Consider the following 115343-nt stretch of genomic DNA (forward strand, 5'->3'; position numbering starts at 1 on the left):
CAGCACCGCCGTCCTCGCAGCGATCGCCTCGTTCTTCGTCTTCGTCTTGCTTGGCATACATGCTCCTGGTCGTCATGCTATGCCTCGCACACAAAATTACTGACAGGCTCTCACGTACGCAAATTGCTTGAGGTGGATGGATGTATCCGCCGCTGCGCCAACTCTTCGAGGTGCGCCGACAGACGGTTGATCCAGACACGGCGCTGCTTGTCGTACGTGTGCAGGTTGTAGATCCCCTTTACCCCCTCCTGCATGTGTCCCAACATCGCCTCGCCCACGTCGTCAGGGCACTCCAGCGACGTGAGGAAGGTGCGAGAGGTACGCCGAAGATCATGCGGTGACCAGTGAGTGACCTGCAGGCGTGGCCGAGCATGCTCCGGCCGCGTCTTGCTGTACGGCTGGTGGTAGTGCACCGCCGTCTGGATCGTCTTCTGCAACACGTGGCCACCTACCCCTGGCGACGGAAACAAGTAGCCGTCGTGCACCTCCATCCGCCGGCGGATGACATCGAGCGCCCTACCCACCAGCGGCACACGGAAGTCCGTGGCGTTCGCATGCCGCGCGTTCTTCGTCTTCACCTTCGGCACTGTCCACCACCAACCGTCCTTCTCCTTCGAGATCTCGCTGGATTCCATCGCCATGATCTCGGCGCCTCGCGCGAGCGTCCACAGGTAGACCGTCAGCGCGTCCTCGATCAAGCGGGGAAAGTTCGGCAGCCAGGCGATGAGCGCACCGGCCTCTGCCGCACTGAGTGCACGCTTCGAGGTACCGATCGACTCGCCGGAGATCTTTTTGCCCTTCGAGCGCAGCCGCCCGCGCATGATCTGGCGCCACCAGTTCGGAGTGCTCTCCGGGATCCGCCCGGCGTCGAGCGCGTAGTCCCACGCAGCGCCCAGCTCGGCCCGCAGCTTCGCAGCCTGCACTGGGATGTGCTGCAGCGCCTCCAGCAGGTCGAAGCATTGCCGCCTGGTCAGCGTGGAGGCCGACTCTGCTTCCAGCGGGCCGAGCATCGTGTCGAACATGCGCCGCACTTCGATCGCCCCTTTGGGCTTGCGGGCTCGGTCGACGTGGCCCGCCAGGTAGTCGTCGCACAGGAGGCGCACCGTATACCCGCGCTCCTGCTGCTCCTGTTTCGCTGCCACGCGGGCCGTCCGCTCGGCCTCCCGCGCTTGGCGCTTCGACAGCGCGGGATCGCCGCCCGCATCGCGCTCCTCGCGCAAACGCTCCCACTCGGCCGCAGCCGCCGGAAACGACATCGCTGGCCACCGCCCCAGGCCGACTTGGCGCATCCGCGTGTCGACCGGACTGCGGTACCGATAGGTCCAAGCGCGTCGGGTTTGAGTGGCTTCGAGACGAAGGCCTGGGCAGCCGTCGATGGTAAGGTGCGCGCCTGGCTGAAGTGCCTTGGCTGCGCGGGCGTCGAACTGCATTGCGCTCCCTGCAAGCGTAGGTTTTCTGGAAGACCGGGCCACAGCCCAGCGTAGGTTTCGATTTTAGAAGTTCGCAAACCTACGCAGAACGCCCAAGTTCCCCCAAGTTTTCATACGCGCTGAAAAGTCCATCGTGAGCATGTCATCCGACAAAAATACTCAGCAATTCAACGACTTAGCGGAAGAATCGGCCGCCAGCCGGGCTCCCGCGCCAGCCCCCATTACGGCCCATACCCCAATGATGCAGCAGTACCTGCGCATCAAGGCCGAGCACCCCGACACGCTCGTCTTCTACCGGATGGGCGACTTCTACGAGCTGTTCTACGACGACGCCCGCCGCGCCAACAAGCTGCTCGACATCACGCTGACCAGCCGCGGCCAGAGCGGCGGCGAGCCGGTCGTGATGGCCGGCGTGCCCTTCCATGCCGTCGAAAGCTACCTCGCCAAGCTGATCAAGCTCGGCGAGGCCGTCGCGATCGCCGAGCAGGTCGGCGACGTCGCCACCGCCAAGGGCCCGGTCGAACGCAAGGTGGTGCGCGTCGTCACCCCCGGCACCGTCACCGACACCGAGCTGCTCGCCGACAAGCGCGACGCGCTGCTGCTCGCCGTCTCGCAGCGAACCCACCGCGGCATCACCGGCTACGGCCTGGCCTGGCTCGGCCTCAGCAGCGGCCAGCTCGGCCTGACCGAATGCAGCGAGCGCGAACTGCCCGGCTGGCTCGCCCGCCTGAACGCCGCCGAGGTGCTGGTCGACCGCGACCAGGTGCCCGCCGTCATCGCGCAGGCCCGCCACGCGATCACCCATCGCCCCGGCTGGCAGTTCGACACCGCGCTCGGCCTGCGCAAGCTGTGCGAGCAGCTGCGCGTCGCGAGCCTCGCCGGCTTCAACGCGCAGGAACTCGGCACCGCGCAAGCCGCCGCCGCCGCGCTGCTGAGCTACGCAGAGCACACCCAGGGCCAGGCGCTGGCCCACGTGCGCGCACTGCAGGTCGAGCGCAGCGGCGACCTGCTCGAGCTGCCGCCCACCACGCTGCGCAACCTCGAACTCACGCAGACGCTGCGCGGCGACGACACGCCCACGCTGCTGTCGCTGCTCGACACCTGCCGCACCGGCATGGGCAGCCGCGCGCTGCGCCACTGGCTCACGCACCCGCTGCGCGAACGCACCGTGGCATCGCAACGCCATGACGCGCTCGACGTGCTGATCGAACACGGCGTCGAACCGCTGCGCGAAACGCTGCGCGGCATCAGCGACGTCGAACGCATCACCGCCCGCGTCGCGCTGCGCCAGGTGCGCCCGCGCGAACTCACCGGCCTGCGCGCCACGCTCCAGGCCCTGCCCGCGCTGCGCGAACGCGTGCCGCGCCAGGCGTTGCTGCTCGAGATGCTGGCCGAGGCGCTGACCCCGTCGCCCGAGATCGAAGCCCTGCTGCGCAGCGCGATCGCCGACGAACCGTCGGTGATGCTGCGCGACGGCGGCGTGATCGCGCGCGGCTTCGACGCGCCGCTCGACGAGCTGCGCGACATCAGCCAGAACTGCGACGCCTTCCTGCTCGACCTCGAAGCCCGCGAACGCACCCGCACCGGCATCGCCAACCTGCGCGTGCAATACAACAAGGTGCACGGCTTCTACATCGAGGTCACGCAAGGCCAGGCGAGCAAGGTGCCGATGGACTACCAGCGCCGCCAGACGCTGAAGAACGCCGAGCGCTTCATCACACCCGAGCTGAAGGCCTTCGAGGACAAGGCCCTGTCGGCGCAGGAGCGCTCGCTCGCACGCGAGAAGATGCTCTACGAGCAGGTGATCGACCAGCTGCAGCAGCACCTGGAGTCGCTGTCGGGCCTGGCCCGCGCGCTCGCCAGCCTCGATGCGCTGGCAGCACTGGCCGAGCGCGCCGACACGCTGAACTGGACCCGCCCGCAGTTCGTGCGCGAGCCCTGCATCGACATCGCGGCCGGCCGCCACCCGGTGGTCGAGGCGCGGCTGGCCGAAACCGGCGGCGGCAACTTCATGGCCAACGACTGCCGGCTCGACGCGGCCCGCAAGATGCTCGTGATCACCGGCCCGAACATGGGCGGCAAGAGCACCTTCATGCGGCAGGTCGCGCTGATCGTGCTGCTGGCGGCGATCGGCTCGTTCGTACCGGCCGACGCCTGCCGGCTCGGGCCGATCGACGCCATCCACACCCGCATCGGCGCAGCCGACGACCTGGCCAACGCGCAGTCGACCTTCATGCTCGAGATGACCGAGGCGGCCGCCATCATCCACAGCGCCGGCGAACAGTCGCTGGTGCTGATGGACGAGATCGGCCGCGGCACCTCCACCTTCGACGGCCTCGCGCTGGCCGGCGCCATCGCGAGCCACCTGCACGAGCGCAACAAGAGCTTCACGCTGTTCGCGACCCACTACTTCGAGCTGACCGAATTCCCGGTCAAGCACGACCGCGCGCTGAACGTGCACGTGTCGGCGGCCGAGAGCGGCGACGACATCGTCTTCCTGCACGACATCCAGGCCGGCCCGGCCAGCCGCAGCTACGGCGTGCAGGTCGCGCGCCTGGCCGGCATGCCCGGCACGCTGGTACGCCAGGCGCGCGCGACGCTGGAGGCGCTCGAAGCGCAGCAGCATGCCGGCAGCGCGCAGATCGACCTGTTCGCGGCGCCCGCCCCCGAAGCCGAGAAACCGGTGTCGGCCATCGAGCGGGCGCTGGCCGGCCTCAACCCCGATATGCTGTCGCCGAAGGAAGCGCTCGACGCGCTCTACCGCCTGAAGAACCTGCAGGACACCCCGTCATGACCTACTGCGTGGGCATCAAGCTCGATGCCGGCCTCGTCTTCCTGTCCGACTCGCGCACCAACGCGGGCCTGGACCAGATCAGCACCTACCGCAAGATGATGGTCTACGAGAAGACGGGCGACCGCTTCATGGTGCTGCTGTCGGCCGGCAACCTGTCGATCTCGCAGTCGGTGCGCGAGATCCTGCAGGTCGAGAAGCTCGACAACGGCGACGAACCGCCGATCACCATCTGGAACGCCACCAGCATGTTCGACGCCGCCCGGGTGCTCGGCAGCGCAGTGCGCCGCGTCTACGACCAGGACGGCCCGTCGCTGAAGCAGGCCGGCGTCGACTTCAACGCCTCGATGATCCTCGGCGGCCAGATCAACGGCGAGGCGATGCGGCTCTTCCTGGTGTATTCGGCCGGCAACTTCATCGAGGCCACTCGGGAAACCTGCTACTTCCAGGTCGGCGAATCGAAGTACGGCAAGCCGGTGCTCGACCGCATGATCACCCCGCACACCGCGCTCGACGAGGCCGCCAAGTGCGCGCTGGTGTCGATGGACTCGACGCTGAAATCCAACCTGTCGGTCGGCCTGCCGCTGGACCTGCTGGTCTACGAGGCCAACACCTTCCAGTCGCAGCAGATGGTCTGCATCGACGAGCGCAACCCGTACTTCGCGATGATCCGCAGCACCTGGGGCCAGCGGCTGCGCCAGGTGTTCGAATCGATCGACGACCCGCAGTGGGACGGCAGCGCCGCCGAGCACCCGCTGTGCGTGCCGTCGGACCGCTACGAGCCGATGCGCAAGATCACGCACCCCGGAGAGAAGATCGTCTGATGAGGGGCGCGTGATCGCCACCGCCGGCCGCATCGTCTTCTCGCACGCGAACAGCTTCCCGGCCGGCACCTACCGGCAGTTGTTCGAGGCGTGGCGCGCCGCCGGCCACGAGGTGCATGCGATCGAGAAGCTCGGCCACGACGAGCACTTCCGCGTCACCAACAACTGGCCGCTGCTGCGCAACCAGTTGATCGCGTTCATCGAGCCGCACGCCGCGACCGGGCCGGTCTGGCTGGTCGGGCATTCGCTCGGCGGATTCCTCAGCGTGCTGGCAGCGTCGAAGCGGCCCGACTTGGTGCGCGGCGTGGTGCTGATGGATTCGCCGCTGATCGGCGGGCTGCTGGCGCGCACGCTGCAGGTGGCCAAGGCGACCGGCATCGGCGAGCGCTTCTCGCCGGGCAACGTGTCGAAGCGCCGCCGCCAGCACTGGCCGAGCGCCGAAGCGGCGTTCGCGCACTTCGCGGCCAAGCCGGCCTTCGCGCGCTGGGCGCCCGGCGTGCTGCGCGACTACATCGCCGCCGGCATCGAGCCGTCCGGCCACGGCCACTCGCTGAGCTTCCGGCGCGAGATCGAGACGCAGATCTACTACACGCTGCCGCACCACATCCCGCGGCTGCTGGTGCGCCGCCCGCTGGGCTGCCCGATGGCCTTCATCGGCGGCACGCAGTCGACCGAGGTGCGCCAGGTCGGCATGAAGGCCACCGAGCGCTTCACGCAGGGCCGCATCTCGTGGATCGAGGGCTCGCACCTGTTCCCCTTCGAACAGCCGGGGCAAGCCGCGGCCGAGGTGCTGCGCTGGCTGGGGGAGTTCGAGCGGCGGTCCGAAACTACGCGCCTATAATCGCGCTTTACCACCACGGCATTCGTCGACAAGGCGAATGCTGACCCTGCAATGACCAAGTTCGTCTTTGTCACCGGCGGTGTGGTGTCCTCGCTGGGCAAGGGCATCGCGGCTGCATCACTTGCAGCGATTCTCGAATCGCGCGGCCTCAAGGTCACCCTCATCAAGCTGGATCCGTACCTCAACGTCGATCCGGGCACCATGTCCCCCTTCCAGCACGGCGAGGTGTACGTCACCGACGACGGCGCCGAAACCGACCTGGACCTCGGCCACTACGAGCGCTTCATCACGACGCGCATGAAGAAGGCCAACAACTTCACCACCGGCCAGATCTACAAGAGCGTGCTCGAGAAAGAGCGCCGCGGCGACTACCTCGGCAAGACGGTGCAGGTGATCCCGCACGTCACCAACGAGATCCAGGAATTCATCAAGCGCGGCGCGGCCTTCGGCACCGAGCAGGCGGTCGACGTGGCCATCGTCGAGGTCGGCGGCACCGTCGGCGACATCGAATCGCTGCCCTTCCTCGAAGCCGCGCGTCAGATGAGCCTGCGCATGGGCCCGAACAACACCGCGTTCGTGCACCTGACCTACGTGCCGTGGATCGCCGCCGCCGGCGAGCTGAAGACCAAGCCCACCCAGCACACCGTGCAGAAGCTGCGCGAGATCGGCATCCAGGCCGATGCGCTGCTGTGCCGCGCCGACCGTCGCATCCCCGACGAAGAGCGCGAGAAGATCTCGCTGTTCACCAACGTGCCTGAATGGGGCGTGATCTCGGTGTGGGATGCCGACACCATCTACAAGGTGCCGCGCATGCTGCACGAGCAGGGCCTCGACGGCCTGATCTGCGACAAGCTGCGCATCAACACCCCGCCGGCCAACCTGAAGCGCTGGGATGCGCTGGTCGACGAGGTCGAGCACCCGAAGCGCGAAGTCACGATCGCGATGTGCGGCAAGTACACCGACCTGTCCGATTCGTACAAGTCGCTGAACGAAGCGCTGCGCCATGCCGGCATCCACAACCATGCCCGCGTCAACATCGAGTACGTCGATTCCGAGACGCTGACGACCGACAACGTCGCCCAGCTGGCGCGCTACGACGCGATCCTGGTGCCCGGCGGCTTCGGCAAGCGTGGCGTCGAAGGCAAGATCCTCACCGCCCAGTTCGCCCGCGAGCACAAGCTGCCTTACCTCGGCATCTGCCTGGGCATGCAGGTCGCGACGATCGAGATCGCGCGCCACAAGGCGGGCCTGGCCAACGCCAACAGCACCGAGTTCGATCCCGATACGCCGAACCCGGTGATCGCGCTGATCGACGAATGGCAGGACGCCGACGGCTCCATCCAGACCCGCGACGCGAACTCCGACCTCGGCGGCACGATGCGCCTGGGCGCGCAGAGCTCCGACGTGATGCCCGGCACGCTGGCGCACGAGATCTACGGCGACGTCGTCAACGAGCGCCACCGCCACCGCTACGAGGCCAACGTCAACTACCTCGACCAGTTGCGCGAGGCCGGCCTGGTGATCTCGGCGCTGACGCAGCGCGAGAAGCTGACCGAGATCGTCGAGCTGCCGCGCACGGTGCATCCGTGGTTCATGGGCGTGCAGTTCCACCCGGAGTTCAAGTCGACGCCGTGGGAAGGCCACCCGCTGTTCCGCTCCTACATCCAGGCCGCGCTCGCGCACCAGACCGCCCGCAGCGAGCAGCCGCAACCCGAGAAGGCCGCGGCATGAAGCTCTGTGGATTCGACGTCGGCCTCGACAAGCCCTTCTTCCTGATCGCCGGCCCCTGCGTCGTCGAGACCGAGCAGTTGCAGCTCGACGTCGCCGGCCAGCTGAAGGAAATGACGGCCGCGCTCGGCATCCCGTTCATCTTCAAGTCGAGCTACGACAAGGCCAACCGCTCGTCGGGCACCTCGTTCCGCGGCCCGGGCATGGAGCGCGGGCTCGAGATCCTGGCCAAGGTCCGGCGCGAGATCGGTGTGCCGGTGCTGACCGACGTGCACAGCACCGAAGAGATCGAACACGTGGCCTCGGTCGTCGACGTGCTGCAGACGCCGGCCTTCCTGTGCCGCCAGACCGATTTCATCCGCGCGGTGGCGCAGTCGGGCAAGCCGGTCAACATCAAGAAGGGCCAGTTCCTCGCGCCCGGCGACATGAAGAACGTCATCGAAAAGGCCCGCGCCGCCGCGCGCGACAAGGGCCTGCCGGAAGACAGCTTCATGGCCTGCGAGCGTGGCGCGAGCTTCGGCTACAACAACCTCGTCAGCGACATGCGGTCGCTGGCCATCATGCGCGACACGAAGGCCCCGGTGGTCTTCGATGCCACCCATTCGGTGCAGCTGCCCGGCGGCCAGGGCACGAGCTCCGGCGGCCAGCGCGAGTTCGTGCCGGTGCTGGCGCGCGCGGCCATTGCGGTCGGTGTCGCGGGCGTCTTCATGGAGACGCACCCGAACCCGGCCGAGGCGCTGAGCGATGGCCCGAACGCGGTGCCGCTGAAGCGCATGAAAGAGTTGCTGTCCACGCTGGTGGAACTCGACCGCATCACGAAGAAGAACGGCTTTCTCGAAGCCGATTTCAACTGACCGCCAGAATCACCGTAGCAGTTGATCAATTAGCAGTTGTCGAAACCCTGAAGGAAGACTGAATGAGTGCCATTGTTGACATCGTCGGCCGCGAGATCCTCGACAGCCGCGGCAACCCGACCGTCGAATGCGACGTGCTGCTGGAATCCGGCGTGATGGGCCGCGCTGCGGTGCCCTCGGGCGCGTCCACCGGCTCGCGCGAGGCGATCGAGCTGCGCGACGGCGACAAGAACCGCTACCTCGGCAAGGGCGTGCTGAAGGCCGTCGAGCATGTGAACACCGAGATCAGCGAAGCGGTGCTCGGCCTCGATGCGTCGGAGCAGGCCTTCCTCGACCGCACGCTGATCGACCTGGACGGCACCGAGAACAAGAGCCGGCTGGGCGCGAACGCGACGCTGGCGGTCTCGATGGCGGTGGCGCGCGCCGCGGCCGAAGAAAGCGGCCTGCCGCTGTACCGCTACTTCGGCGGCTCGGGCGCGATGCAGATGCCGGTGCCGATGATGAACGTCATCAACGGCGGCGCGCACGCGAACAACAGCCTCGACCTGCAGGAGCTGATGATCATCCCGGTCGGCGCCCCGAGCTTCCGCGAAGCGATGCGCTATGGCGCCGAGGTGTTCCACGCGCTGAAGAAGATCATCAACGACAAGGGCATGAGCACCGCGGTCGGCGACGAAGGCGGCTTCGCGCCCAGCGTCGCGAGCCACGAGGCGGCGATCCAGCTGATCCTGCAGGCGATCGACAAGGCCGGCTTCGTCGCCGGCGAGCAGATCGCGCTCGGCCTCGACTGCGCCGCCAGCGAGTTCTACAAGGACGGCAAGTACGTGCTGAGCGCCGAAGGCCTGACGCTGAGCGCGCCCGAGTGGACCGACATCCTCGCGACCTGGGTCGACAAGTACCCGATCATCAGCATCGAAGACGGCATGGCCGAAGGCGACTGGGACGGCTGGAAGCACATCACCGAGCGCCTGACGACCAAGGTGCAGCTGGTGGGCGACGACCTGTTCGTCACCAACACCAAGATCCTGAAGGAAGGCATCGACAAGCGCATCGCGAACTCGATCCTGATCAAGATCAACCAGATCGGCACGCTGACCGAAACCTTCGCCGCGATCGAGATGGCCAAGCGCGCCAACTACACCGCGGTGATCAGCCACCGTTCGGGCGAGACCGAAGACTCGACCATCGCCGACATCGCGGTGGGCACCAATGCCGGCCAGATCAAGACCGGTTCGCTGAGCCGCTCGGACCGCATGGCGAAGTACAACCAGCTGCTGCGCATCGAAGAAGACCTGGGCGACGTCGCGAGCTACCCCGGCCGCGCCGCCTTCTACAACCTGCGCTGATCCGCTGCCGCTGTTCTCGACGTGCGCCTCGTCACCCTCGGCCTCATCGCGCTGCTGCTGCTCGTCCATGCCGAACTCTGGTTCGGCAAGGGCGGCGTGCCGCGCGTGATGGAGCTGCAGGCCAAGCTGGAGCAGAAGAAGGGCGAGAACGACGCGGCGCGCACGCGCAACGAGCGCCTGGTCGCCGAGGTCAGCGACCTGAAGGAAGGCCTGGAGATGGTCGAGGAGAAGGCGCGCTTCGAGCTCGGCATGGTCAAGCCGGACGAGATCTACGTCCAGGTGTCGACCGCCAGACGTCCCTGACATGACCGACCTGCTGCAGGGGATGCAGCCGCTGTTCGCCCAGGCTTTCACGCTGTGGGGCTCGCCGGTCAGCTGGGTCGAGGCGATCGCCTTCGTGCTGGCGATCGCGATGGTGGTCTGCAACATCCGCGTCAATCCGCTCGGCTGGCCACTGGCCATCGTCAGCTCGCTGCTGTACGTCGCGCTGTTCCGGGACAGCAAGCTGTACGGCGATGCCAGCCTGCAGGTGTTCTTCGCGGCGATCGCCGGCTGGGGCTGGTGGCAATGGCTGCGCGGCACGCAGCACGACGGCCGCGCGCTGCAGGTGCGTTCGATGGGCCCGCGCGGGCGGCTGGTGGTGATCGCCGCGACGCTCGCGCTGTGGCCGGCGCTGGGCTGGTTCCTGAAGCATCACACCGACACCGACGTGCCCTGGTGGGACGCCTTCCCCACCGCGGCGAGCGTCGTCGGGCAATGGCTGCTCGGTCGCAAGTACGTCGAGAACTGGCCGACCTGGGTGGTCGTGAACACCGTCAGCGTCGGGCTGTTCGCCTACAAGGGGCTGTGGTTGACGGCCGTGCTGTACGCGATCTTCGTCGGCATGTCGTTCGCCGGCTGGCGGGCATGGCGGCGGGTGGAACGGGCCGCATGAGCCGCATCATCGCGATCGTCGGTGCCGAGAGCACCGGCAAGACGACGCTGGCCGGCGAGCTGCAGGCCTCGTTGCAGCGCGACGGGCATTCGGTCGCGCTGGTCGGCGAATACCTGCGCGAATTCTGCGAGCGGCACGCGCGCACGCCGCGCGTCGACGAACAGGCGGCCATCGCGCGCGAGCAGTCGCAGCGCATTGCACGCGCCGCCGAGGCGAACGAGATCGTGATCGCCGACACCACCGCACTGATGATCGCGGTCTACAGCGAGCAGGTGTTCGGCGATCGCAGCCTGTACGACAGCGCGATCGAGGCGCAGCGCGGCTGCACGCTGACGCTGCTGACGGCGCTCGACATCCCGTGGCAGGCCGACGGCCTGCAGCGCGACGGGCCGCAGGTGCGCGAGCCGGTCACGGCGCTGGTGCGTGCCGCACTCGGGCGTGGCGGCATCGGCTATTCGGTGGTGGCCGGCACCGGGCCGTCGCGGCTGTCGCACGCGCTGCTGGCGGTGCGGCATGCGCTGCTGGCGCCGTCGCTGCTCGACGAGGCCCGCGCGAACCCACGCTGGCAGTGGGTCTGCGAGCGCTGCGGCGATGCGGAGTGCGAGCGGCACCTGCTGCCGCGCTGACCTTCCCGGCTCAGGTCATCGTCCCGGCGATCACGACGACGACGATCACGACGCCGATCGTCAGGTTCACCGCCACCCAGTCGCGGATCGCCTTCAGCGCGGCGCCGGCCGCCGGCCAGTCCTGCGCGGCGCTCGCGCGCTGCACGCGCTTGAACAGCGCGAAGCGGATGTGCCCGAAGATCGCGACCATCAGCAGCCCGAGCCCGGCCATCACGCTCCATTCGAGCGGCATGTTGAACGGCCCGCCGGTCGCCTTGGTCGTCGTCGCGACCCGGCCCACCATCCAGCCGCCGCTCAGCACGGTGAGCAACGCGACCCACAGCACGATCGCGAAGAAGCGCTGCAGCACCGCCTGCATCAGCGGCACGCGCTCCGCCGGCGGCAGGTGCGCCGCACCCGGCCGCAGGCAGAACAGCGTGAAGAACATGCCACCCAGCCAGACGATCACCGACAGGAAGTGCAGCGTCTTGAGGCTGGCGTAGAGCATCGCGGACGTCCTTTGAAGTTAGTTCAGCGTCGTGCTGCCGGGCGGCTGGTCGCGCGCGATCGTGAAGAGCTCGCCGACGTCGACCGCATCGAAGTGGTACTTCAGGCCGCAGAAATCGCAGCCCACCTCGACCCGCCCCTGCTCGGCGACCACGCCGTCGACCTCGTCGCGGCCCAGGCCCTTCAGCATCGCGCCGACGCGCTCGCGCGAGCAGGTGCACGCGAAATGCGGCCCCAGCTCGCCGGTCATCGGCGGGAAGCGGCGCACCGACTCTTCCCAGAACAGCCGGCGCAGCACGGTCTCGGCGTCGAGCGTCAGCAGTTCGTCGGCGGTGAGCGTCGAGGCCAGGTGCGAGATGCGGTTGTAGCCCTCGTCCAGCCCGATGTCGTCTTCATTGCGGCGCCCGCCGAGGTTGCCTTCTCCTTCGACCGGCAGGCGCTGGATCAGCAGCCCGGCCGCGACTTGGTCGTTGGCCGCAAGGATCAGGCGCGTGTCGAGCTGCTCCGACTGCAGCATGTAGTGCTCCAGCACGTCGGCCAGCTTGTGCAGCGGCTCGCCGCGGTCGCCATGCAGCGCGACCACGCCCTGGTAGGGCTGCTGGCCGGGGCCGCGCGGCTTCGGGTCGAGCGTGATCGCGCAGCGGCCCTTGCCGGCGGCGTTGACCATCGCGTCGAGCCGGGCGTCGGGGGCGACCTCGCCGACCACCTTGGCGGTGACGCGGAACGCCAGGTCGGACTGCACCTCGGCCACCGCGAGCTTGACCGGCCCGTCGCCGAAGATCTGCATCACCAGCGCGCCTTCGAACTTGATGTTCGACTGCATCAGTACCGCCGCGGCCGACATCTCGCCGAGCAGCGCCCGCACCGCGGGCGGGAACGCATCGGACGACTCGACGCGCCGGCGCAGGATCTCGACCCACGAATCGGTCAGCCGCACCAGCATGCCGCGCACCGGCAGGCCTTCGAACAGGAACTTGTGGAGCTCGCTCATCAGGTGATTTCTTTCAGGCCCGCGCGGTAGCGCCGGGCGTTCTCGACATAGTGGGCAGCGCTCTTTTCGAGCCCCTGCATCTGCTCGGGCGACAACTGCCGCACCACGCGGGCCGGCGTGCCGAGGATCAGCGAGCCATCGGGGAAGCTCTGGCCTTCGGTGACCAGCGCACCGGCGCCGACCAGGCAGTGGCTGCCGATCTTCGCGCCGTTCAGCACCACGGCCTGGATCCCGATCAGCGAATGATCGCCGATCGTGCAGCCGTGCAGCATCGCCTGGTGACCGACGGTCACGTTCTCGCCGACCGACACCGGGAAGCCCGCATCGGCATGCACGACGCTGTTGTCCTGGATGTTGCTGCCGCGGCCGATCGCGATGCGCTCGGTGTCGCCGCGGACCACGACGCCGAACCAGACGCTCGCGTCGTCGCCCAGGCTCACGTTGCCGATCACGCGGGCGCTGTCGGCCACCCAGGCCGACGCAGCGATGTCGGGAGACAGCTCCCCCAGTTGGTAGACGGCCATGGCAAGCGCCCGAAATGCAGAGCCTATGATTCTAGGGATGAACCCGCGACAGCGCGCCCTGGAGGTCTTGAGCCTTCGCGACCCGGCCGAGAAGGCCGCGGCGGCGCGTGCGCTGTTCGAGCAGCTCGACGCGGCACGGATCGATCCCGACGAAGCCATCGCGGTGCCCGCGGACCTGCCCGGCCGCCCCGAGCGCCCGCGTCTGGTGCCACCGAAAGAGGTCGCGATGCGCTCGGCCTTCACGCCCGAGGGCCGCGCCGCGTTGTTGCATGCGATCGCGCACATCGAGTTCAACGCGATCAACCTGGCGCTCGATGCGGCCTTCCGGTTCGCCGGCATGCCGGTGGCCTTCTATGCCGACTGGCTGCGCGTCGCGAGCGAAGAGGCGCTGCACTTCTCGCTGCTGCGCGAGCACCTGCGCAGCGGGGGCCGCGACTACGGCGACTTCGACGCCCACGACGGCCTGTGGCTGATGACGCAGCGCACCGCGGGCGACGTGGTCGCGCGCATGGCGCTGGTGCCGCGCACGCTGGAGGCGCGCGGGCTCGACGCGACGCCGCCGCTGCAGGCCAAGTTCCGCAAGGCCGGCGACGAGCGCACGGTCGAGATCCTCGACGTGATCCTGCGCGACGAGATCGGCCACGTCGCGATCGGCAACCACTGGTACCGCTGGTTGTGCCGGCGCGACGGGCTCGACCCGATCGCGCACTATGCGGTGCTGGTGCGGCAGTACGAAGCCCCGCGGCTGCGCCCGCCGTTCAACCGCGAGGCGCGCGAGGCGGCGGGGTTCAGCGCGGAGGAGCTGGCGTACCTGAGCGACCCGTGAAAAGCATTGCGAAAGGCAGCCCTGCTAAACTAGTCATCCAACTGGTCAGAAGGAGTTGTCATGAGAGCTTGGCCTGTTCAGGATGCGAAGGCACGGTTCAGCGAATTTCTGGATGCATGCCTCACGGATGGACCGCAAATGGTGACGCGGCGTGGCGCTGAAGCAGCCGTCCTCATTCCTGCCGAGGAGTGGAAACGGTTGCAGTCGATGGCACGCCCCTCACTCAAGGAACTGCTGCTGTCGGATCTGGGACGCACGGAGTCGCTGGTACCGCCACGCACGGCGGCTCGCAGGCGGCGCATCGAACCCTTGGGCTGAAGCGGCATGTACCTCATCGACACCAACGTCATCTCCGAACTTCGCCGGCCGCGCCCTCACGGCGCGGTGCTCGCATGGATCGAATCTGCGGCCGACATCGACTTGCACATTTCCGCGGTGAGCCTCGGCGAAATTCAGGCTGGCATCGAGATCACTCGGGATCAGGATGCGTCCAAGGCAGCGGAGATCGAACGGTGGGCCGATCTGATCGCCACCTCTTACACCGTTCTGCCGATGGATGCAGATACGTTCCGCATCTGGGCGCGGCTGATGCACCACCGCTCCGACACGCTGTATGAAGACGCGATGATTGCAGCGACGGCCCTTCGCCATCGTTTGACCGTGGTCACGCGCAACGTCGCTGACTTCGCGGACTTCGGCGTCGAACTCTTCAATCCCTTTGAGGCACGCCGGAGCCGATCCTGAACGATCGCGGCTCGGCCACGAACCACCGCTTCAACCCGAGGAAGTGCTTCTCGAACAGGTGGTACGACACCATCGCGAGGGCCAGCGTGACGAGCGTGCCGGCCGCGATGTAGCCTACCGCGACTGCCACACCGGCGTGCTCGTACAGCCCGAGCGCCTGCAGCAGCGGCTTGCCGGCCAGGTCGTGCAGCGGCTTGTGGAAGATGTACATCGCATAGCTGTAGCGACCCAGCAGGCGCAACGGCGCGGCCCTCAGCCAGCCGACCCAGCCTCGTGCCGCCACTGCATCGCCCGCCGCAGCGGCCACCACCCCGAGCGCGAACACCAGCGCCAGCACGCTGTAGCCGAGTGTCTGCCCGAGCACCGAGGTGCGCGGGTAGCCGCGCGTCGCGACGAAGCCGACGGCCGCGAGCACCAGCGCCGCGGCGATCAAGCGCTGGCGCAGCGCGATCGCCCGCGCCGGCGCGCCCGGCAGCTGCAGCCACGCCGCCGCGGCGCCGCCGATCGCCAGCGCATCCAGCCGCGTCACGGTGAACGAGTACACCGGGTCCGGCCCGAGCCCGGCCACCAGCATGCCGATGCGCACGCCGAGGATCGCCAGCGCGATCGCGCCGCACCAGCGCAGCACCTGAGCGGCCGAACGGCGATGCACCAGCAGCGGCCACAGCAGGTAGAACTGCTCCTCCACGGCAAGCGACCAGAAATGAGGGAACGCATGCGACGCGCTGCCGTAGGGCGCGGTCCAGTTCGACAGGTACAGCCACAGCCACGCCTGCTGCGGCCGGTCGGCCTCCCAGCGCGCCGGCATCGCGCCCAGCGCCGGCAGCACGATGAACGCGATCGCGAGCGTCGCGTAGTACAGCGGAAAGATGCGCAGCAGGCGCCGCCCGAAGAAGGCGGCGTAGTAGTTCGGCGCATCCTGCGTCTGCAGCAGGATGCGGGTGATCAGGAACCCGCTCAGCACGAAGAACAGCTGCACGCCGATCCAGCCGAGGTCGAACGCGAGTTCGAACACCCGCCCGACCAGGTCCGGCGGCCCTTCGAGGATCTGGAAGTTGTGGCACAGCACCAGCGCGATGGCCAGGCCGCGCACGCCGTCGAGCGCGGGAAGGTGCTGCGGAATGCGTGCAGCAGGAGAGGAATTCATGGGAACGTTCCGGGGGCGAGGCCGTTTGTAGCATCGGGCTGCGCGGCGCGACACCCCGTATCCACGGGCCGCGGCGGTCGGGGCAACCCCGCGACCGACCCGCCCGGAAACCGGTTTCGGCCGGCTTACACTCCACCGGCCCGCGACTTGCTATGGCTCGCGGACCCAACAATCCCGTTCTCACACAGACCACCCCAGGGGTATCCATGACCGCATTGACCACCCGTCGCTTCCTGCAGACAGCCGGCCTGGCCGTCGCCGGCCTGCTGCTCGCCGCCTGCAGCAAGCAGGAACCCACCGCCGCCGCGCCAGCCGCCTCGGCACCGGCCGTCGTCGCTTCCGCACCGGCACCGGCGCCTGCCAAGGTCTACGCCGTCGGCACCGACGCCGCGTACGCACCGTTCGAATCGCAGAACGAGAAGGGCGAGATCGTCGGCTTCGACATCGACGTCGTCACCGCCATCGCGAAGAAGGCCGGCATCGAGGTGAAGTTCACCAACACGCCGTGGGAAGGCATCTTCAACACGCTCGGCCAGGGCGACCGCGACCTGCTGGTCTCGGCGATCACGATCACCGACGAGCGCAAGCAGACGATGGACTTCGCCGGCCCGTACTTCGACGCGCAGCAGCTGATCGCGGTCAAGAAGACCTCGAAGATCTCGAAGTTCGACGACCTGAAGAAGCTGAAGGTCGGCGTGCAGACCGGCACCACCGGCGACGAAGTCGTCAGCAAGCTGCAGGGCAAGACCAGCACCAACATCAAGCGCTTCGAGTCGACCCCGCTCGCGCTGAAGGAGCTGGAAGCCGGCGGCGTCGACGCGGTCGTGGCCGACAACGGCGTGGTCATCAACTACGTCGCCAACAACGCCGACAGCAAGTTCAAGACGGTCGCCGACAAGGCCTTCGCGCCCGAGCAGTACGGCATCGCGGTCAAGAAGGGCAACGCCGAGCTGCTCGATAAGCTGAACAAGGGCCTGGCCGACATCAAGGCCGACGGCACCTACGACCAGATCTACGCGAAGTACTTCGGCGCGCCGGCAGCCGCCGCGCCGGCCGCTTCGGCAGCGTCGAAGTAAAGCCGCACCGAGCCGGTCATGGACTTGCGCTGGAGCATTCTGGCCGGCTACGGCCCGCTCTTCCTGTCGGGCCTGTGGAACACGATCCTGCTGACGCTGATCGCGATCGGCGCCGGGCTGCTGCTCGGCGTCCTGCTCGGCCTGGTCAGCAGCTCGCGTGACGCGCCGCCCCCGAAATCGCTGCCGGCGCGCTGGTTCCTGACTGCGCTGCGCTCGGTCACGCTGGCCTACGTGACCTTCTTCCGCGGCACGCCGCTGTTCGTGCAGATCCTGCTGGTGCATTTCGCGCTGATGCCGGCGCTGATCCACCCGGATGGCGGCCTGCTGCTCAGCGGCGAGGCCGCGCGCGAGTTCCGCCAGCAGCACGGGGCGTTCTTCTCCGGCGCCCTCGCGCTGACGCTGAACGCCGGCGCCTACATCTCCGAGATCTTCCGCGCCGGCATCCAGAGCATCCACCTCGGGCAGACCCAGGCCGCCTACAGCCTGGGCCTGACGCATCCGCAGGCGATGCGCTTCATCGTGCTGCCGCAGGCCTTCCGCCGCATGATGCCGGCGCTGGTCAACGAGGGCATCACGCTGATCAAGGACTCGTCGCTGGTGTCGGCGATCGGCCTGGCCGAACTGGCACTGGCCGCCCGCACCGTGGCCGGCACCTACTCCCGCTACTGGGAGCCCTACCTCGCGATCTCGGCGCTGTACCTGGTGCTGACGCTGCTGCTGTCGATGCTGGCCAAGCGCCTCGAAGCTCCCGCTCACTTGCGCGGTCGCTGAACCCCGCGGCGTCCGCCGCGGACAGATGTCGTTTGGTCACAACATTTCTGGCAAGGTTTCGCGCATTCGTGTAGACGCTTTTCGCCATCGAAGCCTCCCCCGCATAACATTTGCGTCTTGCACCTTCAAGACAAAAGCAACGGGTGCAGCAGAACCATGAACACCCCAACCCCAAGGACAGCTTCCATGAAACGCTCCCTCATCGTCGCCGCGCTGGCCACCGTTGCCGCAGGCACCTCGTTCGCACAAAGCAGCGTCACGATCTATGGTCGCCTGAACGACTCCGTCGAGCGCCAGAAGACCGGCGACAACAGCATCTACGCGCTGCAGAACAATTCCTCGCGCATCGGCTTCAAGGGTGTCGAAGACCTGGGCGGCGGCCTGAAGGCCGGCTTCCAGCTGGAGCACGGCTTCAACGCCGACAACGGCAAGCAAAGCCAGACCGCCTTCTGGGCCCGCCAGTCGGAAGTGTTCCTGCAAAGCGCCGAACTGGGCACGCTGCGCCTGGGCAACTTCACGGCCGAGTCGTACTACGCGACGGCCGACTACGTGAGCATGCACAACCACGACACCGGCACCTCGTCGGACGCGCTGTACCAATACGTCATGCGCGACACCAACAAGGTCGCGTGGCGCGCTCCGGAATTCGTCAAGAACCTGTCGCTGGAAGCCGCCGTGTCGGCAGGCGAAGCGGCTCCGGGCCAAGAAAAGGCCTTTGACCTGGCCGCCAACTACTCGGCGGGCAACCTGGCCCTGGGCGCCGGCTTCTCGAAGAACAAGTCCGACAAGCAGTTCGCCGTGCGCGCGCTGTACACGCTGGGCGACTTCACGTTCGGCGGCTACTACCAGCGCGCCGAGCTGGGCAGCAGCTTCCAGCCGCTGGACGGCAAGGTCAACATCGTCCGCCTGTCGGGCATGTACGCCGTCGGCGCTTCGGAATTCCACCTGAACTTCGGCGTGGCCGGCAAGCTCGACCACATCGACGACACCGATTCGCGTCAAGCCACCGTCGCGTACAACTACAACCTGAGCAAGCGCACCAAGCTGTACGCCTTCTACACGAAGGTCGACAACAAGGCGCTGGCCACCTACGCGACCGGCCAGGCCGGTGTCGACTTCAGCTCGATCGCCGCAGGCATCCGCCACAACTTCTGATCCTTGCTTCCGCAAGGTTGAAGCCGAAAGGCCGGTCGCAAGACCGGCCTTTTTTACTTCAGCCAAGGAAGTAGCGCTTCAGCCCGGCCAGCACCATCTCGACGGCAATCGCCGTCAGCACCAGGCCCATCAGCTTCTCGATCGCCGAGACCACCGAATCGCCGAGCAGCCGGCGGATGCGGTCGCACAACACCAGCACCACGCCCGACACCGCCATCGCCGCCGTCAGCGCGGCCACCCAATCGAGCAGGCGGTCCGGCTGGCGCGAGGCCAGCAGCAGCACGGTCGCCATCGCCGACGGGCCCGCCAGCAGCGGCACCGCGAGCGGGAAGATCAGCGGTTCCTTGCCCTCGGTCGTGCCGTACACGCCGCCTTCGTGGCTGAAGATCATCCGGATCGCGACCATCAGCAGGATCACGCCGCCGGCGACTTCGAGCGACCGCTCCGACAGGTGCATCACGCGCAGGAAGCCGTTGCCGAAGAACATGAAGAAGAACAGCACGCCGAACGCGATGCCGACCTCGCGCATCGCGACCCAGCGGCGCCGGTGCTTCGGCACCTCGCGCATGATCGGGATGAAGATCGGCAGGCTGCCCAGCGGGTCCAGCACCAGCAGCAGCAGCACGAAGGCCGAAAGAAAGCTGTGGTCCATGCTCAACGGCCTCGCCAGAAGAGCGCGTCCAGCTCCTTCATCGTGATCTGCCGCCAGGTCGGCCGGCCGTGGTTGCACTGGTCGGATCGCTCGGTGCGCTCCATGTCGCGCAGCAGCGCGTTCATCTCGTCGATCGTCAGCTGCCGGTTCGCACGCACTGCGCCGTGGCAGGCCATCGTCGACAGCAGCTCGTCCTGCGCACGCTGGATCACGCTGCTGGCGTCGTACTGCGACAGCTCGGCCAGCACGCTGCGCGCCAGCTCGACGACGTCGCCGCCGACCAGCGCCGCCGGCTGCGAGCGCACCGCCAGCGTCGTCGCCGACAGCGGCGAGACATCGAGACCCAGCGTGCGCAGGTTGTCAGCCTGCGCCTGGGCGGTCGCGATCTCCTGGGCGGTCGCGGCGAACGTGGCCGGAATCAGCAGCGGCTGGCTGTCGATCGCGGTGCTGCCGAGGCTCGCCTTCAGGCGTTCGTAGACGATGCGCTCGTGCGCCGCATGCATGTCGACGATCACCAGCCCATGACTGTTCTCGGCCAGCACGAACACGCCGCCGATCTGTGCGATCGCGCGGCCGAGCGGCCATTCGTCGCGCTGGAAGTCGAGCGCCTGGGCGGGCGCGGGCGGCACCGCCGACAGCGCCCCGCCGGCCGGCGCGAGCCGTGCCGCGGGCGCCGCCTCGCCGCCGCCCCACAGAGTCGCCACCTGCTGCAGGCCGAGGGCGCCCTGCACCTGCGGGCGCATCGGCGACGGCGCGAAGCCACCGCCACCGAACGGCGCCGGTCGCGCAGCGGGCACCGCCGAGTAGCCCGCCAGGTGCTCGGACGCGAGCAGCACGCCCGCCACGCCACCGGCCTCGTCGCCGGCCGCCGCCGCAGCACGCGGCGCGGCCAGCGCGCCCTCGACCGCACGCCGCACCGCCTGGTGCACCTCGCGCGAATCGCGGAAGCGCACCTCGATCTTGGTCGGGTGCACGTTGACGTCGACCCGGTCGGGCGCGATCTCGATGAACAGCACATAGGCCGGCTGGCGCCCGCCGTGCAGCACGTCTTCGTACGCAGATCGCACCCCGTGGGCGATCAGCTTGTCGCGCACATAGCGGCCGTTGACGTACACGTACTGCTGGTCGGCGCGCGCGCGGGCCGCGGCCGGCGTGCCCGCTCGCCCGGTGATTCGCATCGGGCCGGCTTCGAGCAGCACCTCGCAGCTCTGCTCGACGAATTCATCGCCCATCACGTCGCGGATGCGCTGGGCCTGCGCCGCGCGGCGCCACTGCTGCGACAGCTTGCCCTCGTGCCACACCGCGAAGCCGACGTCCGGACGCGCCAGCGCATGGCGGCGCACCGCATCGAGGCAGTGCGCGAACTCGGTCGCATCGGTCTTCAGGAACTTGCGGCGCGCCGGCGTGCTGAAGAACAGCTCGCGCACCTCGACGCTGGTGCCGATGCCGCGCGCCGCCGGCACCAGTTCGCCGGAGCGCGCGTCGAGCCGCTGCGCATGCGGCGCGCCTTCGGTGCGGCTCGCGATGGCGAGCTCGGCCACCGACGCGATGGCCGCCAGCGCCTCGCCGCGGAACCCCATCGTGACGACGCCTTCGAGCTCGGCCAGCGACGCGATCTTGCTGGTGGCATGCCGGCGCAGCGCGAGCGGCAGCTCGTCGCTCGGGATGCCCTGTCCGTCGTCTTCGACCAGGATGCTGCGCACCCCGCCGGCCGCGAGCTTGATGGCGATCTCGCGACCGCCGGCATCGAGCGCGTTGTCGACCAGCTCGCGCACCACCGAGGCCGGCCGCTCGACCACTTCGCCGGCGGCGATCTGGCTGATCAGCTCGTCGGGCAGCTCGCGGATCGGACGGCGTGGGGCGGGCTGCAAAAGGGCATTCATCGGTGAATTGTAGGAGTCCGCGATGCCCTCGGGATAATGCGCCGATGCATGACCTGACCCTGCTCCTGACCCTGGCCGGCGGCCTCGCGTTCGCGCTCGTGTTCGGTGCGTTGACGCGTCGCATCGGGCTGTCGACGCTGGTCGGCTACATGCTGGCCGGCATCGTCGTCGGGCCGTTCACGCCGGGGTTCGTCGCCGATGCGGGCCTCGCGTCGCAGCTGGCCGAGATCGGCGTGATCCTGCTGATGTTCGGCGTCGGCATGCACTTCCACCCGCAGGAGCTGCTGCGGGTGTGGAAGCTGGCGGTGCCGGGGGCGATCGCGCAGAGCGCGGTGGCGGGCGTCGCCGGCTGGGGACTGGCGCGCCATTTCGGCTGGTCGCATGCAGCCGGCGCGATCTTCGGCATGGCGCTGGCCGTCGCCAGCACGGTGGTGCTGATGCGCATGCTGGTCGAACAGAACCGGCTCGCGAGCCGCGACGGCCATGTCGCGGTCGGCTGGCTGATCGTCGAGGACCTGTTCACCGTCGGTGCGCTGGTGGTGCTGCCGCTGCTCGCGCCGCCGGCCGAAGGTGCCGCGGGAGGCGCACCGTCGCTTGGCATGGCGCTGCTGATGGCGCTCGGCAAGGTCGTCGTGTTCGCGCTTCTGGTGGGCGTGGTCGGCACGCGGCTGGTCGGGCGCGTGCTCGAGAAAGTGGCACGCACGCAGTCGTCCGAGCTGTTCACGCTGACGGTGTTCGTCGTCGCACTGGGCGTCGCGGTGCTGGCGGCGCAGGTGTTCCACGTGTCGGTCGCGCTGGGCGCGTTCTTCGCCGGGCTGGTGGTCGGGCAGTCGCGCTTCGGCCCGCAGGCGGCCGCCGACATGGCGCCGTTCCGCGACGTCTTCTCGGCGCTGTTCTTCGTCTCGGTCGGGATGCTGTTCAACCCGAGCTTCGTCGTCGAGCACCCGTGGATGGTGCTGGGCGTGCTGGTGATCGTGCTGGTGGTCAAGCCGCTGGTGGCGGTCGCGATCGTCGCACTGCTGCGCGAGCCGCCGCGCACCAGCGCGACGGTGGCGGTGGGCCTGGCGCAGATCGGCGAGTTCTCGTTCATCCTCGCGAGCCTGGGGCTGTCGATCGGCGTGCTGCCACGCGAGGCGATGGATGCGCTGGTGGTCGGCGCGATCGTCTCGATCGCGTTGAACCCGCTGCTGTTCCGCTGGATCGGCAAGCGGGTCGCGGAGCCGGATGCGGCGCATGCGGCGCCCACCGCCGCACCGGCCGAGGAGGCAGCGCACACCGCGTCGGCCGTGCTGCTGTGCGGCTATGGCGCGCTGGGCCGCCGCATCGCGGCGCGCTGCGTCGAGAGTGGCATCGCGGTCGCCGCGGTGCACCACGATCCAGACCTCGAAGCGGTGCCCGGCATCACGCTGGTGTTCGGCGACCCGACGCGCGGCGAGGTGCTCGAAGCCGCCGGCATCGCCGACGCGCGCCTGCTGGTCGTCGCCGACCTGCTGCTGAGCGCCAAGATCCAGGTCTGCACGCAGGCGCGCCGGCTGAACCCGCGCATCGTGATCAGCGGCAGCGCGAACACCGATGCGGAGCGCGCGTGGCTGGAAGAATTCGGCGCGCAGTTCGTCAGCGACGGACGCGACGAGCAGAGCGCGCAGATGGCGCGGGCGATCAAGGCATTGTTGTGACCGCCTGCACGGTCGAGGTGGTCGCAAATTGCGACCACCGATAATCCCCGCCCATGGACATCGCCCACTTCATCCTCGATTTCATCCTGCACGTCGACGTGCACCTCGCGAACTTCGTCGCGGCCTACGGCGCCTGGGTCTACGCGCTGCTGTTCCTGATCATCTTCGTCGAGACCGGCGTCGTCGTGATGCCCTTCCTGCCGGGCGACTCGCTGCTGTTCGTGGTCGGTGCGCTGTGCGGTGCCGGGCTGATGAGCCTGCCGCTGTCGATCGGGCTGCTGGTGGCCGCGGCGATCCTCGGCAACCAGAGCAACTACGCGATCGGCCGCCATTTCGGGCCCCGCGTGTTCCAGTGGGAGAACTCGCGCTTCTTCAACAAGCGGGCCTTCGAGCAGGCCCATGCGTTCTACGAGAAGTACGGCGGCATCACGATCATCGCGGCGCGCTTCATGCCCTTCCTGCGCACCTTCGCGCCCTTCGTCGCCGGCGTCGCGCAGATGACGCGCCGCAAGTTCACGCTGTACGACGTGAGCGGCGCGGTGCTGTGGGTCGGCGGCGTCACGCTGGCCGGCTACCTGTTCGGCAACATCCCGTGGGTCAAGGAGCACCTCGACAAGATCATCTGGGGCGCGATCCTGCTGCCGGGGCTGCTGGTGGTGTTCGGCGCGTGGAAGGCGCGCCGCACGCAGCCCGCCTGATCGCGCCCGGGCCTACAGCTGCCGCTGGCGTGCCAGCGGCGGGTTCTTCGCGAAGTAGCGCCGGATCCCGGTCGTCAGCGCCTCGACCAGTTGCAGCTGGTACTGCGGATCGCGCAGCTTGGCTTCTTCTTCCGGGTTCGAGATGAAGGCCGTCTCGACCAGGATCGACGGGATGTCCGGCGCCTTCAGCACCGCGAAGCCGGCCTGCTCGACGCTGCCCTTGTGCAGCTTGCCGACCTTGCCGATCTGGCCCAGCACCTCGCTGCCGAGCTTCATGCTGTCCTTGATCTGCGCGGTGGTGCTCATGTCGAGCATCGCGCGCAGCACCGCGGCATCCTTGGCCTTGAAGTTGACGCCGCCGACCATGTCGGCCGCGTTCTCCTTGTCGGCCATCCAGCGCGCCGCGGTGCTGGTGGCGCCGTGCTGCGACAGCGCGAACACCGACGCGCCGCGTGCCTTCGGCGTCAGGAACGCATCGGCATGGATCGACACGAACAGGTCGGCCTGCACGCGCCGCGCCTTGCGCACCCGGTCCTGCAGCGGCACGAAGAAATCCGCGTCGCGCGTCATCATCGCGCGAAAGCCCGGCAGCGCATTGATGCGGTCGCGCAGCTTCAGCGCCACCTGCAGCACCACGTCCTTCTCGTGCAGCCCGCTCGGACCGCTCGCGCCGGGGTCCTCGCCGCCATGGCCGGGGTCGAGCGCGACGATGATCAGCCGGTCGATGCGCCCCTGCGACATCGGCGGCACCGTGGCGGCACCGTCCGCCAGCGGCCCGCCATGCGGCTGCGACGCCGCGGCCACCGGTGGCTGCGCCGGCGCCGGCAGCGGCTTGATGCTCACCTCGGGCGGCTTGCCGATCTTGCCGATGAATTCGCCGAGCGCATCCTGCACCTCTTGCGCGGCGCGCTGCTCGGCCTGCTCCTTGTCCTTGATCAACGCCAGCAGCGGATCGCGCTCCTGGGTCGGATAAAGGTCGAACACCAGCCGGTGCTGGTAGGCCGCGACCGGCGCCAGCGCGAACAACTGCGGTGCCGTCGCCTGCTTCAGGTCGAGCACCAGGCGCACGACCCGCGGCTGGTTCTGCCCGACCCGCACCCCGCCGATGAACGGATCGTCGGACCGCACCTTGCCGACGATCTCCCGCAGCGCCGGGCTCAGCTCCAGCCCGTCGATGTCGATGACGAGCCGGTTCGGGTTCTCCGCCAGGAAGTGCTTGATCGACAGCGCGCTGTCGGACTCGAGCGTCACGCGGGTGTAGTCGGCAGCCGGCCACACCCGCACCGCGACGATGCTGGCGCCGAAGGCCAACTCGTTCGCTCCGAGCATCAGCACGAGGCTGCCGAGGCCTTTCAGCGCGGCGCGGCGCTTCATGACAGCAACTCCAGGCCCAGCGAGGTCTGCGCGGCCAGGCGCACGTGGCGCGGCCCGTCCCCCGGCTCGTCCTCGCTCAGACCGATGTCGATGCGCAGGTCCGCCAACGGCAGCAGGCCGTGCGCCTGCTCCGGCCATTCGGCGATCTTCAGGCCCGGGGCGCCGAACACGTCGCGGAAGCCGGCGTCCTCGAACTCCTGCGGGTCTTCGAAGCGGTAGAAATCGAAGTGCGAGATCGCCGGGCCGTCCGGCAACGGATACTGCTCCATCACCGCATAGGTCGGGCTCTTGATGCGCCCGGTGACGCCGAGGGCCTGCAGCAGGTGGCGCGTGAAGGTGGTCTTGCCGGCGCCCAGCGGGCCGTGCAGTTCGATGAAGGCCTCGCGCAGCGCGGGCTGCGCCGCCAGCCGCTGCGCCGTGGCGGCGCAGGCGGCCTCGTCGGGCCAGGACAGCGATCGGGTTTCTAGAATCGTCAAATGACCGAAGCTCAGCAGGTGGACGGTGATGGCCTCGTCGCGCAGTTGCGCGAATGGGGCCTCGCGCTCGGATTTTCACAGATCGGCGTCGCCGATGTGGATCTGTCCTCCGCCGAGGCAGGGCTTCTGGCGTGGCTGCGCGACGGCTTCCATGGCGAGATGGGCTACATGGCCGCGCACGGCCTGAAGCGCGCACGGCCCGCCGAACTGGTGCCGGGCACCGTGCGGGTCATCACCGCCCGCATGGACTACCTGCCGAAGGACACCGCCGACGACTGGCAGGCCGTCGAATGGCAGCGCCTCGCGTCGCCGGCGCAGGCCGCGGTATCGGTCTATGCCCGCGGCCGCGACTACCACAAGGTGCTGCGCAACCGGCTGCAGAAGCTCGCCGACCGCCTGCAGCAAGCGGTCGGCCCGCGCGGCCACCGGGTGTTCACCGATTCGGCACCCGTGCTCGAAGTGGAACTCGCGTCGCGCAGCGGCATCGGCTGGCGCGGCAAGCACACGCTGACGCTGCACCGCGAAGCCGGCTCGATGTTCTTCCTCGGCGAGATCTACGTCGACCTGCCGCTGCCGCTGTCGACGCCGGTCACCGGCCACTGCGGCAGCTGCAGCGCCTGCATCGATGTGTGCCCGACCCGCGCCATCGTCGCGCCCTACCGCGTCGATGCGCGGCGCTGCATCTCGTACCTGACGATCGAGCATGCCGGGCCGATCCCGGTCGAGCTGCGTCCGGCCCTCGGCAACCGCATCTACGGCTGCGACGATTGCCAGCTGGCCTGCCCGTGGAACAAGTACGCGCAGCGCAGTCCGCTGCCCGACTTCGACCTGCGCGACGCGCTCGCGACACCGACGCTGCTCGGGCTCTGGGCCTGGACCGAGGCCGACTTCCTGCGCCACACCGAAGGCAGTGCGATCCGCCGCATCGGCCACCAGCGCTGGCGCCGCAACCTCGCGGTGGCGATCGGCAACGCGCTGCGCCATGCGGCCACGCCGGCCGCCGACCGCGCGGCGCTCGCCGCCGCATTGCAGGCGTCGCGCGAGGGGGCTGACGAACTGGTGCGGGAGCACATAGACTGGGCGCTCTCCGAAGCGTGATCCGTGGCAGTCGAACGGCACGAACATTGCTCAACCCGATGTTGTCCTCACCGAACTGCCACGCATGATCGCCCGCCTGCTCTCGCTGCTGCTTCTCGTCCTCGCCTGCTCCCCCGCGTCCGCCGCACCGCGCTGCCTCAGCGACTGCACGCCGCGCATCGGCATCGTCTCGGCCTTCGGTGCCGAGGCCGACATCCTGGTCGCCAACACGCAGGGCCGGCGCAGCTTCACCGTCAACGGCAACCGCTTCACGACCGGCACGCTGCGCGGCAACCGGGTCGTCATCGTGCTGAGCGGCGTCAGCATGATCAACTCGACGATGGTCACGCAGCTGATGCTCGACCACTTCCGCGTGCAGCGGCTGATCATGAGCGGCATCAGCGGTGGCGTGAACCCGGCCCACCACGTCGGCGACGTGATCGTGCCCGAGCGCTGGGCGATGCCGCTCGAGGTCTACTGGAACCATGACGGCACGCCGCCCGCCCCGTGCGGCACGCCCGGCGACGTCGGCTGCCTCGGCCTGAAGCTCGCCGAAGCGAACGGCAAGCCGGTGCCGCCCTTCGTCGGCGCGGCGCCGGTCGGCGGGCTCTTCATGCGGCAGAACTTCGTGATGAGCCGCGGGCGCGCACCGCAAGGCGAGTTCCGCTTCGACTACGAGGCCGACCCCGCGATGCTCGAGGTCGCCCGTGCGATCCGACCGACGCTGGCGCGCTGCGGCCCGAAGGCCTACACGCCGGGCGTCGCCGAGCCCGATCCGAAGCAGTGCGTCACGACCCAGCCGCGCGTGGTGGTCGGCGGGCGCGGCGTGTCGGGCACGGTCTTCCTCGCGAACCCGGCCTACCGCAGCTACCTGTTCGAGACCCTGCAGGCCGAGACCTTCGAGATGGAAACCGCCGCGCTCGCGCACGTGGCCCATGCGAACGGCGTGCCCTACATCGCGTTCCGCAGCCTCAGCGACCTGGCCGGCGCCGAAGAATTCAACGCCGACGTCGGCGCGCTGTTCTCGAGCGGGCTCGCCGAAACCAATGAAGCGGCCGTCACGATGGCCTTCCTCGAGGCCTGGAAGGCCCGCGCCACTCCCCGGAGACAACCGAAATGAAGAAGACGACCCCCCTCGCACTGACGCTGGCCGCGGCCGCCTCGCTGGCCCAGGCGCAGACGCCGCCCCCCGCCGCCCCGCGCCCGCTGAAGGTGCTGATCGTCGCGATGTTCGAGCCCGAGGCCGCGCCGTGGATCGAGCCGATGAAGCTGACCGAATCGATCCCGGTGCCCGGCCTGCTGCCGGAGAGCCCGGCGCTGCGCTGCAACACCGACGACGTCTGCCTGCTGACCGCCGGCATGGGGCATGCGAACGTCGCCGCGTCGACGATGGCCGTCGCGCTCGACCCGCGCTTCGACCTGCGCCAGACCTACGTGCTGATCGCCGGCATCGCCGGCATCGACCCGGCGCGCGGCACGCTCGGCACCGCCGCCTGGGCACGCTACCTGGTCGACGTCGGCATCGCGCACGAACTCGATGCACGCGAGATGCCCCGCGGATGGGCCTCGGGCTACTTCGGCATCATGACCAAGGGCCCGGGCGAGAAGCCGAAGCTGGAGTACCACACCGAGGTCGCGCAGCTCGACGAGGCGCTGCTGCAGAAGGCGCTGGCCCTCAGCAGGAACGCGACGCTCGCCGACAGCGATGCCGCGAAGGCCTACCGCAAGCGCTACCGGCAGGCGGCGGCCCGGCAGGCACCCCGCGTGACCCAGTGCGACACGCTCGGCGGCGACACCTGGTGGCATGGCGACAAGCTCGGCGAGCACGCCCGCGCGTGGACCCGGCTGATGACCGACGGCAAGGGCACCTACTGCACCACGCAGCAGGAAGACAACGCCACCTACAACGCGCTGGCCCGCGCGACGGCGGCCGGCCGCGCCGACGTCAAGCGGCTGGCCGTGCTGCGCACCGCGTCGAACTTCGACCGCCCCCATTCGGGGCAGACCGCCTATGCGTCGCTGATGGCGTCGACGGCCGGCACGCCGGGCGGGTTCGTGCCGGCCACGCAGAACCTCTACGCGGTCGGCGGGCTGCTGGTGAACGACATCGTCGCGCACTGGGACCAGTGGCGCGTCGGCGTGCCGGCGCCGTGACGGCTCAGGCCTTCCGGACGTGGACGTGGCATGGCAGTTGCTGTGCCCTCCCATTCCCCCACCCCCCACGGATGCACCCATGCCCCACCAAGCGGCCCCGTTCGCGCTGACCCGCGCCTCCCTCTGCATCGGACTGGCACTGGCCGCACTGGCAGCCCAGGCCCAGGAAGCCAGCGTGCTGGCCCCCGTCACCGTGACGGCCGAGCGCCGCGCCGAGAACGCGAAGGACGTGCCGATGTCGATCTCGACGCTCGGCGGCGAGAAGCTCGACGTGCTGAATTCGTCCGGCGAAGACGTGCGCATGCTGTCCGGCCGCGTGCCCAGCCTGAACATCGAATCGTCGTTCGGCCGTGCCTTCCCGCGCTTCTACATCCGCGGGTACGGCAACACCGACTTCCACCTGAACGCGTCGCAGCCGGTCTCGCTGATCTATGACGACGTGGTGCAGGAGAACCCGATCCTGAAGGGCTTCCCGGCCTTCGACCTGGAGCGCATCGAGGTGCTGGCCGGACCGCAAGGGACGCTGTTCGGCCGCAACACGCCGGCCGGCGTGGTGAAGTTCGAATCGGTCAAGCCGCAGCTGAAGAAAAACGGCGGCTACGGCAGCATCAGCTACGGCAGCTTCGGGACCACCAACGTCGAAGGCGCGCTGAACGTTTCGGCGAGCCCCGATTTCGCGGCCCGCGTGTCGGTGCAATCGCAGCACCGCGACGACTGGGTCGACAACAATTACCGCCCGGCGCAGACCGACAAGCTCGAAGGCTACGACGACAACGCCGTCCGCCTGCAGGCGCTGTACCAGCCCGACAACAACTTCAGCGCGCTCGGCAACGTGCACTTGCGCGACCTGAAGGGAACGGCGCGGCTGTTCCGCGCCAACATCATCAAGAAGGGCAGCAACGACCTGGTCGACGGCTTCGACGAGAAGTCGGTGACGATCGACGGCAAGAACGAGCAGACGCTGTCGAACTTCGGCACCAGCCTGCGGCTGCGCTGGAACCTGGGCGAGGTGGCGCTGAACTCGATCAGCGGCTTCGAGCACCTGTACACCTACAGCCGTGGCGATGTCGACGGTGGTTTTGGTGCCCCGTATGCGCCCGGCGGCGCGAACGGCCCGGGCTTCATCCCGTTCTCGAGCGAGACCTCGGACGCACTGAACGGCCACCGCCAATACTCGCAGGAGTTCCGCCTCGAGTCGCTGGCCGGCGGGCCGCTGAAGTGGCAGGGCGGCGTCTACCTGTTCCGCGAACGCTACGTGATCGACAGCATCAGCTACGACACGATCTTCCACGGACCGGACACCTCGGTGAAGACCTCGCAGCTCAACAACGCCTGGGCGGTGTTCGGCTCGGCCAACTACCAGTTCACGCCGCAGCTGAACGTGCGCGGCGGGCTGCGCTACACGCACGACGAGAAGTTCCTGTCGACGACGACCGCCGACACCCCGATCAACACCACCGCCGGCACCAGCGCCGACACCAGCGACTCCAAGGTCAACTGGGACCTGAGCGGCACCTACGCGCTGACGCCCGACCTGAACCTGTATGCCCGCGTCGCCACCGGCTTCCGCGCGTCCAGCCTGCAGAACGCGTCGGCCTTCGGCCCGCAATCGAAGGCCGGGCCGGAGACCAACACCTCGTACGAGGCCGGCGTGAAGGCCGACCTGCTGAACAAGCGGGCGCGCACCTCGTTCAGCGTCTTCCACTACGACGTGAAGGACCAGCAGCTGAGCGCGGTGGGGGGCTCGCAGAACGTCACGACGCTGGTCAGCGCGAAGAAGGCGCAGGGCCAGGGCGTGGAGTTCAGCCTCGACGCCTACCTGACCGACACGCTGCTGCTGACGATGAACGGCAGCTACAACATGACGAAGATCAAGGACGGCGACCTCGTCGTCGCAGGCTGCGCGCAGTGCACGGTGAACGACCCGGCGGGCGCGGTGGCCGGCACGTACCACATCGACGGCAACCCGCTGCCGCAGGCCCCGAAGTGGATCGGCAACGTGACGCTGCGCTACGGCCTGCCGTCGGCGTCGGGCGGCGAGTACTTCGTCTACACCGACTGGGCGTACCGCAGCAAGATCAACTTCTTCCTGTACGAGTCGACCGAATTCACCGGCAAGTCGCTGCTGACCGGCGGGTTGCGGCTGGGCTACCAGTGGGCGAACGGCAAGTACGAGGCGGCGGTCTTCGCGCGCAACATCACCAACGAGATCCAGGTGGTGGGTGGGATCGACTTCAACAACCTGACGGGCTTCATCAACGAGCCGCGCACGTTCGGCGCGCAGTTCAAGGCGACGTTCTGATCTTTGCGGTTGCAGGAGTGGCCAGGGCGCGGGCGGGGAGGCCGCGGAGCTCCGGCGGATTCCTGGGTGGACGCTCCCCCCGTTCGCCCTGAGCTTGTCGAAGGGCTTGTTCACACGGCACCAAGGCTTCGACAGGCTCAGCCCGACCCTTCGACAAGCTCAGGGCGAGCGGGTTCAGGCTTCGACAAGCTCAGCCCGAACGGGGTGGTGGTGAGCGCCGCATGCCGTTCGCGCCGCGCTCAGGGAAGCGCCGCAAGCACCGCCAGCCACACCGGGATGCTCAGCATCCCGATCAAGGTCGATAAGGTGACGAGGCCCGCGACATAGGCGCCGTCGCCGCCCATGCGCGCCGCGAGCACATAGGCGCTCGACGCAGTGGGCATCGCCGCGAACAGCACGACGATGTCGCGCTGCGCGAGCGGCAGTGCCAGCGCGGCCGTCAGCCCGATCGCCACCGCCGGCAGCACCGCATGCCGGATCGCCAGGAAGGCCGCTGCCAGCCCCGGTGCGGCGCGCAACCCGGCCACCCGCAGCCCTGCCCCCACCGCCATCAGCCCGACCGGCAGCGCCGCGACACCGATGCGCTGCAGCGTCGTCGCGACCGCGTCCGGAAAACGCAGGCCGATCAGGTTCGCGATCAACCCCGCCACCGTGCTGACGATCAGCGGGTTGCGCACGATCTCACGCGCATACGAATGCCCACCGTGGCGCGCCAGCGGCCACACCGCCGCCACGTTGCACAGCGGCACGCCCAGCGCGATCAGCAAGGCCATCCACGCGACGCCCTGCTGCCCACCCAACCGCTCGGCCAGCGCCAGCGCGATGAACGAGTTGAAGCGGAACGCCGTCTGCGCGCCCGAGGCATGCAGGCGCGCATCCACCCCCGGCCAGCGCTTCAGCGCGTAGGACAGCGCGATGCCCGCCAGCAGCATGCCGACACCGCTCGCCGCCAGGCTCAGCGTCTGCGTCGGCTGCAGCGGGCTGCGCACGATCGAGTTGAACAGCAGCACCGGGAACAGCACGTAGTAGACGAGCCGTTCGGCGGCCTCCCACACCGGGCGGTCGAGTGCGGTGTAGCGGCAGATGCAGAAGCCGCAGACGATCAGCAGGAAATCTGGGAGCAACAGCAGGGCATTCGACATGCGGCCCGAGTGTGCCAGCGACACCGGGCGCCTTCGTGCTTTCCCGCATCGTAGTTTCCACACTGCCGCCGCGAAGGCGTCGGGGCAGGATCGCTCACAATCCCCGATCGTTCCGTGCCTCGACCTCATCCGCAACAGGAGACACCATGCAACGCAGAACATTGATCGCCGCCGCCGCCTTCGCGAGCGCGCTGCTTGCCGCCCACGGCGCCCAGGCCCAGGCGTATCCGACCAAGCCGGTGCGGCTGGTCGTGCCCTTCGCGCCCGGTGGCACGACCGACATCATTGCCCGCGTGGTGGCCGAGAAGATCAACGGCCCGCTCGGCCAGACGATGATCGTCGAGAACAAGGCCGGCGGCGGCGGCTCGGTCGGCGCCAACGAGATCGCGAAGGCGACGCCCGACGGCTACTCGCTCGGCGTCGCCACCGTGTCGACGACCGCGGCCAACCCGGCCATCAACGCGAAGATCCCGTACAACCCGATCACCGACTTCACGCCGATCATCAACGTGGCGGCCACGCCGAACGTGATCGCGGTGCACCCGAGCTTCCCGGCCCGTGACTTCGCCGGCTTCCTGGCCGAGCTGAAGAAGAACCCCGGCAAGTACTCGTTCAGCAGCTCGGGCACCGGCGGCATCGGCCACCTGCAGATGGAGCTGTTCAAGAGCCTGTCGAACACCTTCGTCACGCACATCCCGTACCGCGGCGCCGGCCCGGCGCTCAACGACACCATCGCCGGCCAGGTGCCGATGATCTTCGACAACCTGCCGTCCGCCCTGCCCTTCATCAAGGACGGCCGGCTGATCCCGATCGTCGTCGCGGCACCCACGCGCCTCGCGGTGCTGCCGAACGTGCCGACCTTCAAGGAAGTCGGCTTCGAAGGCGTCAACCGCATGGCCTACTACGGCATCTACGGCCCGAAGGGCCTGCCGAAGGACATCGTCGACAAGGTCAGCGTCGCGGTGAAGAAGACGCTGGAAGACCCGGCGGTGAAGAAGCGCATCGAGGAGACCGGCTCGCTGCTGGTGGCCAACACGCCCGAGCAGTTCGCGGCGCAGATCGCGGCCGAGTACGAGGTGTACAAGAAGGTCGTCGCGCAGCAGAAACTCAAGTTGGACTGATTGAGCACAGCCCTGTTGCAGGCTTCGCCTGAACTGACGGACAGCCACGGCGCGATCGATCGCTTCATCGACGCGCTGTGGATCGAGGACGGCCTCGCGGCCAACTCGCTGGCCGCCTACCGGCGCGACCTGACGCTGTATGCGCAGTGGCTCGCGAATGAGCCGAAGAAGGCGCTGAACGCCACCACCGAGATCGACCTGCGCGCCTATGCGGTGACGCAGGTCGCCGGCAAGGCCACCAGTGCGAACCGGCGGCTCACCGTCTTCAAGCGCTACTTTCGCTGGGCGCTGCGCGAGCACCTGGTCGCCACCGACCCGACGCTGAAGCTGCTGACCGCGCGCCAGCCGCTGCGCGTGCCGAAGACGCTCAGCGAAGCCCAGGTCGAAGCGCTGCTGAAGGCGCCCGACACCGACACCCCGCTCGGCCTGCGCGACCGCACGATGCTCGAGCTGATGTATGCGAGCGGGCTGCGCGTTAGCGAACTCGTCACGCTGAAGGCGGTGCACCTCGGGCTGTCGGACGGTGCGCTGCGCGTCACCGGCAAGGGCTCGAAGGAACGCATCGTGCCGTTCGGCGACGAAGCGCATGCGTGGCTGCGGCGCTACCTCGACGAGGCGCGCGCCGACATCCTGAAGGGCCAGGCGAGCGATGCCCTCTTCGTCACCGGCCGCGGCGGACCGATGACGCGGCAGATGTTCTGGCAGCTCGTCAAGAAGTACGCGCTGCAGGCCGGCATCCATGCGCCGCTGTCGCCGCACACGCTGCGCCATGCCTTCGCGACCCACCTGCTGAACCACGGCGCCGACCTGCGCGCGGTGCAGATGCTGCTGGGGCATGCCGACATCTCCACCACCACCATCTACACGCACGTGGCGCGGGAGCGGTTGAAGGCGCTGCACGCCGCCCACCACCCCCGCGGCTGACGCTATTTCACGATCACCAGGTACATGCTGATGCCGGCGTTGTTCAGCGGCCCCAGCGTCACCGTGCCGGCGTTCAAGCGCTTCTTGAAGATGCTGAACGCGCGGGCCGTGCCACCCTCCGAGGTCGTCAGGTCGCTCCCGGTGTCGACCCAGCTGCTGTCCACCCACGACGGCAGCGCACCGCGGTTGTCGAACGCCAGGTAGACATCCGCCGCCGCGCTCAGCGAGAAGGTCGCGAGCGGCGTGCCGGTGTACGACTTCGACGCGTTCGCGGTGCGGACCCAGCTGCCACCGGTCACCGCGGCCGGCAGGCTCGCGACGGTGAACGCGCGGTCGCCGTAGACGGTGTTGCCGACCTGCAGGTTGGCCAGGATCGACCAGGCCGCCGAATTGCTGCCGTCGGACACCAGCAGGTTGCCGACCACCGCCACCGGCGGCGTCGTGGCGCAGCCTGTCACGCGCGCGCCGCCCCAGTCGGCATGGTCCGAGCCCTTGCCATCGCCGCCGTCGGTGACGACCAGCCGCAACTGGTTCTTGCCGGCCACGCTGACGTCGGCCTTCTTGCGCAGGTCGCCGGCGCGGGTCACGCCGCTGTCGTAGGCCAGCGCGCCGTCCAGCCAGACCTGGAACACCACCGAGCCGTTGTTGCCGACCTCGCCGTCGATCGCCAGGTCGGACAGGAAGTGCCCCGAGCAGTTGCCGTTCAGCGCGAACGTGATGTCCGACGGCGCATGCACGCCCAGCCCGCGCGGGTACGGCACGCCGGCCAGCACCATTGGCTTGCCGTCGGCCGCGCCCTGCTCGCCGTTGCTGCGGTCCACCTCGTACGGCCCCCAGCCATTGGCCGGCGTGCCGACCACCGGCAACTGGCTGACGGGGGTGCGCGGAATGATGTCGCGCGTCGCGCTCGCGGTGGCACCGGACGAATCGCGCACCGTCAGCGTGATGCGCAGCCACATGTTGGCCTCGGTCGCCTCGAAGTCAGGCACCGTGAAGCTGCCGTTGGTCGCGCCGCTGACCGGCGTCACGAACGAATGCGCGTGCGAGTCGTGCTGGAAATCGACCTTCCAGGTGAACGCGCTCGCCGGCAGGTTGCCGTCTTCCGGGTCGCCGCCGCTGCCGGAGTACGAGATCACGTCGCCGGTCGAGAAGCCCGCGCCGGCCGCCGGCGCGACGATGGTCGCGGTCGGCGCGCGGTTGGTCGTGACCGTCAGCGTCGCGTCGTTCGACGTGACGCTGCCCGACGCGTTCGTCACCACCGCGCGGAACGTCGCGCCGGAGTCGTTGACGGTGGTCGTCGCGAGCGTGTAGCTGCTGGCCGTCGCGCCCGAGATGTTCGCGCCGTTGCGCTGCCACTGGTAGCTGGTCGCGCCATCGGCGCCGACGCTGAAGGTCGCGGCGGTTCCGACGTACACCGTGATGCTCTGTGGCTGCGCGGTGATGGCCGGCGCCTGGCTGCCGGTGTAGCTGATCTTGCCGACGGTGCCCGCCCCCGGCGCCGGCGTGCCGGTGCCCTGGTTGCGCGCCAGGTAGTACATCGCACCGCTCGGCGACACGCCGATGTTGGTCGGGTTGCCGATGCCGCTCGCGAAGTTGTTGATCACCGTCGGCGACGCGAGGCTCAGCGACTTGATCGTGCCGTTGCAGAAGTCGGCGAAGAACAGCTGGCCGACGTAGCTGGCCGGGAAGCGCGCCGTCGCCGGGTTGTAGAACTGCGTGCCGGTGATCGAGCAGCCGACCGAGTGCGAGTAGGCGTAGATCGGGTTGAGGTACGACGCGTTGGTGCCAGTGCCCTCGACCGCCGGCCAGCCGTAGTTGCCGCCGGCCTGGCCGCGGTTGATCTCTTCCCAGCTGCCCTGGCCGACATCGCCGATCACGATCGCGCCGGTGGTCGGCTGGATGTCGAGCACGAACGGGTTGCGGAAGCCCAGCATGTAGTTGGCCTTGTAGGCGCTCGCATTGCTGAAGAACGGGTTGTCCGACGGGATGGTGCCGTCGGCGTTGATGCGCAGCACCTTGCCGAAGGCGCTCGCCAGGTTCTGCGAGTTCGACGTGGCCACCGGCTGCGGGTTGTCTTCGTGGTTGCCGACCGCGATGTACAGCTTGCCGTCGGTGCCGAAGCGCATCGCGCCGCCCATGTGCCACTTGGTCGCGCTCGGGATGTCGGGCAGCTCGAAGATCACCCGCTCGCTGCCGGCCACCACGGTGTCGGCCGCTTCGGTGACGCGGACCACGCGGTTGCGCGACACGCTGCCGACCACCGTCGAGCAGTAGAAGTAGACGTAGTGGTTGGTGGCGAAGGCAGGATCGGGCACGACGCCGAGGCAGCCGCGCTCGTTGGTCGAATCGACGTTGGCGAAGGCGTGGAAGTTCGCCGCCAGCATCGCGTCGTTCTTGATGATGCGCACGATGCCGTTCTGCTGCACGACCAGCACGCGACCGTCGGGCATCACCGCCATCGAGGTCGGGCTGGTCAGGCCGGTGGCGACCTGCGCGTCGACGAAACCGGTCGGCACGCTCGCGGCCAGCGCGGGGCTGGCGATCAGCGCGCCGGCGGCAAGGCCGCCGCACAGGCGACGCAGTCGGGTGAGAAGCTTCATGGAGGGCTCCTGAGGTTCACTTGACGATGACGGAATACATGCTCACGCCGGTGTTGTTCAGCGGCCCGAGCGACACCGTCCCGGCCGGGAAGTTCTTGCGGTACAGCACGAAGGTCCGCCCCGGCGATTCGCTGTTGACGATCTGCAGTCCGGAGTTGGTCCAGCCGCTCATCCACGACGGCGCGCTCGTGCGGTTGTCGATGCCGACGTACACGTCGGCCGCCTGGCTGATCGTGAAGCTCGCGAGCGTCGCGCCGGTGAAGGCGCGCGAGAGGTTCGCGGTGCGCAGCCAGGTCGATCCGGCCAATGCCGCCGGCACGCTGGTGACGGTGTAGGTGCGGTCGCCGTACTGCAGGTTGCCGGCCTGCAGGTTCGACGCCAGCGCCCAGCCGCCGGCGTTCGCGGTGTCCTGCACCGACAGGTTGCTCAGCACGACACCGGCCGCGCCGTCGGTGCTGTCGTCGAGCTGCAGCAGGTAGCTCACCAGCTGCGTGCGCTGCGCCGCCGTCAGGCTGCTCGCGGCGCCGTGCAGGCCGGCGGTGTTGGCGGTGGTCAGCACGTCCAGCAGCGTCGCGGCCGAGCCGTCGTGCAGGTAGGGCGCGCTGTCCCACACGCCGCGCAGCGTCGGCGTGTCGATGCCGGTCAGCGGCCCGCCGAGGCGCTTGCCCGACGACGCCTTGATCGTGCCCACGTCATGCAGCACGCCGGTCGCGCTGTCGGTGAAGTCGGCGCCCGAGTGGCAGCTGCTGCACTGGCCCGCGCCCTTGAAGATCGCCTGGCCGGCGACGCCGTCAGCGGTCAGCGTGCCGTCGGCATTGCGGTACGGGCTCGGGCCGACCGTGGCGAGCGAGCTGACGTAGGCCGCCAGCGCGTCGAGCTCGGCGCTGACGCCCGCCTTCGGGTTGCCCAGCGGCTGGTTGCGCGTGCCGGTGTTGAACTGCGCATCGGTCATGAAGCCGGTGCCGCCGAACGCGTTGCGCATGTCGTGCTCGAAGTCCTGGATCTCGTCGAAGTTCGCGCTCCAGTGCACCCGGCCCTGGCCGGTGCCGCGCCGGCCGTTCAGCACCGTGGTGTTGCGCAGGCCCTCGCCGCGGTCGGTGAAGTCCATCACGCGGCCGTCGTGCCCGCCGTCCTGGTGGCAGCTGGCGCACGAGATGTACTTGTCGCGGTTCATGCGCCGGTCGTCGGCGTTGTAGAAGATCTGCTTGCCCTGGAACACCTGCGCCGACAGCGGCTCCGACGAGACCGCCGCCACGTCGACGATCTTGCTCGCGACGTTGCTGGTCGCGTTCAGGATGCCGTTCACGTCGTACACGCCGACGTTGCGCGACATGAAGTTCTGCACGTACAGCCGGCCGTTCGGCGTCAGCAGCATCCCGCGCGGCGCGCGGCCGACGTTGACGATGCCGGTGCTGATCTGGCGCGTGTAGGCGTCGACCACCTCGATCTGGTTGGTGCCCTGCGTCGAGACGAACGCGTAGTCGCCGAGCGGGCTGAACACCACCGCGTTCGCGAGCTCGCGGTCGTTCAGGTCGATGCGGTCGGCCAGCACCTCGGCGTTGGTGTCCAGCGCGATCTGCGAGACGATGGTGCGCACCGTGCTCTCGAAGGTCAGCGCCTGGCCGTCGCGGAACGTGCCGCGCAGCGTGTTGTCCTTCTTCGACGGGATCCAGGCGCGCTGGCCGTCGGGCTGGATCGCGATCGACGTGATGAAGTTCGGCACGCCGCGGCCGCTGGCCTCGGTGTCGGGCCCAGGGTCAGTCGCCAGCGCGAAGGTGCGGGTGACGGCGGTCAGCCCTGCATTCACCTCGATCACCTCGCCGCGCGTGGCCGGCGACAGGTAGCGGGTGACGAGCACGCGCGACGAATCGCCGCTGATCGCGATGCCGCGCGGCACCGCGCCGAGCGACAGCGTGGCCTGGACCGCGCCGGTCGTCGGGTGCAGCTTGACGACGCCCTGCGAGCCCGACAGCGACACGTAGGCCGCGGTGCCGGCCGGATTGAAGACGATGCCGAACGGCCGCGAGCCGTTGCCGAGCGCGATCGACTGCACGATGCCGCCGCTGGCCGGGTCGAGGATGCTGATGTCGCCCGAACCGAAGTTGGCGACCCACAGCCGGCCGTCGGGCGCGAAGGCCAGCGTCTGCGGGTTGGTGCCGACGCCGACCTCCAGCGCCCGGGTGTTGTTCGCGGTGTTGATCGCGCTGACGGTGTTGCTGTCGGAGTTGACGACCCACACGCGGCTGCGGCCGGCGTCGTAGGCGATGGTGCCGGTGCTGCGCGGCGCGTTCGCGGTCGGCGCGGTGTGGATGGTCTGGTTGGCCGAGCAGGTGCTCGTTTGCGTGCCGCTGCGCACCGACAGGATCACCGGGTAGTGGCGCGGCGCGGCGTAGCTGTGCGTGGCCGACGGCGTGGTCGAGAACGCGGTGCTGCTGCCGTCGCCGAAGCTCCACGAGTACTGCAGGTTGCTGCCGCTGGTCGAGGCCGGCGCGAACGACTGGCTGCTGCCGACCAGCGCGGCGCTGCGCGGCGCGAGCGTGCAGGCCACCGCGGCACTGCCGGCGGTCGTGAAGCGCGACGTGAAGGCGGCCACGCCATTGCCGTTGTCGTCCTTCATGCCGCCGGCGGGCACCACCACCTCGTAGGTGGTGCCGGGGAAGAACGGCGCATCGGGCGCGAAGTTCAGCACGCCGGACTGCCCGCTGTAGCGGCCGGGCAGCGCCGAGCCGCCGACCGGGCGCACGATGAAGCTGGTGGTCGACACGGTGCGCAGGTCGATGTGCGCGGTGGTGGTGAGGCCCACGCGGCTCGTCACCGGCATGCTGGCCGCGTTGTTCTTCGGCGAGACCATGTTGACGCTCGGCGTCTGCGTCCACGGCGCGGCCTGGTGCGGCACGATGGCGCTGCCCGAGCCGTGGTCGTTGCCGATCAGCACGAGGTTGCCGAACACCGTGCCGAAGTCCTCGTCGCGGCCCGAGATGTTGGAGGTGCCGGTGCCGGCGGTGGCGCCGCTCGCGAGGTCGACCTTCGCGTACTTGACCGAGAAGCCCGAGTGGGCGTAGCCGCCCTGCACCGAGACGTAGCCGCCCTTGCCGCCCTGGTCGGCCGACACCGCGGTCTGCGTGAAGACGGCCGGGTTGCTGATGTCGAACACATGCAGCTTGTTGTCGGTGCCGGCGGTGACGATGCGCTCGCCGTTGACGATGCCGCTGTACTGGCCGGGCGTCGTCGAGCTGGAGCCGATCAGGCGCGGGTTGACCGGGTCGCTGATGTCGAGCGTCACCAGGCCGCTGCCGTCGGTGCTGGTCATCGCCAGCAGGTTGCCGACCGCGAAGGTCGGGCCGACGCGGAAGCCGCCCCAGGTGCTGGTCGGGATGGTCTTCACGTAAACCGGGTTGCGCGGGTCGGCGGCGTTGACGATCAGCAGCCCGTTGCCCGAACCGCCGACGTAGACGTAGGGCGCCTGCCAGAACGCCCACCAGGCGCCGAGCGCGTAGTCGGACTCCTGGATGCCCGGCAGCACCAGCTGGCTGAGCTGCACCGGCGCGAGCGGGTTGGTGAAGTCCCAGAACATGATGCCGTTGATGGTCTGCATCACCGCATGCTTGCCGCCGTTGGCGAAGCCGAAGCCGTGCGGCTCGCGCAGCGCGGTCACGTCGGTCTGCGACACCTTGACCGGCGAGCGCGGGTTCGAGATGTCGTAGAACGAGAAGCCGCCGCCCGACACGCCGGAGTCCTTGCCGAACGGCACGAACAGGTAGCCTTCGACCATCTGCACCGTGCCCTCGCCGCGGGCGCTGCCGCCTACGGCACTGTGGATGACCGAGATCGGCTTGAAGACCTCGGAGGCGCTGTAGGTGAGGTTGGGCAGGCCCGGCCCGGCGGCGCTTGCGATGCCGGCCGCGCACAGCGTGGCGGCGATCGGCAGCGTCCGGACGACACGAAGAATGCGCGCAGCCCAACGCGCGCGCCGAAGGTGCTTGAACATCGTTTGTCTCCATCAGTGGCCGCGCGCCGGTGGTCCGGTGCTGCGGATGCGGCGCGGAACGTTTGTTGAATGAACGTTCTACACTGCAATATCAAAGAACATTTGTTCTTATATCAGCCAGGGGGAGGGGTGTCAATCGGGGGCGGGAGCCTTCACCGTTCGCCCTGAGCTTGTCGAAGGGCTGTTCGCATGCCGCCAGGCTTCGACAAGCTCAGCCCGAACGGGGGTGGCTCGGCCCGAACGGGTTGGAGTTCAACTCGAACGGTTGCGGCCCTTCGCGACCTTCCCCGCCTCCGCCAACTGATGCCCTGCCCCCACCACCAGCGCCTGCGACAGGCACAGCGGCGCGACCAGCGAGCGGAACGGGCGGTCGGAGGCCAAGCCGAGCTCGAAGCAGACCGTCGCCGACGGCTTCAGCGGCGACAGCGCGCTGTCGGTGATCGCGATCACGCGCACGCCGCGTGCGTGCACCGATGCGGCTGCGTCGACGACCTCCTGCGAGTAGCTGTGGAAGCTGGCCGCGATCAGCAGCTCGCCACGCTCCAGGTTGCGCAGCGATTCCTGCAGCATGCCGCCCACGCCGTCGAGCAGGTGCACCCGCAGGTCGAGCTGGCTCAGCGCATACGCGAGGTAGCAGGCGACCGGAAAGGCGCGCCGCTGCGCCAGCACATGCACGCGCGGCGCGGCGCACACCAGCTTGATCGCGGCGCTGAGGTCGGCCGCGCGCACGCTCTCCTCGAGCTGGCCGAGCTCCGACACCGCATCGCCGACGAACTGGCTCAGCAGCCCCGCCCCCTTGGTCGCCGGCTGGCCCTGGCGGCGCTGCCGGTCGATGCGCTCGCGGTAGCTGCCCGATCGCTCGACCAGGTGCCCGCGGAACACCTGCTGCATCTCGGAGAAGCCCTTGAACTCCAGCGCATTCGCGAAGCGGATCAGCGACGACGGCTGCACCTTCGCCGATTCGGCCACCGCTGCCACCGTGCCCAGCGCCAGCTCGTTCGGCTGGTCCAGCGCATAGCGCGCGATGCGCTGCAGCTGCTGCGGCAGCTCGGGGTAGGCCTGCTCGATGGCAGCCTTCAATTCGTCATAGCTGGTGGCCCGGGTCATCCATGAAACTTATCATGAACAAACGTTTTTCCGGCCTCGCACTCACCACATTCGTTCAATCCGCCCCCCCGGGTTGCGGTGCCGCGGCGAGCCGCGAAACGAGGTTCGCCCGCCACGCCCCCGCCGCCCTGCAATCCGAATCGCGTTTCGGCGTCCGCACGCCCTCTCCCCAGGTGAAGCACCGCGCGCCCGCCGTGGCACGGCGGTTGCAAAAGAAGCGTCAAGGAGCACCGCCTCATGACGCATCCACTGGTCGAATACAGCCCCGAGACCGAGGCCTCGGACGGCACCCTGCCGGGTCCGCTGGCCACCGTCGCCAGGCGCACGTCGACCTCGGCCGGCGTCTTCAACGAAGGGCAGGTGCTCGAGCTCGCAGCGCAGCTGCTGGAAGCACGCACCGCGCCCGCGCTGGCCGCCTCGCTCGGGCAGTTGATCGCCCGCACCTCGCGCCAGCTCGGCAGCGGCATCGCCCCCGCCGCGGCCCAGGCGCTGCAGGGCGCGCTGGCGCAAGCCGCCGCCCGCGCGCTGCCCGCCGCGGCAGGCCCGCGCAGCAGCCGCCACCTCGCCGCCGCGACCCGCGTCGCCGGCCTCGAACTCGAAGGCCTCAGCCCCGAGGACAAGGAGTTCGAGCTGGCCCGCAACTTCGTGCGCCTGGCCGCCGATGCGGTGCGCCACCTCGCCACCTCACCCGCCGGCGCGTCGCCGCAGCGCTCTGCGCAGCACGCGCTGGCACGGGCCGCGCGCCACCACGCCCCCGGCCTTCTTTCCTCACCCCCCCTCAACCAGGAGCCGACCATGCACGACATCGACCGCACCCAGATGGAGTACGAGAACGAGCAGTTCGAATTCGCAGAGAACGAGTGGTCCCCGGAGGCCGGCGGCGCCTTCAGCGAGGCCGAGGAGATGGAGCTGGCCGGCGAGCTGCTGTCGGTGTCCAACGAAGGCGAGCTCGACCGCTTCCTCGGCGACCTCGTCAGCCGCGCCACCAAGGCCGTCGGCTCGTTCGCGCGCTCGCCGATCGGCCAGGCCGTCGGCGGCGTGCTGAAGGGCGTGGCCAAGAAGGCGCTGCCGCTGGCCGGCACGGCGATCGGCACCTACTTCGGCGGCCCGCTGGGCGCAAAGATCGGCAGTGGCCTCGCCAACGCCGCCAGCAATGCGCTCGGCCTGGAAGGCGAGATGGCCGGCGAAGACCGCGAGTTCGAAGGCGCCAAGCAGTTCGTGCGCCTGGCCGCGCAGACGGCCGCGCAAGCCGCCGCGGCAGCGCCCGGCGCCGATCCGCGCACCGTCGCGCAACAGGCCGCCGTCGCCGCGGCCAAGCAGCTCGCGCCGGGCCTGCTCTCCGCAGCCGCTGCCACCGCCTCGCCCGCGCAGGCCGCTGCGGCCCGCCCGGGCGCAGCCACCAGCGGCCGCTGGGTGCGCCGCGGCAACCGCATCGTCGTCTTCGGCGCCTGAACCGCCATGGCCATCGGTGCCTATCCCGCCTGGTTCCTGATGCAGGAATCGCGCGCGCTGCTGACGCGGCTGGCGCGGGTCAAGCCGTTCGCGCTGGTGGAGCCGATGCTGCCCGCGGCCAACCTGCTGCCCGCCGCGCAGAGCGCGATCGAAGGCCACCTGACCGCCGGCCGGCGCGAGCTGCGCCGCCTCGTCCACGGTTTCATGGGCTGGCTCGCCGGCAGTGCCGCACAACGCGCCAGCGCGGCCGAGGCGCAACGCCGCTTCGCCTACCTGCGGCTCAAGTTCAACGCCGTGCTGACGCAGTTCGACCTGTTCAGCGACGTCGTCACGCAGCGCAGCGAGAGCGAGAGCGGCGTCTGGCTGTCGGGTCTGGACGTGCTGTCGGCCGATGCGCTCGCGCTGCGCGGCGGCTACTACCGCGCGCCGCCGGTGGTCTGCTACCTCGACCGCGGCCCCGGCGCGGCGATCCGCCGTGCGCGCACCCGTCTGCCCGGCGGCGGCGCGAGCCCGGTGGCGGTGATCCGCATGCCGCGCGAACGCATGATCGGCAGCGGCATCGCGTCGTCGCTGGTGCACGAGGTCGGCCACCAGGCCGCCGCGCTGCTCGGCCTCGTCGACTCGCTGCGGCCGGTGCTGCGCGGGCTGCAGCACGGCGCCGGCGACGGCGCGGTGGCCTGGCGGCTGTACGAACGCTGGATCAGCGAGATCGTGGCCGACTTCTGGTCGGTCGCGCGCATCGGCGTGGCGGCACCGACCGGGCTGATGGCCGTGGTCAGCCTGCCGCGCGCCTTCGTCTTCCGCATCAACGTCGACGACCCGCACCCGGTGCCGTGGCTGCGCGTGAAGCTCAGCTGCGCGATGGGCGACGCGCTGTACCCGCATCCGCAATGGGCGCGGCTGGCCGCGATGTGGGAGGCCTTCTACCCGACGCACGGGCTGGACGCCGAATCGCTGCGCCTGCTGCAGCGCCTGCAGGCGCTGATGCCGGCCTTCGTCAGCGTGCTGGTGCAGCACCGCCCCGCGGCGCTGCGCGGCCGCACGCTGGCCCAGGTGCTGGACGTGGCCGAGCGGCGACCGACGCGGCTCGCGCTGCTGTTCGGGCTGTGGACCCGGCTGCCGGCGCTGATGTACCGGGCGCCGCCCTCGCTCGTCTTCGCGGTCATCGGCCAGGCGCGCAGCGACGGCCGGCTGAGCCCCGAGGACGAATCGGCGCTGCTGGGCAAGCTGCTCACGCACTGGGCGCTCGCCAGCACGCTGGACACCTCGCAAGCCTGCGCCGCGGCGCAGGGCCGCAGCTTCACTTTCACCGAAGGAGAAACCTGATGAGCAAGCACCATCACGACCATGATCACGATCGGCGGGCCTCGGTCGAGGTCCGCGTGCGCGACGCCGGCGGCGCGCAGCGCCCGATCGCCCGGGCCCAGGTCGGCCTGTTCGACGCCAGCGCCCTCACCGGCGGCACGACGCTGCCCGACATGCCGGCGCTGCAGCGCAAGCACAGCGACGACGACGGCAGGCTGCGCTTCGACGGCGTCGCGCCGGGCACCTACAAGCTCGGCTTCCTGCACCACCCGCTGCACTACTCGGCGAGCTTCACGGTCGGCGACGACGGCGCCTGCACGCAGTGCCTGGAGCCGGAGATCAACGCCCAGCTGGAGACGCACTGGCTGTCGCGCGACTGCGAAGACCTGGACTGCCGCGCGCCGCAGGTCGGCGACCACCTGAAGGCCACGGTCAGCCACGTCAGCGACAACAAGCTGCACACCGTGCCGCCCCACGGCTCGACCACGATGTCGAAGGACGCCAGCGCCGCGACGTTCACGACGCCCGCGACGCGCGCCGGCCGCTTCGACTTCCAGTGGGCGGTGCACTCGCAGGCGCAGGGCATCGCCGCCGGGCAGCCGCCGGCCGTGCTGACGCTGTCGCAGGAAGGCCACGTCGCGCCGGTGCCGGCGCAGCCGGTCTCGGGCCAGCTCGGCATCGCGCTCAGCCGCACCGAGACCGAGCCGACCGAAGACCTGCCACTGTGGCTGGCCATCCGCAACGGCACCGATGCGCTCGGCTTCAACCACTACCTGCGCTTCATGGACGTGCTGTTCGGCGGCCAGCGCCACGGCCCGCGCCACGGCGGTGGCAACGGCAACGGCCACGGCGGCCACGGCTTCGACGCCGAGCGCGAGGCCTTCGACAAGCTGCAGCTGAAGCGCTTCCTGCCCTTCAACGACAGCGACTCGTACCGCGTGCTGAAGGCCGCGACCGAGGCCTTCGTGATGGTCAACTGCGGCGTGCTGCAAGGTGGCGAGCACGACAAGGCGTTCCGCCCGCGCCACGACAACGCCTACCTGGACCGGCGCGACCTGCCGGCCTTCGACGACCTGCGCGCAAGCTTCGACGGCTACCTCGAGCGGCCCGGCGGCATCCTGCCCTACCTGGCGCTGGTGGCACGCAAGCTGCCCGACATCCCGATCATCGAGGGCAGCCCCGACGGCGCCAACCTGGCCGTCGGCTTCGTGCACGACAAGCTGGCCAACCCCTGCCTGGTGGAGCTGATCTGGTCGTACTGGCATGAAGAGGCGATGCTGGTGCAGACCATGAACGCGGTGACGCGGCGCTTCCAGAACCGCGGCGCGCCGAACACGCCCGACCCGCTGGCCAACCTCGAGATCGACCCGCTGCGCCCGCTGAACAGCCTGCTGTGGGGCTACACGCAGGACGAGCAGCACCGGCTCACCGTGAACCGCCGCAACGCCGAGTACGACCACCAGTACGGCCTGCGCCTGCGCGGCAAGGCGGTGAAGGACTACCGCACCGCCGACTCGCGCTCGCAGTTCCTCGAAGGCTTCCACCACCTGCTGCGCCTGCTGACGGTGTTCTACCGGCAGGACGACGACACCACGGTGAAGGCCGATGCCTTCCCGGTGCTGAACGCGCTGAAGGAGGTGCACCTGGTGATGTCGCAGGGTGCGCACAACAACTTCGGCGAGCTGGCGACGACCGCGCGCATCGAGATGCTGATGCAGCAGTGGCTGCTCGGCCGCCCGGAGTTCCGCGAGTTCCTGCCGAGCCGGATCATGGTGGCCTACCCCGAGCCGTGGATGGACCGCGTCGACGCGATGAAGAAGCTGCAGGGCTGGACCGACACCAGCGTCGTGCACTTCCGCAACCTGGCGATCTTCGGCGAGCAGATGATGCTGTCGATCCGCTTCGGCGCCTGGAGCGAGGTCTACGAGCCGACGCAGGCCTTCAACTGGGCGCGCTTCTGGCGGCCGCAGGTGCAGGGCTACATCCACGCCTACCGCGCGGCCACCGGCATCGACCTGGGCAGCGAGACCTTCGACCCGAGCGCCGATGCCACCCTGCCCTCGCTGCTGATGCAGCGCCGGCTGGCCCAGCAGCAGCGCAACGCCTGAGGGGCCGCGGCCATGCTCGACTTCACGTCGGTCCTGTACCTGGGGCTGCGCCACCCGCTCGGCAGCGGCCGGCCATGGGCGGCCCTCAGCCTGGGGCGGCCCGCCGCGCTGCAGTCACCGCCGGGGGCCGCCGCGCTGGCGCGCGAGCTGGCGGCGCTGCAGGGCTGCGAGGCGGCCACGCTGCTGCCGTCGACGCTGCACCTGTTCTGGGACCTGTTCGGGCTGCTGGCGCGGCCGGGCACGGTGATCTGCGTCGAGGCCGGCACCTACGCCATCGCGCGCTGGGGCATCGAGCGCGCCGCGGCACGCGGCGCGGCGGTGCGCGGCTTCGCGGCGGCGGATGCCGACGGCCTGGAGCGCCTGGCCGCCGCGGTTGCCGGCGCAGGGCAGCGGCTGCTGATCGTCTGCGACGGCTTCCGTCCCGGCCGCGAGCGGCAGTCGCCGATCGCCCGCTATGCCGCGACGGCCGCACGCCATGGCGGCTGCCTGGTGCTGGACGACACGCAGGCGCTCGGCGTGCTCGGCCGTGCGGGCGGCGGCTCGCTGCGCCGGCACGCCATCGAGGGCGCGCCGGTGGTCGTCGGCGCATCGCTCGCCAAGGGCTTCGGCGTGCCGCTGGCGGTGCTGTCCGGCAGCGCCGCGGCGCTGCGCTGGTTCGAGGCGCGCAGCCAGACGCGCGTGCATGCCAGCCCGCCGTCGCTGGCGGCGATCGAGTCGGCGCGCCATGCGCTGGCGCTGAACCGCCGCTGCGGCGACACGCTGCGCGCGCGGCTGCTGCAGCGCGTGCGGCAGTTCCGCCACCAGCTCGCCGCGCTGCGCCTGCGCTGCAGCGGCGGCGCTTTCCCGGTGCAGTCGCTCGCGCCGCTGCCCGGTGTCGACATGCCGGCGCTGCATGCCGCACTGCTGCAGCACCAGGTGCGCACCGTGCTGCATGCCGACGGCGTGCCGGCGCAGGCGCGGCTGAGTTTCGTGATCACCGCGGCACACACCGCGGCCTGCATCGAGCGCGCCGTGCAGGCGCTGGTGCAGGCCCTGGCAGCGCTGCGGCGCCCGTTCCACCCCTTCATTGCGGAGGCTTCATGAATCCCACGACATCCTTCGAGTTGCTGTCCACCGGCAACGAATTCGAGACCGCGTCCGAAGAGTTCGAACGCGGCTGGCGCGGCGGCCGCTCCGGCGGCTCGCAGCGCCGCCGCCCACCGTCGCAGCGGCGATCGCCGCCTCGGCCGTCATCGCGCTCGTCGTCCTGGGGAGGCTATGGCCCGGCCTACGGGCCCGCGCCGTGGCCGGCCTGGGGCGGCCCCGGCTCGCCCTACCAGCGCTGCATGCAGCAATGCCTGGCGTCGCCGTATGCGGTGCCCGAACCCGTTCCTGCCGCCGACCCGGGCCCCGGGCCGGCCCCCGATGCCCCCAGCGAGGAGATGACCATGCACCCTTACCGTTGCCGTTGCCCGCAATGTGGCGGCGCCCAGGAGAGCTTCGAGTTCGCCGCCGAGGGCGAAGGCGAAGGTGAAGGCGAGTACGAAGGCGAGTTCGAATACGAAGGCGAAGGCGAGGCCGGCTCGCCGTTCAGCGAGGCCGAGGAGATCGCGCTCGCGGCCGAACTGCTGTCGGTGTCCAGCGAGGCCGAGCTGGAACAGTTCCTCGGCAAGCTGTGGAAAGGCGTCAAGAAGGTGGCCGGTACCGTCAGCAAGATCGCCAAGCCCTTCTCGGGCGTGCTGAAGGCAGTGGCCAAGAAGGCGCTGCCCTTCGTCGGCGGTGCGCTCGGGTCGCTGATCCCGATCCCGGGGGTCGGCACCGCGCTCGGCACGGCGCTGGGCAGCGCGGTGAGCTCGGCGCTGGAGATGGAGTTCGAGGGCCTGGAACTGGAGGACCGCGAGTTCGAGATGGCACGCCGCTTCGTGCGCATCGCCGGCACCGCGGCGCAGCAGGCCACCGACAGCACGGCACCGGCCGAGTTCGAAGCCGCGGTGGCCGCCGCCGCGCAGCAGCACCTGCCGCACTTCAGCGGCCGCGCCCTGCCGGGCCGGCCCCTGGGCGGCCGCTGGACGCGGCGCGGCGCGGCGCTGGTGCTGCACGGCGTCTGATCAGGCTTTCACCGGGAGACCCACATGGACACGCATGAATTCGAGATCCTCGGCGAATGGGGCCTGGGCGACGTGATCGGCGGCATCGGCAGCCGCATCGGCCAGATCGCCGGCAAGCTGGCCGATGCGGTGGGCGGCAGCGCCGGCATCATCGACCTGACCGACAAGGCCGACAAGAGCCTGCGCCACGGCATGCGACCGGCCGCGCAGGTGAAGGCGCTGGTGCTGCACCAGATGGCGTGCTGCCGCAGCCGCAGGAACGCGCTGACCGACTACCTGAAGATCGGGTCGCACTTCGCGATCATGGTCGACGGCCGCATCCTGCAGCTGCACCCCGAGGCCGCGCTGCTGTGGGCCAGCAACGGCTTCAACCATGGCAGCGTCGCGGTCGAGTTCGCCGGCAACTTCCCGAACACCAAGGGCAAGTGGTGGGAGGGCGACAAGTACGGCCGCGACCAGGTCACGCCGGCGCAGCTGGAGGCCGGCCGCCGCCTGGTGCGCCACCTGGTGGCGAAGATCGGGCTGCGCACGGTGCTGGCGCACCGCCAGAGCAGCGCGTCGCGCGAGAACGACCCCGGGCCCGACATCTGGTACCACGTGGGGCAGTGGGCGGTCGACACGCTGAAGCTGGGCGACGGCGGGCCGGGCTTCAAGGTCGACAACGGCAATCCGATCCCCGACCTGTGGCGGACCTGGGGGCGCAGTGCGCCGTCCAAGGAGGCCGAGTCCGGGGAGCTGGGCGAACTGGAGAGCAACAGCAAGACCGTCGTGTTCGGACCGCTGACCGCGACGCTGAACTGGATACCGCAGGCGTACCGCCACGGCGACATCATCGCCAAAGGCAGCGAGTTCGAAAGCTATGGCGGCGTCTACATCGCCTTCCAGCCGCCGCCGCCCAGCGGCAAGATCAAGATCCTCAAGGTCGGCATGGCCGACACCTTTGCGCGACGCATGCGCAACAGGGAATACAAGGCCATGAACGCGGCCCATCCGGGCTTGAGCTTCTACCTCGCGAGGGTCTACGGGCACCGCGACAAGTACGGCGTGGCTGGCGTCGTCCGGATGGTCGAGTACGCGCTGGCGCGCCTGCTGCGCCGCGCCGGCGAACTGACCGGCCCGCCGCTGCCGTACGTGCCCTCGAAAACACGAGGACGCGTCGAGATCACGAACGTGTTGCCGCAGCAGTTGCGCGCGCTGTTGACACCGGCGCTGAAGCAAAGCCGATCCGGGGGCACGCGCATCGACAGCAAGATGCCGTCCGGCCAGCTCGTGCTGCCGGAGAACACCCGCTGGGAGTTCGAGCACATCGCGCCGGCCTGACCATGATCATCGACTGCCACTGCCACGCCGGCCCCGGCGACGGCTTCACCGGTCCGTGGGACAGCGGCGCGCCCTTGCGCGACTACGCGCGGCGCGCCACGCAGGCCGGCATCGGGCGCACCGTGATCTTCGCGGCCTTCCACTCCGACTATGCGCAGGCCAACGCCGAGGTCGCGCGCATCGTCGCCGCGCAGCCGCAGCGCTGGCTCGGCTTCGTCTTCGTGCACGCGGCGCGCGACCGCGGGCGCGTCGGCGAGCTGGTGCGCACCGGTGTCGACGAGCACGGCTTCGTCGGCATCAAGCTGCACCGCCACGACGCCAACATCTCGCGCGAGGTCTGCGAGGCGGCACGCGCGCACGCGCTGCCGGTGCTCTACGACGTGGTCGGCGAGGTGGCACAGGCCGAGCTGCTGGCGCAGGAGTTCCCGGACGTGAACTTCATCGTGCCGCACCTGGGCAGCTTCGCCGACGACTGGCGCGCGCAGCGCGCGCTGATCGACCCGCTGGTGCGCCACGCCAACATCCATGCCGACACCGCCGGCGTGCGGCGTTTCGACATCCTGGCCGAGGCGGTGCGGCGCGCCGGCCCGCACAAGCTGCTGTTCGGCAGCGACGGCCCGTGGCTGCACCCCGGCGTCGAGCTGGCAAAGGTGCGCGCGCTCGGCCTGTCGGCGCAGGACGAGGCCCTGGTCACCGGCGGCAACCTGCTGCGCCTGACCGCGCGTGCACGGCGCCGCGCGCTCACACAGGCGCCCGCTGGCTGGCCCGCCGGATCTGCAATGCACGGTCGGTGACGCCCAGCCGCGCCGCGGCGCGCTGCAGGTTGCCGCCTTCGCACTCCAGCGCCATCTCCACCGCCAGGTCGGTGGCGCGCTGGCTGATGTCCTTCATGCCGATGCCCAGCTGCACCGCGGAACGCACTGCCGAGCGGAAGCTGTTGTCCGGCCACAGCGGCGGCGCGCCGGGGGCCGCATGGTCTTCCGGCGGGATGTCGCCGACCGTGATCGGCCCGCTGCCGCAATGGCGGTGGCAGATCCGCGTGACCAGCTGGCGCAGGTCGCGCACGTTGCCGGGGTAGTCGCGCGTCACCAGGAACTCGCGCACCGCCGGGTCGAGCGCCAGCTCGGCCTGCGGCGGCAGCAGCTCGCGCATGAAGTGCAGCACCAGCGGCAGCACGTCGTCCCTGCGCTGGCGCAGCGGCAGCGTGCGGCACTGCCAGCCGGCGATGCGGTAGTAGAAGTCGGCGCGGAAGCTGCCGTCGGCGATGCCGCGCTCCAGGTCGCGGTGGGTGGCCGAGACCAGCCGCAGCTCGCTGCGCTGCCAGGTGTTGCTGCCCAGGCGCTTGAACTGGTGCTCCTGCACGACGCGCAGCAGCCGCGCCTGCAGCTCCGGCGCCAGCTCGCCCACTTCGTCAAGGAACAGCGTGCCGCGGTGCGCCAGCGCGAACGCGCCCTCGCGCGAGCCGGCCGCGCCGGTGAAGGCGCCGCGCTCATGGCCGAAGAACTCGCTGCCCGACAGCTCGGGCGACAGCGTCGTGCAGTCGACGACGACGAACTCGCCCTTGTCGGGGCGCGGGTCGAGGTCGTGGATCAGCCGCGCGATCAGCTCCTTGCCGGTGCCGCTTTCGCCGGTGATCAGCACCGACGACGAGGTGAAGGCCGTGGCCTCGATCACGCTGCGCATCGCGCGCCGCCACGCCGGGCTGCTGCCGACCAGGCAGGACGCGACCGCCGGCGAATCGAGCAGGGCATCGGCGCGCGCCCAGCGCTGCAGGCGCGCGCCGATCTCGTCGGCCGTGGGCGGCAATTGCGGCCACTGCAGCACGTCGCGCGCGCCGGCCTGGACCAGGCTCCACTGCGCCGCGCTGGACAAGGCCGCGGGGCCGACGCCGATCGCGAGCACCGATGCGCGCTCGCCGTGCCGCTGCAGCAGCGCGAGCAATTCGTCGTCGACGGCGCCGAACAGCACCAGGCCCAGCGTCGAGCTGTCATCGGGTGTCAACGCACACGCCGCGACACCGGCGCGTGCCAGCAGCGGGCCACAGCGTTCGGGAAGACCGGCGTCGCACGACCCGGTGAAGGCGATCCAGGTCGATGGCGCCAAGTTCCCCCCTGGCCGCAGCAAGATCAGTCCGCTCCAACGATGGGCGTTCGGTTCCCCATCGCCTGCAGACCAGTCTAGGTGGCGCAGGGCACCTCGCCACCCCTAACCCTAGGCGGAAACACGCGCGGCGCATCCTCTCGATTGACGACGGCCCTCACTGCGTCGCCGTCAGACCGCCGTCCAGGTAGAGCACCTGCCCCGTCACGAAGGCCGCACCGGGCCCGCAGAAGAACACCGCGGCGCCCGCCACGTCCACCGGCTCGGCGACGCGGCCGAGCGGAATGCGCTGCAGGATGTGATCGCGCGTCGCCGGGTTGGCCAGCCAGTGCGCGCCCATCTCGCCGCGCACCACCGTCGGCGCGATGCCGTTCACCGTGATGCCGTGCGCCGACAGCTCCACCGCATGCTGCTTGATCAGCATCACCAGCGCGCCCTTGGTCGCGCAATACGCCGAATAGCCGCGGTCGCGCATGCCGAGCTGCGCCCGCACCGACAGCAGGTGCAGCTGCCGCCCCGGCGCGCGGCCCGCGGCCACTGCGTCGACCTGGTGCCGCGCTGCCGCCTGCGCGAGGAACATCGCGGCCTTCAGGTTGACCTGCACCACCTCGTCGAACGCGTCCTCGCTGACCTCGGTGATTCGCTCCTCGCGCTGGATGCCGATGCAGTTGACCAGCAGGTCGAGCGCGCCGAAATGCCGCGCGACCGCATCGACCGATTCGCGCACGCTGTCGACCGAATGCGCGTCCATCGCGAGCCCCATCGCCTCGCCGCCCTGCGCACGCAACGAGGCGGCCAGGCTTTCGGCCTTGTCGGCACTGCGCCCCGACACCGCGACACGGGCGCCGGCCCCCACCAGCGCCCGCGCGATCGCCTCGCCGATTCCCCCATAGCCGCCCGGCACGTAGGCCACGCGGTCCTTCAGGCCGAACAGGTCGGCCAGCCCAAGTTTCGTCGGTGCGTCGCTCATCGTTCAGTCCATCAGCAGGCCGCCGTTCTGGTCCAGCACCTCGCCGGTGATGAAGCCCGACAGCGGCGACGCGAGAAAGCTCACCGCATGCGCGAACTCCTCCGGCTCGCAGAAGCGGCCGACCGGGATCTGCTGCAGCAGCGCCTGCCGCTGCGCCTCGTTCAGCTGCTCGGTCACCATCGGCGTGCGCACGTAGGCCGGCGCGATCGCGTTCGCGGTGACGCCGTGTGCCGCCAGCTCGCGCGCCAGCGAGAAGGTCAGCGCGCTCATCGCGCCCTTCGACACCGAATACGCGGTGCCGGCCGTCAGCCCGCCGGTCTTCGCGGCCAGCGAGCTGGTGTTGATGATGCGGCCCCAGCGCCGCGCCTTCATCGCCGGCACCACCGCCTGCGACCACAGCATCGCGCCGTCCAGGTTGGCGCCGAGCACGCGGTGCCATTCGGCGATCGACGTGGCCTCGATCTTGTTGTTCGACAGCACGCCGGCGTTGTTGACCAGGATGTCGACCTCGCCGAAGCGTTCGCGCACCTGCGCATGCGCCGCGCGCACCGACTCGGCCTGCGAGATGTCGCAGGCCACCGCCAGCACCGCGTCGCCGTGGCGCGCCGCCAGCGACTCCATCGACGCGAGCGACAGGTCGATCATCGCGACGCGGCAGCCATCGGCGCGCAGCGCGTCGACCACCGCGCGGCCCATCGTGCCGCCGGCACCGGTGACCAGCGCGACCTTGCCTTCAAGAGTTGCTTTCATGTGTCCGCTCATGTGTCGAGTACGCTCTTCTTTCCAAACAGCCCGCGCGAGCGGAACGTGACGACGCCGATGAACAGCAGGTACATCGACATCAGCGACCATTCGGAGGCATACGCCCCCGTGAGACCGGTGACCAGGCCGACCAGCAACCCGGCGATCACCGCGCCCCACAGCGAACCGACGCCGCCGAGCACGATGATCAGGAAGGCCGGCACCACCGCGTCGACGCCGACCTGCGGCCGGATGCCCCAGATCGGCGCCATCACGACACCGGCCAGCGCCGCCAGCGCGACGCCGAGCGCGAACACCGCCGAGCGCAGCCGCGACAGGTTGATGCCGAGCGCGCGCACCATCTCGCTGTCGTGCGCGCCGGCCTTGATGATCGCGCCGTACGGCGTGCGTTCGAGGAACAACCACAGCGCCGCGATCGCGAGGATCGCGAAGCCGCTGGCGAACACACGGTAGCGCGAATAGATCAGGTCGCCCATCAGGAACGCCCCCGAGATCGCCTGCGGCAGCGGCATCTGCTGCTCGTTGCTGCCCCACACCAGGCGGATCAGCTCCTCGATCAGCAGCGCCGCGCCGAACGTGAGCAGCAGCCCGTACAGCGGGTCGCGGCCGTAGGTGCGGCGCAGGCAGGCCTCGAGCACCAGCCCGACCAGCCCGACCACCAGCGGCGCGGCGAACAGCGCGATGCCGTAGCGCGTGCCCAGCGGCAGCGCCATGTAGGCGGCCTGCGCCTCGGGGAACCAGCCGAGCTTGGGCGCCAGCAGGAACAGCGCGACGTACATGCCGAGCGCGAACAGCGAACCGTGCGCCAGGTTGATGGTTTCCATCACGCCGACGATCAGCATGAAGCCGAGCGCGATCAGCGCGAACAGCAGCCCCAGCGTGATGCCGTTGGCCAGGTGGGGCAGGAGGGAGATCAGCATGTCCATGGTCGGATCCGCTTCGAAATGTGGGTCAGGGTTCGTAGGAAGGCGTCGCCGCCAGCGGCTCGAGCTTGCAGGCCTGCGCGCTGTCGGCGTCCTGCACCTCGTCCGGGCGCACCCGCGCGAGGATGCGGAACAGGTCGTCGGGCTGGTCCGGCATCGAGTTGTAGGCGGCCACGTACACCGTCTGCTGCAGCTGGTGCGTGAGCGGGTTCATCCACGCGTCGAAATGCTGCATCCGGTCGGTTGCCGGCACGCGCAACGCCTCCAGCTCGGGGATCAGCTTCAGGTTGCTGGTGCTGCCGGTGCGCTGGATCGCGCGCAGCAGCTCGCGCGTGGCCATGTAGCCGTTGAAGAACACGTTGCCCGGCGTCTTCAGCCGGTACTCCGGCAGGGCCTTGCGGTAGCGCGCGACGAACTCCGGCACGCCGGCCAGCGCGAGCCGCCAGTACCAGGTGGTGCCGAAGATGCCGAACAGCGCCTGGCGCCCGAGGCCGTAGACGTCCGGCCAGTCCTGCTGGTTGTTGATCCAGCCGACGCTGCGGTCCATGCCGGCGTCCTGCACCTGCCGGCGCAGCGTCTTCTGGTCGTCGCCGCCGACCGCGGTCGCCACCACGCCGGGCTTCAGCGCGCGGATCTTCGCGAGCACCGGCTGGAAATCGCGCGTGCCCTGCGGCACCAGGATCTCCTCGACGACCTGCCCGCCGTTGGCCTCGACGATGCGGCGGATGCCCTTGGCCGTCGTGTGGCCCCACAGGTAGTCGCTGGTGACCAGCACCCACTGCCGGCCGAAGCCGGTCATCGCGCCCTTCACGACCGAGATCGAGAAGTTGGTGCCGTTCGCATCCCAGACGAACTTGACGCGGTGGCATTCGGCGCCGGCCTCGCTCGGCGAGCTGGAGTTGCTGTTGAAGTAGATGCAGCCGTACTTCTGCGCGACGCGCGACATCGCGCTCGCGACGCCCGAATGCACGCCGCCGAGCAGGAAGGCCACCTCCTGCTGGCGGATCATCTTCTCGGCCACGCCGACGGCCGTCGCCGGGTCGCCGGCGGTGTTCTCGTGCGTCGCCTCGATGCGCCGCCCGAGCACGCCGCCGCGCTCGTTGAACTCGGCGATCGCCAGCCGCATGCCGAGCTGCTCGTCCTGGCCGCTGGCCGCGTACGGGCCGCTGTCGTCGGTGGCAAGGCCGATCAGCAACGGCTTCTTCTGCTTCGCCTGGGCCCACGCGTGGTGGTGGGCCCAGGGTCCGCTGAAGCCGGCGACGGCACCGACGCCGCCCACCAGCACACGCCTGCGAGCGGAGTTCATTGCTGGTAAGAAGGCGTCGCGTCGTAGCTTTCCAGCTTGCAGGTCTTCTGCGCGTCCGCATCGACGACCTCCTTCGGATCCACGTTCGACAGGATCTTGAAGATGTCGTCCTTCTCGGCCGGCGTCTCGTTGTAGCTCGCCATGTAGATGGTCTGCTGCACCTGGTGGGTCACCGGGTCCATCCACGCATCGAAGTGCTGCAGCCGGTCGCGCGCCGGCATCTTGCGGCCTTCGAGCTTCTTGATCACCGCGATGTTCTGCGTGGTGCCGGCCTCCTCCACGCAGCGCAGCAGCTCGCGCGTCGCCATGTAGCTGTTGTGATAGACGTTGCCCGGCACCTTGATCGCCATGCCGGGGAACTGCTTCTGGTAGGCCGCGACGAACTCCTTCACGCCCGGCAGGTCGAGGCGGTAGTACCAGGTGGTGCCGAACACGCCGAAGATCGATTCCGGGCCGAGGCCGTAGACGTCGGGCCAGTCCTGCTGGTTGTTGATCCACGCCATGCTCTTCTGCAGGTTCAGCTGGATCACCTGCTGGCGCAGCGCCTTGATGTCGTCGCCGCCGATCGCGGTGGCCACCGCATTGGGCTTGAGCTGCTGCAGCTTCAGCAGGTACGACGAGAAGTCGCGGGTGTTCTGCGGCACCAGCAGCTCGTCGACGATCTTGCCGCCGTTGGCCTCGACGATCGCGCGCGTCGCGGCCGACGTGGTGCGGCCCCACACATAGTCGTTGGTAAGCAGCACCCAGTTCTTGCCGTTCACCTTGATCGCGTTCTTGACGATCGCATGCGCGAAGTTCGTGCCGTTGCCGTCCCAGACGAACTTGACGCGGTGGCAGTCCTTGCCGGCCTCGGTCGGCGAGCTGGAGTTGGTGTTCAGGAAGATCGTGCCGTACTTCTGCGCCACCTGCGAGATCGCGTTGGCCACGCCGGAGTGCAGCGCACCGACCAGGAAGGCCACCTCGTTGCGGGTGATCATGCGTTCGGCGATGCGCGAGCCCGAGGCCGGCGTGGTCTCGGTGTCCATGTGCAGCGCCTCGATGCGCCGGCCCAGCACGCCGCCCTTGTCGTTGAACTCCTTGATCGCCATCATCGCGCCGAGGCGCTCTTCGCCGCCGCTCGCGCCGTACTGGCCCGAGGCGTCCATCGTGAGGCCGATGACCAGCGGCTTCGCGGTGGCCGCCTGCGCCCAGACGCGGTTGTGCGCCCACGGGCCGAAGAACGTGGCCGGCGCGGCGGCCGCCACGGCGCCGGCCTTCAGCAAGGTCCGCTTGCCGGTATCGATCGTCTGAACTTCTTTCGTCGACTTGTCCATGCTTGTCTCCAGGGTTGTTGTGGTGGGTCCGCGCAGACAGGTCAGCGCGGAATGATCTGCACGTTGTTCAGCTTCTCCTGCGCCTCCAGCAGCGACGCGATGAACTTGTCGCCGAGTCCCAGGTTGCCGGCCTGCACGAAAGTCTGGTGCGCCGCCTCGGCGAGGAAGCTCGTCGTCGGCAGCATCTCGGTCAGGTGGGTGTAGTAGCGCAGGTCCTTCTGCGCATTGCCGATCGCGAACTTCAGCCCGGCCAGGTCGCCCTGCAGCGTCTTGCCGAGCATCATCTGGAAGATGCCGGAATTGACGCCGCCGGCCGAGATCACCTCGAACAGCTTCTGCAGCGACAGCCCGCTCTTCGCCGCGGTGGCCGTGGCCTCGGCGATGGCCGCCGCAGTCGTCATCGCGAGCATGTTGTTGATCAGCTTCAGCACATGGCCATGCCCCGGCGGGCCGACATGGAAGATGTTCTCGCAGAAGGCCGCGAGCACCGGCCGGATGCGGTCGAAGTCGGCCTGCTCGGCACCGACCATCGTGTTCAGGCGGCCCTCTTCCGCTTCCTTCGGCGTGCGGGCCAGCGGCGCGTCGATGAAGGCGACGCCGCGGGCCGCGAAGTCGGCGCGGATGCGCGCGGTCGAGGCCGGCTCGGCGGTCGACGTGTCGATCACCGTCAGCCCCTTCGCGGCGGCGGTCAGCAGGCCCTCGGTGCCGTAGACGATCTCTTCCACCTGCGGCGAGCCGGTGACGCAAATGATCACCACGTCGCTCGCGACCGCCACCGCGGCGCGCGTCGGCTGCTCGCTCGCGCCGGCGTCGAGCAGGTCCTGCAGGTTGGCGCGGTTGCGGTGCGCGACGAAGCTGACCGGGAAGCCCTTCGCGAGCAGGTTCTTCGCCATCCCGTGGCCCATCATGCCCAGGCCGATGAAGCCGACGCGGGGGTTCTTGGTTGCAGTCATGTTCTTTCCTTCCGTGGTGTCGATGTCGTGACTCAATTGACGAGCGAGCCGCTCGCGCATTCGGCGCGGGCCTCGGTCCAGAACTCGATCAGCCGCTGGTAGCTGGCCGCCACCTGCTCGACGACGGCGTCGTCGTCCAGCGTGCCGGCGAACCAGCCGTGCGCGGCTTCGGCGAACAGCGAGCGGCCGATCGCGAAGCCCTTGCACAGCGGCTGCGCGGCCGCGATGCGGAAGCCTTCGCGCAGCGCCTGCTCGCTGGCTTCCATGCCGAGCAGCAGCACGCCGCGGCACAGCGGGTCGTTCGATGCGATCACCGCCTCGATGTGACGCCAGGCCGCATCGCTGGACGGCGGCGGCAGCTTCCACCAGTCGGGGTGGATGCCGGCCGCGTAGAACTGGCGCATCGCGCGCGCCAGCGTCTCGTCGTCAGCCGCCATGCCGCGCGGCGGGATCACCTCCAGCAGCAGCTCGTGGCCGGTCGCGTGGCAGGCCTGGGCCAGCAGGCCGACGCTCGCGACCTGCTGGGCCGCCAGCCCGGCTTCGTCATCGGGGTGGTGGTACACGAGGCACTTCACCACATGCTCCTGCGGCCACGTGCGCAGCGCGAGACCGACGTTGCAGCCGTCCTCGAAATCGAGCGGTCGCGAGCCGGGCAGCTCGACCGGGCGCGCGACCCACAGGCCGACGCCGGTCAGCGGCGGCAGGATCTGCTCGCCGAAGCGGCCGTCGAGGATCACGCCGGCCTCCGGGAACGGCTGGCCCGGGTGGCGCAGCGGGTGTGCCGCACGGGCCGTCGCATGGCCTTGCGCGGCAGCGCGCGCGACCAGCGCCTTGAACTGCGGGATGCGCTCGCGCGGCGTGCCGTGCTTCGCGGCGATCTCCTCGAACTGCGCGCGGTGGTCGAAGGCCAGCACCGCGAGGCCGGGCCACGGGCGGTGCCGGGTCGACGCGCGGTGCAGGTGCTCCAGCTTCGCGTCTTCGCGCAGCCGGTGGTGGCGCGAGCCGTGCGCGAGGAAATGGCTCAGCTCGACCCAGCTGGGCATGGCCGGTGCGCAGCCATGCCGAGACACGACGATCGCGCCGCAGGCATTCGCATAGCGCAGCGCCTGCGGCAGCGGCTCGTCGCGCACCCAGCCGCGCAGCAGCCCGGCCATGAAGGCATCGCCGGCGCCAAGCACGTTGAACACCTCGACCGGGAAGCCGGGGCCGGCGACGCCGTCGTCGAGCCGCGCGGGAATCGCGCCTTCGTAGGCCACGCAGCCCATCGGCCCGCGCTTCATCACGATCAGCGCGGTCGACAGTTCGCGGATGCGGCGCAGCGCGGTCGGTGTGTCGTCGCTGCCGCCGGCGATGTGCACCTCTTCCTCGGTGCCGACCACCAGGTCGCACAGCGGCAGGATCTCCTGCAGCTGCGCGCTGACGGGCGCCGATGCGATGTAGCGCTGCTCGCCGAGGCCCGGCGCGGTCAGGCCCCACAGCACCGGGCGGTAATCGATGTCGAGCACGACGCGCGTGCCGGCCGCGCGTGCCGCGCGCATCGCGGCCAGGCAGGCGGCGCGCGTGCCGGGGCGCGACAGGTGCGTGCCCGAGATCAGCAGCGCGCGGGCGCTGGCGATCACCGCCGGGTCGACGTCGTCCTCGCACAGCGCCATGTCGGCGCAGTTGTCGCGGTAGAACACCAGCGGGAAGGTGTCGCGGTCGCGCAGCCCGAGGAAGACCAGCGCGGTCAGCCGCGCCGGGTCGGTCTTCAGCTGCGACACGTCGACGCCCTCGGCGGCCAGCGTCTCGCGCACGAAGCGGCCGTTGTGCTCGTCGCCGACGCGGCTCAGCATCGCGCAGCGCAGGCCGAGCCGCGACGACCCGACCGCGGTGTTGGCGGGCGAGCCGCCGAGGTATTTCGCAAACGTCTGCACGTCTTCGAGGCGCGCACCGAGCTGCTCGCCATACAGGTCGACGGCGGCCCGCCCGACGCAGACCAGGTCCAGCGCGCGGGCCGCCGGCGGGACGGAATCTCTGACACTCATGCAGCATCTCCATTCAAATGACGGGGTCGGGCCGCCGTGCCGCGGGCCGCGGTGCGGCGCTTCGGCGACGGGCGGCCGGTGGCTTTCTCGTTCGCTTTCCCGGCGGCGAGCTCCGCCAGCCGGTGTCCGGTGGTGACGACGATCGCCTGCGCCAGGCACAGCGGCGCCACCAGCGAGCGGAACACCTGGTCGGACGCCAGGCCGAGCTCGAAGCACACCGTGGCCGAGCGCTTCAGCGGCGACAGCGCGCTGTCGGTGATCGCGATCACCGGCACGCCGGCCTGCTGCGCCGCCTCGGCGGCATCGATCACTTCGCGCGAGTAGCTGTGGAAGCTGGTGACGACCAGCACCTCGTCGCTCGCGATGTTGCGCAGCGATTCGCGCAGCATGCCGCCCAGCCCTTCGAGCAGGTAGGCCTTCAGTTCGAGCTGGCTCAGCGCATAGGCCAGGTAGCTGGCGACCGGGAACGCGCGGCGCTGCGCCAGCACGTGCACGCGGCGCGCGGCGCACAGCAGCTGCACCGCGGCCTTCACGTCGGCCGCGCGCACGCTGTCTTCGAGGTGGCCGAGCTCGGCGATCGCCTCGGCCACGTACTGGTTCAGGAAGCCGCCGCTGGCCGCGCCGTCGCCGCTGCGGCGCTGCTGGTTGATGCGCTCGCGGTAGCTGCCCGAGCGTTCGACCAGGTGGTCGCGGAACACCTGCTGCATCTGCGAGAAGCCGTTGAAGCCGAGCGCATTCGAGAAGCGGATCAGCGACGACGGCTGCACCTGCGCGGCCTCGGCGATCACCGCCACCGTGCCGAGCGCAAGCTCGTTCGGCCGCTCCAGCGCGAAGCGCGCGATGCGCTGCAGCTGCGCCGGCAGGTCCGGGTAGGCGCGCGAGATCGCGTCCTTCAATTCGTCGTAGCTGGCGATGGGGCTCATGAGGCTGAACTGTCTAGGGGGAAGCACCGAGTCGCAATAGGAACAAACATTCTTGCGCTCAGAAACTGTAGAACATATATTCCAACAAGTCCATTGTTCATGTCCAGCGTTCAACATGCTCAGCACCACACGACACGCGCCGATCGCACCGCTTCCGCTCCTGCTCACGGTGGCGGCGCTCGCCAGCACGCCGCTGTGGTTGAGCCAGGTCGGGCTCTACCAGTACCTGGCGCTGGAAATCATGATCTGGATGCTGTTCGCGCTCGGCCACAACCTGCTGCTGGGCTACGGCGGGCTGCCGTCGTTCGGGCATGGCGCGTACTTCGGCATCGGCGCGTATGCGTTCGGGCTGCTGCAGCTGCGCGGTGGCGCCGGGCTGCTGGGCGGCCTGCTCGGCGCGGTGCTCGCAGCGGCAGTGGCCGGTGCGCTGGTCGGCCTGTTCATCTCGCACCGGCGCGGCATCTACTACGCACTGCTGACGATCGCGTTCGGCCAGCTCGCGTGGTTCGTCGCCGGCAAGTGGCACACCGTGACCGGCGGCGAGGACGGGCTGCTGAACATCAGGCGGCCCGACCTGTCGCTCGGCTTCGTCGACATCTCGTTGAAGAGCAACGAGGCCTTCTTCTACTTCGCGCTGGTGGTGTTCGCGCTGGTGCTGATGGCCTTGTGGCGGCTGGTGCACTCGCCGTTCGGCCGCATCCTGCGGGCGATCAAGCAGAACGAGATGCGCGCTGCGTTCGTCGGGCATCCGGTGTGGCTCTACAAGTGGCTGGCCTTCATGATCTCGACCTCGGTCGCGGGGCTGGCCGGCGCGTTGTTCGCGATGGCGCAGCAGTCGGCCTACCCGAACGTGATGAGCCTGCACAACTCCGGCTTCGTCGTGATGATGGTGCTGATCGGCGGCGGGCTGGTGAGCTTCTGGGGCCCGGTGATCGGCGCGCTGGTGTTCATCCTCACCAGAGACCTGCTGGGCGCCTACACCGAGACCTGGCTGCTCTGGTACGGGCTGCTGTTCATCCTGGTCGTGCTGTTCCAGCCCGACGGCGTGGCCGGGGCCTGGCAATCGTGGCGCGCACGCTGCGCCGTCCGCAAGCACGCACCGCCGCAGCCCAACGCGACGCTCGCCACCCCGAAGGAGACCTGATCCGTGGCCTTGTTCGAAGCCCATCAACTGCACAAGCGCTTCGGCGACCAGGTGGTGCTGGAAAGCATCACGCTGTCGTTCGAGGAGAAGCAGCTCACCGGGATCATGGGTCCCAACGGTGCCGGCAAGACGACCTGCTTCAACGTGCTGACCGGCCGCTACACGCCCGACCGCGGCAGCGTGCGCTTCGCCGGCGAGGACATCACCGGGCTGTCGCCGCGGCAGATCGCGCGGCGCGGGCTGTCGCGGTCGTTCCAGATCATGAACCTGTTCGACGACGAGACGACGCTCGACAACGTGCTGATCGCGCTGCCGGCGGTGCGCGAGCAAGGCATGTCGATGTGGCGCGACCTCGGCCGCTTCAGCCGCGGGCGCGAGCTGGCCATGGCGGTGCTCGACCGGGTGGGGCTCGCGGCCAAGGCGTCGTCGATGGCGGGTGCGCTGTCGTACGGCGAGCGGCGCGCACTGGAGATCGGCGTCGCGCTCGCGACCGATCCGCGGCTGCTGTTCCTGGACGAACCGACTGCCGGGCTGGGCGCCGAAGGCACGGCCCGCGTGGCCGAGCTGATCGCACAGCTGAAGCGCGAGTTGACGATCGTGATCATCGAGCACGACATGCGCTTCCTGTTCGGCCTGGCCGACAAGATCAACGTGATCCACTGGGGCCAGGTGATCGCCGAAGGCACGCCAGCGCAGCTGCGCGACAACCCGTGGGTGCAACGCTCGAACCTGGGGACCTTGTCATGAGTGCCGTGTTGAAGCCGCAGCCCGCCATTCTGGAGATCCACGGCATCGAGACCTTCTATGCCGAGACGCAGGCGCTGTTCGGCGTGTCGCTCAGCATCGCGCCGGGCGAGGTGGTGTCGCTGCTCGGGCCGAACGGTGCCGGCAAGACGACGACTCTGCGCTCGATCCTCGGGCTGACGCCGCCGAAGCGCGGCAGCGTGCGCTTCGACGGGGTCGACATCACGCAGGTGCCGACGCACCGCATCGCCGGCATGGGCATCGGCTGGGTGCCGGACGACCGGCGCATCTTCCCGACGCTGACGGTGGCGCGCAACCTCGCGATCGCACGCAAGAAGACGCGCTTCCGGGCGTGGAGCGAGAAGGAGTGCTTCGAGATCTTCTCGGCGATGGAGTACCTGATGGGCCGCGAGTGCGAGAACCTGTCGGGCGGCGAGATGCAGATGGTGGCGATCTCGCGCGCGCTGATCGGCTCGCCGGGGCTGGTGCTGTTCGACGAGCCGAGCCAGGGCCTCGCGCCGAAGGTGGTGCAGGACGTGATGTCGACCGTCATGCGCTTGAAGCGCGAGGGGGTGGCGGTGCTGCTGGTGGAGCAGAACGTCGAGAGTGCGCTGGCGGTGTCGGACCGCGCGTACGTGATGCACCAGGGCCGCATCGTGCACGAGGGCAGCGCCGCGGCGCTGCGCGGCGACGCGGCACTGCAACGCAAGCTGCTGGGAGTCTGACGAGATGGCTGCACCGATTCTTCATGTCGACGGCTTGCGCAAGCAGTACCGGCGCGGCTGGCCGAACCGGCAGACGACGTTCTCGCTGGAGGCCGACTTCCAGGTCGACGGGCCCGGCATCATCGGCGTGATGGGCGCCAACGGCGCCGGCAAGACGACGATGTTCGAGCTGATCACCGGCGGCAATGCGCCGAGCGGCGGGCGCGTGATGGTGGCCGGGCAGGACATCCACAAGGTGCGCTACCGCGAGCGCGACCGGCTGGCGCTGCACTACCACCAGTCCTACCAGGTGCGCTCGTTCAAGCGCGACCGGCCGAACTTCATGCTGGAGCACGCCGGCGCCGACCGCGCGGTGGTGCACCTGTTCGACGAGCCGCAGTTCAACACGCAGGACGGCTACATCGGCTTCATGCTGGCGTTCTTCCGCAAGCTGCGCAGCCAGGGTAAGCTGGTGTTCCTGTGCCTGCACCCGAACGAGCCGGTGCACATGGAGATTCTGGCCGACATCTGCGAGCGCTACATCTTCGTGCACAAGGATGAAAGCCGGGTCAGCCGGCTGATGCATGCGACGACGATGGGGGAGCTGTGCACGCATGCGAGCGTGCGGGGGTACCTGGGGAAGCTGGCGCCGGGCTGACGACCCACCACCGTTCGCGCTGAGCCTGTCGAAGCGCTGGTCGCTGGCTTCGACAGGCTCAGCCCGAACGGAGGTGCGCGAACGGGGCTTCGACGGGCTCAGCCCGAACGGGCCTTTTGCTCACGTCCAACGGGCCCTTTGCTCGTCCGATCTTCTGCTCGTTCGAACAGGCCCAGCTCACACCCGAACAGCCACCCTCTGCATCAGCTTCACCAATTCCTCCGGCTGCGGCATGTCCTCGGTGCGATACACCAGCCGCGCCTGCCGGTCGAACACGAAGGCCTGCGCGGTGTGGCGGTCGGTGCCCGGCGCGCGGCCGCGCAGGAAATCGAGCAGCGGATCGACGTCCTTCAGCTTCGGCAGCGCGGCTGCCCAGCGCGGCGATTGCGCGCCGAACTTCGCGAGCCAGGCGCGCATCGCCGGCAGGTCGTCGCCGAGCGGGTCGATCGACAGCGACAGCAGCCGCAGCCCCGCGCCCTCCTTCGCGAGCCGTGCCTGCGCATCGGCGAACACCGCGCCCTGGATCGGGCAGGTCGCGCTGCAGCCCGTGAACATCAGTTGCACCGCCGTGACCTGCCCCGTCAGCAGCGACGGCAACGCCACCGACTTGCCGGCCATGTCCTGCACCGACAGCCCCGGCGCCGGCAACGCCGGCTGCACCGGGCCGAAGGAGCCGTGCGCCGCCGCCTCGTTCCACAGCAGGCCGCAGGCAGCCGCGCCGAGAAGCCACTCACGCCGCGTCGTCATCGCGTCTCTCCCCCATCGACCAGGTAGGCCCACAGCGCCTTGCACTGCGCATCGTCGATCGCATAGCGCGGCATCTGCCGCGGGATCAGCATGATGGCCGGGTCGATGCCGGTGCGCAGCAATCGGCAGAACGCCGCTTCGTCATAGCGCGACGGCGGCCCGCCGCGTCGCGCGATCGGGCCCAGCAGGCGCTCGCGCGTCAGCAGCGGTGCGAACGATGCGGCACCGGACGCCGCCTGCGCCGCGCTGTCGCGCGAGTGGCAGTTGGTGCAGCGCGTCGCGAGCGGCGGCAGCGGCTGCGCATGCCCGTTGATCGTGCCGGGGAGAGCGACCTCGCCGCGATACAGCTGGCGGCCAAGCTCGAGGGCGGGATCGGCGGAGGCAGTCGCAGCGCACACGGTCAGGAAGGCGCCCATCCACCAGGACTTCGACAGGCTCAGTCCGAACGGAAAACCCCCGTTCGTCCTGAGCTTGTCGAAGGGCCTGCTCGCGTCGCACCAAGGCTTCGACAGGCTCAGCCCGAACGGGGGGTGTTCGCGTGCCACCTTGTCCCGCGCTCCCCTACCGCACCACCACGCTGTACATGCTGTTCCCTCCATTGCCCACCGGCCCCAGGTTCACCGTGCCGGCCGGGAAGCTCTTCGTCCACACGCTGAAGCTGCGTGCCGTGCCTGCCTCGTCGGTCGTCATCTTGAGCCCGGTGTTCGACCACCCCGCCATCCACGCGAACGCGCCGGTGAAGCGGTCGTCGACCGTCAGGTACACATCCGCTGGCTGGTTCAGCGTGAAGCTCACCGTCGGGTTGCCGGTGAAGGTCTTCGAATCGTTCGCGCTGCGCAACCAGGGAGAACCCGACAGCACCGCCGGCAGCCCGGTGATCGTGAAGGTGCGGTCGCCGAACTGCAGCCCGCCCGACTGCAGGTTGGCCTGCACCGACCAGTCCACCGCGTTCGCGGTGTCCAGCACCGACAGGCCGCCGATCGTCGCCGCGCTGATCGCATCGTTGCTGTCGTCGATCTGCTGCAGATAGGCCACCAGCTGCGTGCGCTGCGCCGCCGTCAGGCTGCCCGCCGCGCCGTGCTGGTTGGCCGCGTTGGCGGTGGTCAGCACGTCCAGCAGCGTGGCCGCCGAGCCGTCGTGCAGGTACGGCCCGCTCGCCCACACGCCCTTCAGCGTCGGCGTGTCCAGCCCGGTCAGCGTCTGCCCGAGCCGCTTGCCCGACGACGCCTTGATCGTGCCGACATTGCGCAGCACGCCGCCGGCACTGTCGGTCACGTCGACCCCGCCGTGGCAGGCCAGGCACCCACCCGCGCCGCGGAACAGCGCCTGCCCGGCCACCGCATCGGCCGTCAGCGTGCCGTTCGCATTGCGCAGCGGGCTCGCATCGCTCGCCTTCAGCGAGGCCACGTACGCCGCCAGTGCATCCAGGTCGGCACTGACCCCCGCCTTGCGGTCGCCCAGCGGCTGCGAACGCGTGCCGGTGTTGAACTGCGCATCGCTCATCAGCCCGGTGCCGAGCGCGAAGTTGCGGATCTGGCCCTCGAAGTCCTGGATCTCGTCGAAGTTGCCGGTCCAGTGCTGGTTGCCATGCGCCCCGGCCCGCCCGCGCAGCGGGATCGTGTTGCGCAGGCCTTCGCCGAGGCCGGTGAAGTCCCAGGTGCGGCCGTCCTGCCCGCCGTCGTTGTGGCACGACGCGCAGCTCATGTAGGCATCGCGCGCCAGCCGCGTGTCGGCCGCGTCGTAGAACAGCTTCTTGCCGGTCAGCACGTTGGCGGCCAGCTTCTCCGTGCCGACCGCGCCGGCATTCGCCAGCAGCGGCAGGTTCAGCTCGCCGAAGTTCACCAGGCGCGCCAGGTCGTAGACGCCGAGCGTGCGGTCCATGAAGTTGTTGACGTACAGCTTCAGCCCGTCGGCCGACACCGCCACCGCCTGCGGCGCGCGACCCACCGGGAAGCGGTAGATCTCGGCCTTGCCGACCGGGTCGACCACCGCCACCTCGCGGCTGGTCTCGAGCGCGACGAACAGGTAGGCGCCGGTCGGGTGGAAGGCCGCGCCGCTGCCGACGCCGGAGTTGTCGTGGTCGATGCGCGCCGGGTAGTCCTCGGCCCAGCCGGCCAGGTCGATGCGCGAACTGATTGCCCGCACCGTGTTCTGGAAGTCGAGGTTGTTGCCGTCGCGCAGCGTGCCGCGCAGCAGGTTGTCCTGCTTGGCCGGCACCCAGGCGCTCTGGCCGTCCGGCGAGATCACCGCCGGCGCCAGGTAGTTCGGGATGCCGCGGCCCTGCAGCAGGCTGTCGGGCTTGTCGCTGTGCTGCAGCACGACGGTGCGCTCCACCGCCATCGCCGCCGTCACGACGACCACCTCGCCGCCCTTCTTGACGCCGCCCACCGCGGTCTGCACGCTGGCCGTGCCCTCGCCCGGCAGCGCCGGCGAGATGAAGCGCGACACCAGCACGCGGTCGCTCGGCGCCGTCACCGACACGTGGCGCGGATTGGCACCGACCGCCACGCTGCCGAGCGTCGCACCGGTCGATGCGTTCAGCTTCAGCAGCTGGCCCGTGCCTTCGAGCGCGACGTACGCCGCGCTGCCATCGGGCGCGAACGCCAGCCCGAACGGCTGCGACGCGCGCGGCAAGGCCACCGTCTGCGCGACCGCCAGCGTGCCGGCGTTGACGATGCTGATCGTCGCGTCGCCCTTGTTGACGATCCACATCCGGCCGTCCGGGGCGCGCGCCACGCTGCGCGGCCGCGCGCCGACCGCGATCTCGCCGACCCGCGCGTTGGTGCTGCCGTTGAAGACGCTGACGCTGTCGTTGTCCTGGTTGACCAGCCAGACGCGCGGCGTCGTGCCGGGCTCCAGCGCGATCGTCGACGACGAGGTCGGGCGTGCCGCGGTCGCCGCGGCGTACACCGCCTGCTTGAAGGTGCGCGAGGTCACGACGTTGTTCGCGTCGATCGCCTCGACCGTCACGTTGTAGAGGCCCGGCGCGGCATACGTGTGGGCGATCGACGTCGCGGTGGCGTACGCCGTCTGCGCCGTGCCGTCGCCGAAGGTCCAGCGGTAGCGCGTGCCGGTGCCGCCGTTCGACGCGACATTGAAGGTGACGCTGCCGCCCGAGGCGACCGGCGCCGCCGCGACCGGGTCGATCACGAAGGCCGCCGCGCTGACGTTCCAGCCGAACGCCGCGCTCGCGGTGCCGCCGTGGCCGTCGTTGACGCCGACGGTCACCGCGAAGTTGCCGACCGTGGTCACCGTGCCGCTGATGAGCCCGCTCGTCGCATTGATCGACAGCCCGTTCGGCAGCCCGGTCGCCGTGTACGTGAGCGCATCGCCATCCGGATCGCCGGCGCTGACGCCGAACGACACCGCCTGGCCGACCAGATTGTTGCGGTTGGCGATCGGCGCAATCGCTGGTGCACGGTCGACCGTCACGGTCTTCTCCGAACTGCGGTCCGGGAAGTCGTTGAAGTTGCCGCTCTTCAGCAGCGACCAGTTGACGCCGTCGTTGCCGATGTAGAAGTTGTACGCGGCGATGATGCCGTTCAGCCCGCCGGCCGCCGGCCGCGGCAGGTACTTGAAGCCGCCGATGCCGCGTGCCGTGCCCAGGTTCACGATGAAGCGGTGCGGCAGCGGCGCGTTGCCGCCGGTGTACTTCGTGTGCCAGAAGGTTGCTGCATCGCCGTCGATCGCGGCAGCGCCGGAGTTCTGCCCGCTCGCCGCCTCCTGGCTGTCGACCTGAACCGTCCAGCCGGTGCGCGGGATCACCGCGCCGGCGCGGTCGAGCAGGTTGAACTCGGCCATTGAGGTCCAGGCGTTGCCGCCCTGCTCCGACACCGCTTCCAGCATCACGTACTGCACCGTCGCGCCGAGCACCGGCGTGACGTTCCACGCGAGCATCGTGCTGCTGGTGGCCACGTCGTTGCGCGTGCTGACCGTGACGACGTACTGGCCCACCGTGGTCGGCGTGCCGGTGATCGCGCCGGTGGTGGTGTTCAGCGACAGGCCCGGCGGCAGGCCGGTGGCCGACCAGGTCAGCGTGCCGGTCGGCGTGGTGGCGGCCAGTGCGAGGCTCACCGCATTGCCGCTGATGCTGCTCTGCGTGCCGGGGTTGACCAGTTTCGGCGCGGCGTCGCCACTGACGCGAACCATCTTGGCCACCGACGGCGTGCCGGCCGCGTTCATCGCGAACAGCATGTAGTAGCCGGGCAGCAGCACGCCGGGGTTCGACGGCAGCGCCAGCGAGTACGCATTGGTGCCGGTGGTCGTGAACTGCAGCGGGATGCGGCGCTGGTCGTTGTTGACGGTGTGCGTGGTCGAGCCGACGCGCACCAGCGAGAACTGAGTGACCGCGGCATTCGTCGTCACCGCGATGTTGGTGCCCTGCGTCGCGGTGGCCGGCGCGGTGCTGATCGCCGGCCGCGTCGCCGCCGTGCCGTCGTCGTTCAGCAGGTAGTGCGGCGTCAGGATCTGCGCGTTCGCATGGTTGGTCGAGCAGCTGCCGCACAGGCCGCTGCCGGCCGTCAGCACGCGCGCGTCGGGCAGCAGCAGCGCGATGCTGTGGTAGTTGCGCGGCACGCCGATCGGTGGCAGCGGCACGAAGGTTTCGGTGGCGGGGTTCCACAGCTCGGGCACCAGCGCCGAGTTGTCGTCGGACCACGGGTGGCCGAAGCTGTGGCCGCCGACCACCAGCACCTGCCCGTTCGGCAGCACGACGCCGTTGCTGAAGATGCGCGAATACGCCATCGGCGCGACCTTGCGCACCGAGACGCCGGCGTTCACATCGATCACGTAGGCGCGGTTGTTGGCGTTCTGCCCTTCATAGGCCGGCGCGCCGCCGACCTTCAGGATCTTGCCGATGTCGTACATCACCGCGTTGCCGCTCTGGCTGTACGCATCGTCGCCGCGCGTGCCGGCGGGCGTGATGCTGCCGTTGCCTTGCGTGTCGATCCAGTTCATGTTGGCGGCCGGGCCGGCGTGCAGCACCTTGCCGTTCGGTGCCGGGAACAGCCACATGTGGTTGTCGGCGCGGAACGCGAAGTCGGGGTCGTTGCCGAGCGCCGCATCGACCGGCACGCCGGTGAGCCGCGCCCAGCCACCGGCGGCGGTCCAACGCTCGCCGTGCTTGTTGCCGCGCCCGCCGCTCCACGATCCGCCGAGCGTGAAGACCGAGCCGTCGGCGAGGATCGTGTTGGCGTTGTAGCCGCGCGGGATCGTCATCGTTGCGCCGGTGCTCCAGGCATTCGCCACCGGGTCGTAGATCGTGGTCTTGCCGCTGTCCTTGCCGCCGTTGACGAGGATGCGCCCGTCCGGCAGGTTGGTCGTGCCGGTGCAGAACATGTCGTGACCAGTCTGCGTCACCAGCGTCTCGCTGGCGGTCTGCGTGGCTGGGTCGAACAGCGTCGTGTAGGTCTGGCCGCTGGGCGCGCCGTCGGTAAAGCGGTCGGACGAGGACCACAGCATCACCCTGCCGTTCGGCAGCAGCGCGGCCGACGGCGTCACCATCGACAGCGGGATCAGCGGGGTCCACTGGCCGGCACCGGGCGCCGCCACCGCGGCGGCGCGCTCGGTGGGCGGCGCGCCGGCCTCGGCAGAGGTGGGCGTCGGCGCCGGGTCGTTGCCGCCGCCACCGCAGGCTGCCAGCAGCAGCGCACCAATCAGCGAGGCGCACCGCGGCGCACCGGCTCGGAATGAACGGGTCATGCTTGTCTCCTGCCCGGCACATGCGGTGGCTGCGTGGCCTGCGCTGCACCTTGTCTTTGAACGTATGTTCTATTTTTACTATATGTAGAACATGCGCTCTTTTTACAGCGCCGGCAGGGCGGTGTCAACGCGGGTCGGCCCGACGCGGTGTAACGAACTGAGGCGCATGCCTTTGCTCGCTCACGGTGTACTGAGCGAGCAAAGGCGCGAGCGGGGGGTGCGGGGCTCGCCGGACGGAGCGGTCCTCGCCCCTGGCGGGGCGATGACTCCCCTGCGCTGTACAGTTTGATGGCCCGTCCCTATTGGCGCTCCCCACACCCCCCGCCCGCGCCTTTGCTGAACCAGTGGCGTACTTCGCCGATGTGCCAGCCGAGTGCCAGTCTCCCGTTCGGACTGACTTTGTCGAGGGCCACGCGCGCTTCGAGCACACCCTTCGACGGACGGGCCCTCGACAAGCTCGGTCCCTGCTCAGGTCCTTCGACAGGCTCAGGATGATCGGGGGGGTTTTCGCACGCACAGAATCGATGTGTCGCAAAGGCGCGTGCGGGGAGGCTGTGGAGCGCCAATAAGGAGGGGGCGCCGGAGCTGGCTGGTTTCATGGCCTCGCGCGAAGCGCGATCGTGAACTGACTGTCGCCGACTGTTTGACCACAACGAACGAAGTGAGTGACGGGAGTTTCGGCGACAGGCCATGAAACCAGTCAGCGCAGGGAAGTCTTCGCCCCGCCAGGGGCGAAGACCGCACCTGACGGCGCGCCACAGCCTCCCCGCACGTGCCTTCGGCGCCAATGCGCCATCAGTCGGGCGCAACGGGTGGCACCGTCAACGCACTACGGCGCCGCTGCAGCATCCACGCGATGACCAGCACCAGCCCCCACGCCACCACGTAAGACAGGCCGGCCCCGAGCGCCGGCAAGGCCAGCGCGAGCACCATGAAGAACGCGCCGAAGCCGACCATGCCGCGCACGAAGCCGGCCAGCAGCTCGATGGTGGCATCGGCACCGTGCCGCGCACGCGTGAAGCACGGCAGCACGTTGCCGGTGATCGGCAGCGCGAGCATCAGCCCGCTGACCGCCGCCGGGAACACCGACGCGCCGCCCATGATCGCGGCCGCCAGCGCCGCGGCCGCGGCCACGCGCAGCACCAGCTCGATCGACGGGATGTGCAGCACCGTGCGTTCGCGCCGGTGCGCCGGCATCAGCCGCAGCCCTGCCCACGGTGCGAGCGCCGCCAGCACGCAGGCCGCCGGCAGCGGCAACGCGATCCACACCAGCAGGCCGCCGACCGCGAGGAACACCGCGTTCGCGAGCAGCAGCGCCACCCACCACGGCCCGCGGCGCACTGCATGCGCAAAGGCCACCATGTGCGACACCATCGCCGGGTACGCAACCAGCGTCGCGACCGCGATCGCATGCGCCTGCGACAGCGGCGCCTGCCACAGCACGAAGCCGATGATCGGCCCGGCAATCATCGGCAGGCCCGACAAGGTGCCCGCGACGCCATGACCGAAGCGCTTCGCGGCGACGCTGGCCGCGAGCACGACCGCGCAGACCAGCGCGAGCTTCAGCAGGAACATCGAGGGGAAGAAAAAAGAATGGGCCCGCCGGCAGGAACTGGAGAACTGCGACAGCGGGCCCGAAGGTCCGGCCGGAGGGAGGAGAGGGCCGGACAACTCGGCCGGAGGGAGGTATTGGCCGAGCGGGTCGAAGTGTAGGGAGCGTTCACCTCCTGGCCCACCCGCCTACACCGGTCCATCTGTACTGACATCGTTTTCCTCTCGCGGTTGGCCCCCTCAGGCCGCCCCGTAGCCGCCGCCGCCCGGCGTCTCGACCACGAACACGTCGCCCGGCCCCATCGCCACCGAGCCGATGTGGTCCAGCGTCTCGACCTGGCCATCGGCCCGCTCGACGCGGTTGATGCCCGGCTTGCCGGCCGATCCACCGGCCATGCCGAACGCGCCGGCATGCCGCCCGTTCGACAGGATCGACGCCGTCATCGGCTCGAGGAAGCGCACGCGCCGCACGCCGCCGTCGCCGCCGCGGTGGCGCCCGCTGCCGCCCGAGCCGGGCCGGATCTGGTAGCTCTCCAGCCGCACCGGGAAGCGGAATTCGAGCACCTCCGGGTCGGTCAGCCGCGAGTTCGTCATGTGCGTCTGCACGACCGAGGTGCCGTCGAAATCCGGCCCGGCGCCCGAGCCGCCGGAGATCGTCTCGTAGTACTGGTAAGTGGCATTGCCGAAGGTGAAGTTGTTCATCGTGCACTGGCCGGCCGCCATCACGCCGAGCGCGCCGTACAGCGCGTTGGTGATGCAGGTCGAGGTCTCGACGTTGCCGGCCACCACCGACGCCGGCGGGTTCGGGTTCAGCATCGAGCCCTCGGGGATGATCACCTGCAGCGGCTTCAGGCAGCCGGCATTCAGCGGGATGTCGTCGTTGACCAGCGTGCGGAACACGTACAGCACCGCCGCCATGCAGACCGCACGCGGCGCGTTGAAGTTGTTCGTCAGCTGGGCCGACGTCCCGGTGAAATCGATCACCGCGCTGCGCGCCTGCTCGTTGACCCGGATCGCCACGCTGATGCGCGCGCCGTTGTCCAGCGGCAGCGTGAACGCGCCGTCCTTCAGCCGGGTGATCACGCGGCGCACCGATTCCTCGGCGTTGTCCTGCACATGGCGCATGTAGGCCTGCACCACGTCGAGCCCGAACTGCAGCACCATCTTGCGCAGCTCCTGCACGCCCTTCTCGTTGGCGGCGATCTGCGCCTTCAGGTCGGCGATGTTCTGCTGCGGGTTGCGCGACGGGTGCGGGCCGCTCTTCAGCAGCGCCAGCATCTCGGCCTCGCGCAGCACGCCGGCCTCGACCAGCTTGACGTTGTCGATCTGCACGCCCTCTTCGTCGATGCGCGTCGAGAACGGCGGCATCGACCCGGGCGTGATGCCGCCGATGTCGGCATGGTGGCCGCGCGAGCCGACATAGAACAGCGGCTTGTCGCCGGCCGCCTCGGTCGGGTAGACCGGCGTCACCACCGTCACGTCGGGCAGGTGCGTGCCGCCGTGGTACGGGTCGTTCAGCACGAAGACGTCGCCCGGCCGCATGCGCCCGGCGTTGCCGTGGATCACCGTCTTGATCGACTCGCTCATCGAGCCCAGGTGCACCGGCATGTGCGGCGCGTTGGCGATCAGGTTGCCGTCGGCGTCGAACAGCGCGCAGCTGAAGTCGAGCCGCTCCTTGATGTTCACCGAGTACGCGGTGTTCTGCAGCTGCAGCCCCATCTGCTCGGCGATGTTCATGAACAGGTTGTTGAACACCTCCAGCATCACCGGGTCGACCGTGGTGCCGATCGCGCGGCGCGCCTCGCGTGGCTGCACGCGGTCGAGCAGCAGGTGGTCGTACGCGGTGACGCGGGCGCGCCAGCCGGGCTCGACGACGGTGGTCGCGGTCTTCTCGGCGATGATGGCCGGGCCGTCGATGGTGTGGCCCGGCAGCGCGTCCTCGCGCACCACCAGCGCCGCATCCCACCAGCGGCCGCCGCTGAACAGCTGCACCGTCTCGCGCACCGGCGCCGCGCCGCTGGCGGCCAGCGCATGGCGCGGCTCGACCGGCGCATCGCCGGCACCCACCGCCTCGACCGACACCGCCTCGACCACCAACCGGCGCTCGCTCATCAGGAACGCGAAGCGCTGGCGGTACGCCGCCTCGAACGCGGCCTGGATGGCGTCCGGCGTGCCGAACGGCACCACCAGCGCCGAATCGGTGCCCTCGTAGCGCACATGCACGCGGCGCAGCACCGTCACCGCGGCGCTGCTGGTGCCCTGGCGCTTCAGCTCGCCTTCGGTCTCGGCGGCCAGCGCATCGAGCAGCTCGGTCACCGCCGGCAGCGCGCCGGCCAGCGGCAGTTCGACCGCGCGCTCGCGCAGCACGGCCTGGTCGGCCAGCCCCATGCCGTAGGCCGACAGCACGCCGGCCAGCGGGTGCGCGAACACCCGGTTCATGCCGAGCGCATCGGCGACGCGGCAGGCGTGCTGGCCGCCGGCGCCGCCGAAGCACTGCAGCGCGTAGCGCGTCACGTCGTAGCCGCGCGCCACCGAGATCTTCTTGATCGCATTGCCCATCGCCCCAACCGCGATGTCGATGAAGCCTTCGGCCACCTCCTCCGGCGAACGCTTCACGCCGGTCGCGCGCTCGATGTCGGCCGCCATCTCGCCGAACTTGCGCAGCACCACGTCGCGGTCGAGCGATTCGTCGGCATGCGGCCCGAAGACCTTCGGGAAATACGCCGGCTGGATCTTGCCGAGCATCACGTTCGCATCGGTCACCGCGAGCGGGCCGCCGCGGCGGTAGCAGGCCGGGCCGGGGTTCGCGCCGGCGCTCTCCGGCCCGGCGCGAAAGCGCGCGCCGTCGAAGCTGAGGATCGAGCCGCCGCCGGCCGCCACCGTGTGGATGCTCATCATCGGCGCGCGCATGCGCACGCCGGCCACCTGCGTCTCGAACGCACGCTCGAACTCGCCGGCGAAGTGGCTCACGTCGGTCGACGTGCCGCCCATGTCGAAGCCGATCACCTTGACGTCGGCCACCGCATTGCCGTTCGCCCCGGCCGGCAGGTCGTCGGCCTGCAGGCCCAGCGGCGACAGCCCGAGCTGCGCGGTGCGCACCATGCCGACGATGCCGCCGGCCGGGCCGGACAGGATCGCGTCCTTGCCCTGGAAGGCATGCGCATCGGTCAGCCCGCCGGACGACTGCATGAAGAACAGCTTCACGCCGGGCATCTCGCCGGCGACCTGCTCGACGTAGCGGCGCAGGATCGGCGACAGGTAGGCGTCGACCACCGTGGTGTCGCCACGGCCGACCAGCTTCATCAGCGGGCTGACCTCGTGCGACACGCTGATCTGCGGAAAGCCGATGCGCTGCGCGATCGCCTTCGCCGCCAGCTCGTGCGCGGTGAAGCGGTAGCCGTGCATGAAGACGATCGCGACGCTGCGCAGCCCGGCGTCGTAGGCGCCTTGCAGCTCGGTCTGCAGCTGCGCCTGGTCGAGCGCCTCGATCACGTCGCCCTTCGCGCCGACACGCTCGCGCGCTTCGATCACGCGGCTGTACAGCAGCTCGGGCAGCTGGATGTGGCAGTCGAAGATGCGCGGCCGGTCTTGATAGGCGATGCGCAATGCATCGCGGAACCCGCGCGTCGTGACCAGCAGCGTCGGCTCGCCCTTGCGTTCGAGCAGCGCATTGGTCGCGACCGTGGTGCCCATCTTCACGCACTCGACGCGCTCGGCCGGAAACGGCTCGCCCGGCTTCAGGCCGAGCAGGTGGCGGATGCCGGCGACTGCGGCATCGCGGTACTGCTCGGGGTTCTCGCTGAGCAGCTTGTGGGTGACCAGCACGCCGTCGGGCCGCTTCGCGACCACGTCGGTGAACGTGCCGCCGCGGTCGATCCAGAACTGCCAGCGGTCGGTGCCTTGAACTTGAGCTTGCATGGAATCCTTCCTGTGTCCCGCGTCGGGGATCGTCACCACCCGGGTCTCACAACCCGAGATACGCCTTCTTGACGTCGTCGTTGGCCGCCAGCTCGGCGCCGCTGCCCTGCATCACGATACGCCCGGTCTGGATCACGTAGCCATGGTGCGCGATCGACAAGGCCTTGTGCAGGTTCTGCTTGACCAGCAGGATCGTCACGCCGGTCTCGTTGACGCGCTGGATCACCTCCAGCACCTTCGCGACGAACTTCGGCGCGATGCCCCACGACGGCTCGTCCAGCATCAGCAGCTTCGGCTTCGCCATCAGGCCGCGCGCGATCGCGAGCATCTGCTGCTCGCCGCCGCTCATCGTGCCGGCGAGCTGGGTCTCGCGCTCCTTCAGGATCGGGAACAGCGTGAACATCTCGTCGATGCCGGCCGCCACCTCGTGCGCATCGGTTCGGGTGAAGGCGCCGAGTTCGAGGTTGCGCCGCACCGACAGGCGCGGGAACAGCCGGCGGCCTTCGGGCACCAGCGACAGCCCGAGCGGCACCCGCTGGTGGGCCGGCAGCTCGTGCACCGGCCGGCCGTCGAAGCGGACGCTGCCGGCATCGACCTGGTTGAGCCCGGCGATCGCGCGCAGCGTGGTCGACTTGCCGTTGCCGTTGCCGCCGACCAGCGCGACGATGCTGCCCTGCTGCACCTCGAGGCTGACATCGGACAGCGCGAGCACGCCGCCGTAGCTGACGCGGAGATTCGAGACCTGCAGCATCATTCGTCTCCCAGGTAGGCGTGGATCACCTGCGGGTCGCGCGAGACCTCGGCCGGCGTGCCGTCGGCGATCTTCACGCCCCGGTCGAGCACGACGATCCGGTCGGCGATCGGCATGATGCCCTCGAGCACATGCTCGACGATCAGGCAGGCGATGCCGCGCTCGCGGATGCTCAGCACCACCTTGACCATCTCGCGCACTTCCGACGGGTTCAGCCCGGCCATCACCTCGTCCATCAGCAGCAGCTTCGGCGCGATGGCCAGTGCGCGCGCCACCGACAAGCGGCGCTGCTCGCTGATCGTCATGCTGCCGGCCGGCTTGTCGGCGAAGGCATCGAGGTTGACGAAGGCCAGCCATTGCAGCGCCTCGGCACGCGCCGCCGAGACGCGTCGGTTGCGCAGCAGCGCACCGGCCATCACGTTCTCGCAGGCCGTCATGCTGGTGAAGGTGCGCGCGACCTGGAAGGTGCGGCCGACGCCGGCACGGGCGCAGGCCTCGGGCGGCAGGCCGGAGATCAGCTGGCCGTCGAGCCGGATCTCGCCGGCGCTCGGCGCGTAGAAGCCGGCCACGCAGTTGAATGCGGTCGTCTTGCCGGCGCCGTTCGGGCCGATCAGCCCGACGATCTGGCCGGCGTCGACGCTGAACGAGACGTCCTGGTTGGCCATCAGGCCGCCGAAGCGCTTCGAGACGCCATGCAACTCCAGGAGACTCACAGCACCACCTCCACCTTGGCTTGTTCGACCGCACGTGCCCGGCGCCGCTGCTGCCGTTCGCGGAACCAGCCGATCAGCCCGCTTGGGTAGAACACCGCGATGCCGACGATCAGCGCCGCGTAGATGATGGTGTCGGTGCCGCGGCCGGTGCCGCCGAAGCTGGCGCGCGTGAGCTCCTCGATCGTCGTCAGCACCACCGAGCCGACCACCGGCCCGAACAGCGTGCCGACGCCACCGAGGATCGACACCAGCGCCATCTTGATCGACAGCGCGGTCGACAGCACCGAGCCCGGGTCGATGTACAGCTCCTTCTGCGCATACAGGCTGCCGCCGAGCGCGGTGAAGAACGCGCTGAGCGACAGCGCGACCTGCTTGTAGCGGGCGATGGGAATGCCGATGCTGCGCGCGGCATCGGGCTCGTCCTTGATGGCCCGCAGGTAGTAGCCGATGTGGCTGCGCTCGACGGCCCAGGTGGCCCCCAGCGTCAGCACCAGCAGCCCGAGCGCGATCCAGTAGTACGGCGCCTTGTCGGCGAACACCATCGTGGCCCAGCCCCGCTGGTCCATCGGGATCGTCAGGCCCACCGCGCTGCCGGCGTACTCCCAGTTGGTGAAGACGATCTGCACGATCTCGGCGACCGCGATGGTCGCCATCGCGAAGTAGTGGCCCTTCAACCGGAAGCACGACCAGCCGAAGCCGAGGCTCAGCAGCGCCGCGACCGCGCCGCCGAGCAGCATGCCGAGCCAGGGGTTGACGCCGAAGTTCAGCAGCAGCAGCGTCGAGGTATACGCGCCGAGCCCGTAGAACGCCGCGTGGCCGAGCGAGACCTGGCCGGCATAGCCGCCGAGCAGGTTCCAGGCGACGCCGAGCTGCGCCGCCATCAGCACCAGGATCGCGAGGTTCAGGTGCGACGGGCTGTGCGTGACGAACGGCAGCAGCACGGCGGCGGCCGTCAGCGCGCCGAGCGCCAGGGTCTTTGTCGAAGCTTTCATGCTTTCCCCTTATGCCTTGCCCATCAGGCCCTGCGGCCGGAACATCAACACCGCGAGGAACAGCACCAGCACGACGGCGGTCTTGTACTGCGGACCGAGCAGCAGGCCGCCCATCACCTCGATCACGCCGACCAGGATGCCGGCCCAGAACGCGCCGGTCACGCTGCCGAAGCCGCCGAGGTTGACGACCACGAAGGCGAGCAGGATGAAGTTGGCGCCGACCTCGGGAAAGATCGGGAAGAAGGTCGCCAGCAGCACGCCGGCCGCGCCGGCACAGGCCGCACCGATGCCCCAGGCGAGGGCAAACATGCGGTGCGAATCGATGCCCATCAGCTGCGCGGCCTCCTTGTCGGCCGCGGTGGCTTCGAGGGCCGCACCGAGCCGGGTGCGGGTCAGGAAGAAGTGCACCAGCGCGGTGACCACGATCGCGCCGAGCCCGGCCACCAGCTGCGGCTGGCCGAGCTGGATGCCGGCCAGCTTGACGCTGCCGCTGACCCACGAGCCCTCGATCGAGCGGAAGTCGGGCTTCCACAGGAACTGGGCGACGCCGCGCAGCAGGATCATCAGCCCGAAGGTGGTGAAGATCTGGCTCAGCATCGGCGCGTCGATGATGCGGCGGATCACCAGCTTGTACAGCAGCATGCCGAACGCGAACAGCATCAGCACCGTGAGCGGCAGCGTCAGCAGCGGGTCGAGCGCGTACAGCGCGAACAGCCAGAAGCTCGCGTACATGCCGAGCATCAAGAACTCGCCATGCGCGAAGTTCACGATGTCCATCACGCCGAAGATCATCGTGAGGCCGATCGCGACCAGCGCGTAGATCAGGCCGATCAGCACGCCGGAGGCGAGGGTCTGGAGGAGTATTTCTGCGGTCATCGTCTTTCCAACCGTTTCCAGATCCGTTCGGGCTGAGCCTGTCGAAGCCGGCGAACCGCGCGAGCGTTTCGACAAGCTCAACGCGAACGGGTAGCAGTGGCTCACATCCAGGGCTTCGACAAGCTCAGCCCGAACGGATTCACAGCCCAAGCGGACTCACTGCCCGAGCGGATTCAAGTTACTTGCGCTGGTCCCACTTCGGCATCGGCCACGTCACCTCGCGCGTCGCGAGGTTGAACGGGTACACCGTGTTGTACTTGCCGTCGACGATCTGCACCAGGATGCCGCGGCCCAGCGTGTTCTGGCCGGTAGCGTCGAACTTGACGCCCTTCCACGGCATGATCAGGTTCTCGGCGCGCAGGTCGGTCTCCGCCAGCGCCTTGCGGATCGCCTCCGGCTCGGTCGACGCGGCGCGGTTGATCGCATCGGCCAGCACCATCAGCCCGGTGAAGGTGCGCGACGAGTTGCCGGTGAAGTTGGCCTTGTAGCGCGCGAGGAACAGGTCGTTGACCTGCTTGATCAGCGGGTTGCGCGTCGCCAGGTCGAGCGCCCACACCTCGCGCGTGATCACGTACTCGGCGTCCTTGCCCAGCGTCTTGATGAACTCGGTGTCGGTGAAGCCGGCGTTGTTCGCGAGGATCATGTCCGGCGAGAAGCCCAGCTCCTTGTAGGTCTTCATCGACAGCAGCGCGTCGCCCAGGTACGACGACTGCATCACCAGCGACGGGTTGGCCGCCTTCAGCGTCTGCACTTCCGACGTGAGCTGCGTGCTCTTGGCCGGGTAGGTCACCTGCTTGACCAGGTTGTAGCCCTTCTCCGGCGCGAGCTTCGCCTGCAGCTTGGTGGTCTCGTTGCCCCACAGCGTGTTCTCGTTGAAGGTCGCGATCGCGCCGACCTTGAAGTTCTTCTTCGCCTCCAGCTCCTTCAGGAAATCGAAGAAGTTGTGCACGAACAGGTCGTCGTGCGGCGTGGTGCGGAAGAACCACTTGAAGTTGCGCGCCGTCAGCGAGGCCGACGACGACTCCGGGTTCAGGAAGGGAACGCCGTAGCGCTCGGCCACCTGGCTCGCGGTGGCCGTCACGTTGCTGTTGTAGGCGCCGACCAGCGCGACCACCTTCTCCTGCGTGATCAGCCGCTCGGCCTCGGTCGCGCCGGTCTGCGGGTTGCCCTGGTGGTCGGCGAACACCAGCTTGACCTTCGCGCCCTTCAGCTTCGGCAGCCCGCCACCGGCCGCGAACGGCAGGTCGGCGATGCCCTTCGCGCCGTTGTTGATGATGTCGGCGGCCAGTTCCAGCGCGTTCTTCAGCTCGGCGCCGGTCGACGCCGCCGGGCCGGTCAGCGGGTAGATCACGCCGATCTTCACCTCGGCCGACTGCGCACGCGCAGCCGTGCCGAAGCCCAGGCCGAACAAGGTGGCGCCCAGCGCCTGGAGAACGCTTCTGCGGGGCTGCGGATGTTGCATGGGGACTGCTCCTGAAAGTGGCTTAGGACGGAACGGGATTCAGAGACTGGCGATGTGCGTGTTCAGCAGGTCGGTGATCAGCATCGCGCCGGGCGCGTGCGTGATGCAGAACTCGGGGCGGGCCTGCGTGATCGCGGCCTGCGGCGTCACGCCGCAGGCCCAGAACACCGGCAGTTCATCGGGCATCACGTCGACCGCATCGCCGTAGTCGGGGCGCGCGATGTCGGCGATCCCGATCTGCGCCGGGTCGCCCAGGTGCACCGGCGCGCCGTGCACCGACGGGAAGCGCGAGGTGACCTGCACCGCGCGGATCGCGTCGGCAGCCTTCAGCGGGCGCATCGACACCACCATCGGCCCGTGGAACGGGCCGGCCGCCACGGTGGGAATGTTGGTGCGGTACATCGCGACGTTCCGGTTCTGCGCGACGTGGCGCAGCGGCACGCCGGCATCGAGCAGCGCCTGCTCGAACGAGAACGAGCAGCCGATCACGAAGCTGACCAGGTCGTCGCGCCACAACGCGCCGATGTCGGTCAGCTCGTCGACCAGCTCGCCATGGCGCCAGACGCGGTAGCGCGGCACGTCGCTGCGGATGTCGATGTCGTGACCGAGCGTCGGCAGCATCGGGTCGCCGGGCTCCGAGACGGCCAGCACCGGGCACGGCTTCGGGTTGCGCTGGCAGAAGCGCAGGAAGTCGTTCGCGAGCGACTGCGGCAGGATCACCAGGTTGCCCTGCACATGGTCGTCGGCCAGGCCGCTGGTGTGGGTGGCGTGGCGCCCGGCGCGGATCTCGGCACGGGCTCGCGATGCACTGGAGGACTTCGGTTCAGGCTTCATGACAAGACCCTGGCGGCGGATGGGTTTGCGAATGGAGCGGATTGTGTTGGCCGGGACCGGGCTGCCGCAAACAAGAAATTTTTCGCTCAGGTCATCGATTTTTTCGATGCGCCGAATTGGGGTTTTCACCCGGTTTTGGTGCGCCGCCTCGGGGCCTTCGCACCGGTCTTCGGCACGCCGATGTAGTCGAACACCGCGTCCAGCACGTCGATCGCGACCGACGAGGTCGGGTCGTCGCGCCAGCTCGCATGCACCGGCAAGGGGAGCAGCGGCATCTCGCAGGCCAGCGGCTTGATCGGCAGGCGCTCGCCGAGCCGCAGCACCGCCGCCAGCGGCAGCGTCGCGACGCCGATGCCGCCCTCCACCAGCTGCACCATCGCCGAGATCGACGAGATCGCATGCACGCGTCGCGGCTCCAGCCCGGCCTCGCGGAACAGGTCGAGCAAGGCCACGTGCGGCTGCGAGCCGCGCTGGAAGGTCAGCAGCTCCAGCTGCGCCAGGTCGGCGAGCGTGTAGCGGCGCTTGCGGTGCAGGTCCTTGTGGCCGACGAACACCATCTCCATCGGCGGCAGCGCGCGGCTGCGCAGGTTCTCGCCCGAGGTGGGCAGCGCGGCAAAGGCCAGGTCGAGCGCGCCGCGCTGCACCTGGTCGACCAGCACCGGCGTGGTTTCGACCGTCAGCTCGAGCGCGAAATCGGGGTTCGTCCGGCGCATGTGCTGCACCCAGTCGATCAGCCAGGAGTGCAGCACCGACTCGATCACGCCGATGCGCAGCGACACCGTGCGCTGCGCGCCACCGGCCCCGGCGCCCATCTCGGCCTTGATGTCGCGGTGCAGCGCCAGCAGCCGCTGCGCATGCGTGAAGAAGCGCAAGCCGCCGACGGTCAGGCGGAACTGCTTGTCGCGCCGGTCGAGCAGCAGCACGCCCAGTTCTTCTTCCAGCGCGGCGATGCGGCTGGACATCGCCGATTGCGTGATGAACAGCTTCTCGGCGGCGCGCGAGACGCTCTTGAGGGTGACGACCCAGTAGAAGGCTTCGACGAATCGGTGGTTCATGGGCGCATTGTCGACATGCATCGAGCCGTTTCCACTGCGAATAAATTCGCTTGCAATTAGATCGCACGCTATGTATTATTCGCTCCATGGCACGCAACACCTCCCGCACCGCAGCCGGCAAGGCCACTGCCACGGCGACCTTCCCGGCGCAGATCGATGAACAGCTGTGCTTCGCGCTGTACTCGACGATGCTGGGCTTCAACAAGGTCTACCGCGATCTGCTGAAGACGCTCCAGCTGACCTACCCGCAATACCTGGTGATGCTGGTGCTGTGGGAGCGCGACGGCCTGACCGTCGGCGAGATCAGCGAGCGGGTGTTCCTCGATTCGCCGACGCTGACGCCGCTGTTGAAGCGCCTGCAAGGCACCGGCCTGATCGACCGCACCCGCTCGGCCGTCGACGAGCGCCAGGTGCTGGTCACGCTGACCGACGAGGGCCGTGCGCTCAAGGCCCGCGCGGCGCACCTGCCGCAATGCATCGCCACCGCCGCCGACATGCCGGTGGCCGAGATCCTCGACCTGCGCGACCGCCTGCTGGCGCTGCGCGGCCGCATGTTCAGGCACGAAGCGGCCTGACGCGGCGCTACCCTCCCCTCCCAACCACGACTCCATGCCATGACGCACGACACCATGACTTGATATTTACTTCGCACACGATCTTTTCGCAAGCACACCACATCATCACAGGAGCCTTCCATGAATGCATTCACCAAATCCCTGATCGCCCTCTCGGCCGTCGCCGCGTTGGCAGGCGTCGCGAACGCCGCGCAGAAGACGCCGGCGGCCGGCAAACCGGCGACAGTGACCGCGCAGCCGAGCGGCAGCTACGTCACCACGAAGGACGGCGTGCAGCTGTACTACAAGGACTGGGGTCCGCGCGACGGCCAGCCGGTGATCTTCAGCCATGGCTGGCCGCTCGATTCGGACAGCTGGGAATCGCAGATGCTGTTCCTGGCCGACCAGGGCTACCGCGTGATCGCCCATGACCGCCGCGGCCACGGCCGATCGAGCCAGCCGTGGGACGGCAACGACATGGACCACTACGCCGACGACCTGGCGGCGGTGATCGAGGCTGTCGACCTGAAGGGCCGGAAGGCGGTGCTGGTCGGCTTCTCGACCGGCGGCGGCGAGGTGGCGCGCTACATCGGCCGCCATGGCACCGGCAAGGTCGCGAAGGCGGTGCTGGTCTCGGCCGTGCCGCCGCAGATGGTCAAGGGCAAGGTGAACCCGAACGGCGTGCCGATCGAGGTGTTCGACGGGCTGCGCAAGGCGCAGATCGAGAACCGCTCGCAGCTCTACCGCGACATCGCGAGCGGCCCGTTCTACGGCTTCAACCGCCCCGGCGCGAAGGTCTCGCAGGGCCTGATCGACAACTGGTGGCTGCAGGGCATGCTGGGCGGTCACAAGAACACGCTGGACTCGATCAAGGCCTTCTCGGAGACCGACTTCACCGAGGACCTGAAGAAGTTCGACGTGCCGACGCTGGTGATCCACGGCGACGACGACCAGATCGTGCCGATCGACATCTCGGGCCGGGCGTCAGCGAAGCTGGTGAAGGGCGCGCAGTTGATCGTCTATGCAGGGGCGCCGCACGGGTTGACCGACACGCACAAGGAGCGGCTGAACCAGGATCTGCTGGCGTTCATTCGCAAGAACTGAGCGGCTGCGGGCAGAGGGAAGCGGCGCCGGCAATTCTGCAGAAAGTGAGGAGCCGGCGCGCCCGTTTTTTTTCTAGCATCGCGCACCGCCCGGGCTGTTGGGGCCACTCGAACAACATCCCCAGGAGCCTCTTCATGCCGCTTCCTTCCCTCAGGCGCACGGCCGCTGCGCTGGTGCGCATTGCCTCGGCCTGCGTGGCCATCAACCATCCCGCAGCACACGCCCAGACCCTGCCGCCTCCACCGGTGTCGCCGATGCCGCTGGAGCGCTACGAATACGACGCCATGGGTCGCCGCACGAAGATCATCCGCGGCGCCGGCACATTGAACCTCGAGACGCGGTTCCGCCACGACACGCTCGGGCGCGTCATTGAAGCCACCGACCCGCGCAACGGCACGACGAGCCTCGGCTACGACGGCGGCCATCGGCCCACCCAGGTGACCGACCCGCGCGGGCTGGTCACGCAGTACCCGCGCAATGGCTTCGGCGATGTGCAACAGCGGATCAGCCCGGACTCCGGCACCGATCGATTGACGTATGACGCCGCCCGCAACCTGAAGACCCGCACCGACAGCCGCGGCGTGCTGACCACCTACGGCTACGACGCCAGCGATCGCCTGACGAGCGCGGAGTACGCGAAGGGAGGGCACGCGAGCGAGACGGTCACCTTGGCGTACAGCCAGCAGGGCTCGGATTTCTCCTTCGGTGGCGGCCGGCTCACGAGCACCGCTTTCCCCGGTGGATGGAACCGCTACGCCTATGACGAGCAAGGCATGATCGCCCGCGACCTCCAGCATCTGGAAGCAAGCACAGGCGGCAACCCGGGCCCACTCGACCAGTTGGTGGTCTACGGCGAGACGCTGGGCAACCCGAGCAGCATCATCTACCCCTCGGGACGCCGGCTCACCATGACCTGGGTGGACGGCGAGATCACCGCGATGGCGCTGGCCCGCAGCAGCAGCGGCACGGCCACGCCCTTGTTCACGCAGATCGTCTGGACGCCGTTCGCCGGCTCGCTCAAGCGCTGGACCGCGCACATGGCGAGCGGCACGCTGACGAACCAGCGCTTCTTCGACCTCGCGGGGCGCATGACGCGCCACACCTTCGGCGATGTGTTCCGCGACATCCACTACGACGCGGCGAACCGCATCGTCGGGTTCACGCACCTGGCACCCGACGGCACACCGCGGCCGGCACTGGATCAGGCTTTCGGCTACGACGAGAACAGCCGCATCACGCGCATCACGACGAACGCGGCCACCTGGGCGATCGCGCACGACCCGAACGGCAACCGCAGCAGCGTGAGCCTGAACGGCAGCCCGAGCCTGTACACGACCGAGGCGACCAGCAACCGGCTGACGGTCATCACGAACCCGGCGCGCAGTTTTTGCCCATGACCCCGCCGGCAACACCACGAGCGACAGCGCGGGCTACATGGCCACGTTCAACCTGCAAGGGCAGTTGGCGACGATCACGAAGGCCGGCGTGACGACGCACTACACCTACAACGCCAAGGGGCAGCGCGTGCGCAAGGTCAGCAGCACGGGCCCGGCGAGCACCACGCTGTTCGTGTACGACCCGCAGGGACACCTGCTGGGCGAGTACGACCAGAACGGCGTGGCCTTGCGGGAATACGTGTGGCTGAGGGATACGCCGATGGCGATGTTCACGCCGGACCTCGCCGACCCGGCCGGTGAGCCGCTGGTGTACTTCATCCACACCGACCATCTGAAGGCACCCCGCATCGTGGTGGACCGCGACAACCGCCTGCGCTGGCGCTGGCTGGCCGAGCCGTTCGGGACCACCGCGCCGGAGGTCGATCCGCAGGGGTTGGGGGTGTTCACGCAGAACCTGCGCTTTCCTGGGCAGTACGCGGATGCGGAGAGCGGGCTGTTCTACAACCAGTTCCGCTACTACGGTCCCGACGGAGGGCGCTACACGCAGAGCGATCCGATCGGCCTGCTGGGAGGAAGTCCATCGACCTATACGTACGTGGATGGCGATCCTTTGCGCTACGTCGACCCGAGCGGACTGAATCCGCTGGCGGGTGCTCTCGCCGGTGCAGAGGTCGGCTCCATCCTCGGCCCACCCGGCGCCGTGGTGGGTGGAATCCTTGGCGCGGGGGTTGGTGCCTGGCTTGGGTGGCAGGTCGTCGGCCCGATGTTGGTCAAGCCCCCAGAGAATGCTTACGATTCCGATGGACCCAAAGCGCCGGGCAAGCCTGGGGAAGCTGAGGGCTTCAAGGACCCGAAGGGTGGTGAGAACTGGGTGCGCAATCCCAACGGACGCGGCTACGGCTGGCAAGCTGCGGACGGTGGCGTATGGTGCCCCACAGGCCCCGACTCCGGGTCCACAGGTGACGCTCACGGAGGCCCGCACTGGGATGTGGAGTACCCCGGTGGCAGGTACCACAACATATATCCGGGCGGTCGACGCCGATAGGAGAACCATGATTCTGAAAGTCGAGCTGGGCAGCTTCTACTCACGCGGGGATGAGCGTCGCCTCTTTGAAGGCTTCAAGGAAATCGCTGCGATACGCGATGTCAAAGGTGTCGGCCGAGAACTGATGCTGGAGATCGAACTCGCAGCTCTCAGCAAGGAAGCTTTGCGTGAATTGCTCGCTCTGCTTTGGCGATACGAGATTCCGCTCGCACCATTGCGTGCCTTCGCCGAGAAAAAGAAGTTCAGTTGGCTGAATGACGCTCGGGGCTACTGGCACAGCGACATGTTTGCAGAGCACTCTGTTTCGGCGCCCGGCAAGCGACAAGCCCTGTCCATCGACGCATGAATGGAGAACTTCCCGCTCGCTCCCTCATCAACCAACTCAAGGCTTTCGTACCCGACAAGGCCTTGACCGGACGGATGCACGCCAATCTGGGAACAGACCTTGCTAAAGCGTAGAAGTCCGTATGGTCGACCGCCCCCGGCTTCCGTACGCTGGGCGCCAACAATCCCTGGAGTACCTCTCATGCGCGTGCGTCTTCCGCTTCTGGCCTGCCTGTTCTCGGCCGCCCTCGCCGCCCCGGCCTGGGCCCAGACCAAATGGGACCTGCCCGCCGCCTACCCGGCCAGCAACTTCCACACCGAGAACCTGACCCAGTTCGCCGCCGATGTCGACAAGGCCACGGCCGGCAAGCTGAAGATCACCGTGCATGCCAATGCCTCGCTGTTCAAGGCGCCCGAGATCAAGCGCGCAGTGCAGGGCGGGCAGGCGCAGATCGGCGAGATCCTGCTGGTGAACTACCAGAACGAGTGGCAGATCTTCGGCACCGACGGCCTGCCCTTCCTGGCCGACAGCTACGACGAATCGGCCAAGCTCTACAAGGCGCAGAAGCCGGTGCTCGACAAGAAGCTCGCCGAGCAGGGAATGATGCTGCTCTACGCGGTGGCCTGGCCGCCGCAGGGCATCTACGTGAAGAAGCCGATCAACTCGGCCGCCGACCTGAAGGGCGTCAAGTGGCGCGCCTACAGCCCGGCCACTTCGCGCATCGCCGAGCTCGTCAACGCACAGCCGGTCACGGTGCAGGCGGCCGAGCTGTCGCAGGCCATGGCCACCGGCGTGATCGAGTCGTACATGTCGTCCGGCTCGACCGGCTACGACACCAAGACCTACGAGCACATCAAGTACTTCTACGACACCCAGGCCTGGCTGCCGAAGAACGCGGTGCTGGTCAACAAGGCCGCCTTCGACGCGCTCGACAAGCCCACGCAGGCCGCGCTGCTGAAGGCCGGCGCCGACGCCGAGGCGCGCGGCTGGGCGCTGTCGAAGACCAAGAACACCGAGTACCTGGAACTGCTGAAGAAGAACGGCATGACCATCCTGCAGCCGCCCGCGCAGCTGAAGACCGACCTGAAGAAGGTCGGCGACACGATGCTGCAGGAGTGGCTGCAGAAGGCCGGCCCCGAAGGCCAGGCCATCGTCGACGCCTACCGCAAGCCGTGAGCGCCCCGCTGCGCCGCGGGCTGGACGCGCTGTACGACGCCAGCGCCGCGCTCGCCGCGGTCTTCATGGTCGGGCTGCTGGTCGCCGTGCTGCTGTCGATCGTCAGCCGGCAGCTGCATTTCAACGTGCCGGGCATCGACAGCTACGCCGGCTACCTGATGGCCGCCACCGGATTCCTCGCGCTGGCCCACACCCTCAAGCAGGGCGAGCACATCCGCGTCACGCTGCTGCTCAATGCGCTGCACGGCGTGGCCCGCCGTCGCCTGGAACTCTGGGCCCTGGGCGCCGCGAGCGCGCTGGCGCTGCTGGCGGCGTTCTACGCCTGCAAGCTGGTCTGGCAGTCGTACGCGTTCCACGACATCTCGACCGGCAACGACGCGACGCCGCTGTGGATCCCGCAGCTCAGCATGGCCGTCGGCAGCACCGTGCTCGCGATCGCGTTCGTCGACGAGCTGGTGCTGGAGATCCTCGGCCGGCGCGTGGTGCCGGTGTCCGAAGAGGCGAGCCGCAATGAATGACCTGCTGGTGACGACGCTGCTGATCGCGTCGCTGTTCCTGATCCTCGGCAGCGGCGTGTGGATCGGCCTGACGCTGTCGGGCGTCGCGTGGATCGGCATGCAGCTGTTCAGCTCGCGGCCGGCCGGCGACGCGATGGCGGTGACGATCTGGGGCTCGGCCTCGAGCTGGACGCTGACCGCGCTGCCGCTGTTCATCTGGATGGGCGAGATCCTGTTCCGCACCCGGCTCAGCCAGGACATGTTCAAGGGCCTCGCGCCCTGGATGCAGCGCCTGCCGGGCCGCCTGCTGCACACCAACGTGGTGGGCTGCGCGATCTTCGCGGCGGTGTCGGGCTCGAGCGCGGCCACCTGCGCCACCATCGGCAAGATGAGCCTGCCCGAGCTGAAGCGCCGCGGCTACCCCGATGCGATGGCCATCGGTTCGCTGGCGGGCGCGGGCACGCTGGGCCTGCTGATCCCGCCGTCGATCATCATGATCGTCTACGGCGTCACGGCCGACGTCTCGATCTCGCAGCTCTTCATCGCCGGCGTGCTGCCCGGCGCGCTGCTGGCGCTGATCTTCTCGGGCTACATCGCGCTGTGGTCGCTGCGCCACCCCGGGCAGATCCCGCCGGCCGATGCGCCGATGAGCCTGCGCGAGAAGCTCGATGCCTCGCGCAGCCTGATCCCGGTGGTGCTGTTGATCACCGCGGTGCTGGGCTCGATCTATGCCGGCATCGCCACCGCCACCGAGGCCGCCGGACTGGGCGTGCTGGGCTCGTTGATCCTGTCGGCACTGCAGGGCTCGCTGACCTGGCGCACCTTCACTCAGTCGCTGATGGGCGGCACGCGGCTGTACTGCATGATCGCGCTGATCCTGGCCGGTGCCGCCTTCCTGACGCTCGCGATGGGCTACATCGGCCTGCCGCGCCACCTGGCCGAATGGATCGCGTCGCTCGGCCTCAGCCAGTTCGGGCTGATCCTGATGCTGACCGCGTTCTACGTGATCCTCGGCTGCTTCCTCGACGGCATCTCGATGGTGGTGCTGACGATGGGCGTGATCATGCCGACGGTGCAGAAGGCCGGCATCGACCCGCTGTGGTTCGGCATCTTCATCGTGATCGTCGTCGAGATGGCCCAGGTGACGCCGCCGGTCGGCTTCAACCTGTTCGTGCTGCAGGGCATGACGCGGCGCGAGATCGGCTTCATCGCGAAGACCGCCTTCCCGTTCTTCCTGCTGATGGTGCTGATGGTGGTGCTGCTGTACGTGTTCCCGCAGATCATCACGTTCCTGCCGAATCAAATGAAGAGCTAGTGCCTGCTCCGCGCGGTGGATATGACGGCGCAAACGCCGTCAATTCATCGCTTTGTACAGGGGGTGGTACTTCTACGATGCCGGGGCGGAAAACTGTTCCGCGCCCTGGCGCGCCGGCCTGTCCGCACGCGCCCGTCCGCCAAAGGATGGACCCGTGTCCAATCTCACGACTCCGCCGAACTGGGCGCTGGACCTGCCGCCCCTGTCGGAACCGCCGGCCCCGGCGCCTGCACCCGCACCGGCCGAGAAGGCCCGTCACGAAGGCTTCCGCTGGCCGACGCCGCCGTTCGCCGCCTACCCCGATGCGCTGGAGCAGAACCAGCCGCAGGCCTGCCAGATCGTCGGGCTGAACGACCGCGAGATGAACGGCCGGCTGATCTTCTTCGTGCCGGAATCCACCGTCGCCCACGTGCAGGTGCCGCCGGCGCGCACGACGATGGCACTGCGCTTCACGCAGTTCCGCAGCCTGCGCGTCGTCGAGCCGCTGAAGCCCGCCAGCGACGGCAGCGACGACCCGCACGCCGGCATGCTGGAGCACCGCCCGTCCAGCCGCTACAAGGTGACGCTCAAATCCGGCGCGCTGCTCGACGGCGACACCATCGGCCACGTGGAAACGCCGCACGGCCTGTTCCTGTTTCCGCCGATCGATGCCGAAGGCAGCGTGCAGCGCCTGTTCGTGCCGCGCGACGCCTACGCCAGCTTCGAGATCGGCGAGCGCATCGGCGACCTGCTGGTGGCGCAGAAGATGGTCACCCCGCAGCAGGTGGCCGAAGCCGCCGACATGCAGCAGCTGCTGCGCAACCAGAAGCTCGGCGACATCCTGGTCTCGCGCCAGATCGTCACGCCGAACCAGCTGCTGAGCGCGATCGAGCAGCAGGCCAAGATGCCGATGGTGCGCATCGGCGAGGCGCTGACCTCGCTCGGGCTGGTCAGCGAAGAACAACTGCAGGACGCGCTGTCGCAGCAGAAGAACGACCGCAGCGTGCCGCTGGGCGAGCTGCTGGTGCGCATGGGCACCGTCTCGCGCGAGGACCTGCAGACGGCGCTCGCCCGCAAGATGGGCTACCCGGTCGTCAACGTCAACGCGTTCCCGGTCGAGGCCGATGCGCTGCGCAAGCTGCCGTATGCGGCGGCCGCGCGGCTGCAGGTGCTGCCGCTGCTGATCCGCGAAGGCCGGCTGGTGATCGCGATCGACGACCCGGCACGCCGGCGCAGCGCAGTCGACGAGGCCGAGTTCATCGCACAGATGAAGATCGTGCCGGTGCTCGCGCTCGGGCGTTCGGTGGGCGACACCATCTTCGACGCCTACGAGAAGATCGGCGCCGCCAACCACCAGGCGGCCAGCGGCGAGTCGCCCGACAAGCCGATCGAGTTCGTCGCCGCCGACACCGGCAAGCTGATGGAGACGCTCGAGAAGGAGCACTCCGATCTGCCCGGCTTCGAGGACGAGCGGCAGATCGAGCAGTCCGACAACTCGCTGGTGCGCCTGATCAACAACATGATCATCGAGGCGCACAAGGAAGGCGTCTCCGACATCCACATCGAGAGCTACCCCGGACGCGACAAGATCAAGATCCGCTTCCGCAAGGACGGCACGCTGCGCACCCACCTGGAGCTGCCGCCGAACTACCGCAATGCGCTGATCGCCCGCATCAAGATCATGTGCGACCTCGACATCTCCGAGCGCCGCAAGCCGCAGGACGGCAAGATCAACTTCGCCAAGTTCTCGGCCCAGCACAAGATCGAACTGCGCGTGGCCACCATCCCGACCAACAGCGGGCTCGAGGACGTGGTGATGCGGATCCTCGCGTCGGCCAAGCCGATCCCGCTGGACAGCCTGGGCCTGAGCCCGTGGAACCTGAAGCACCTGAAGGAGGCGATGGAGCGCCCCTATGGCCTCGTGCTGTGCGTCGGCCCGACCGGCTCGGGCAAGACGACCACGCTGCATTCGGCGCTCAGCCACATCAACGTGCCCGAGCGCAAGATCTGGACCGCCGAGGATCCGGTCGAAATCACCCAGCCCGGTCTGCGCCAGGTGCAGGTGAACCCGAAGATCGACTGGACCTTCGCGAAGGCGCTGCGGGCCTTCCTGCGCGCCGACCCGGACGTGATCATGGTCGGTGAAATGCGCGACGGCGAAACCGCGCAGATGGGCGTCGAAGCGTCGCTGACGGGACATCTGGTCCTGTCCACATTGCACACCAACAGCGCGCCGGAGACCGTCACGCGGCTGATCGACATGGGCCTGGACCCGTTCAACTTTGCAGACTCCCTGCTGGGTGTGCTGGCACAGCGGTTGGTGAGACGTTTGTGCCCCCACTGCCGTGTGTCAGGGTTGGCATCCACCGAAAAAATCGACGAGCTTCTGCACGATTACTTGCATATCTGTCCGCAAGATCACCCTCGGTTCCAACCCGACGTGATCCGAACAGAATGGACAGAACGCTTCGGCCAGAACGGCCAGTTGATGCAGTACCACAGCCCCGGCTGCGACAAATGCGGCGGCACCGGGCAGCGTGGGCGTGCGGGCCTGCACGAGCTGATGATCGTGTCGCGCGAGCTGCGCCGGCTGATCCAGACCAGCGCGCGTGCCGAGCAGCTGCTGCAGTGCGCGCTGCTCGAGGGCATGCGCACGCTGCGCCAGGACGGCATCGAGAAGGTGCTGCAGGGCGTGACCAGCCTGGCCGAGGTGCGGGCGACCAGCAACAGCTGACGGGGTCGCGCACCGGCCGCGGCGGGAGCGCGCGGCCATGAAGCTGATCGCTGCCTCGGCCGGATCGGGCACCGCTGCCGCCGCGGCCCCCACCACGCGCCGCGACAAGCCGCGCCTGGGCGACGTGCTGCTCGCGCAGCGCCTGATCTCCGAAGAGCAGCTCGCGCAGGCGCTCGACCTGCAGAACACGAGCGGCCGCAAGCTCGGCCGCGTGCTGATCGAGCACGGCGCACTGACCGAAGAGGCGCTGGCCCATGCGCTGGCCCGCCAGCTGCGCGCGCCGGTGGTCAACCTGAACAGCTACCCGCTGAAGGGCGAGCTGGTGCGCCAGCTCGGCGAGGTCGCAGCACGCCGCTACCGGGCGATCGTGCTCGACGACCGCGGCGACCACCTGCTGGTGGCGTTCTCCGATCCGCTCGACCTGGTGGCCCACGACGACGTGGCCCGGCTGCTCAAGCGCAGCATCCAGGTCGCCGTGGTGTCCGAAAGCCAGCTGACGCCGGCGTTCGACCGCCACTACCGCCGCACCGACGAGATCTCCGGCCTCGCGAAGGCGCTCGAGAAAGACCTCGGCGACGCGGTCGATTTCGGCGCGCTGCAGGAGTCCGTCGGCCAGGAGGGTGCGCCGGTCGTGCGGCTGCTGCAGTCGGTGTTCGAGGACGCGATGATGATCGGCGCCTCCGACGTGCACCTCGAGCCGCAGGAGAACGAACTGCTGATCCGCAGCCGCATCGACGGCGTGCTGCAGACGCAGACGCAGGCCGACAAGCGCATCGCCGGCGCGCTTGCGCAGCGCCTGAAGCTGATGGCCAACCTCGACATCTCCGAGAAGCGCCTGCCGCAGGACGGCCGCTTCACGCTGCGGCTGCGCGGCCGCACCGTCGACGTGCGGCTGTCGACGCTGCCCAGCCAGTACGGCGAATCGGTCGTGATGCGGCTGCTCGGCCAGAGCAGCGAGGTGCGCCGTCTCGACGACATCGGCATGCCGGCCGACATGCTGGCGCGCTTTCGCGCGCTGCTCGGCCGCAGCACCGGCACCGTGCTGGTCACCGGCCCGACCGGCTCGGGCAAGACGACCACGCTGTACGCCGCGCTCGCCGAACTCGACGCGAGCAGCCAGAAGATCATCACCGTCGAAGACCCGGTGGAGTACCGGCTGCCCGGGCTGACGCAGGTGCAGGTCAACGACAAGATCGACCTCAGCTTCGCCCGCGTGCTGCGCGCCACGCTGCGCCAGGACCCCGACGTGATCCTGGTCGGCGAGATGCGCGACACCGAGACCGCCGAGATCGGCCTGCGCGCCGCGATCACCGGGCACCTGGTGCTGTCGACGCTGCACACCCGCGACGCCGCCAGCACGCCGTACCGGCTGCTCGACATGGGCGTGCCGGCCTTCATGGTCGCGACCGCGCTGCAGGCCGTGGTCGCGCAGCGCCTGGTGCGCCGCAACTGCACCCAGTGCGCGCGCCCGCACGACGCGTCGCCGCAAGAGGCCGCCTGGCTCGGCCTGATGACCGGCGACAGCGCGCTGGCGACCCAGCGCGGCCGCGGCTGCCTCGCCTGCAACAACACCGGCTACGCCGGCCGGCTCGGCGTGTACGAGATGCTCGAGATGGACGCCGCGCTGGCGCAGACCGCCACCCACGGCGACCCTGCAAGCTTCCTGGCCGCGGCGCGCGCGCGCATGCATGGCCGCACGCTCGCGCACCGGGCCGCCGACCTGGTCCGCGCCGGCCAGACCTCGGTCGCCGAGGCGATGCGGCTGACCAGCGAGTTCGATCAGGAGTAGCGCGATGGATCGCTTCAGCTGGAAAGGGCGCAATGTGCGCGGTGAGCTGATCACCGGCACGCTGAACGCCGGCAGCCAATCCGCGGTGGCCGACCAGTTGCTGGCCGGCGGCGTGACGCCAGTCAGCATCGCACCGAACAGCGACGTCGCGACACTCGCGCGGCCTTCGTGGTGGCAGGCCGTGCGCAGCCACCCGAGTACGCCCGAAGACACGCTGGTGCTGGCCCGCCAGCTGCATTCGCTGCTGCGCGCCGGCGTGCCGCTGCTGCGAGCGCTGGCCGGCCTGCAGGCCTCGGCGATCAAGCCGGCGCTGGCGCTGATGCTGGCCGACGTGCGCGCCTCGCTCGACCAGGGCCGCGAGCTGTCGGCCGCGCTGACGCGCCATCCGCAGGTGTTCACCGGCTTCTTCGTCGCGATGACGCGGGTCGGCGAAATGACCGGCCGGCTGCCGGAGGTGTTCCAGCGCCTGGCCGAGCACATCGAGTTCGAGATGGACATCCGCGCCCGCATCGGCCAGGCGCTGCGCTACCCGGCGATGGTGATGGTGGCGATGGGCATCGCGCTGGTGGTCATCAACCTCTTCGTGCTGCCGACCTTCGCGTCGGTGTTCGCCGGCTTCAAGGCGCAGCTGCCGCTGATGACGCGCGTGCTGCTCGGCTTCTCGGCGTTCACGCTCGCGTGGTGGCCGGCGCTGCTGGTCGCGGGCTCGGGCGGTTTCGTCGCACTGCGCAGCTGGCTGGCCACGCCGGACGGCCGCTACCGCTGGGATCGCCTGAAGCTGCGGCTGCCGATCGTCGGGCCGATCGTGCTGAAGGCCACGCTGGCCCGTTTCGCGCGCAGCTTCGCGCTCGCGTCGCGCAGCGGCATTCCACTGAGCCAGGCGATGACAGTGGTCGCGCAGACGGTGGACAACGCCTGGATCGCCAGCCGCATCGAGCAGATGCGCGACGGCGTCGAGCGCGGCGGCACGCTGTCGCGCTGCGCGGCGGCCAGCGGCATCTTCACGCCGGTGGTGCTGCAGATGATCGCGGTCGGCGAGGAAACCGGCGAGCTCGACACGCTGCTGGTCGAGGTCGCCGGCATGTACGAGCGCGAGACCGCCTACGGCATCAAGAACCTGGCCAGCGCGATCGAGCCGCTGCTGCTGCTGGTGATCGCCGGCCTGGTGCTGGTGCTGGCGCTCGGCGTCTTCCTGCCGCTGTGGAGCCTCGGGCAGGCGGCGATGGGCCGGGCCGGTTGATCTGTACACCTCCAGCAGCACCACCCTTCTCCGATAAGTCCGGCATGCGCACCCTGCCCTTCCACCCCATCCGCCAGACCGGCCTGTCGCTGATCGAGCTGGTCGTGTTCATGGTGGTGCTGAGCGCCGCGCTGGCCGGCGTGCTGCGGGTGTTCATCCAGGCCGGTGCGCACAGCGCCGACCCGCTGCAGCGGCGCCAGGCGCTGGCGATCGCCGAATCGCTGCTCGAGGAAATCGAGCTGATGCCGTACACCTGGTGCGATCCGGACGATGCCAACGCAGCGGCGAACGCCATCAGCACGGCCGCCTGCACGACCCTTCCCGAAGCGATGGGACCGGAGGCGGGCGAGACACGCTTCGCATCGCCGCAGTTCGACAACGTCAACGACTACAACGGCTACGCGATGAACGGCATCGTCGACATCACGAACACGCCGATCGCGGCGCTGTCGGGCTACTCGGCCTCGGTGGCGGTCGCCGCGGCGGCGCTCGGCAACAGCTTCTATCAGCTGACGGCGGCCAACAACGTGGTGCTGAAGATCACCGTCACCGTGACCAGCCCAGACGGCAACAGCCTGTCGCTCGACGGCTACAGGAGCTTCTATGCGTGGTCACCGGCCCTCTGACGCGGCGGCCCGCAGCCGCGGCTTCACGCTGGTCGAAGCGGTGGTGGTCATCGTGATCACCGGCGTGCTGGCCGGCATCGTCGCGAACTTCATCGTGCAGCCGGTCCGGCTCTACCTCTCGACCGTCGCGCGCGCCGACCTGGTGGACGCGGCCGACGCGGCGCTGCGCCGCATCACGCGCGACCTGCGCGCAGCGCTGCCCAACAGCGTGCGCGTCACCGCATCGGGGCTGGCGGTCGAGCTGGTCCCGACCACCGGTGCCGCGCGCTACCGCACCGAAGGCAGCGACCCGCTGGTGTTCGGCAGCATCGACACCTCGTTCGACCTGATCGGGCCGGCGCTGACGCTGAAGAGCGCGCAGCAGCTGGTCTTCTTCAACCTCGGCAGCGGCATCACCGGCTCGGACGCCTACGCACCGAACGGCACGGCCACCGAGCAGGCGGACTCGAACCGCCGCACCGCGACCAATGCCGCCGGGCCGGCCACGCTGATCACGATGAGTTCGCTGGCGGGCCTGCCGCTGCTGGACTTCGCGTCGCCGTACCGCGTGTTCGCGGTCGACACCCCGGTGACCTACCGCTGCAACCTGTCTGCCGGAACGGTGACGCGCTACAGCGGCTACGGCTTCCAGGCCAGCCAGCCGGACCCGCCCACCGGCGGCACGTCGAGCGTGCTGGCCACCGGCGTCACGGCCTGCCGCTTCGCCTACGACGGCGCGGTCGTCGCGATGAGCGCCGGGCTCGTGAGCCTGCAGCTCACCCTCGCCACCACCACCACCTCCGGCACCGAAAGCATCACGCTGCACCATGAAGCCCATGTCGCCAACGTGCCCTGAACGCGGCGCGGACCGCCGCGCGACGCACACCGGATTCTCGATGGTGTCGGTCGTGTTCATCCTCGTCGTGCTGGCCGCGCTCGGCGCGGCGCTGGCCTCGGTGAGCCGGCAGCAGCACGTGGCACCGGCGGCCGGGCTGCAGTCGGCACGCGCCTACCAGGCGGCCCGGGCGGGGCTGGAGTGGTGGGCGTACTGGCAGCGCAAGGTCGGCAGTCTGACCGGCGATTGCATGGCCACCAACAGCATCGTGCCCGGCGGCAACCTGGCGGGCTTCACCGTGACGCTGACCTGTTCGCGCACGCCGGGCACGGCGCCGGGCACGGCCAGCGACGGCGCCACCGAGCTGACCTTCTGGACCGTGGTCGCCAACGCCTGCAACGCGCCCTCCAATGGCAGCTGCCCGGCCACCGGCGCCGTCAGCGACACCTATGTCGAGCGGCAACTCACCTGGATGCTCGTGCGATGAAACTGCCGCTGCGTCTGCTGCTCGCTCTGGCGGTGACCTGCACGGCGCTGCCTTCGCACGCCGCCGACACCACGAAGCCCTGGATCACATCGGCATCCACCACCCGCTGCGGAAGCGTCGAAGCCGACGTGCTGTTTTCCGAACAGGTCACCGACGCCAGTGCACAGGCGACAGCCAACTACGCGTTGAGCGGCGGCGCGACCGTCCAATCGGCGACGCTGATGGCCGACAAGCGGACGGTGCGCCTGAAGCTGTCGTCGCCACCCGTCGGTAGCCAGACCTTGACCGTCAACAACGTGGCCGACCTGGCCGGCAACAGCATTGCGGCCAACGCGCAGGTGAGCGTGCCGTTCCGGGCGGCACCACTGGCCGGACTCGTCGGAACCTACTACGACCAGAACGGCACGGCCGCCGCCTACTTCACCGGCAAGACGCTCACCCGCCTGGACAGCACCATCAATTTCGACTGGTCGCTCGGCTCTCCGGACAGCAGCATCCAGGCCGATCAGTTCTCCGTCCGCTGGACCGGCCTGGTCCTGGTCCCCACCTCCGGCACCTACGATTTCGAGCTCGTCGCCGACAACGGCGTGCGGCTGTACGTGAACGACATCGAGGTCATTTCCCGCTGGTTGACGGTCAGCAACACCTACTACGCCACCGTCACCGGCTTGACGGCAGGCCACTACATCCCCTTGACACTGGAGTTCTACGAGGAAAGCGGCATCGCCGTGAGCAAGCTGCGCTGGAAGCCTCCCGGATCGTCCAGCTACGTCACGATCCCCGCCGGCAACCTGTTCCACTGCCAGAACGAAGCGCTCTCGCTCAATCACTTCAACATCAGCGCCAGCAGCAGCCCGTCCACCTGCGCGCCGGCCAGCGTGTCGATCACCGCGGTCGACAGCGCCGGCAACACCTACACCGGCTACACCGGCAGCATCACGCTCGGCACCTCGACCGGCCGCGGCGACTGGAGCGCCGGCAGCTCGCCGGCGCCCGCCGGCACGCTCGACAACGGCAGCGCGAACGACGGCGCGGCAAGCTACGCGTTCAAGGCCGGCGACGCCGGTGTCGTCACGCTGAAACTCGCCGAGACGCTGGCCCAGGACGTCGTCGTCACCGTGACCGATTCCCTTGTCTCCGGGGTGTCCGCTTCGAACACGCTGGCCTTCCGCGACAACACCTTCACGTTCGCCGAAGACGCCTCCAGCAAGATCAGCGGCAGCGATGTCGCGGTCGCGGGCCGTCCGCACGACTACACCGCGTCGCTGATCCGCAAGGACCCGAGCACCGGCAGTTGCGGTGTCGCGACCGACTACACCGGCAGCCGCGCGCTGAAGATGTGGCGAACCGACAGCAACGGCACCTGGACGGCCCCGACCGTGTCTGCGACGAGCATCCCGTCGTCGCAACCCGCGTCGAACAACCTGACGCTGAGCTTCACGTCCGGCGTCGCGAGCTTCAATCTCGATACCACCGACATCGGCCGCTACAGCCTGAACCTGCAGGACGACACGCCGAGCCAGACGAGCGCGACCGTCAGCGGCAGCAGCAACACCCTGACGGTGCGGCCGTTCGCGATCGTCCTGAGCGGATTGAAGCAGGGCACCAATGGAAACCCCGGTGGCTCGACCTACACCGACGGGATGTTTGCCAAGGCCGGCGTCGACTTCCAGGCCACGGCGGGGGCCTACCGATGGACCGCCGCGATGAAGAGCAACGGCACCGACGCCAACGACGACGGCCTGCCGGACAGCGGCGCCACGCTCGCGAACACCACCGCCGGTCTTCTTGCGCCATCGTTCACCAGCACGGTCTCGCTGTCGACCGTGAGCGGCAGCCAGACGCCCACGGGCGGAACACTGGGCACCCTGAGCGGCGGCAGCATCACCGGCTTCAGCGGCGGCAGCGCGACGGGGACGCTGCAGTACTCCGAGGTCGGCAGCTTCCTGTTCACGACGACCAGCGCGGTGAGCAACTTCATCGGCAGCGGACTGTCGCTGGGCCTGACCGTCTTCAACGCATCCGGCGTCCAGTCGGCGCGCGCCGGGCGCTTCACGCCGGCCGGTTTCACCGTCGGCACGGTCTCGCTGACGAACCGGTCCGACATCACTTGCGTCTCCAGCAAGAACTTCACCTACCTCGGCCAGAATTTCCAGCTGAAGTTCACGCTGACTGCCGTCAACGGCGGTGGCACGAGAACCAAGAACTACACCGGCAACTTTGCCATGCTGGACGTGGCGTCGGCCACCGCATGGCAGCTCGGCGGCGTCGACGGCAGCACCCGCTTCCTGACCTCCGGCAGTTCACCTCGCCTGGCGCTCGGCATCGCCAGCGGCAGCTGGGGCACAGGATCCTCGGGCGGCATCGCGTCGAACGTGACCCTGACGGCGGCGGCGCAACGCGGCGCCACCCCTGACGGGCCGTTCACCGCGAGCTTCGGCATCGCGCCGGTCGACAGCGACGGCGTCGCGATGAGCAGCTACAACCTCGACACCGACACCGTCATCGGCAACGACCGCACCCTGCTGACCACCGTGCCCTTGCGGTATGGCAGGCTGAAGCTGTCCAACGCCGTCGGCTCGCAGGGCCGCGTGCTGAACATGCCGCTGACGGCGCAGTACTGGACGGACGGCAGCTTCCAGACCAACACGTCGGACCACTGCACCTCGGTGCCGCCGGCGAGCGTGAACTTCGGCAACCACCGCAAGACGCTGACCGCGGCCGACACGACGGTGACCAACGGCAGCATCCTGGTCGCCTACGGCGTCACCAGCCTGTTGCTGTCCGCGCCGTCCGGCAACCACAGCGGCACGGTCGACGTTGCGCTCAGCCTCGACAGCACCACCACCGACACCTCCTGCCTGCAGCCGTGGACTCCCGGCAGGGCGGCGACGGCTGGCGCCGGCCTCGCCTTCCTGCGCGGCGGCTGGTGCGGCAGCGGCTACGGCAAGGACCCCGCCGCGCGCGCTGCGTACGGCGTGTTCCACGGCACCGACCGGCTGGTCGACCAACGCGAGAACCACTGACATGCTCTGGACCTGGCGCAAGCCCGCACCCGCCGATTCGATGGCGCTCGCCTTCGAAGGCTCGCAGCTCGTGTTTGCCCACGCGGCCGACGGCGGCACCGCCACGTCGCCGCGAAAGGTGCTGCGTTGCGGCACGCTGCCGTTCGACGCCGGGCGGCCGCAGGACCTGGGCCGGCAGCTGCGCGCGCTCGGGCTGCCGATGCGCTCGATCGTCGCGCTGCTGCCGCTCGACCAGTGCCCGCTGCTGCAGATCGAGGCGCCCGCGGTGCCGCCCGAAGAACTGAAATCGGCGGCCCGCTGGCGCATCAAGGACCTGGTCGATTGCCACGTCGACGACCTGACGCTGGACGTGATGCTGGTCGGCGACGGGCGGGCGCGCGCGCCGAAGCAGGCCTTCGTCGCCGCCACGCCGACCCGCGTCGTCGAACGCATCGCGGCCGCGTGCGAATCGGCCGGGCTGCAGCTCGGCGCGATCGACATCCGCGAAACGGCGCAGCGCAACCTGCAGCATGCGATCGCCCGCGCCGCCGGCCGCACCGATCGCGCCCAGGCGCTGCTGATGAAGCACGGCGACCAGTGCTTGCTGACCATCAGTGCCGAAGGCGAGCTGTTCGTCGCGCGACGCTTCGACTGGAACGGGGCGATGGCGACGGCCTTGCCGGGCCTGGTCCAGCCGCTGTCGCAGCCGATCCCGCTGGACGGCGGCCCGGGCGGTGGCAGCGACATGCCCGACTTCATCGACTACGGCGCCGAGTCGACGTTCGACGCCGCTGCCGCCGACACGCCGCGCATCGTGCTCGACCTGCAGCGCTCGCTGGACCTGTGGGAGCGCTCGTGGCCCGAACTGCCGCTGGCTGCGCTCAGCGTCGACATCGGCGAGCACACGACGGCGCTGGTCGGGCTGCTGGCTCAGCAGCTGAGCCTGCCGGTCGCACCCTTCGATCCGCGCCCGGCGTTCGATGGCCTGCAGCAGGCCTGTCGCGGCAGCGCCGCGCTGGCCCGCCAGTGCCTGCCGCTGCTGGGCGCGCTGCTGCGCGACGGCAACCCGCTCTGAGCCGAGGTCGACGATGCCCCAACAGATCAACCTCTACCGCCCGGTCCTGCTGACCGCGCATCGGCACTTTTCCGCGCGCACCATCGCGCAATCGCTGGCAGTGGTGGTGGCCGGCACGCTGGCCACCTGCGCCTGGGCTGCCTTCCAGCGTGCCGCGCTGGACAGCGAGCTGCAGGCCCTCTCGCGACAGCACGCCGCCGAGCGGCAGTCGCTGCAGAAGGCGATCGCCGCCAACCCCGCCGCCGCTGTGCAGACCACCAGCCTCGAGCAGGGTCTGCAGGCGCTGAAGAGCCGGGTGGGCGAACGCGAGCGGACCTTGGCCGAGCTGATGCGGGGCCGCGTCGTCGAGGGCCGCAGCCACTCGGCGCGGCTGCGGTGGGTCGCCCGCACGGTGCCGGCGGCAGCCTGGCTCGACGAGATCGCGCTGCAGGACGGCAAGCTGTCGCTTTCGGGCCGCACGCTCGATCCGGCGGCGCTGAAACCGTGGATCGCCGCGCTGTCCGATGAACCGCTGCTGGCCGGGCAGACGCTCACGACGCTGAAGGTCGAGCAGGCGGGCGATCACTGGCGCTTCGCGCTGGTCCAGTCCGGAGTGCGGCCATGAAGATCGCCGACACCTGGAAGCGCTGGGCGCGCCGCATCGACGCCCTCGGGTTGCGCGAGCGCTGCATGCTGTTCGTCTCGGCCGCCACGCTGGTGGTGGCCGCTGCCGACACCGTGCTGCTGTCGCCCGCCATCGCCGAGCAGAAGCAGCTGGCCGAGCGCGTGAAGCGCGAACGCACCGAGCTCTCCGCACTGCGCGTGCAGCTGGACGCGGCCAGCCACGCCGGCGACGATTCGCCGGTGGCCCGCCTGCGCCGCGAGGTCACGCAGTGGCAGGCGCGGCAGCAGGCGGTCGATGCCGACATCGCGCGACTGGGCGCGACCAGCGGTGAGCGGCCCACGCTGCCGCAGCTGCTCGAACGCACGCTGGCACGGCACGAGCGGCTGACGCTGCTGAAGGTCGCCACCGTGGCCGAAGCACCCGCGCCGGCGCTCGCCGCGTCGTCGGGCACCCCGGCCGGCAGCGCAACCGGCATCCGCTGGCAGGGGGTCGACCTCGGCGTGAGCGGGAGCTACGTCGACCTGGTCGACTACCTGGCGGAACTGGAGCGCGCGCTGCCCGGCCTGCGCTGGGACACGCTGAAGCTCAGCGGCAACGCGGCAGCGCCGTCGTCGCTCGCGCTGCGCCTGTACCTGGTGGAGGCTGCGCCATGAAGTTCCTGCTGCCAATCTGCGCGCTGGCCGTCGCCGCCCTGCCCGCCGCGGCCGAGCCGCCGCGCGACCCGATGCAGCCGCCCGCGTCTGCGCAGCCAGCCTCCGCCGCCAGCGCGCCGAGTGACCGTGGCGACGCAGCGCCCCGCCACATCGTCGTCGTCGGCACGACCCGCTACCTGGTCGACCAGGGCCGCCGCTTGTCGGTGGGCGACCTGCTCGGCGAGCGCCGCATCGAGCGCATCGACGGCGATGCCGTGTGGCTGCGCGATGCCCGTGGCGCGCAGCGCGTGCCGCTGTACCCGGGCGTGACACGCCGTGCGGCCGCCGACTCTCCCGCACCTTCCGCTTCTTCCCCCACCCGCCAGACGACAAAGGATGTCCCGCGATGAACCCGATCCAAGCAGTGAGGCGGCCCGGCCGCCCGGGCCCCCGCTGGATGTCCAGCCTGTGCGCAGCCCTGTTGCCGGCCCTGGGGCTGGTCGGTTGCGCCGACCAGCCGCTGCGCACCGCCAGCCCCAACGCCCACCTGCAGGCCGAACTCGCCGCAGCGCTCGCGCAGCGTCCGCCGTCGGTGCCGGTGTCCACGCCCGACACGGCGCCGGCGCCGGCGCCGGCGCCGAAACCGGTAGCGCCCACGCCGCCGTCCGAAGCGCGCTTCGACCTGATCCTCAACGGTGCGCAGGTGCGCGACGTGTTCCTGTCGCTGGTCACCGATTCGCGCTACAGCATGCTGATGCACCCCGACGTCGGCGGCACGATCTCGGCGACGCTGAAGGGCGTGACGATGCGCGAGGCGCTCGAATCGCTGCGCGAGGTCTACGGCTACGACTACAAGATCGATGGCCGCCGCGTCACGGTGTTCCCGCCGACGCTGCAGACGCGCATCTTCATGGTGAACTACCTGCACACCCAGCGCAGCGGGCGCAGCGACACGCGCATCAGCTCGGGGGCGTCGTCCGGCGGAGACAACGGCAGCAGCAACAACACGGGTTCCAACGGCAGCACGGCATCGAACGGCAGCCGCTCGCGTGGCAGCGACAGCGACGGCAGCCAGGTGTCGACCAGCTCGAAGAGCGACTTCTGGGCCGAGACCACCGAGGCGCTGCGCGCGATGGTCGGCACGACCGCCGGCCGCAACGTGATCGCGAGCCCGCAGTCCGGCACGATCGCGGTGCGCGCGATGCCCGACGAGCTGCGCCAGGTCGATGCCTTCCTGCGCAGCACGCGGGCGTCGGTGGAGCGGCAGGTGATGCTCGAGGCGAAGATCATCGAGGTCGAGCTGCGCGACGGCTTCCAGAACGGCATCGACTGGTCGGTGCTGCGCAACCGCTTCTCGATCGGCCAGAGCAGCGGCGCCGCCGGCAATGCGCTGACCGGCAATGCCAACGGGCTGCCGACACTGTCCAGCGGCACCTCGGCGCTGGCCGACGCCATCGGCCTGCCGGTCTCGGGCAGCGGCGCCACCGGCCTCGCGATCGCGAGCGGCGGCTTCCAGTCGATCCTCGGCTTCCTCGAGACGCACGGCGACATGCAGATCCTGTCGAGTCCGCGCGTCGCGACGCTGAACAACCAGAAGGCGGTGCTGAAGGTCGGCACCGACGACTACTTCGTCACCAACGTGTCGGGCGGCAGCATCACCACCGGCACCAGCACGAGCACCGGCACGACGACGCTGCCGACGCTGACGCTGACCGCGTTCTTCTCGGGCATCGCACTCGACGTGACGCCGCAGATCGACGAGGCTGGCATGGTCACGCTGCACGTGCATCCGTCGGTGACGTCGGTGGTCGAGAAGACCAAGCAGATCGACCTCGGCACCATCGGCACCTACAAGCTGCCGCTCGCGTCCAGCAGCGTCAACGAGACCGACACCGTGGTGCGCATCCCCGATGGCGCGATCGTCGCGATCGGCGGGCTGATGCAGATGGCGTCGTCGCGCCAGAACTCGGGCCTGCCCGGGGCCAGCGGCAACGTGGTGACCGGCACGCTGTTCAACAACCGCGTCAACGCCGGCCGCAAGCGCGAGCTGGTGGTGCTGATCAAGCCGACCATCATCCGCGGGCCCGACGACTGGCAGCGGCTGACCGAGCAGAGCCGGGCTTCGCTCGACGAGATCGAAGGCCAGCGCCGCGTGATCACGCTCGATGGGTCGGCGAAGAAGATGGCGGCGCGCTGAGCGGCTTCACCGCTGGGTTTGCAATGGTTTGCAATCCGGTCGAGATCCGCTCGCGAATCTGCATGCTCTCTCCCAAGTCGCTCGTCAGCATTCACCTGCCAGCCAAGCGAACCCAGGCAATCGTGCCCGGCCGCAGCGACCGGTCGTTCGAGGTGACTCCACCTGGCGGCGCAATTGGCACGCAGTTGGCACCAACCGCCTTTCAAAGGAAGTACCCATGAAGAAGCAATCTGGTTTCACCCTCATCGAACTCGTGATGGTCATCGTCATCCTTGGCGTGCTCGCCGTGGTCGCGCTGCCCAAGTATGTCGACCTGAAGACCGACGCTCAGCAAGCCGCCACCAACGGTATGGCAGGTGCCTTGAGCTCCGCCTCTGCCATCAACTATGCTGCCTTCCAAATGGGCAAGGGTTCTGCGGTCGCTGACTGCCAGGACGTCAAGGGCCTGCTCCAGGGCGGCCTGCCCACCAGCTACTCGGTCGCGGCTTCGAGCGTCGCCTCCGGTACCACGATGAGCACCTGCGCCTTGAGCCACACGACGAACGGTACGTCGGCCACGTTCACCGCGATGGGCACCTGAGCGATGCGCGGCCTGCACGCCGTCGAGGGCTTCACGCTGATCGAGCTGATCATGGTGATCGTCCTGACCGGCACGCTGGCCGTCGTCGCCCTGCCCCGCATGGTCGACACCACGATGTGGCGCCTGCGGGCCTATGGCGACCAGTTGCAGAACCAGCTGCGTACCGCGCAGCGTCTCGCAGCCACGCAGCGCCGCCCGGTGATCGCGACGATCACCGCCACCGGCGCCAGCTTCGCCTACGTCAGCGGCGCCGCCCTCGCCACGCTGGCCTGCCCGTCGGCCATCCCCAGCTGCATCGCCGAATCCGGCGCACGCACCGTCACCTTCAACGCCAACAACACCGGCCAGGCCCTGACCTCGTCCGGCGCCGCGCTGACCATCACCGTCAGCGGCGGCAGCTACTCCCGCACCTTCACGGTCGAGAACGACACCGGCGCCGTGCACTGACGCGCCGGAGCGCCGCGGACCACGGCCCCCACGGGACAGGCCCTGTCCCGACCGAGCGGGTTTCACCCGAGTTTTCGCACCGCGGCGAAGTGGCTACATTGCCTTCCCGGTCTCGTCTCGGGACCTGCATGAAGGAGACCCGGCCATGGCGTTCATCCTCACTCGTTCATTGCAGCTCGCGTTGCTGCTCGGCCTCGGTGGAAGTTTCAGCGGCACCACCCTCGCCGCACCGCCCAAGGTGGTGAGCACCGCGAACTCCGACCCGCAGTGCTTCGCCCCCTGGAGCAGCACGACCAAGCTGTTCCAGTACCCGGCCAAGAAGGGCCCGTACCGCGTCGCGCTCGCGAACGGCTACATCGCCAACACCTGGCGCATCCAGATGATCAAGACGGCCAAGGCCTATGCGGCGCAGCCCGACGTGGCCGCGAAGCTGAAGGAGTACAAGGTCGTCTCGACCGGCGAAGACGTCGCTGCGCAGATCGCCGCGATCAACAACTTCATCGATTCCGGCTTCGACGCGATCGTCGTCAACGCGCAGAACCCCGCCGCCTTCAAGCCGGTGATCAAGCGCGCGAACGACGCCGGCGTCGTGCTGGTCGCGTTCGACAACATCCTCGACACCGAGGAGGCGATCAACGTCAACGTCGACCAGAAGGGCCTCGGCACCTACTGGGGCCAGTGGCTGATCAAGAACGCGCCGAACGGCGGCAAGGTGCTGGAGGTGCGCGGCGTCTCGGGCACCTCGGTCGACCGCGACCGGCACGACGGCATCCAGCAGGCGCTGAAGGCCTCCGGCAAGAAGTGGGAAACCATCGAGGTGATCGGCAAGTGGGACGACCCGACGTCGCAGAAGGTCACGGCCGACGCGATCGCGGTGCACAAGAAGTTCGACGCGATCACCGCGCAGGGCGGCGACACCGGCGTCGTGCAGGCGATGCTCGACGCGAAGCACCCGATGGTGCCGTTCGCCGGCGAGACCGAGAACGGCTTCCGCAAGTTCTGCGCGAAGTACGCCGGGCAAGGCTTGAAGTGCGCGTCGGGCGGCACCGGGCCGGCCCAAGTGGCGGTGGCGATCAAGGTGGCGATCGCGGCGCTCGAAGGCAAGGTGCTGCCGCAGTCGATCAAGCTGCCGCTGTCGACGGTCGAGGAGCCCGGCTTCAAGGACGGGGCCAACTTCTACGCGACGCAGTCGGACAATTTCTTCGTCGGCAACGCGTTCCCGAGCTGCGGCATCAACTTCACCGCCCAGGAAATCATGGGCCAATCCGAAACGAACAAGTAGCCCGGATGCCAATCCGGGATTCGTCGAACACAGGCCCCACCCCGGATTGGCATCCGGGCTACGCATGAGCCTTCTCGACATTCAAGGCCTCAGCAAACGCTACGGCGGCGTGCATGCGCTGCAGGCCGCCGACCTGCGCGTCGAGCCCGGCCGCATCCACGCGATCCTCGGCGAGAACGGGGCCGGCAAGTCGACGCTGATCAAGCTGATCGCCGGCGTCGCGGCGCCGGACGAGGGCCGCATGCTGCTCGACGGCCAACCGGTCGCGTTCGCGTCGCCGGCGGCGGCCAACGCCGCCGGCATCGTCTGCGTGTTCCAGGAGCTGTCGCTGATCCCCGACCTGTCGGTGGCCGACAACCTGTTCCTCCAGGCACCGCCCCGCCGCTGGGGTCTCATCGATCGCCGCGCGCAGCGCCGCCAGGCCGAAGAGGCGCTGGCGCGCGCCGGCGCCGCCGACATCCACCCGCTCGCGCTGGTGAAGGACCTGTCGCTGTCGCGCCGGCAGATGGTCGAGATCGCGAAGGCGCTGGCGCGCCGCCCGCGGCTGCTGATCCTCGACGAGGCGACCTCCGCGCTGACCGCGGCCGACGTCGCGCAGGTCTATGCGGTGCTGAAGCGGCTGCGCGCCGACGGCCTCGCGCTGCTCTACATCTCGCACCGCATGCACGAGATCGCCGAGCTCGCCGACGAGTGCACGGTGTTCTGCGATGGCCGCAGCGTCGCGCACTTCGCCGCCGGCACGAAGACCGACACCGAGATCGTCGAGCTGATGATCGGCCGGACCTACAGCGGCGTGTTCCCGGACAAGCCGGCGCGGCCGACCGCGCCGGCCGCGGATGCCGCACCGCCGCGCCTCGACCTGCGCGGCCTGCACTGGACGCACCGCCTCGCCGACATCTCGCTGCAGCTGCGCGCCGGCGAGATCGTCGGCCTCGGCGGGCTCGACGGCCAGGGCCAGCGCGAGCTGCTGCTGGCGCTGTTCGGCGTGCTGCGCGGCTGCCGCGGCGAGCTGCTGATCGACGGCCGGCCCGCGCCGGTCGCCGGCCCGCACGCCGCGAAGCAGCCGCGCATCGGCATGGCGCTGATCCCCGAAGACCGCAAGACCGAGGGCCTGATGCTGCCGATGTCGGTGCGCGAGAACCTGTCGTTCGCGGCGCTCGGTGCGCTGTCGCCCGGCGGCGTGATCGACCGCGGCGCCGAGCGTGCGGCGGTCGAGCGGATGATGGCCCTGCTCGCGGTGCGCTGCGACGGCATGGACGTCGCGGCCGGCTCGCTGTCGGGCGGCAACCAGCAGAAGCTGGTGATCGGCAAGTGGCTGATGATGGCGCCGCGCATCATCCTGCTGAACGACCCGACGCGCGGCATCGACGTCGGCACCAAGCAGGAGATCTACCAGCTGCTGCGCCGCCTCGCCGACGACGGCGCGGCCATCCTTTTCTACTCGACCGACCATGACGAGCTGGTCGGCTGCTGCAACCGCGTGCTGGTGATGGTGGAAGGCCGCATCCGCCGCGAGCTCGTGGGGGCGCAGATCAACGAGCACGCGCTGGTCGGCGCGGCGCTCGACGTGGCGGCGGCATGACGCGGGCCCGCACCGGCGACTGGCCGCACCTGCTGCGCGAGCACCAGGGCACGCTGCTCGCGTTCGCCGGCTTCGTCGCGATGTTCGTGGTCTATGCCGCGAACCACCCGGCCGGCCTGAACGCGAACGTCGCCACCACCGCGGCCAACAAGGGCGTGCTGCTGGCGATCGTCGCGATGGCGCAGACGCTGGTCGTGCTGACCTCGGGCATCGACCTGTCGGTCGGCATGGTGCTGGTGCTGGCCAACTGCCTCGCGTCGCACCTCGTCGTCGGCACGCCGCTGCAGACCGCGCTCGGCGTGGCCGGCGTGCTGGCGGCCGGCTGCGCGTGCGGTGCGTTGAACGGGCTGATCGTGATCGTCGGCCGGCTGCAGCCGATCGTCGCGACGATCGCGACCGGTTCGGCCTTCTTCGGCATCGCGCTCGCCTTGCGCCGCGTGCCGGGCGGCGACGTGAACGACGGCCTGGCCGACGCGCTGACCGGCCAGCTGCCGGGCGGTATCCCGGCCGCGCTCGCACTGCTGCTCGCGCTGGTGCTGGCGGTGTGGCTGCCGTACCGCCGCTCGGTGATCGGGCGCGCGGCGGCGGCGGTCGGCTCGTCGGAGCTGGCGGCCTTCATGTCGGGCGTGCCGGTGCGGCGCGCCAAGTTCACCGCCTACCTGCTGTCCGGCCTGCTGGCGTCGGTGGCCGGGCTGTTCGTCACCTGCATCACCTACTCGGGCGAGGCCTCGTCGGCCAACGGCAGCACCTACACGCTGTACTCGATCGCCGCGGTGGTGCTGGGCGGCGTGTCGCTGTTCGGCGGAACCGGCAGCGCGGTCGGCGCGGTGTTCGGCGCGCTGATGTTCCGCACCATCGGCGACCTGCTGTTCGTGTTCAACCTCGAACCGCTGTGGCAGCCGCTGTTCCAGGGCGTGGTGCTGTTCGCGGCGATCTGCCTGGGCGCGCTGCGCCTGCTGAAGCTGCGCAACCGGCTCGACTTGTATGGTTAGCGCCCTGGTGGAGCGCCTGCGCAGCCCGATCGGGGGGCCCATCGCATCGGCCTTCGGCTGCATCGTCGCGCTGCTGCTGCTGGGCAGCCTCTACAGCAGCAGCTTCCTGTCGCCCGAGTACCTGCTGCAGCAGCTGAAGGTGGCGTCGTTCCTCGGTGTGATCGCGACCGGCGCGATGCTGGTGATCCTGCTCGGGCAGATCGACCTGTCGGTGCCATGGGTGGTGGCGGTCGGCGGGATGATGGCCACCGCCGCGACCGGCTGGGGGTCGTGGGGCAGCGCGTTCGCGATCCCGTTCGGCATCGCCTGCGGCGTCGCGCTCGGGCTGCTGAACGGCTTCGGCGTCGCGTTCCTGCGCATCCCGTCGATGATCGTCACGCTGGCGGTCAATGCCGTTGCGCAGGGGCTGATGGTGGTGCACACCGGCGGCTTCTCGCCGCAGGACGCGTCGTCGCCGGCGATGCGCTTCATCGCGACCGGCCACAGCCTGCTCGGCATTCCGAACGCGCTGCTGGTGTGGGCGGCCGTCGGCGCGGGGGCGGTGTTCGTGCTGACGCGCACCACCTTCGGCCGCTGCGTCTACGCGATCGGCAACCGCGAGCGCGCCGCCTACCTGTCGGGCGCGCGCACCCGGCTGGTCGTGATGGCCGCCTTTGCGGTGGCCGGCGGACTGTCGGCCTTCGGCGGCGTGCTGCTGGCCGGCTACGCGAGCAAGGCGGCGCAGGCGATGGGCGATCCCTACCTGCTGCCGGCCATTGCCGCGGTGGTGCTCGGCGGCACCTCGATCCTCGGTGGGCGCGGGCACTACCTGGGCACTGTCGCCGGCGTGATCCTGATCACGCTGCTGCAGTCGATCCTGTCGGTGATGCAGATCGAGGAATGGGGCCGGCACCTGATCTACGGCGGCGTGATCGTCGCGATGCTGCTGCTGTACGGGCGCGCGGCGCCGTCACGTTGACTCGGACGACACCGACTCGGTCGCGTCGTCGCTCTCCCCAGGCGTGGTCGAGTTCACGCAGTGCCTCACCGTGGCGTGCAAGCAGGCGTAGCCACTTGCCAACCCCGCCAACAGCGTGATGAGCCCGCCGACGATGAAGAGCGCGTCGCGCAGCGGTGTCAGGTCGCCGTCGGCTTGTCCGTCGGCGGCCGCCGGATCGCCTTCGACCAGGGCGTGGAACAGCACGCCGGTCAGCGTCAGCGAGCCGATCGCCACCATCCCGCTGACCGCGACGCGACTCGGCTCGGTGGGAAACAGGCGTTCCATCAGCTCGCTGGCGCCGTCCATCGCCGTCGTGACCCTGGCGATGAACAGCGGTGGCCTTCTTTCATGCTCGGTCGGCCCTTCGACCCCCTGTGCCCAACGATGTACTGCTCGCGTCAGCCGCTGTGCTCCACGCATTGCCGATCTCCTCGCGCGTTCTGATGCCGACTGAGTGGCGGCTGCAGCGCGCCGGTTCCACACCGGCTCACAACCGCGCCGTCAGGTAGGCCAGCGCCATGCGCACCGTCTCGCGCGTGGCGGCCTTCACCGACACACCGCTCGGCCGCTCCAGCACCACCGCGTGGATCAGCGCGTGCACCGCGTGCATCAGCATGTAGGTGGCCAGCCGCAGATCCTCGACGACGATCTCGGCGCGGTGCGCTTCGAGCAGCCCGCGCAGGCGGCGCTCGATCTCGTCGGCGGAGTCGTCCTCGCCGGGGAACGGGTCGAGGCCCAGCACCTGCTTCTCGAGCACGCGGTGCAGGTCGGCATCGAGCTGGTGCGCCTTGACGGCCGACTCGATCACACCGGCCAGCGCCTCGGGCAGCGTCGAGCCGCGGTGCTGCAGCAGCGCCGCGTCGAGCAGCGCGCTCATCTGCCGGCCGTGCCGGTCATGCAGCGCGGCGATCAGCGAATCCTTGTTCGGGAAGTATTGGTACAGCGAGCCGACGCTGACGCCGGCCACCTCGGCCACTGCGTTCGTCGTGGTCGCGGCGTAGCCGCGCTGCACCAGAACGCGAGCCGCGGCATCGAGGATCGCGTCGACGGTGGCCCGCGACCGGGCCTGGCGTGGCGCCTTGCGGGGGATCAGGGTGGCATTCTGGGGAGCGGACATCGGCGGCTGAAATGCGAGTTTCAAATACGAATAAAAACTCGCATAGTGTCGGCAAGGCGCTTCGCTGCGTCAACTCCATACCCACGCTCGCCATGCCAAGAGTCCACACTTTCTTCATGCTGTTGCAAGCCACCCACCACTGGCGTTCGCTCGACGCCGAGCAGCGCGCCGCGTTCCGAGAACGCATGCTGGTGCTGGTGTTCCAGGGCTTCCCGACACTGCGGGTGCGCCAGTTCGCGACCTGCGAATCGCGCTGGGAGACCCAGTGCGCCGAGGTCGCGGTCTGGGAGACACCCGACCTCGACGAGTACCACGCCGCGGTCGACGCGCTGCACCGCTGCGAGTACTTCGGGCTGCCGTACTTCGAGGTCATCGACGTGATCCCGACACACGGCGAGTGCTGGCGAGAAGACGACTTCGCGGTGTCGCAATCGTGCGCGCTGTGAGCGCCGCCGACGCCAGGTGGTCGTGCGCGCGCCGTACCGCGTCGAGCGGGCTGGCGGCGGCCAGGCCGAGCGGCGCGGCCAGGTCCGCGTAGACGATCTTCAGCCACATCGCCGCCCGCAGCGATTCGCCGGTGGCGAGCCAGGCTTCGTCCAGGCAGCCGCCGAGCATGCGCTTGCCGGCCTCGAACAGCTCGGCCGGCTCGAAGCGGCCGCGCACATGGTGCAGGCAGATCGCATAGGCGAACTCGCGGGGGCGCGGCAGGCGCGTCAGCACCGCATGCGCCGGCGCCGACGCGCGCAGCGCCAGCTGGCTCTCGATCAACTCGATGCCCACGGCGTGGTCGCCGGACTGCACACACCATGCGAGGTAGTCGTCGAGCGCGATCTGGCCGGGCGTCGTGCGGCGCTCGCCACGCGCGAGGCTGGCGTGCCAGCCGGGCTGCGCACCCCGCGCGGCGCGCCAGTCGTCGCGGGCCGCATCGCCGCTGTGCAGCCAGCGCGCGATGGCCAGCGTCGCGTGCAGGTTGAGGGGCGGCCCGCGCGGCTCGTCGCGCGCCGGCTCGACGGGCGCCGCGGCGGTGGCATGGGCCAGCCATCCGATCACGCGCGGCAACACCGGCGCGATCTCGTCGTGCAGGTCGACCAGCCAGCAGTACACCAGCTTGTGCAGCACGGTCGAGGCCAGGTAGCCCATCGGGCGCCAGGTCTTGAATTCGGTGTCGAGAAGCTGCCGCAGCAGCGCACGGTCGGCATGCAGGAAGGCTTCTTTCTCGATCCGGGGGTCGAACGGCATGGCATCTCCTGGGGGCGCTGCCGAGATTGCGCGGCAACTGCGAAGAGAAGTTGCAGATGCCCCTCGGCTGCACGCCTGCTTTGCCCGGTGTAAACCCTGCCCGGGCCTAGGGCCTGTTAACACGACGGGAAGGCTCGCGTGACTCACCCTTCGGGCCGGTGCCTGCCAAGGCGCTGGGCCGCGTTGCGATGCTTGCCCGGGCAGCAAGCCCGGGCCGCGCATCGCGCCTTGCCCAGCGCCTTGGCAGGCACCGGCGCGGGCCTTCCCGTCGTGTTAACAGGCCCTAAAATCGGCGCTCCCCCCGCTGGCCTCCCGACCCGGGACGCGTGCGGGTCCCGACCGGAGCCGAACCCCATGGACACCCGCACCTCCCCGATCCGCCTGCGCCTGGAGCGCGTGCGCGACGCCCTGAAGCAGCACCAGATGGCCGCGCTGCTCGTGCCGTCGAGCGACCCGCACCTGTCCGAGTACCTGCCGGGGCGCTGGCAGGGCCGCGAGTGGCTGTCGGGCTTCACCGGTTCGATGGCCACGCTGGTCGTCACCACCGAGCGGGCCGCGCTGTTCGCCGACAGCCGCTACTGGGTGCAGGCCGAGGCCGAACTGGCCGGCACCGGCATCGACCTGGTGAAGATCCCGAGCGGCGCGGCCACCCACCACATCGACTGGCTCGCCAGCCAGGTACCGCCCGGGCAGGCGGTGTCGGTCGACGGCGCCGTGCTGGGCCTGGCCGCCGCGCAGCAGCTGCGCACCGCACTGACCCGCGCCGGCGTGCCGTTGCGCACCGACCTCGACCTGCTCGACGACGTCTGGCCCGAACGCCCCGGCCTGCCCGACGCACCGGTCCACGAACATGCGGCGCCTCACGCG

General features: G+C 69.4%; 99 protein-coding genes (1 of these 99 running past the window's edge). 62 read left to right on the plus strand and 37 right to left on the minus strand.

The window, feature by feature from the left end:
* Positions 1-110: 110 nt before the first annotated feature.
* The gene (locus ASC98_RS06615) at positions 111-1430 is read right to left on the minus strand and encodes a site-specific integrase (protein ID WP_056819810.1); all 1320 of its coding nucleotides are present in this window, start codon (positions 1428-1430) and stop codon (positions 111-113) included.
* 238 nt (positions 1431-1668) lie between these two features.
* On the opposite strand from ASC98_RS06615, the gene mutS reads away from it, so the two are divergent.
* The 9 genes from mutS to ASC98_RS06660 all read left to right on the plus strand — a co-directional run bounded on the left by mutS (position 1669) and on the right by ASC98_RS06660 (position 11374).
* The gene (gene mutS / locus ASC98_RS06620) at positions 1669-4224 is read left to right on the plus strand and encodes a DNA mismatch repair protein MutS (RefSeq protein WP_056806387.1); all 2556 of its coding nucleotides are present in this window, start codon (positions 1669-1671) and stop codon (positions 4222-4224) included.
* Complete coding sequence (locus ASC98_RS06625; protein ID WP_056806392.1) at positions 4221-5045, plus strand: proteasome-type protease; 825 nt, start codon at positions 4221-4223, stop codon at positions 5043-5045. The genes mutS and ASC98_RS06625 overlap by 4 nt, the downstream gene beginning before the upstream one ends.
* Before the next feature lie 13 nt (positions 5046-5058).
* The gene (locus ASC98_RS06630; protein ID WP_056806654.1) at positions 5059-5886 is read left to right on the plus strand and encodes an alpha/beta fold hydrolase; all 828 of its coding nucleotides are present in this window, start codon (positions 5059-5061) and stop codon (positions 5884-5886) included.
* A gap of 51 nt (positions 5887-5937) precedes the next feature.
* On the plus strand, positions 5938-7617 hold the full coding sequence (locus tag ASC98_RS06635; RefSeq protein ID WP_056806397.1) for a CTP synthase: 1680 nt from the start codon (positions 5938-5940) through the stop codon (positions 7615-7617).
* Positions 7614-8468, plus strand: a complete 855-nt coding sequence (kdsA, locus tag ASC98_RS06640) for a 3-deoxy-8-phosphooctulonate synthase (protein ID WP_056806400.1) — start codon at positions 7614-7616, stop codon at positions 8466-8468. Before ASC98_RS06635 ends, kdsA begins: the two co-directional genes overlap by 4 nt.
* Before the next feature lie 62 nt (positions 8469-8530).
* Complete coding sequence (eno, locus tag ASC98_RS06645; protein ID WP_056806403.1) at positions 8531-9814, plus strand: phosphopyruvate hydratase; 1284 nt, start codon at positions 8531-8533, stop codon at positions 9812-9814.
* Positions 9815-9835: 21 nt separating this feature from the next.
* Positions 9836-10117, plus strand: coding sequence for a cell division protein FtsB (ftsB, locus tag ASC98_RS06650; protein WP_056806406.1), 282 nt, complete (start codon positions 9836-9838; stop codon positions 10115-10117).
* A gap of 1 nt (position 10118) precedes the next feature.
* Complete coding sequence (gene pnuC / locus ASC98_RS06655; protein WP_235581191.1) at positions 10119-10748, plus strand: nicotinamide riboside transporter PnuC; 630 nt, start codon at positions 10119-10121, stop codon at positions 10746-10748.
* Positions 10745-11374, plus strand: a complete 630-nt coding sequence (locus ASC98_RS06660; protein ID WP_056806659.1) for an AAA family ATPase — start codon at positions 10745-10747, stop codon at positions 11372-11374. The genes pnuC and ASC98_RS06660 overlap by 4 nt, the downstream gene beginning before the upstream one ends.
* A 10-nt stretch (positions 11375-11384) precedes the next feature.
* Here the strand turns inward: ASC98_RS06660 and ASC98_RS06665 are convergent, their stop codons facing one another.
* The 3 genes from ASC98_RS06665 to ASC98_RS06675 are packed head-to-tail and all read right to left on the minus strand — an operon-like array spanning position 11385 to position 13375.
* Entirely contained in the window at positions 11385-11861 is a 477-nt protein-coding gene (locus ASC98_RS06665; RefSeq protein WP_056806410.1) for a CopD family protein, read from the minus strand.
* 18 nt (positions 11862-11879) lie between these two features.
* Positions 11880-12851, minus strand: coding sequence for an Hsp33 family molecular chaperone HslO (locus tag ASC98_RS06670; protein ID WP_056806413.1), 972 nt, complete (start codon positions 12849-12851; stop codon positions 11880-11882).
* Positions 12851-13375 (minus strand): gamma carbonic anhydrase family protein, encoded by a 525-nt coding sequence (locus tag ASC98_RS06675; RefSeq protein ID WP_056806416.1) that lies wholly within the window; start codon positions 13373-13375, stop codon positions 12851-12853. The genes ASC98_RS06670 and ASC98_RS06675 overlap by 1 nt, the downstream gene beginning before the upstream one ends.
* 37 nt (positions 13376-13412) lie before the next feature.
* Here ASC98_RS06675 and ASC98_RS06680 point away from each other — a divergent pair, with 37 nt between their 5' ends.
* Genes ASC98_RS06680 through ASC98_RS06685 form a run of 3 tightly spaced genes read left to right on the plus strand, consistent with a single transcriptional unit; the run spans position 13413 to position 14945 of the window.
* On the plus strand, positions 13413-14201 hold the full coding sequence (locus ASC98_RS06680) for a ferritin-like domain-containing protein (RefSeq protein WP_056806419.1): 789 nt from the start codon (positions 13413-13415) through the stop codon (positions 14199-14201).
* A 60-nt stretch (positions 14202-14261) separates the two neighbouring features.
* A complete protein-coding gene (locus tag ASC98_RS29320; RefSeq protein WP_082542026.1) occupies positions 14262-14519 on the plus strand; it encodes a type II toxin-antitoxin system Phd/YefM family antitoxin in 258 nt (85 codons plus the stop codon).
* Between the two features lie 6 nt (positions 14520-14525).
* On the plus strand, positions 14526-14945 hold the full coding sequence (locus ASC98_RS06685) for a type II toxin-antitoxin system VapC family toxin (RefSeq protein ID WP_056806422.1): 420 nt from the start codon (positions 14526-14528) through the stop codon (positions 14943-14945).
* Here the strand turns inward: ASC98_RS06685 and ASC98_RS06690 are convergent.
* Positions 14911-16092: an acyltransferase gene (locus ASC98_RS06690; RefSeq protein WP_082542025.1), complete on the minus strand. Its 1182-nt coding sequence runs from the start codon at positions 16090-16092 to the stop codon at positions 14911-14913. The genes ASC98_RS06685 and ASC98_RS06690 overlap by 35 nt on opposite strands.
* A gap of 206 nt (positions 16093-16298) precedes the next feature.
* On the opposite strand from ASC98_RS06690, the gene ASC98_RS06695 reads away from it, so the two are divergent.
* From ASC98_RS06695 to ASC98_RS06705, 3 genes are all read left to right on the plus strand, one after another.
* Positions 16299-17168, plus strand: coding sequence for a basic amino acid ABC transporter substrate-binding protein (locus tag ASC98_RS06695; protein ID WP_056806429.1), 870 nt, complete (start codon positions 16299-16301; stop codon positions 17166-17168).
* An 18-nt stretch (positions 17169-17186) separates the two neighbouring features.
* Positions 17187-17939 carry an amino acid ABC transporter permease gene (locus ASC98_RS06700; RefSeq protein WP_056806432.1) on the plus strand — a complete coding sequence of 251 codons (753 nt, stop codon included), beginning with the start codon at positions 17187-17189 and terminating at the stop codon, positions 17937-17939.
* A 186-nt stretch (positions 17940-18125) separates the two neighbouring features.
* Positions 18126-19094, plus strand: coding sequence for a porin (locus tag ASC98_RS06705; protein ID WP_056806434.1), 969 nt, complete (start codon positions 18126-18128; stop codon positions 19092-19094).
* A gap of 58 nt (positions 19095-19152) precedes the next feature.
* Here ASC98_RS06705 and ASC98_RS06710 read toward each other — a convergent pair whose 3' ends face one another.
* The gene (locus ASC98_RS06710; RefSeq protein WP_200953049.1) at positions 19153-19746 is read right to left on the minus strand and encodes a MarC family protein; all 594 of its coding nucleotides are present in this window, start codon (positions 19744-19746) and stop codon (positions 19153-19155) included.
* Positions 19747-19748: 2 nt separating this feature from the next.
* Positions 19749-21629: a DNA mismatch repair endonuclease MutL gene (gene mutL, locus ASC98_RS06715; protein ID WP_056806440.1), complete on the minus strand. Its 1881-nt coding sequence runs from the start codon at positions 21627-21629 to the stop codon at positions 19749-19751.
* A gap of 44 nt (positions 21630-21673) precedes the next feature.
* Here mutL and ASC98_RS06720 point away from each other — a divergent pair, with 44 nt between their 5' ends.
* Together ASC98_RS06720 and ASC98_RS06725 are read left to right on the plus strand one after the other, a co-directional pair.
* Positions 21674-23305: a cation:proton antiporter gene (locus ASC98_RS06720; RefSeq protein ID WP_056806443.1), complete on the plus strand. Its 1632-nt coding sequence runs from the start codon at positions 21674-21676 to the stop codon at positions 23303-23305.
* A 53-nt stretch (positions 23306-23358) separates the two neighbouring features.
* The gene (locus ASC98_RS06725) at positions 23359-24003 is read left to right on the plus strand and encodes a DedA family protein (protein WP_056806445.1); all 645 of its coding nucleotides are present in this window, start codon (positions 23359-23361) and stop codon (positions 24001-24003) included.
* A gap of 12 nt (positions 24004-24015) precedes the next feature.
* On the opposite strand, the gene ASC98_RS06730 is transcribed toward ASC98_RS06725, so the two are convergent.
* A complete protein-coding gene (locus tag ASC98_RS06730; RefSeq protein WP_056806448.1) occupies positions 24016-25377 on the minus strand; it encodes an N-acetylmuramoyl-L-alanine amidase in 1362 nt (453 codons plus the stop codon).
* Entirely contained in the window at positions 25374-25853 is a 480-nt protein-coding gene (tsaE, locus tag ASC98_RS06735; protein ID WP_235581192.1) for a tRNA (adenosine(37)-N6)-threonylcarbamoyltransferase complex ATPase subunit type 1 TsaE, read from the minus strand. Before tsaE ends, ASC98_RS06730 begins: the two co-directional genes overlap by 4 nt.
* On the opposite strand from tsaE, the gene queG reads away from it, so the two are divergent.
* From queG to ASC98_RS06755, 4 genes are all read left to right on the plus strand, one after another.
* The gene (gene queG / locus ASC98_RS06740) at positions 25854-26951 is read left to right on the plus strand and encodes a tRNA epoxyqueuosine(34) reductase QueG (protein WP_056806455.1); all 1098 of its coding nucleotides are present in this window, start codon (positions 25854-25856) and stop codon (positions 26949-26951) included.
* 64 nt (positions 26952-27015) lie between these two features.
* On the plus strand, positions 27016-28050 hold the full coding sequence (locus ASC98_RS06745) for a 5'-methylthioadenosine/S-adenosylhomocysteine nucleosidase (RefSeq protein WP_056806459.1): 1035 nt from the start codon (positions 27016-27018) through the stop codon (positions 28048-28050).
* Entirely contained in the window at positions 28047-29084 is a 1038-nt protein-coding gene (locus tag ASC98_RS06750) for a purine nucleoside permease (protein ID WP_056819814.1), read from the plus strand. Before ASC98_RS06745 ends, ASC98_RS06750 begins: the two co-directional genes overlap by 4 nt.
* Before the next feature lie 79 nt (positions 29085-29163).
* Positions 29164-31386, plus strand: coding sequence for a TonB-dependent receptor (locus ASC98_RS06755; protein WP_056806464.1), 2223 nt, complete (start codon positions 29164-29166; stop codon positions 31384-31386).
* A gap of 239 nt (positions 31387-31625) precedes the next feature.
* Here the strand turns inward: ASC98_RS06755 and ASC98_RS06760 are convergent, their stop codons facing one another.
* Entirely contained in the window at positions 31626-32528 is a 903-nt protein-coding gene (locus tag ASC98_RS06760) for an AEC family transporter (RefSeq protein ID WP_056806664.1), read from the minus strand.
* A 146-nt stretch (positions 32529-32674) separates the two neighbouring features.
* On the opposite strand from ASC98_RS06760, the gene ASC98_RS06765 reads away from it, so the two are divergent.
* Together ASC98_RS06765 and xerD are read left to right on the plus strand one after the other, a co-directional pair.
* Positions 32675-33649 carry a tripartite tricarboxylate transporter substrate binding protein BugE gene (locus tag ASC98_RS06765; protein ID WP_056806467.1) on the plus strand — a complete coding sequence of 325 codons (975 nt, stop codon included), beginning with the start codon at positions 32675-32677 and terminating at the stop codon, positions 33647-33649.
* On the plus strand, positions 33650-34573 hold the full coding sequence (xerD, locus tag ASC98_RS06770; protein WP_235581193.1) for a site-specific tyrosine recombinase XerD: 924 nt from the start codon (positions 33650-33652) through the stop codon (positions 34571-34573). It abuts the gene before it with no gap.
* A gap of 2 nt (positions 34574-34575) precedes the next feature.
* Here xerD and ASC98_RS06775 read toward each other — a convergent pair whose 3' ends face one another.
* The 3 genes from ASC98_RS06775 to ASC98_RS06785 form a co-directional block, all read right to left on the minus strand.
* Entirely contained in the window at positions 34576-37173 is a 2598-nt protein-coding gene (locus ASC98_RS06775; RefSeq protein ID WP_056819818.1) for a PQQ-dependent sugar dehydrogenase, read from the minus strand.
* Between the two features lie 16 nt (positions 37174-37189).
* On the minus strand, positions 37190-41161 hold the full coding sequence (locus ASC98_RS06780; protein WP_056806473.1) for an Ig-like domain-containing protein: 3972 nt from the start codon (positions 41159-41161) through the stop codon (positions 37190-37192).
* 252 nt (positions 41162-41413) lie between these two features.
* A complete protein-coding gene (locus ASC98_RS06785; RefSeq protein WP_056806476.1) occupies positions 41414-42268 on the minus strand; it encodes a MurR/RpiR family transcriptional regulator in 855 nt (284 codons plus the stop codon).
* 237 nt (positions 42269-42505) lie between these two features.
* Here ASC98_RS06785 and ASC98_RS31255 point away from each other — a divergent pair, with 237 nt between their 5' ends.
* The 7 genes from ASC98_RS31255 to ASC98_RS06820 are packed head-to-tail and all read left to right on the plus strand — an operon-like array spanning position 42506 to position 51334.
* On the plus strand, positions 42506-43720 hold the full coding sequence (locus tag ASC98_RS31255; protein WP_056806479.1) for a hypothetical protein: 1215 nt from the start codon (positions 42506-42508) through the stop codon (positions 43718-43720).
* A gap of 6 nt (positions 43721-43726) precedes the next feature.
* Positions 43727-45046 (plus strand): hypothetical protein, encoded by a 1320-nt coding sequence (locus tag ASC98_RS06795; RefSeq protein WP_056806481.1) that lies wholly within the window; start codon positions 43727-43729, stop codon positions 45044-45046.
* Complete coding sequence (locus ASC98_RS06800; protein ID WP_056806484.1) at positions 45046-47133, plus strand: carboxypeptidase-like regulatory domain-containing protein; 2088 nt, start codon at positions 45046-45048, stop codon at positions 47131-47133. Before ASC98_RS06795 ends, ASC98_RS06800 begins: the two co-directional genes overlap by 1 nt.
* A gap of 12 nt (positions 47134-47145) precedes the next feature.
* Positions 47146-48216 (plus strand): aminotransferase class I/II-fold pyridoxal phosphate-dependent enzyme, encoded by a 1071-nt coding sequence (locus tag ASC98_RS06805; protein ID WP_056806487.1) that lies wholly within the window; start codon positions 47146-47148, stop codon positions 48214-48216.
* The gene (locus tag ASC98_RS06810; RefSeq protein WP_056806489.1) at positions 48213-49220 is read left to right on the plus strand and encodes a hypothetical protein; all 1008 of its coding nucleotides are present in this window, start codon (positions 48213-48215) and stop codon (positions 49218-49220) included. The genes ASC98_RS06805 and ASC98_RS06810 overlap by 4 nt, the downstream gene beginning before the upstream one ends.
* 24 nt (positions 49221-49244) lie before the next feature.
* A complete protein-coding gene (locus ASC98_RS06815) occupies positions 49245-50540 on the plus strand; it encodes a peptidoglycan recognition family protein (protein WP_056806493.1) in 1296 nt (431 codons plus the stop codon).
* A gap of 2 nt (positions 50541-50542) precedes the next feature.
* Positions 50543-51334: an amidohydrolase family protein gene (locus ASC98_RS06820; protein ID WP_056806496.1), complete on the plus strand. Its 792-nt coding sequence runs from the start codon at positions 50543-50545 to the stop codon at positions 51332-51334.
* Here the strand turns inward: ASC98_RS06820 and ASC98_RS06825 are convergent.
* The 9 genes from ASC98_RS06825 to ASC98_RS06865 form a co-directional block, all read right to left on the minus strand.
* Entirely contained in the window at positions 51282-52643 is a 1362-nt protein-coding gene (locus ASC98_RS06825) for a sigma 54-interacting transcriptional regulator (protein WP_056806500.1), read from the minus strand. The two genes, ASC98_RS06820 and ASC98_RS06825, sit on opposite strands and share 53 nt — an antisense overlap.
* A 154-nt stretch (positions 52644-52797) precedes the next feature.
* The gene (locus tag ASC98_RS06830; protein ID WP_056806502.1) at positions 52798-53610 is read right to left on the minus strand and encodes an SDR family NAD(P)-dependent oxidoreductase; all 813 of its coding nucleotides are present in this window, start codon (positions 53608-53610) and stop codon (positions 52798-52800) included.
* 3 nt (positions 53611-53613) lie between these two features.
* Entirely contained in the window at positions 53614-54360 is a 747-nt protein-coding gene (locus ASC98_RS06835; protein WP_082542024.1) for an SDR family NAD(P)-dependent oxidoreductase, read from the minus strand.
* An 8-nt stretch (positions 54361-54368) separates the two neighbouring features.
* Positions 54369-55298, minus strand: a complete 930-nt coding sequence (locus ASC98_RS06840) for a branched-chain amino acid ABC transporter permease (RefSeq protein WP_056819822.1) — start codon at positions 55296-55298, stop codon at positions 54369-54371.
* A gap of 25 nt (positions 55299-55323) precedes the next feature.
* A complete protein-coding gene (locus ASC98_RS06845) occupies positions 55324-56601 on the minus strand; it encodes an ABC transporter substrate-binding protein (protein ID WP_056806510.1) in 1278 nt (425 codons plus the stop codon).
* On the minus strand, positions 56598-57914 hold the full coding sequence (locus tag ASC98_RS06850) for an ABC transporter substrate-binding protein (protein WP_082542023.1): 1317 nt from the start codon (positions 57912-57914) through the stop codon (positions 56598-56600). Before ASC98_RS06850 ends, ASC98_RS06845 begins: the two co-directional genes overlap by 4 nt.
* A 41-nt stretch (positions 57915-57955) precedes the next feature.
* Positions 57956-58867: an NAD(P)-dependent oxidoreductase gene (locus tag ASC98_RS06855; protein WP_056806513.1), complete on the minus strand. Its 912-nt coding sequence runs from the start codon at positions 58865-58867 to the stop codon at positions 57956-57958.
* Between the two features lie 32 nt (positions 58868-58899).
* Positions 58900-60891 (minus strand): 5-dehydro-2-deoxygluconokinase, encoded by a 1992-nt coding sequence (iolC, locus tag ASC98_RS06860; RefSeq protein ID WP_056806516.1) that lies wholly within the window; start codon positions 60889-60891, stop codon positions 58900-58902.
* Complete coding sequence (locus tag ASC98_RS06865) at positions 60888-61814, minus strand: MurR/RpiR family transcriptional regulator (RefSeq protein WP_056806521.1); 927 nt, start codon at positions 61812-61814, stop codon at positions 60888-60890. Before ASC98_RS06865 ends, iolC begins: the two co-directional genes overlap by 4 nt.
* Positions 61815-61983: 169 nt before the next feature.
* Here ASC98_RS06865 and ASC98_RS06870 point away from each other — a divergent pair, with 169 nt between their 5' ends.
* The 4 genes from ASC98_RS06870 to ASC98_RS06885 are packed head-to-tail and all read left to right on the plus strand — an operon-like array spanning position 61984 to position 65064.
* Entirely contained in the window at positions 61984-62958 is a 975-nt protein-coding gene (locus ASC98_RS06870; RefSeq protein WP_235581194.1) for a branched-chain amino acid ABC transporter permease, read from the plus strand.
* A 3-nt stretch (positions 62959-62961) separates the two neighbouring features.
* A complete protein-coding gene (locus ASC98_RS06875; protein ID WP_056806527.1) occupies positions 62962-63705 on the plus strand; it encodes an ABC transporter ATP-binding protein in 744 nt (247 codons plus the stop codon).
* The gene (locus tag ASC98_RS06880; RefSeq protein WP_056806530.1) at positions 63702-64427 is read left to right on the plus strand and encodes an ABC transporter ATP-binding protein; all 726 of its coding nucleotides are present in this window, start codon (positions 63702-63704) and stop codon (positions 64425-64427) included. The genes ASC98_RS06875 and ASC98_RS06880 overlap by 4 nt, the downstream gene beginning before the upstream one ends.
* A gap of 4 nt (positions 64428-64431) precedes the next feature.
* Entirely contained in the window at positions 64432-65064 is a 633-nt protein-coding gene (locus ASC98_RS06885) for an ATP-binding cassette domain-containing protein (protein ID WP_082542022.1), read from the plus strand.
* 177 nt (positions 65065-65241) lie between these two features.
* Here the strand turns inward: ASC98_RS06885 and ASC98_RS06890 are convergent, their stop codons facing one another.
* The 12 genes from ASC98_RS06890 to ASC98_RS06945 all read right to left on the minus strand — a co-directional run bounded on the left by ASC98_RS06890 (position 65242) and on the right by ASC98_RS06945 (position 83663).
* Complete coding sequence (locus ASC98_RS06890; RefSeq protein WP_056806533.1) at positions 65242-65811, minus strand: SCO family protein; 570 nt, start codon at positions 65809-65811, stop codon at positions 65242-65244.
* Entirely contained in the window at positions 65808-66209 is a 402-nt protein-coding gene (locus ASC98_RS06895; protein WP_157598020.1) for a hypothetical protein, read from the minus strand. Before ASC98_RS06895 ends, ASC98_RS06890 begins: the two co-directional genes overlap by 4 nt.
* A gap of 163 nt (positions 66210-66372) precedes the next feature.
* On the minus strand, positions 66373-71511 hold the full coding sequence (locus tag ASC98_RS06900; protein WP_056806538.1) for a putative Ig domain-containing protein: 5139 nt from the start codon (positions 71509-71511) through the stop codon (positions 66373-66375).
* A 795-nt stretch (positions 71512-72306) separates the two neighbouring features.
* A complete protein-coding gene (locus ASC98_RS06905) occupies positions 72307-73086 on the minus strand; it encodes a hypothetical protein (protein ID WP_056806540.1) in 780 nt (259 codons plus the stop codon).
* A 216-nt stretch (positions 73087-73302) separates the two neighbouring features.
* Positions 73303-76980: a hydantoinase B/oxoprolinase family protein gene (locus tag ASC98_RS06910; RefSeq protein ID WP_056806544.1), complete on the minus strand. Its 3678-nt coding sequence runs from the start codon at positions 76978-76980 to the stop codon at positions 73303-73305.
* A 46-nt stretch (positions 76981-77026) separates the two neighbouring features.
* On the minus strand, positions 77027-77731 hold the full coding sequence (locus tag ASC98_RS06915) for an ABC transporter ATP-binding protein (protein ID WP_056806673.1): 705 nt from the start codon (positions 77729-77731) through the stop codon (positions 77027-77029).
* A complete protein-coding gene (locus ASC98_RS06920; RefSeq protein ID WP_056806547.1) occupies positions 77731-78444 on the minus strand; it encodes an ABC transporter ATP-binding protein in 714 nt (237 codons plus the stop codon). The genes ASC98_RS06915 and ASC98_RS06920 overlap by 1 nt, the downstream gene beginning before the upstream one ends.
* Complete coding sequence (locus ASC98_RS06925; protein WP_056806550.1) at positions 78441-79436, minus strand: branched-chain amino acid ABC transporter permease; 996 nt, start codon at positions 79434-79436, stop codon at positions 78441-78443. The genes ASC98_RS06920 and ASC98_RS06925 overlap by 4 nt, the downstream gene beginning before the upstream one ends.
* Positions 79437-79445: 9 nt before the next feature.
* Positions 79446-80312: a branched-chain amino acid ABC transporter permease gene (locus ASC98_RS06930; RefSeq protein WP_056806553.1), complete on the minus strand. Its 867-nt coding sequence runs from the start codon at positions 80310-80312 to the stop codon at positions 79446-79448.
* 178 nt (positions 80313-80490) lie between these two features.
* Entirely contained in the window at positions 80491-81774 is a 1284-nt protein-coding gene (locus ASC98_RS06935; RefSeq protein ID WP_082542021.1) for an ABC transporter substrate-binding protein, read from the minus strand.
* A gap of 39 nt (positions 81775-81813) precedes the next feature.
* A complete protein-coding gene (locus tag ASC98_RS06940; protein ID WP_056806556.1) occupies positions 81814-82608 on the minus strand; it encodes a putative hydro-lyase in 795 nt (264 codons plus the stop codon).
* 125 nt (positions 82609-82733) lie between these two features.
* On the minus strand, positions 82734-83663 hold the full coding sequence (locus ASC98_RS06945) for a LysR family transcriptional regulator (RefSeq protein ID WP_056806679.1): 930 nt from the start codon (positions 83661-83663) through the stop codon (positions 82734-82736).
* An 86-nt stretch (positions 83664-83749) separates the two neighbouring features.
* On the opposite strand from ASC98_RS06945, the gene ASC98_RS06950 reads away from it, so the two are divergent.
* The 26 genes from ASC98_RS06950 (at position 83750) to ASC98_RS07075 (ending at position 112099) form a co-directional block, all read left to right on the plus strand.
* Positions 83750-84238: a MarR family winged helix-turn-helix transcriptional regulator gene (locus ASC98_RS06950; RefSeq protein ID WP_056806558.1), complete on the plus strand. Its 489-nt coding sequence runs from the start codon at positions 83750-83752 to the stop codon at positions 84236-84238.
* 120 nt (positions 84239-84358) lie between these two features.
* Positions 84359-85321, plus strand: coding sequence for an alpha/beta fold hydrolase (locus tag ASC98_RS06955; protein ID WP_056806560.1), 963 nt, complete (start codon positions 84359-84361; stop codon positions 85319-85321).
* 134 nt (positions 85322-85455) lie between these two features.
* A complete protein-coding gene (locus tag ASC98_RS06960; protein WP_082542020.1) occupies positions 85456-86718 on the plus strand; it encodes an RHS repeat protein in 1263 nt (420 codons plus the stop codon).
* A 37-nt stretch (positions 86719-86755) separates the two neighbouring features.
* Positions 86756-87763 (plus strand): RHS repeat-associated core domain-containing protein, encoded by a 1008-nt coding sequence (locus tag ASC98_RS06965; protein WP_056806568.1) that lies wholly within the window; start codon positions 86756-86758, stop codon positions 87761-87763.
* A gap of 7 nt (positions 87764-87770) precedes the next feature.
* The gene (locus ASC98_RS06970; protein ID WP_056806572.1) at positions 87771-88109 is read left to right on the plus strand and encodes a hypothetical protein; all 339 of its coding nucleotides are present in this window, start codon (positions 87771-87773) and stop codon (positions 88107-88109) included.
* A 180-nt stretch (positions 88110-88289) separates the two neighbouring features.
* A complete protein-coding gene (locus ASC98_RS06975; protein WP_056806576.1) occupies positions 88290-89264 on the plus strand; it encodes a TRAP transporter substrate-binding protein in 975 nt (324 codons plus the stop codon).
* 8 nt (positions 89265-89272) lie between these two features.
* Positions 89273-89782, plus strand: a complete 510-nt coding sequence (locus ASC98_RS06980; RefSeq protein WP_056806682.1) for a TRAP transporter small permease — start codon at positions 89273-89275, stop codon at positions 89780-89782.
* Entirely contained in the window at positions 89775-91076 is a 1302-nt protein-coding gene (locus ASC98_RS06985) for a TRAP transporter large permease (RefSeq protein WP_056806579.1), read from the plus strand. Before ASC98_RS06980 ends, ASC98_RS06985 begins: the two co-directional genes overlap by 8 nt.
* Positions 91077-91857: 781 nt before the next feature.
* Complete coding sequence (locus ASC98_RS06990) at positions 91858-93789, plus strand: GspE/PulE family protein (protein WP_056806684.1); 1932 nt, start codon at positions 91858-91860, stop codon at positions 93787-93789.
* Between the two features lie 37 nt (positions 93790-93826).
* The gene (locus ASC98_RS06995) at positions 93827-95578 is read left to right on the plus strand and encodes a GspE/PulE family protein (RefSeq protein ID WP_056806582.1); all 1752 of its coding nucleotides are present in this window, start codon (positions 93827-93829) and stop codon (positions 95576-95578) included.
* A 4-nt stretch (positions 95579-95582) separates the two neighbouring features.
* Positions 95583-96818 carry a type II secretion system F family protein gene (locus ASC98_RS07000; protein WP_056806585.1) on the plus strand — a complete coding sequence of 412 codons (1236 nt, stop codon included), beginning with the start codon at positions 95583-95585 and terminating at the stop codon, positions 96816-96818.
* 44 nt (positions 96819-96862) lie between these two features.
* A complete protein-coding gene (locus ASC98_RS07005) occupies positions 96863-97444 on the plus strand; it encodes a hypothetical protein (RefSeq protein ID WP_056806588.1) in 582 nt (193 codons plus the stop codon).
* On the plus strand, positions 97422-98279 hold the full coding sequence (locus ASC98_RS07010; RefSeq protein WP_056806592.1) for a prepilin-type N-terminal cleavage/methylation domain-containing protein: 858 nt from the start codon (positions 97422-97424) through the stop codon (positions 98277-98279). Before ASC98_RS07005 ends, ASC98_RS07010 begins: the two co-directional genes overlap by 23 nt.
* Positions 98260-98745: an agglutinin biogenesis protein MshP gene (locus tag ASC98_RS07015; protein ID WP_157598019.1), complete on the plus strand. Its 486-nt coding sequence runs from the start codon at positions 98260-98262 to the stop codon at positions 98743-98745. Before ASC98_RS07010 ends, ASC98_RS07015 begins: the two co-directional genes overlap by 20 nt.
* Complete coding sequence (locus tag ASC98_RS07020) at positions 98742-101771, plus strand: DUF6701 domain-containing protein (protein ID WP_056806597.1); 3030 nt, start codon at positions 98742-98744, stop codon at positions 101769-101771. The genes ASC98_RS07015 and ASC98_RS07020 overlap by 4 nt, the downstream gene beginning before the upstream one ends.
* A gap of 1 nt (position 101772) precedes the next feature.
* Positions 101773-102825, plus strand: coding sequence for a hypothetical protein (locus ASC98_RS07025; protein WP_056806601.1), 1053 nt, complete (start codon positions 101773-101775; stop codon positions 102823-102825).
* A gap of 13 nt (positions 102826-102838) precedes the next feature.
* A complete protein-coding gene (locus ASC98_RS07030) occupies positions 102839-103429 on the plus strand; it encodes a PilN domain-containing protein (protein ID WP_056806604.1) in 591 nt (196 codons plus the stop codon).
* Positions 103426-104082: a hypothetical protein gene (locus ASC98_RS07035; protein ID WP_056806606.1), complete on the plus strand. Its 657-nt coding sequence runs from the start codon at positions 103426-103428 to the stop codon at positions 104080-104082. Before ASC98_RS07030 ends, ASC98_RS07035 begins: the two co-directional genes overlap by 4 nt.
* Entirely contained in the window at positions 104079-104471 is a 393-nt protein-coding gene (locus ASC98_RS07040; RefSeq protein WP_056806609.1) for a hypothetical protein, read from the plus strand. The genes ASC98_RS07035 and ASC98_RS07040 overlap by 4 nt, the downstream gene beginning before the upstream one ends.
* Positions 104468-106258 (plus strand): pilus (MSHA type) biogenesis protein MshL, encoded by a 1791-nt coding sequence (locus tag ASC98_RS07045; protein ID WP_082542019.1) that lies wholly within the window; start codon positions 104468-104470, stop codon positions 106256-106258. The genes ASC98_RS07040 and ASC98_RS07045 overlap by 4 nt, the downstream gene beginning before the upstream one ends.
* A gap of 217 nt (positions 106259-106475) precedes the next feature.
* A complete protein-coding gene (locus ASC98_RS32085) occupies positions 106476-106838 on the plus strand; it encodes a prepilin-type N-terminal cleavage/methylation domain-containing protein (RefSeq protein WP_056806615.1) in 363 nt (120 codons plus the stop codon).
* A gap of 3 nt (positions 106839-106841) precedes the next feature.
* Positions 106842-107285 (plus strand): prepilin-type N-terminal cleavage/methylation domain-containing protein, encoded by a 444-nt coding sequence (locus ASC98_RS07055; protein WP_056806619.1) that lies wholly within the window; start codon positions 106842-106844, stop codon positions 107283-107285.
* Between the two features lie 145 nt (positions 107286-107430).
* Positions 107431-108567: a sugar ABC transporter substrate-binding protein gene (locus ASC98_RS07060; protein WP_082542018.1), complete on the plus strand. Its 1137-nt coding sequence runs from the start codon at positions 107431-107433 to the stop codon at positions 108565-108567.
* Positions 108568-108631: 64 nt separating this feature from the next.
* Complete coding sequence (locus ASC98_RS07065) at positions 108632-110149, plus strand: sugar ABC transporter ATP-binding protein (protein WP_056806625.1); 1518 nt, start codon at positions 108632-108634, stop codon at positions 110147-110149.
* Positions 110146-111141 (plus strand): ABC transporter permease, encoded by a 996-nt coding sequence (locus ASC98_RS07070; RefSeq protein ID WP_056806628.1) that lies wholly within the window; start codon positions 110146-110148, stop codon positions 111139-111141. The genes ASC98_RS07065 and ASC98_RS07070 overlap by 4 nt, the downstream gene beginning before the upstream one ends.
* Positions 111134-112099 carry an ABC transporter permease gene (locus tag ASC98_RS07075; protein WP_056806630.1) on the plus strand — a complete coding sequence of 322 codons (966 nt, stop codon included), beginning with the start codon at positions 111134-111136 and terminating at the stop codon, positions 112097-112099. The genes ASC98_RS07070 and ASC98_RS07075 overlap by 8 nt, the downstream gene beginning before the upstream one ends.
* Here the strand turns inward: ASC98_RS07075 and ASC98_RS07080 are convergent.
* Both ASC98_RS07080 and ASC98_RS07085 read right to left on the minus strand, forming a co-directional pair.
* Positions 112091-112426, minus strand: a complete 336-nt coding sequence (locus ASC98_RS07080; protein WP_056806633.1) for a hypothetical protein — start codon at positions 112424-112426, stop codon at positions 112091-112093. The two genes, ASC98_RS07075 and ASC98_RS07080, sit on opposite strands and share 9 nt — an antisense overlap.
* Positions 112427-112607: 181 nt before the next feature.
* The gene (locus tag ASC98_RS07085) at positions 112608-113237 is read right to left on the minus strand and encodes a TetR/AcrR family transcriptional regulator (protein WP_056806635.1); all 630 of its coding nucleotides are present in this window, start codon (positions 113235-113237) and stop codon (positions 112608-112610) included.
* Positions 113238-113353: 116 nt separating this feature from the next.
* On the opposite strand from ASC98_RS07085, the gene ASC98_RS07090 reads away from it, so the two are divergent.
* Positions 113354-113683, plus strand: a complete 330-nt coding sequence (locus tag ASC98_RS07090; RefSeq protein ID WP_056806638.1) for a darcynin family protein — start codon at positions 113354-113356, stop codon at positions 113681-113683.
* On the opposite strand, the gene ASC98_RS07095 is transcribed toward ASC98_RS07090, so the two are convergent.
* Positions 113607-114476, minus strand: coding sequence for a hypothetical protein (locus ASC98_RS07095; RefSeq protein WP_056806641.1), 870 nt, complete (start codon positions 114474-114476; stop codon positions 113607-113609). The genes ASC98_RS07090 and ASC98_RS07095 overlap by 77 nt on opposite strands.
* Before the next feature lie 354 nt (positions 114477-114830).
* Here ASC98_RS07095 and ASC98_RS07100 point away from each other — a divergent pair, with 354 nt between their 5' ends.
* Positions 114831-115343, plus strand: partial view of an aminopeptidase P family protein gene (locus ASC98_RS07100; protein ID WP_056806643.1) — the 5' portion only. The gene runs 1308 nt beyond the window's last position; the window shows 513 of its 1821 coding nt (coding positions 1-513); its start codon is at positions 114831-114833; its stop codon lies beyond the right edge, outside the window.

This window comes from Rhizobacter sp. Root1238 (genome assembly GCF_001425825.1).
Classification (GTDB): Bacteria; Pseudomonadota; Gammaproteobacteria; order Burkholderiales; family Burkholderiaceae_C; genus Rhizobacter.

What these genes read in the sequence shown, in the direction of transcription:
- ASC98_RS06615 (WP_056819810.1), bottom strand. Translation starts at nt 1,430, where the DNA reads ATGCAGTTCGACGCCCGCGCAGCCAAGGCACTTCAGCCAGGCGCGCAC.
- mutS (WP_056806387.1), top strand. Translation starts at nt 1,669, where the DNA reads ATGATGCAGCAGTACCTGCGCATCAAGGCCGAGCACCCCGACACGCTC.
- ASC98_RS06625 (WP_056806392.1), top strand. Translation starts at nt 4,221, where the DNA reads ATGACCTACTGCGTGGGCATCAAGCTCGATGCCGGCCTCGTCTTCCTG.
- ASC98_RS06635 (WP_056806397.1), top strand. Translation starts at nt 5,938, where the DNA reads ATGACCAAGTTCGTCTTTGTCACCGGCGGTGTGGTGTCCTCGCTGGGC.
- kdsA (WP_056806400.1), top strand. Translation starts at nt 7,614, where the DNA reads ATGAAGCTCTGTGGATTCGACGTCGGCCTCGACAAGCCCTTCTTCCTG.
- eno (WP_056806403.1), top strand. Translation starts at nt 8,531, where the DNA reads ATGAGTGCCATTGTTGACATCGTCGGCCGCGAGATCCTCGACAGCCGC.
- pnuC (WP_235581191.1), top strand. Translation starts at nt 10,119, where the DNA reads ATGACCGACCTGCTGCAGGGGATGCAGCCGCTGTTCGCCCAGGCTTTC.
- ASC98_RS06660 (WP_056806659.1), top strand. Translation starts at nt 10,745, where the DNA reads ATGAGCCGCATCATCGCGATCGTCGGTGCCGAGAGCACCGGCAAGACG.
- ASC98_RS06665 (WP_056806410.1), bottom strand. Translation starts at nt 11,861, where the DNA reads ATGCTCTACGCCAGCCTCAAGACGCTGCACTTCCTGTCGGTGATCGTC.
- ASC98_RS06670 (WP_056806413.1), bottom strand. Translation starts at nt 12,851, where the DNA reads ATGAGCGAGCTCCACAAGTTCCTGTTCGAAGGCCTGCCGGTGCGCGGC.
- ASC98_RS06675 (WP_056806416.1), bottom strand. Translation starts at nt 13,375, where the DNA reads ATGGCCGTCTACCAACTGGGGGAGCTGTCTCCCGACATCGCTGCGTCG.
- ASC98_RS06680 (WP_056806419.1), top strand. Translation starts at nt 13,413, where the DNA reads ATGAACCCGCGACAGCGCGCCCTGGAGGTCTTGAGCCTTCGCGACCCG.
- ASC98_RS29320 (WP_082542026.1), top strand. Translation starts at nt 14,262, where the DNA reads ATGAGAGCTTGGCCTGTTCAGGATGCGAAGGCACGGTTCAGCGAATTT.
- ASC98_RS06685 (WP_056806422.1), top strand. Translation starts at nt 14,526, where the DNA reads ATGTACCTCATCGACACCAACGTCATCTCCGAACTTCGCCGGCCGCGC.
- ASC98_RS06690 (WP_082542025.1), bottom strand. Translation starts at nt 16,092, where the DNA reads ATGAATTCCTCTCCTGCTGCACGCATTCCGCAGCACCTTCCCGCGCTC.
- ASC98_RS06695 (WP_056806429.1), top strand. Translation starts at nt 16,299, where the DNA reads ATGACCGCATTGACCACCCGTCGCTTCCTGCAGACAGCCGGCCTGGCC.
- ASC98_RS06700 (WP_056806432.1), top strand. Translation starts at nt 17,187, where the DNA reads ATGGACTTGCGCTGGAGCATTCTGGCCGGCTACGGCCCGCTCTTCCTG.
- ASC98_RS06705 (WP_056806434.1), top strand. Translation starts at nt 18,126, where the DNA reads ATGAAACGCTCCCTCATCGTCGCCGCGCTGGCCACCGTTGCCGCAGGC.
- ASC98_RS06710 (WP_200953049.1), bottom strand. Translation starts at nt 19,746, where the DNA reads ATGGACCACAGCTTTCTTTCGGCCTTCGTGCTGCTGCTGCTGGTGCTG.
- mutL (WP_056806440.1), bottom strand. Translation starts at nt 21,629, where the DNA reads ATGAATGCCCTTTTGCAGCCCGCCCCACGCCGTCCGATCCGCGAGCTG.
- ASC98_RS06720 (WP_056806443.1), top strand. Translation starts at nt 21,674, where the DNA reads ATGCATGACCTGACCCTGCTCCTGACCCTGGCCGGCGGCCTCGCGTTC.
- ASC98_RS06725 (WP_056806445.1), top strand. Translation starts at nt 23,359, where the DNA reads ATGGACATCGCCCACTTCATCCTCGATTTCATCCTGCACGTCGACGTG.
- ASC98_RS06730 (WP_056806448.1), bottom strand. Translation starts at nt 25,377, where the DNA reads ATGAAGCGCCGCGCCGCGCTGAAAGGCCTCGGCAGCCTCGTGCTGATG.
- queG (WP_056806455.1), top strand. Translation starts at nt 25,854, where the DNA reads ATGACCGAAGCTCAGCAGGTGGACGGTGATGGCCTCGTCGCGCAGTTG.
- ASC98_RS06745 (WP_056806459.1), top strand. Translation starts at nt 27,016, where the DNA reads ATGATCGCCCGCCTGCTCTCGCTGCTGCTTCTCGTCCTCGCCTGCTCC.
- ASC98_RS06750 (WP_056819814.1), top strand. Translation starts at nt 28,047, where the DNA reads ATGAAGAAGACGACCCCCCTCGCACTGACGCTGGCCGCGGCCGCCTCG.
- ASC98_RS06755 (WP_056806464.1), top strand. Translation starts at nt 29,164, where the DNA reads ATGCCCCACCAAGCGGCCCCGTTCGCGCTGACCCGCGCCTCCCTCTGC.
- ASC98_RS06760 (WP_056806664.1), bottom strand. Translation starts at nt 32,528, where the DNA reads ATGTCGAATGCCCTGCTGTTGCTCCCAGATTTCCTGCTGATCGTCTGC.
- ASC98_RS06765 (WP_056806467.1), top strand. Translation starts at nt 32,675, where the DNA reads ATGCAACGCAGAACATTGATCGCCGCCGCCGCCTTCGCGAGCGCGCTG.
- ASC98_RS06775 (WP_056819818.1), bottom strand. Translation starts at nt 37,173, where the DNA reads ATGAAGCTTCTCACCCGACTGCGTCGCCTGTGCGGCGGCCTTGCCGCC.
- ASC98_RS06780 (WP_056806473.1), bottom strand. Translation starts at nt 41,161, where the DNA reads ATGTTCAAGCACCTTCGGCGCGCGCGTTGGGCTGCGCGCATTCTTCGT.
- ASC98_RS06785 (WP_056806476.1), bottom strand. Translation starts at nt 42,268, where the DNA reads ATGACCCGGGCCACCAGCTATGACGAATTGAAGGCTGCCATCGAGCAG.
- ASC98_RS31255 (WP_056806479.1), top strand. Translation starts at nt 42,506, where the DNA reads ATGACGCATCCACTGGTCGAATACAGCCCCGAGACCGAGGCCTCGGAC.
- ASC98_RS06795 (WP_056806481.1), top strand. Translation starts at nt 43,727, where the DNA reads ATGGCCATCGGTGCCTATCCCGCCTGGTTCCTGATGCAGGAATCGCGC.
- ASC98_RS06800 (WP_056806484.1), top strand. Translation starts at nt 45,046, where the DNA reads ATGAGCAAGCACCATCACGACCATGATCACGATCGGCGGGCCTCGGTC.
- ASC98_RS06805 (WP_056806487.1), top strand. Translation starts at nt 47,146, where the DNA reads ATGCTCGACTTCACGTCGGTCCTGTACCTGGGGCTGCGCCACCCGCTC.
- ASC98_RS06810 (WP_056806489.1), top strand. Translation starts at nt 48,213, where the DNA reads ATGAATCCCACGACATCCTTCGAGTTGCTGTCCACCGGCAACGAATTC.
- ASC98_RS06815 (WP_056806493.1), top strand. Translation starts at nt 49,245, where the DNA reads ATGGACACGCATGAATTCGAGATCCTCGGCGAATGGGGCCTGGGCGAC.
- ASC98_RS06820 (WP_056806496.1), top strand. Translation starts at nt 50,543, where the DNA reads ATGATCATCGACTGCCACTGCCACGCCGGCCCCGGCGACGGCTTCACC.
- ASC98_RS06830 (WP_056806502.1), bottom strand. Translation starts at nt 53,610, where the DNA reads ATGAGCGACGCACCGACGAAACTTGGGCTGGCCGACCTGTTCGGCCTG.
- ASC98_RS06835 (WP_082542024.1), bottom strand. Translation starts at nt 54,360, where the DNA reads ATGAAAGCAACTCTTGAAGGCAAGGTCGCGCTGGTCACCGGTGCCGGC.
- ASC98_RS06840 (WP_056819822.1), bottom strand. Translation starts at nt 55,298, where the DNA reads ATGGACATGCTGATCTCCCTCCTGCCCCACCTGGCCAACGGCATCACG.
- ASC98_RS06845 (WP_056806510.1), bottom strand. Translation starts at nt 56,601, where the DNA reads ATGAACTCCGCTCGCAGGCGTGTGCTGGTGGGCGGCGTCGGTGCCGTC.
- ASC98_RS06850 (WP_082542023.1), bottom strand. Translation starts at nt 57,914, where the DNA reads ATGGACAAGTCGACGAAAGAAGTTCAGACGATCGATACCGGCAAGCGG.
- ASC98_RS06855 (WP_056806513.1), bottom strand. Translation starts at nt 58,867, where the DNA reads ATGACTGCAACCAAGAACCCCCGCGTCGGCTTCATCGGCCTGGGCATG.
- iolC (WP_056806516.1), bottom strand. Translation starts at nt 60,891, where the DNA reads ATGAGTGTCAGAGATTCCGTCCCGCCGGCGGCCCGCGCGCTGGACCTG.
- ASC98_RS06865 (WP_056806521.1), bottom strand. Translation starts at nt 61,814, where the DNA reads ATGAGCCCCATCGCCAGCTACGACGAATTGAAGGACGCGATCTCGCGC.
- ASC98_RS06880 (WP_056806530.1), top strand. Translation starts at nt 63,702, where the DNA reads ATGAGTGCCGTGTTGAAGCCGCAGCCCGCCATTCTGGAGATCCACGGC.
- ASC98_RS06885 (WP_082542022.1), top strand. Translation starts at nt 64,432, where the DNA reads ATGGCTGCACCGATTCTTCATGTCGACGGCTTGCGCAAGCAGTACCGG.
- ASC98_RS06890 (WP_056806533.1), bottom strand. Translation starts at nt 65,811, where the DNA reads ATGACGACGCGGCGTGAGTGGCTTCTCGGCGCGGCTGCCTGCGGCCTG.
- ASC98_RS06900 (WP_056806538.1), bottom strand. Translation starts at nt 71,511, where the DNA reads ATGACCCGTTCATTCCGAGCCGGTGCGCCGCGGTGCGCCTCGCTGATT.
- ASC98_RS06905 (WP_056806540.1), bottom strand. Translation starts at nt 73,086, where the DNA reads ATGTTCCTGCTGAAGCTCGCGCTGGTCTGCGCGGTCGTGCTCGCGGCC.
- ASC98_RS06910 (WP_056806544.1), bottom strand. Translation starts at nt 76,980, where the DNA reads ATGCAAGCTCAAGTTCAAGGCACCGACCGCTGGCAGTTCTGGATCGAC.
- ASC98_RS06915 (WP_056806673.1), bottom strand. Translation starts at nt 77,731, where the DNA reads ATGCTGCAGGTCTCGAATCTCCGCGTCAGCTACGGCGGCGTGCTCGCG.
- ASC98_RS06925 (WP_056806550.1), bottom strand. Translation starts at nt 79,436, where the DNA reads ATGAAAGCTTCGACAAAGACCCTGGCGCTCGGCGCGCTGACGGCCGCC.
- ASC98_RS06930 (WP_056806553.1), bottom strand. Translation starts at nt 80,312, where the DNA reads ATGACCGCAGAAATACTCCTCCAGACCCTCGCCTCCGGCGTGCTGATC.
- ASC98_RS06935 (WP_082542021.1), bottom strand. Translation starts at nt 81,774, where the DNA reads ATGCAACATCCGCAGCCCCGCAGAAGCGTTCTCCAGGCGCTGGGCGCC.
- ASC98_RS06940 (WP_056806556.1), bottom strand. Translation starts at nt 82,608, where the DNA reads ATGAAGCCTGAACCGAAGTCCTCCAGTGCATCGCGAGCCCGTGCCGAG.
- ASC98_RS06945 (WP_056806679.1), bottom strand. Translation starts at nt 83,663, where the DNA reads ATGAACCACCGATTCGTCGAAGCCTTCTACTGGGTCGTCACCCTCAAG.
- ASC98_RS06950 (WP_056806558.1), top strand. Translation starts at nt 83,750, where the DNA reads ATGGCACGCAACACCTCCCGCACCGCAGCCGGCAAGGCCACTGCCACG.
- ASC98_RS06955 (WP_056806560.1), top strand. Translation starts at nt 84,359, where the DNA reads ATGAATGCATTCACCAAATCCCTGATCGCCCTCTCGGCCGTCGCCGCG.
- ASC98_RS06960 (WP_082542020.1), top strand. Translation starts at nt 85,456, where the DNA reads ATGCCGCTTCCTTCCCTCAGGCGCACGGCCGCTGCGCTGGTGCGCATT.
- ASC98_RS06965 (WP_056806568.1), top strand. Translation starts at nt 86,756, where the DNA reads ATGGCCACGTTCAACCTGCAAGGGCAGTTGGCGACGATCACGAAGGCC.
- ASC98_RS06970 (WP_056806572.1), top strand. Translation starts at nt 87,771, where the DNA reads ATGATTCTGAAAGTCGAGCTGGGCAGCTTCTACTCACGCGGGGATGAG.
- ASC98_RS06975 (WP_056806576.1), top strand. Translation starts at nt 88,290, where the DNA reads ATGCGCGTGCGTCTTCCGCTTCTGGCCTGCCTGTTCTCGGCCGCCCTC.
- ASC98_RS06985 (WP_056806579.1), top strand. Translation starts at nt 89,775, where the DNA reads ATGAATGACCTGCTGGTGACGACGCTGCTGATCGCGTCGCTGTTCCTG.
- ASC98_RS06990 (WP_056806684.1), top strand. Translation starts at nt 91,858, where the DNA reads ATGCAGCAGCTGCTGCGCAACCAGAAGCTCGGCGACATCCTGGTCTCG.
- ASC98_RS06995 (WP_056806582.1), top strand. Translation starts at nt 93,827, where the DNA reads ATGAAGCTGATCGCTGCCTCGGCCGGATCGGGCACCGCTGCCGCCGCG.
- ASC98_RS07000 (WP_056806585.1), top strand. Translation starts at nt 95,583, where the DNA reads ATGGATCGCTTCAGCTGGAAAGGGCGCAATGTGCGCGGTGAGCTGATC.
- ASC98_RS07005 (WP_056806588.1), top strand. Translation starts at nt 96,863, where the DNA reads ATGCGCACCCTGCCCTTCCACCCCATCCGCCAGACCGGCCTGTCGCTG.
- ASC98_RS07010 (WP_056806592.1), top strand. Translation starts at nt 97,422, where the DNA reads ATGCGTGGTCACCGGCCCTCTGACGCGGCGGCCCGCAGCCGCGGCTTC.
- ASC98_RS07015 (WP_157598019.1), top strand. Translation starts at nt 98,260, where the DNA reads ATGTCGCCAACGTGCCCTGAACGCGGCGCGGACCGCCGCGCGACGCAC.
- ASC98_RS07020 (WP_056806597.1), top strand. Translation starts at nt 98,742, where the DNA reads ATGAAACTGCCGCTGCGTCTGCTGCTCGCTCTGGCGGTGACCTGCACG.
- ASC98_RS07025 (WP_056806601.1), top strand. Translation starts at nt 101,773, where the DNA reads ATGCTCTGGACCTGGCGCAAGCCCGCACCCGCCGATTCGATGGCGCTC.
- ASC98_RS07030 (WP_056806604.1), top strand. Translation starts at nt 102,839, where the DNA reads ATGCCCCAACAGATCAACCTCTACCGCCCGGTCCTGCTGACCGCGCAT.
- ASC98_RS07035 (WP_056806606.1), top strand. Translation starts at nt 103,426, where the DNA reads ATGAAGATCGCCGACACCTGGAAGCGCTGGGCGCGCCGCATCGACGCC.
- ASC98_RS07040 (WP_056806609.1), top strand. Translation starts at nt 104,079, where the DNA reads ATGAAGTTCCTGCTGCCAATCTGCGCGCTGGCCGTCGCCGCCCTGCCC.
- ASC98_RS07045 (WP_082542019.1), top strand. Translation starts at nt 104,468, where the DNA reads ATGAACCCGATCCAAGCAGTGAGGCGGCCCGGCCGCCCGGGCCCCCGC.
- ASC98_RS32085 (WP_056806615.1), top strand. Translation starts at nt 106,476, where the DNA reads ATGAAGAAGCAATCTGGTTTCACCCTCATCGAACTCGTGATGGTCATC.
- ASC98_RS07055 (WP_056806619.1), top strand. Translation starts at nt 106,842, where the DNA reads ATGCGCGGCCTGCACGCCGTCGAGGGCTTCACGCTGATCGAGCTGATC.
- ASC98_RS07060 (WP_082542018.1), top strand. Translation starts at nt 107,431, where the DNA reads ATGGCGTTCATCCTCACTCGTTCATTGCAGCTCGCGTTGCTGCTCGGC.
- ASC98_RS07065 (WP_056806625.1), top strand. Translation starts at nt 108,632, where the DNA reads ATGAGCCTTCTCGACATTCAAGGCCTCAGCAAACGCTACGGCGGCGTG.
- ASC98_RS07070 (WP_056806628.1), top strand. Translation starts at nt 110,146, where the DNA reads ATGACGCGGGCCCGCACCGGCGACTGGCCGCACCTGCTGCGCGAGCAC.
- ASC98_RS07075 (WP_056806630.1), top strand. Translation starts at nt 111,134, where the DNA reads ATGGTTAGCGCCCTGGTGGAGCGCCTGCGCAGCCCGATCGGGGGGCCC.
- ASC98_RS07080 (WP_056806633.1), bottom strand. Translation starts at nt 112,426, where the DNA reads ATGGACGGCGCCAGCGAGCTGATGGAACGCCTGTTTCCCACCGAGCCG.
- ASC98_RS07085 (WP_056806635.1), bottom strand. Translation starts at nt 113,237, where the DNA reads ATGTCCGCTCCCCAGAATGCCACCCTGATCCCCCGCAAGGCGCCACGC.
- ASC98_RS07090 (WP_056806638.1), top strand. Translation starts at nt 113,354, where the DNA reads ATGCTGTTGCAAGCCACCCACCACTGGCGTTCGCTCGACGCCGAGCAG.
- ASC98_RS07095 (WP_056806641.1), bottom strand. Translation starts at nt 114,476, where the DNA reads ATGCCGTTCGACCCCCGGATCGAGAAAGAAGCCTTCCTGCATGCCGAC.